96 protein-coding genes and 2 pseudogenes (2 of these 98 only partly in view) are annotated in these 115,343 nt (G+C 60.3%); 47 read left to right on the top strand and 51 right to left on the bottom strand.

From position 1 onward, the window contains the following. From AB4N84_RS07375 to cbiE, 15 genes and pseudogenes are all read right to left on the bottom strand, one after another. On the bottom strand, positions 1 to 764 hold the 5' portion of the coding sequence (locus AB4N84_RS07375) for an urease accessory protein UreD (protein WP_074751933.1). The gene continues 82 nt to the left of window position 1, outside the view; the window shows 764 of its 846 coding nt (coding positions 1–764); it begins with the start codon at positions 762 to 764; its stop codon lies beyond the left edge, outside the window. 49 nt (positions 765 to 813) lie between these two features. Further along, a complete protein-coding gene (gene urtE / locus AB4N84_RS07370; protein ID WP_074751935.1) occupies positions 814 to 1,512 on the bottom strand; it encodes an urea ABC transporter ATP-binding subunit UrtE in 699 nt (232 codons plus the stop codon). A gap of 133 nt (positions 1,513 to 1,645) precedes the next feature. Continuing rightward, a complete protein-coding gene (gene urtD / locus AB4N84_RS07365) occupies positions 1,646 to 2,500 on the bottom strand; it encodes an urea ABC transporter ATP-binding protein UrtD (protein ID WP_074751937.1) in 855 nt (284 codons plus the stop codon). Then, entirely contained in the window at positions 2,497 to 3,576 is a 1,080-nt protein-coding gene (urtC, locus tag AB4N84_RS07360) for an urea ABC transporter permease subunit UrtC (RefSeq protein ID WP_074751939.1), read from the bottom strand. Before urtC ends, urtD begins: the two co-directional genes overlap by 4 nt. Further along, positions 3,576 to 5,164 (bottom strand): annotated as a pseudogene (gene urtB / locus AB4N84_RS07355) (urea ABC transporter permease subunit UrtB). The gene urtC and the pseudogene urtB overlap by 1 nt, the downstream one beginning before the upstream one ends. A 186-nt stretch (positions 5,165 to 5,350) precedes the next feature. Continuing rightward, positions 5,351 to 6,616, bottom strand: a complete 1,266-nt coding sequence (gene urtA, locus AB4N84_RS07350) for an urea ABC transporter substrate-binding protein (protein ID WP_460045801.1) — start codon at positions 6,614 to 6,616, stop codon at positions 5,351 to 5,353. 356 nt (positions 6,617 to 6,972) lie between these two features. Next, the gene (locus AB4N84_RS07345) at positions 6,973 to 8,346 is read right to left on the bottom strand and encodes a PepSY-associated TM helix domain-containing protein (RefSeq protein WP_460045800.1); all 1,374 of its coding nucleotides are present in this window, start codon (positions 8,344 to 8,346) and stop codon (positions 6,973 to 6,975) included. An 86-nt stretch (positions 8,347 to 8,432) separates the two neighbouring features. After that, a complete protein-coding gene (locus AB4N84_RS07340; protein WP_460046956.1) occupies positions 8,433 to 8,879 on the bottom strand; it encodes a DUF2946 domain-containing protein in 447 nt (148 codons plus the stop codon). 37 nt (positions 8,880 to 8,916) lie between these two features. Continuing rightward, complete coding sequence (locus tag AB4N84_RS07335; RefSeq protein WP_074751946.1) at positions 8,917 to 9,408, bottom strand: copper chaperone PCu(A)C; 492 nt, start codon at positions 9,406 to 9,408, stop codon at positions 8,917 to 8,919. 52 nt (positions 9,409 to 9,460) lie between these two features. Next, positions 9,461 to 9,886: a DUF2946 domain-containing protein gene (locus tag AB4N84_RS07330; RefSeq protein WP_460045798.1), complete on the bottom strand. Its 426-nt coding sequence runs from the start codon at positions 9,884 to 9,886 to the stop codon at positions 9,461 to 9,463. A gap of 67 nt (positions 9,887 to 9,953) precedes the next feature. Beyond that, positions 9,954 to 10,277, bottom strand: a complete 324-nt coding sequence (locus AB4N84_RS07325; RefSeq protein WP_460045796.1) for a helix-turn-helix domain-containing transcriptional regulator — start codon at positions 10,275 to 10,277, stop codon at positions 9,954 to 9,956. Further along, positions 10,277 to 10,615: a type II toxin-antitoxin system RelE/ParE family toxin gene (locus AB4N84_RS07320; protein WP_460045795.1), complete on the bottom strand. Its 339-nt coding sequence runs from the start codon at positions 10,613 to 10,615 to the stop codon at positions 10,277 to 10,279. The genes AB4N84_RS07325 and AB4N84_RS07320 overlap by 1 nt, the downstream gene beginning before the upstream one ends. A 101-nt stretch (positions 10,616 to 10,716) precedes the next feature. Next, positions 10,717 to 11,454, bottom strand: coding sequence for a cobalt-precorrin-6A reductase (locus tag AB4N84_RS07315; RefSeq protein ID WP_460045793.1), 738 nt, complete (start codon positions 11,452 to 11,454; stop codon positions 10,717 to 10,719). Beyond that, positions 11,451 to 12,548, bottom strand: a complete 1,098-nt coding sequence (locus AB4N84_RS07310) for a cobalt-precorrin-5B (C(1))-methyltransferase (RefSeq protein WP_460045792.1) — start codon at positions 12,546 to 12,548, stop codon at positions 11,451 to 11,453. The genes AB4N84_RS07315 and AB4N84_RS07310 overlap by 4 nt, the downstream gene beginning before the upstream one ends. Further along, complete coding sequence (gene cbiE, locus AB4N84_RS07305; RefSeq protein ID WP_074751955.1) at positions 12,548 to 13,750, bottom strand: precorrin-6y C5,15-methyltransferase (decarboxylating) subunit CbiE; 1,203 nt, start codon at positions 13,748 to 13,750, stop codon at positions 12,548 to 12,550. The genes AB4N84_RS07310 and cbiE overlap by 1 nt, the downstream gene beginning before the upstream one ends. A 257-nt stretch (positions 13,751 to 14,007) precedes the next feature. On the opposite strand from cbiE, the gene AB4N84_RS07300 reads away from it, so the two are divergent. The 9 genes from AB4N84_RS07300 to AB4N84_RS07260 all read left to right on the top strand — a co-directional run bounded on the left by AB4N84_RS07300 (position 14,008) and on the right by AB4N84_RS07260 (position 22,446). Continuing rightward, positions 14,008 to 14,979 (top strand): hypothetical protein, encoded by a 972-nt coding sequence (locus tag AB4N84_RS07300; protein ID WP_460045791.1) that lies wholly within the window; start codon positions 14,008 to 14,010, stop codon positions 14,977 to 14,979. Continuing rightward, the gene (locus tag AB4N84_RS07295; RefSeq protein ID WP_460045790.1) at positions 14,972 to 15,346 is read left to right on the top strand and encodes a hypothetical protein; all 375 of its coding nucleotides are present in this window, start codon (positions 14,972 to 14,974) and stop codon (positions 15,344 to 15,346) included. Before AB4N84_RS07300 ends, AB4N84_RS07295 begins: the two co-directional genes overlap by 8 nt. A gap of 152 nt (positions 15,347 to 15,498) precedes the next feature. Further along, positions 15,499 to 16,851: a precorrin-3B synthase gene (cobG, locus tag AB4N84_RS07290; RefSeq protein WP_460045789.1), complete on the top strand. Its 1,353-nt coding sequence runs from the start codon at positions 15,499 to 15,501 to the stop codon at positions 16,849 to 16,851. Continuing rightward, a complete protein-coding gene (locus AB4N84_RS07285; RefSeq protein WP_074751961.1) occupies positions 16,844 to 17,470 on the top strand; it encodes a precorrin-8X methylmutase in 627 nt (208 codons plus the stop codon). The genes cobG and AB4N84_RS07285 overlap by 8 nt, the downstream gene beginning before the upstream one ends. Beyond that, positions 17,470 to 18,201, top strand: coding sequence for a precorrin-2 C(20)-methyltransferase (locus AB4N84_RS07280; protein ID WP_074751963.1), 732 nt, complete (start codon positions 17,470 to 17,472; stop codon positions 18,199 to 18,201). The genes AB4N84_RS07285 and AB4N84_RS07280 overlap by 1 nt, the downstream gene beginning before the upstream one ends. After that, a complete protein-coding gene (gene cobJ, locus AB4N84_RS07275) occupies positions 18,201 to 19,913 on the top strand; it encodes a precorrin-3B C(17)-methyltransferase (RefSeq protein WP_460045787.1) in 1,713 nt (570 codons plus the stop codon). The genes AB4N84_RS07280 and cobJ overlap by 1 nt, the downstream gene beginning before the upstream one ends. A gap of 342 nt (positions 19,914 to 20,255) precedes the next feature. Then, on the top strand, positions 20,256 to 21,056 hold the full coding sequence (locus tag AB4N84_RS07270; protein WP_460045786.1) for a hypothetical protein: 801 nt from the start codon (positions 20,256 to 20,258) through the stop codon (positions 21,054 to 21,056). Positions 21,057 to 21,107: 51 nt separating this feature from the next. Next, positions 21,108 to 21,824 carry a hypothetical protein gene (locus tag AB4N84_RS07265; protein ID WP_460045784.1) on the top strand — a complete coding sequence of 239 codons (717 nt, stop codon included), beginning with the start codon at positions 21,108 to 21,110 and terminating at the stop codon, positions 21,822 to 21,824. Then, positions 21,808 to 22,446 (top strand): hypothetical protein, encoded by a 639-nt coding sequence (locus AB4N84_RS07260; RefSeq protein WP_460045783.1) that lies wholly within the window; start codon positions 21,808 to 21,810, stop codon positions 22,444 to 22,446. The genes AB4N84_RS07265 and AB4N84_RS07260 overlap by 17 nt, the downstream gene beginning before the upstream one ends. A 20-nt stretch (positions 22,447 to 22,466) precedes the next feature. On the opposite strand, the gene AB4N84_RS07255 is transcribed toward AB4N84_RS07260, so the two are convergent. From AB4N84_RS07255 to AB4N84_RS07195, 13 genes are all read right to left on the bottom strand, one after another. Further along, positions 22,467 to 23,063, bottom strand: coding sequence for a MarC family protein (locus AB4N84_RS07255; protein ID WP_074751970.1), 597 nt, complete (start codon positions 23,061 to 23,063; stop codon positions 22,467 to 22,469). Positions 23,064 to 23,128: 65 nt separating this feature from the next. Then, positions 23,129 to 25,924 (bottom strand): hybrid sensor histidine kinase/response regulator, encoded by a 2,796-nt coding sequence (locus AB4N84_RS07250; protein WP_460045782.1) that lies wholly within the window; start codon positions 25,922 to 25,924, stop codon positions 23,129 to 23,131. A 93-nt stretch (positions 25,925 to 26,017) separates the two neighbouring features. Then, entirely contained in the window at positions 26,018 to 27,313 is a 1,296-nt protein-coding gene (purD, locus tag AB4N84_RS07245) for a phosphoribosylamine--glycine ligase (protein ID WP_460045781.1), read from the bottom strand. A 174-nt stretch (positions 27,314 to 27,487) separates the two neighbouring features. Continuing rightward, positions 27,488 to 29,095: a bifunctional phosphoribosylaminoimidazolecarboxamide formyltransferase/IMP cyclohydrolase gene (gene purH, locus AB4N84_RS07240; protein ID WP_460045779.1), complete on the bottom strand. Its 1,608-nt coding sequence runs from the start codon at positions 29,093 to 29,095 to the stop codon at positions 27,488 to 27,490. 81 nt (positions 29,096 to 29,176) lie between these two features. After that, positions 29,177 to 29,497 (bottom strand): DNA-binding transcriptional regulator Fis, encoded by a 321-nt coding sequence (gene fis, locus AB4N84_RS07235; protein ID WP_007907419.1) that lies wholly within the window; start codon positions 29,495 to 29,497, stop codon positions 29,177 to 29,179. Continuing rightward, on the bottom strand, positions 29,494 to 30,507 hold the full coding sequence (dusB, locus tag AB4N84_RS07230; RefSeq protein ID WP_460045777.1) for a tRNA dihydrouridine synthase DusB: 1,014 nt from the start codon (positions 30,505 to 30,507) through the stop codon (positions 29,494 to 29,496). The genes fis and dusB overlap by 4 nt, the downstream gene beginning before the upstream one ends. Before the next feature lie 294 nt (positions 30,508 to 30,801). Continuing rightward, positions 30,802 to 32,184, bottom strand: coding sequence for a DUF3426 domain-containing protein (locus AB4N84_RS07225; RefSeq protein ID WP_460045776.1), 1,383 nt, complete (start codon positions 32,182 to 32,184; stop codon positions 30,802 to 30,804). A gap of 48 nt (positions 32,185 to 32,232) precedes the next feature. After that, complete coding sequence (prmA, locus tag AB4N84_RS07220; RefSeq protein WP_074751982.1) at positions 32,233 to 33,111, bottom strand: 50S ribosomal protein L11 methyltransferase; 879 nt, start codon at positions 33,109 to 33,111, stop codon at positions 32,233 to 32,235. A gap of 136 nt (positions 33,112 to 33,247) precedes the next feature. Next, entirely contained in the window at positions 33,248 to 34,612 is a 1,365-nt protein-coding gene (accC, locus tag AB4N84_RS07215) for an acetyl-CoA carboxylase biotin carboxylase subunit (protein ID WP_074751984.1), read from the bottom strand. Positions 34,613 to 34,629: 17 nt separating this feature from the next. Continuing rightward, on the bottom strand, positions 34,630 to 35,088 hold the full coding sequence (gene accB / locus AB4N84_RS07210; RefSeq protein WP_074751986.1) for an acetyl-CoA carboxylase biotin carboxyl carrier protein: 459 nt from the start codon (positions 35,086 to 35,088) through the stop codon (positions 34,630 to 34,632). Between the two features lie 80 nt (positions 35,089 to 35,168). Next, entirely contained in the window at positions 35,169 to 35,621 is a 453-nt protein-coding gene (gene aroQ, locus AB4N84_RS07205) for a type II 3-dehydroquinate dehydratase (RefSeq protein ID WP_074751988.1), read from the bottom strand. 170 nt (positions 35,622 to 35,791) lie between these two features. After that, positions 35,792 to 37,582 carry a protein-disulfide reductase DsbD gene (locus AB4N84_RS07200; protein WP_460045775.1) on the bottom strand — a complete coding sequence of 597 codons (1,791 nt, stop codon included), beginning with the start codon at positions 37,580 to 37,582 and terminating at the stop codon, positions 35,792 to 35,794. Positions 37,583 to 37,830: 248 nt separating this feature from the next. Further along, a complete protein-coding gene (locus AB4N84_RS07195) occupies positions 37,831 to 39,489 on the bottom strand; it encodes a response regulator (RefSeq protein WP_074751992.1) in 1,659 nt (552 codons plus the stop codon). Positions 39,490 to 39,873: 384 nt separating this feature from the next. Between AB4N84_RS07195 and AB4N84_RS07190 the strand changes: the two genes are divergently transcribed. The 6 genes from AB4N84_RS07190 (at position 39,874) to AB4N84_RS07165 (ending at position 46,500) form a co-directional block, all read left to right on the top strand. After that, complete coding sequence (locus AB4N84_RS07190; protein ID WP_074751994.1) at positions 39,874 to 40,968, top strand: DUF2333 family protein; 1,095 nt, start codon at positions 39,874 to 39,876, stop codon at positions 40,966 to 40,968. Between the two features lie 3 nt (positions 40,969 to 40,971). Next, complete coding sequence (locus AB4N84_RS07185; protein ID WP_460045774.1) at positions 40,972 to 41,517, top strand: NUDIX hydrolase; 546 nt, start codon at positions 40,972 to 40,974, stop codon at positions 41,515 to 41,517. Between the two features lie 164 nt (positions 41,518 to 41,681). After that, a complete protein-coding gene (locus tag AB4N84_RS07180) occupies positions 41,682 to 42,053 on the top strand; it encodes a translation initiation factor Sui1 (protein WP_460045773.1) in 372 nt (123 codons plus the stop codon). 185 nt (positions 42,054 to 42,238) lie between these two features. After that, complete coding sequence (speA, locus tag AB4N84_RS07175) at positions 42,239 to 44,152, top strand: arginine decarboxylase (protein WP_074751998.1); 1,914 nt, start codon at positions 42,239 to 42,241, stop codon at positions 44,150 to 44,152. A 186-nt stretch (positions 44,153 to 44,338) separates the two neighbouring features. Further along, the gene (locus AB4N84_RS07170; protein WP_460045771.1) at positions 44,339 to 45,529 is read left to right on the top strand and encodes a contractile injection system protein, VgrG/Pvc8 family; all 1,191 of its coding nucleotides are present in this window, start codon (positions 44,339 to 44,341) and stop codon (positions 45,527 to 45,529) included. A gap of 83 nt (positions 45,530 to 45,612) precedes the next feature. Then, entirely contained in the window at positions 45,613 to 46,500 is an 888-nt protein-coding gene (locus AB4N84_RS07165; protein ID WP_460045770.1) for an alpha/beta hydrolase, read from the top strand. 820 nt (positions 46,501 to 47,320) lie between these two features. On the opposite strand, the gene AB4N84_RS07160 is transcribed toward AB4N84_RS07165, so the two are convergent. Continuing rightward, positions 47,321 to 48,661 (bottom strand): MATE family efflux transporter, encoded by a 1,341-nt coding sequence (locus tag AB4N84_RS07160; RefSeq protein ID WP_460045768.1) that lies wholly within the window; start codon positions 48,659 to 48,661, stop codon positions 47,321 to 47,323. 311 nt (positions 48,662 to 48,972) lie between these two features. Here AB4N84_RS07160 and AB4N84_RS07155 point away from each other — a divergent pair, with 311 nt between their 5' ends. Next, positions 48,973 to 53,901, top strand: a complete 4,929-nt coding sequence (locus AB4N84_RS07155; RefSeq protein ID WP_460045767.1) for an alpha-2-macroglobulin family protein — start codon at positions 48,973 to 48,975, stop codon at positions 53,899 to 53,901. Between the two features lie 148 nt (positions 53,902 to 54,049). Here AB4N84_RS07155 and AB4N84_RS07150 read toward each other — a convergent pair whose 3' ends face one another. Beyond that, positions 54,050 to 54,343, bottom strand: a complete 294-nt coding sequence (locus AB4N84_RS07150; RefSeq protein WP_074752012.1) for a hypothetical protein — start codon at positions 54,341 to 54,343, stop codon at positions 54,050 to 54,052. Between the two features lie 278 nt (positions 54,344 to 54,621). On the opposite strand from AB4N84_RS07150, the gene pbpC reads away from it, so the two are divergent. The 3 genes from pbpC to AB4N84_RS07135 all read left to right on the top strand — a co-directional run bounded on the left by pbpC (position 54,622) and on the right by AB4N84_RS07135 (position 60,847). Then, complete coding sequence (pbpC, locus tag AB4N84_RS07145; RefSeq protein ID WP_460045766.1) at positions 54,622 to 56,925, top strand: peptidoglycan glycosyltransferase PbpC; 2,304 nt, start codon at positions 54,622 to 54,624, stop codon at positions 56,923 to 56,925. Positions 56,926 to 57,373: 448 nt separating this feature from the next. After that, positions 57,374 to 58,984: a collagen-like triple helix repeat-containing protein gene (locus AB4N84_RS07140; RefSeq protein WP_460045764.1), complete on the top strand. Its 1,611-nt coding sequence runs from the start codon at positions 57,374 to 57,376 to the stop codon at positions 58,982 to 58,984. A gap of 186 nt (positions 58,985 to 59,170) precedes the next feature. After that, positions 59,171 to 60,847: a ShlB/FhaC/HecB family hemolysin secretion/activation protein gene (locus AB4N84_RS07135; protein WP_460045763.1), complete on the top strand. Its 1,677-nt coding sequence runs from the start codon at positions 59,171 to 59,173 to the stop codon at positions 60,845 to 60,847. Between the two features lie 364 nt (positions 60,848 to 61,211). On the opposite strand, the gene AB4N84_RS07130 is transcribed toward AB4N84_RS07135, so the two are convergent. Both AB4N84_RS07130 and AB4N84_RS07125 read right to left on the bottom strand, forming a co-directional pair. Further along, positions 61,212 to 61,622 carry a response regulator gene (locus AB4N84_RS07130; protein WP_460045762.1) on the bottom strand — a complete coding sequence of 137 codons (411 nt, stop codon included), beginning with the start codon at positions 61,620 to 61,622 and terminating at the stop codon, positions 61,212 to 61,214. A 52-nt stretch (positions 61,623 to 61,674) separates the two neighbouring features. After that, complete coding sequence (locus AB4N84_RS07125; RefSeq protein ID WP_460045760.1) at positions 61,675 to 61,905, bottom strand: Flp family type IVb pilin; 231 nt, start codon at positions 61,903 to 61,905, stop codon at positions 61,675 to 61,677. Between the two features lie 312 nt (positions 61,906 to 62,217). Between AB4N84_RS07125 and cpaB the strand changes: the two genes are divergently transcribed. From cpaB to AB4N84_RS07085, 8 genes are read left to right on the top strand one after another with little or no spacing between them, the layout of a single operon-like run. Then, positions 62,218 to 63,165 (top strand): Flp pilus assembly protein CpaB, encoded by a 948-nt coding sequence (gene cpaB / locus AB4N84_RS07120; protein WP_460045759.1) that lies wholly within the window; start codon positions 62,218 to 62,220, stop codon positions 63,163 to 63,165. A gap of 42 nt (positions 63,166 to 63,207) precedes the next feature. After that, a complete protein-coding gene (locus tag AB4N84_RS07115) occupies positions 63,208 to 64,443 on the top strand; it encodes a type II and III secretion system protein family protein (protein ID WP_460046955.1) in 1,236 nt (411 codons plus the stop codon). Beyond that, on the top strand, positions 64,440 to 65,639 hold the full coding sequence (locus tag AB4N84_RS07110) for an AAA family ATPase (RefSeq protein ID WP_460045757.1): 1,200 nt from the start codon (positions 64,440 to 64,442) through the stop codon (positions 65,637 to 65,639). The genes AB4N84_RS07115 and AB4N84_RS07110 overlap by 4 nt, the downstream gene beginning before the upstream one ends. Further along, complete coding sequence (locus tag AB4N84_RS07105; protein ID WP_074752029.1) at positions 65,636 to 66,898, top strand: CpaF family protein; 1,263 nt, start codon at positions 65,636 to 65,638, stop codon at positions 66,896 to 66,898. Before AB4N84_RS07110 ends, AB4N84_RS07105 begins: the two co-directional genes overlap by 4 nt. 40 nt (positions 66,899 to 66,938) lie before the next feature. Further along, the gene (locus AB4N84_RS07100; protein WP_460045756.1) at positions 66,939 to 67,823 is read left to right on the top strand and encodes a type II secretion system F family protein; all 885 of its coding nucleotides are present in this window, start codon (positions 66,939 to 66,941) and stop codon (positions 67,821 to 67,823) included. After that, complete coding sequence (locus AB4N84_RS07095; RefSeq protein WP_460045755.1) at positions 67,823 to 68,710, top strand: type II secretion system F family protein; 888 nt, start codon at positions 67,823 to 67,825, stop codon at positions 68,708 to 68,710. The genes AB4N84_RS07100 and AB4N84_RS07095 overlap by 1 nt, the downstream gene beginning before the upstream one ends. Before the next feature lie 9 nt (positions 68,711 to 68,719). Continuing rightward, positions 68,720 to 69,448 carry a hypothetical protein gene (locus AB4N84_RS07090; RefSeq protein ID WP_460045754.1) on the top strand — a complete coding sequence of 243 codons (729 nt, stop codon included), beginning with the start codon at positions 68,720 to 68,722 and terminating at the stop codon, positions 69,446 to 69,448. Next, positions 69,445 to 69,726, top strand: coding sequence for a DUF3613 domain-containing protein (locus AB4N84_RS07085; RefSeq protein ID WP_074752035.1), 282 nt, complete (start codon positions 69,445 to 69,447; stop codon positions 69,724 to 69,726). Before AB4N84_RS07090 ends, AB4N84_RS07085 begins: the two co-directional genes overlap by 4 nt. Before the next feature lie 517 nt (positions 69,727 to 70,243). Here the strand turns inward: AB4N84_RS07085 and AB4N84_RS07080 are convergent. Continuing rightward, entirely contained in the window at positions 70,244 to 71,011 is a 768-nt protein-coding gene (locus tag AB4N84_RS07080) for a response regulator transcription factor (protein WP_460045753.1), read from the bottom strand. Between the two features lie 147 nt (positions 71,012 to 71,158). After that, complete coding sequence (locus AB4N84_RS07075; protein WP_074752037.1) at positions 71,159 to 71,629, bottom strand: prepilin peptidase; 471 nt, start codon at positions 71,627 to 71,629, stop codon at positions 71,159 to 71,161. A gap of 75 nt (positions 71,630 to 71,704) precedes the next feature. On the opposite strand from AB4N84_RS07075, the pseudogene AB4N84_RS07070 reads away from it, so the two are divergent. Both AB4N84_RS07070 and AB4N84_RS07065 read left to right on the top strand, forming a co-directional pair. Then, positions 71,705 to 72,151: pseudogene (locus tag AB4N84_RS07070) on the top strand (TadE/TadG family type IV pilus assembly protein); the annotation flags it as partial. 11 nt (positions 72,152 to 72,162) lie between these two features. Then, positions 72,163 to 74,904, top strand: a complete 2,742-nt coding sequence (locus AB4N84_RS07065) for a PAS domain-containing sensor histidine kinase (protein ID WP_460046953.1) — start codon at positions 72,163 to 72,165, stop codon at positions 74,902 to 74,904. Between the two features lie 234 nt (positions 74,905 to 75,138). Here the strand turns inward: AB4N84_RS07065 and AB4N84_RS07060 are convergent, their stop codons facing one another. From AB4N84_RS07060 to AB4N84_RS07030, 7 genes are all read right to left on the bottom strand, one after another. Further along, positions 75,139 to 77,001, bottom strand: coding sequence for a pilus assembly protein TadG-related protein (locus tag AB4N84_RS07060; RefSeq protein WP_460045751.1), 1,863 nt, complete (start codon positions 76,999 to 77,001; stop codon positions 75,139 to 75,141). Between the two features lie 270 nt (positions 77,002 to 77,271). Then, entirely contained in the window at positions 77,272 to 77,838 is a 567-nt protein-coding gene (locus tag AB4N84_RS07055) for a DUF4136 domain-containing protein (protein ID WP_460045750.1), read from the bottom strand. A gap of 68 nt (positions 77,839 to 77,906) precedes the next feature. After that, positions 77,907 to 78,530 carry a DUF4136 domain-containing protein gene (locus AB4N84_RS07050; RefSeq protein WP_460045748.1) on the bottom strand — a complete coding sequence of 208 codons (624 nt, stop codon included), beginning with the start codon at positions 78,528 to 78,530 and terminating at the stop codon, positions 77,907 to 77,909. 20 nt (positions 78,531 to 78,550) lie between these two features. Continuing rightward, the gene (locus AB4N84_RS07045; RefSeq protein ID WP_460045747.1) at positions 78,551 to 79,300 is read right to left on the bottom strand and encodes a methyltransferase domain-containing protein; all 750 of its coding nucleotides are present in this window, start codon (positions 79,298 to 79,300) and stop codon (positions 78,551 to 78,553) included. Next, on the bottom strand, positions 79,297 to 79,602 hold the full coding sequence (locus AB4N84_RS07040) for a nucleotide pyrophosphohydrolase (RefSeq protein WP_460045745.1): 306 nt from the start codon (positions 79,600 to 79,602) through the stop codon (positions 79,297 to 79,299). The genes AB4N84_RS07045 and AB4N84_RS07040 overlap by 4 nt, the downstream gene beginning before the upstream one ends. Before the next feature lie 190 nt (positions 79,603 to 79,792). Further along, positions 79,793 to 80,650: a MaoC family dehydratase gene (locus tag AB4N84_RS07035; protein WP_460045743.1), complete on the bottom strand. Its 858-nt coding sequence runs from the start codon at positions 80,648 to 80,650 to the stop codon at positions 79,793 to 79,795. 49 nt (positions 80,651 to 80,699) lie between these two features. Further along, a complete protein-coding gene (locus AB4N84_RS07030; RefSeq protein ID WP_460045742.1) occupies positions 80,700 to 82,055 on the bottom strand; it encodes a 3-oxoacyl-ACP reductase in 1,356 nt (451 codons plus the stop codon). A 104-nt stretch (positions 82,056 to 82,159) separates the two neighbouring features. On the opposite strand from AB4N84_RS07030, the gene AB4N84_RS07025 reads away from it, so the two are divergent. Both AB4N84_RS07025 and AB4N84_RS07020 read left to right on the top strand, forming a co-directional pair. After that, a complete protein-coding gene (locus tag AB4N84_RS07025) occupies positions 82,160 to 83,437 on the top strand; it encodes an acetyl-CoA C-acetyltransferase (RefSeq protein WP_460045740.1) in 1,278 nt (425 codons plus the stop codon). 189 nt (positions 83,438 to 83,626) lie between these two features. Beyond that, positions 83,627 to 84,439, top strand: a complete 813-nt coding sequence (locus tag AB4N84_RS07020) for an AraC family transcriptional regulator (protein WP_460045739.1) — start codon at positions 83,627 to 83,629, stop codon at positions 84,437 to 84,439. Between the two features lie 61 nt (positions 84,440 to 84,500). Here AB4N84_RS07020 and AB4N84_RS07015 read toward each other — a convergent pair whose 3' ends face one another. Together AB4N84_RS07015 and AB4N84_RS07010 are read right to left on the bottom strand one after the other, a co-directional pair. Further along, the gene (locus tag AB4N84_RS07015; protein WP_460045738.1) at positions 84,501 to 86,531 is read right to left on the bottom strand and encodes a hypothetical protein; all 2,031 of its coding nucleotides are present in this window, start codon (positions 86,529 to 86,531) and stop codon (positions 84,501 to 84,503) included. A 121-nt stretch (positions 86,532 to 86,652) separates the two neighbouring features. Further along, a complete protein-coding gene (locus tag AB4N84_RS07010; RefSeq protein ID WP_460045737.1) occupies positions 86,653 to 88,560 on the bottom strand; it encodes a hypothetical protein in 1,908 nt (635 codons plus the stop codon). A gap of 535 nt (positions 88,561 to 89,095) precedes the next feature. Between AB4N84_RS07010 and AB4N84_RS07005 the strand changes: the two genes are divergently transcribed. Both AB4N84_RS07005 and AB4N84_RS07000 read left to right on the top strand, forming a co-directional pair. Then, positions 89,096 to 91,441, top strand: coding sequence for an autotransporter outer membrane beta-barrel domain-containing protein (locus AB4N84_RS07005; RefSeq protein ID WP_460045736.1), 2,346 nt, complete (start codon positions 89,096 to 89,098; stop codon positions 91,439 to 91,441). Between the two features lie 310 nt (positions 91,442 to 91,751). After that, positions 91,752 to 92,645 (top strand): PA4780 family RIO1-like protein kinase, encoded by an 894-nt coding sequence (locus AB4N84_RS07000; protein WP_074752057.1) that lies wholly within the window; start codon positions 91,752 to 91,754, stop codon positions 92,643 to 92,645. A 53-nt stretch (positions 92,646 to 92,698) separates the two neighbouring features. Here AB4N84_RS07000 and cueR read toward each other — a convergent pair whose 3' ends face one another. The 3 genes from cueR to AB4N84_RS06985 form a co-directional block, all read right to left on the bottom strand. Then, positions 92,699 to 93,100 (bottom strand): Cu(I)-responsive transcriptional regulator, encoded by a 402-nt coding sequence (gene cueR / locus AB4N84_RS06995; RefSeq protein ID WP_074752059.1) that lies wholly within the window; start codon positions 93,098 to 93,100, stop codon positions 92,699 to 92,701. Further along, the gene (locus AB4N84_RS06990; protein ID WP_460045734.1) at positions 93,097 to 95,307 is read right to left on the bottom strand and encodes a heavy metal translocating P-type ATPase; all 2,211 of its coding nucleotides are present in this window, start codon (positions 95,305 to 95,307) and stop codon (positions 93,097 to 93,099) included. Before AB4N84_RS06990 ends, cueR begins: the two co-directional genes overlap by 4 nt. A 76-nt stretch (positions 95,308 to 95,383) precedes the next feature. After that, positions 95,384 to 95,764, bottom strand: a complete 381-nt coding sequence (locus tag AB4N84_RS06985) for a hypothetical protein (RefSeq protein WP_460045733.1) — start codon at positions 95,762 to 95,764, stop codon at positions 95,384 to 95,386. A gap of 168 nt (positions 95,765 to 95,932) precedes the next feature. Here AB4N84_RS06985 and AB4N84_RS06980 point away from each other — a divergent pair, with 168 nt between their 5' ends. Further along, the gene (locus tag AB4N84_RS06980) at positions 95,933 to 96,130 is read left to right on the top strand and encodes a heavy-metal-associated domain-containing protein (protein WP_074752065.1); all 198 of its coding nucleotides are present in this window, start codon (positions 95,933 to 95,935) and stop codon (positions 96,128 to 96,130) included. 143 nt (positions 96,131 to 96,273) lie between these two features. Here AB4N84_RS06980 and AB4N84_RS06975 read toward each other — a convergent pair whose 3' ends face one another. Beyond that, positions 96,274 to 98,133 (bottom strand): Lnb N-terminal periplasmic domain-containing protein, encoded by a 1,860-nt coding sequence (locus tag AB4N84_RS06975; protein WP_460045732.1) that lies wholly within the window; start codon positions 98,131 to 98,133, stop codon positions 96,274 to 96,276. Positions 98,134 to 98,214: 81 nt separating this feature from the next. Further along, positions 98,215 to 98,703 carry a DUF3015 domain-containing protein gene (locus AB4N84_RS06970; protein WP_074752069.1) on the bottom strand — a complete coding sequence of 163 codons (489 nt, stop codon included), beginning with the start codon at positions 98,701 to 98,703 and terminating at the stop codon, positions 98,215 to 98,217. A 281-nt stretch (positions 98,704 to 98,984) separates the two neighbouring features. Here AB4N84_RS06970 and AB4N84_RS06965 point away from each other — a divergent pair, with 281 nt between their 5' ends. From AB4N84_RS06965 to AB4N84_RS06945, 5 genes are all read left to right on the top strand, one after another. Then, positions 98,985 to 101,417 (top strand): Lon protease family protein, encoded by a 2,433-nt coding sequence (locus AB4N84_RS06965; RefSeq protein ID WP_460045730.1) that lies wholly within the window; start codon positions 98,985 to 98,987, stop codon positions 101,415 to 101,417. Positions 101,418 to 101,601: 184 nt separating this feature from the next. After that, a complete protein-coding gene (locus tag AB4N84_RS06960) occupies positions 101,602 to 101,934 on the top strand; it encodes a PA4575 family protein (protein WP_074752073.1) in 333 nt (110 codons plus the stop codon). 174 nt (positions 101,935 to 102,108) lie between these two features. Then, positions 102,109 to 102,597: a TIGR00645 family protein gene (locus tag AB4N84_RS06955; RefSeq protein ID WP_037015447.1), complete on the top strand. Its 489-nt coding sequence runs from the start codon at positions 102,109 to 102,111 to the stop codon at positions 102,595 to 102,597. A 219-nt stretch (positions 102,598 to 102,816) separates the two neighbouring features. Next, on the top strand, positions 102,817 to 103,122 hold the full coding sequence (locus tag AB4N84_RS06950) for a DUF6482 family protein (protein WP_074752075.1): 306 nt from the start codon (positions 102,817 to 102,819) through the stop codon (positions 103,120 to 103,122). An 86-nt stretch (positions 103,123 to 103,208) separates the two neighbouring features. Beyond that, complete coding sequence (locus AB4N84_RS06945; RefSeq protein ID WP_074752077.1) at positions 103,209 to 103,826, top strand: FKBP-type peptidyl-prolyl cis-trans isomerase; 618 nt, start codon at positions 103,209 to 103,211, stop codon at positions 103,824 to 103,826. A gap of 88 nt (positions 103,827 to 103,914) precedes the next feature. Here AB4N84_RS06945 and AB4N84_RS06940 read toward each other — a convergent pair whose 3' ends face one another. Continuing rightward, on the bottom strand, positions 103,915 to 104,157 hold the full coding sequence (locus tag AB4N84_RS06940; RefSeq protein ID WP_074752079.1) for a PA4570 family protein: 243 nt from the start codon (positions 104,155 to 104,157) through the stop codon (positions 103,915 to 103,917). Between the two features lie 170 nt (positions 104,158 to 104,327). Then, positions 104,328 to 105,296 (bottom strand): polyprenyl synthetase family protein, encoded by a 969-nt coding sequence (locus AB4N84_RS06935; RefSeq protein ID WP_460045729.1) that lies wholly within the window; start codon positions 105,294 to 105,296, stop codon positions 104,328 to 104,330. Between the two features lie 241 nt (positions 105,297 to 105,537). On the opposite strand from AB4N84_RS06935, the gene rplU reads away from it, so the two are divergent. From rplU to AB4N84_RS06910, 5 genes are all read left to right on the top strand, one after another. Beyond that, entirely contained in the window at positions 105,538 to 105,852 is a 315-nt protein-coding gene (gene rplU, locus AB4N84_RS06930; RefSeq protein WP_007950961.1) for a 50S ribosomal protein L21, read from the top strand. A 35-nt stretch (positions 105,853 to 105,887) separates the two neighbouring features. Next, a complete protein-coding gene (rpmA, locus tag AB4N84_RS06925; protein WP_062378791.1) occupies positions 105,888 to 106,160 on the top strand; it encodes a 50S ribosomal protein L27 in 273 nt (90 codons plus the stop codon). Positions 106,161 to 106,412: 252 nt separating this feature from the next. Then, complete coding sequence (cgtA, locus tag AB4N84_RS06920; protein WP_460045728.1) at positions 106,413 to 107,639, top strand: Obg family GTPase CgtA; 1,227 nt, start codon at positions 106,413 to 106,415, stop codon at positions 107,637 to 107,639. 84 nt (positions 107,640 to 107,723) lie between these two features. Further along, entirely contained in the window at positions 107,724 to 108,842 is a 1,119-nt protein-coding gene (gene proB, locus AB4N84_RS06915) for a glutamate 5-kinase (protein ID WP_074752084.1), read from the top strand. A 37-nt stretch (positions 108,843 to 108,879) separates the two neighbouring features. Beyond that, the gene (locus AB4N84_RS06910) at positions 108,880 to 109,356 is read left to right on the top strand and encodes a CreA family protein (protein ID WP_074752085.1); all 477 of its coding nucleotides are present in this window, start codon (positions 108,880 to 108,882) and stop codon (positions 109,354 to 109,356) included. Positions 109,357 to 109,537: 181 nt separating this feature from the next. Here AB4N84_RS06910 and rpsT read toward each other — a convergent pair whose 3' ends face one another. Further along, entirely contained in the window at positions 109,538 to 109,816 is a 279-nt protein-coding gene (gene rpsT, locus AB4N84_RS06905) for a 30S ribosomal protein S20 (protein ID WP_007924739.1), read from the bottom strand. A 250-nt stretch (positions 109,817 to 110,066) separates the two neighbouring features. Between rpsT and murJ the strand changes: the two genes are divergently transcribed. The 3 genes from murJ to ileS all read left to right on the top strand — a co-directional run. After that, positions 110,067 to 111,611: a murein biosynthesis integral membrane protein MurJ gene (murJ, locus tag AB4N84_RS06900; RefSeq protein ID WP_074752086.1), complete on the top strand. Its 1,545-nt coding sequence runs from the start codon at positions 110,067 to 110,069 to the stop codon at positions 111,609 to 111,611. Positions 111,612 to 111,729: 118 nt separating this feature from the next. Then, positions 111,730 to 112,665 (top strand): bifunctional riboflavin kinase/FAD synthetase, encoded by a 936-nt coding sequence (ribF, locus tag AB4N84_RS06895; protein WP_460045727.1) that lies wholly within the window; start codon positions 111,730 to 111,732, stop codon positions 112,663 to 112,665. A 13-nt stretch (positions 112,666 to 112,678) separates the two neighbouring features. Next, positions 112,679 to 115,343 carry the 5' portion of an isoleucine--tRNA ligase gene (gene ileS / locus AB4N84_RS06890; RefSeq protein WP_460045726.1) on the top strand. Its footprint extends 167 nt past the window's final position, so 2,665 of the gene's 2,832 nt are visible here — the first part of the coding sequence; the start codon lies at positions 112,679 to 112,681; its stop codon lies beyond the right edge, outside the window.

Here is a 115,343-nt window from a genome sequence, read left to right as displayed (position 1 = left end):
GCCCGCGCGTGCAGGGCTTCATCGGCCAGGCAGCGGGCGATGATCAGCCCCGGCACCTGGCTCAGGTCGCCTCGTACCGGCGAGTGTTCAGCCAGTGCGCGACAACGCTCCATTAATGCTGCGTCGATTTCCCCGGTCACGATCAGCGTCGCGAACACCGGTTTACCGCCCAGCCCGACGGGAGAGTCCAGCAGACCGTCGTTGCCCCTGATGCGCTGACGTTCGTGCCACAGCAGCTTGCCGTCACGCCGAATATCCAGATGCGCCTGGAAGTGGCCTTCATCGAAGCGCTCGCCGCTGGCCGGGCGACCTAGCGCCACCACATCCCAGTAGAACAGACGTGCATCGCCTTCAAGCGCGATACGGGTCGTGAGTTCGGCCTTGGCCTGACTGAAAACAATCGTTTCCTGTGGCAACCATTCCAGCGTGCCGCCCGCAGCAATCTTCAACTCAAGCTGCTGATACGCAGGGCCTGCCGCGCGATACCACTTGGCGGCGCCGGGGCTGGTCAGTTGCGCCCAGGCATCGGGGCCGACGCTGGCATGGATGTCCAGACGATCACCTCCGGCGATGCCGCCCGGCGGGTGAACGATGATGTGCTGGCAGACTTCGGGGCCTTCGGCGTACAGGTGTTTCTGCACCCGCAGCGGGCCTTTGTGGCGACGCTGAACAGGGCGAGTGCTGTCGCCGAAACGCCCATAGCCCAGCTCCAGCTCGGCATGCCAGCTGGGCGTGAACAGGGCGGTGTGGGCAGGAAGATTCATAGGGCTCGTTATCGTGTTTCGAAGGCGTCTACCTTAGCCGATCGGCGCGTCAAATGGTGACCAGACCACGCACGCCTTCGGCTTCCATATGCTCACCGCGACCTTGCTGAATGATCTCGCCACGGGACATGACGATGTACTGATCCGCCAGCTCGGCGGCGAAGTCGTAGAACTGCTCCACCAACAGAATCGCCATGTCGCCACGGGCGGCAAGTTTCTTGATCACCGCACCGATTTCCTTGATCACCGATGGCTGGATGCCTTCGGTCGGTTCATCAAGGATCAACAGCCGTGGCCGGCTCGCCAGTGCGCGACCAATCGCCAGCTGTTGCTGCTGACCACCGGACAGGTCGCCGCCACGGCGTTGTTTCATCTGCAACAGCACCGGGAACAGCTCGTAAATGAATGCGGGGACTTCCCTGGCTTCGGAACCGGGGAAACGGGACAGGCCCATCAGCAGGTTTTCTTCTACCGTCAGGCGCCCGAATATCTCGCGGCCCTGCGGTACGTAGGCAATGCCGGCGTGCACGCGTTGATGGGGCTTGAAGCCGGTGATCGGCTTGCCCTCCCACTGCACGACGCCTTCTTTGGCGGGCAGCAGGCCCATCAATACCTTGAGCAACGTGGTCTTGCCCACGCCGTTACGGCCCAGCAGACAGGTGACTTCGCCGATCTTCACGTCGAAGGACAGGCCGCGCAGAATGTGGCTGCCGCCGTAGTATTGGTGAAGCTTTTCTATTTGAAGCATGTTCGAACTCTCCCGGTGATCGTTCCCACGCTCCGCGTGGGAATGCCGCGATGGACGCTCTGCGTCCGCTATGTGACGCAGAGCGTCACGGGATGCATTCCCACGCAGCGCGTGGGAACGATCAAAGTCTGCATCACCGCCCTAGGTACACCTCGATTACCCGCTCATCCGCCTGCACTTGCTCAAGCGATCCCTCGGCCAGCACGCTGCCCTGGTGAAGCACGGTGACGTGGTCGGCGATGGTGCCGACGAAGCCCATGTCGTGCTCGACCACCATCAGCGAGTGCTTGCCCGCGAGGCTCTTGAAGAGCTCGGCGGTGAATTCGGTTTCGGCGTCGGTCATCCCCGCCACAGGCTCATCGAGCAGCAGCAGTTGCGGGTCTTGAACCAGCAACATGCCGATCTCCAGAAACTGCTTCTGGCCGTGGGACAGCAAACCGGCCGGGCGAGACATCGAGGATGTCAGGCGGATGGTTTCCAGCACCTCGTCGATACGATCACGCTGCTCGCCGTTGAGCTTCGCCCGCAGGCTGGCCCACACCGACTTGTCGGTCTTCTGCGCCAGTTCCAGGTTCTCGAACACGCTCAAGGCTTCGAACACCGTGGGCTTCTGAAACTTGCGGCCAATGCCGGCCTGAGCGATCTGCACTTCACTCATTTTGGTCAGGTCCAGCGTCTCACCGAACCAGGCTTTGCCGTGGCTGGGGCGGGTCTTGCCGGTGATCACGTCCATCAGCGTGGTTTTGCCCGCGCCGTTAGGGCCGATGATGCAGCGCAGTTCGCCGACGCCGATGTACAAGTTCAGATCGTTGAGCGCCTTGAAGCCATCGAAGCTGACGCTGATGTCTTCCAGGGTCAGGATGGTGCCGTGCAGGGTGTTCAGGCCTTCGCCAGCGACCTGGCCCAGGCCGATCGCGTCACGGCTGGTGCCGGCGTCGCTGTTAGGGTCCAGTACCGGGTCGAAGGCGGGAGTCGGCGTGCTTTTCATTGTTCGCCCCTTTTCTTGATCAGGCCAATCACGCCCTTGGGCAGGTACAGCGTCACCACAATGAACAGCGCGCCGAGGAAGAACAGCCAGTATTCAGGGAAGGCTACGGTGAACCAGCTCTTCATGCCGTTGACCAGACCGGCACCGAGCAGCGGGCCGATCAATGTCCCGCGACCGCCCAGAGCGACCCAGACAGCGGCTTCGATGGAGTTGGTCGGCGACATTTCGCTTGGGTTGATGATCCCGACCTGTGGCACGTACAACGCGCCTGCCAGACCGCACAACACAGCGCTCAACACCCAGACGAACAGCTTGAAGCCACGAGGATCGTAGCCGCAGAACATCAGGCGGTTTTCCGCATCCCGCACGGCGGTCAGCACGCGACCGAATTTGCTGCGCGCCAGTTTCCAGCCCACATACAGGCTGCCCACCAGCAACAGCACGGTGAGCAAAAACAGCACGGCGCGAGTGCCTTGCGAGGTGATGCTGAAGCCCAGGATGCTGCGGAAGTTGGTGAAGCCGTTGTTGCCGCCAAAACCGGTTTCGTTGCGGAAGAACAGCAGCATCCCGGCGAACGTCAGCGCTTGGGTCATGATCGAGAAATACACGCCTTTGATTCGCGAGCGGAAGGCGAAGAAGCCGAACACCAGCGCGAGCAAGCCCGGCGCCAGAACCACCAGGCACATGGCCCAGAGGAAATGCTCGGTGCCGACCCAGTACCACGGCAGCTCGGTCCACGACAGGAATGTCATGAAGGCGGGCAGGCTGTCCCCCGACGCCTCACGCATCAGGTACATGCCCATGGCATAACCCCCCAGCGCGAAAAACAGGCCGTGGCCCAGCGACAACAGGCCTGCGTATCCCCAGACCAGATCCAGCGCCAGTGCGACGATGGCGTAACAGAGAATCTTGCCGACCAGCGTCAGGGTGTAGGCCGAGACTTGCAGGCTGTTGCTCTCGGGCAACAACGACATGATCGGCAGGGCGATCAACACGGCGAGGATGACCACGCCCACGCAGATCGTGACTTTGGTGCCAGCGCGTTGCGCGGCGGTAACCATCAGTGGCTGGTTCATCAGTCGATCACCCGTCCTTTGAGCGCGAACAGACCTTGCGGACGTTTCTGGATAAACAGAATGATCAGCGCCAGGATCAGAATCTTGCCCAGCACTGCGCCGATTTGCGGTTCGAGAATCTTGTTGGCGATGCCCAGGCCGAAAGCGGCCATCACGCTGCCTGCCAACTGGCCGACGCCGCCGAGCACCACCACCAGGAATGAGTCGATGATATAGCTCTGGCCCAGGTCCGGTCCGACGTTACCGATCTGACTCAACGCCACACCGCCGAGCCCGGCGATGCCCGAACCCAGTCCGAAGGCCATCATGTCGATACGACCGGTCGGCACGCCGCAGCACGCCGCCATGTTGCGGTTCTGGGTCACGGCCCGCACGTTGAGGCCCAGGCGGGTCTTGTTCAGCAACAACCAGGTCAGCACCACGACGAACAGCGCGAAGCCAATGATGATGATCCGGTTGTACGGCAGCACCAGATTGGGCAGCACTTGAATGCCGCCGGACAGCCATTGCGGGTTGGCGACTTCGACGTTCTGCGCACCGAACACCACGCGAATCAATTGGATCAGCATCAGGCTGATGCCCCAGGTCGCCAGCAGGGTTTCCAGAGGACGGCCGTAGAGGTGACGAATCACCGAGCGTTCCAGCGCCATGCCGATACAGGCCGTGACGAAAAACGCGACCGGCAAGGCCACCAGCGGATAAAGCTCGATCGCACCCGGCGCGTACCGCTGGAACATGATCTGCACGACGTAGGTCGCGTAGGCGCCGAGCATCAGCATTTCGCCGTGGGCCATGTTGATCACGCCCAGCAACCCGAAGGTGATGGCCAGGCCGAGTGCTGCGAGTAGAAGGATCGAACCCAACGAGATGCCGCTGAACACTTGACCGATCACTTCACCGATCATCAGCTTGCGTTTGACCTGAGCCAGGCTGGTTTCGGCGGCCAGGCGCACGCTCGGGTCGGTTTCCACGTTAGGTTCGAGCAGGTTTTCCAGGCGGGTACGCGCCAGCGGATCGCCGGTTTCACCCAGCAGGCGGACGGCGGCCAGACGCACCGTCGGGCTGGTGTCGACCAGTTGCAGATTGGCCAGCGCCAGGCTCAAGGCCGAGTGCACGGCATCGTCTTTTTCGCTGGCGACCTGCTGCATCAGCAATTGCAATTGCGCAGGACGCGCGCTTTTTGCAGGGTCAGTGCCGCAGCCAGGCGTAGCTTGGGGTCGGCGGCGAGCAATTGATGGCTCGCCAGCGCAGTTTCCACCAGACCGCGCAGGCGGTTGTTCAGACTGATCGCTTGAGGCTCGTCTGGGTTGGGTGCGTCGGCCAGCGCCGGAGCACTCGGGTCGACGGCCGTGAAGGCGTCGCCAGTCTGGATGAAGGCGCGGTTGCTGCTGTCAGCGGCCACGCGGCCGTCCTGCAGGGCAATCAGCAAATCAACGCGCGCCGGATCGGGCTTGGCGGCCCAGGTTTCCAGCAGTTCAGCGCGTTCGGAAGATTCGGCCGCGACAAAGTCGCCGGCATCGCTGGCATGCGCTGCGAAGGGCAGCAACAGGCTCAGGGCGAGAATGAGGCGGTAGAAAGATCTGGGCATATCGGTGTCCTGAGAGCACCCGCATGACGTAGCGTCGTGCGAGGAACCTGTAGGAGCGCGCTTGCCCGCGATATCGGTGTGTCAGCCAGCATCTACGCCCCAGACAAACCGCAATCGCGGGCAAGCGCGCTCCTACAAGGGAATTGTGTCGGGCCGAAGATCAGTGCCGGCCCGACAACGCGTCGCTTAGTTACTCTTCACCGCATAGTCAGGCTTCTTGTCGTTGCCTGGGATGAACGGGCTCCAAGGTTGGGCGCGGATCGGCTCCTTGGTTTTCCACACGACGTTGAACTGACCGTCTGCCTTGATCTCGCCGATCATGACCGGCTTGTGCAGGTGATGGTTGGTCTTGTCCATTTCCAGGGTGAAGCCCGACGGCGCGGCGAAGGTCTGGCCGGCCATGGCTTCACGCACTTTATCCACATCGGTCGACTTGGCTTTTTCGGCCGCTTGAGCCCACATGTGGATACCGACGTAGGTGGCTTCCATTGGGTCGTTGGTCACGGCTTTGTCCGCGTTCGGCAGGTTGTGCGCCTTGGCGTAGGCTTTCCAGTCAGCGACGAACTTGGTGTTGACCGGGTTCTTCACCGACTCGAAGTAGTTCCAGGCGGCCAGGTTGCCCACCAGCGGCTTGGTGTCGACGCCGCGCAATTCTTCTTCGCCAACCGAGAACGCCACGACGGGAACGTCGGTGGCTTTCAGGCCCTGGTTACCCAGTTCCTTATAGAACGGCACGTTGGAGTCGCCGTTGACGGTGGAGATCACAGCGGTCTTGCCGCCTGCCGAGAACTTTTTGATGTTGGCCACGATGGTTTGGTAATCGCTATGGCCGAACGGGGTGTAGACCTCTTCGATGTCGCTGTCCTTCACGCCTTTGGAGTGCAGGAACGAACGCAGAATCTTGTTGGTGGTGCGTGGGTAGACGTAGTCGGTGCCCAGCAGGAAGAAGCGCTTGGCGCCGCCGCCGTCTTCGCTCATCAGGTACTCAACCGCAGGAATGGCCTGCTGGTTCGGTGCTGCGCCGGTGTAGAACACGTTCGGCGACATTTCTTCACCTTCGTACTGCACCGGGTAGAACAGCAGGCCGTTCAGTTCTTCGAACACCGGCAGTACCGACTTGCGCGACACCGAGGTCCAGCAACCGAAGACCACCGCCACTTTGTCCTGAGTGATCAGCTGACGGGCTTTTTCCGCGAACAGCGGCCAGTTGGACGCCGGGTCAACCACCACGGCCTCCAGCTTCTTGCCGTTGACGCCGCCTTTGGCGTTGATTTCATCAATGGTCATCAGCGCCATGTCTTTGAGCGAAGTCTCGGAGATGGCCATGGTGCCAGACAACGAATGCAGAATGCCGACCTTGATGGTCTCAGCGGCCTGGACGGTCCAGGTCATACCCATAGCGGCGATCGATGCGGACAAGGTGAACGCTTTAAGCAAACTACGACGCTTCATTGGCTAGCTCCATTCTTCGATTTTTTTAGTAATGACTGCTGTTGGCGGTGCAGAGGTTGAGTCTGCTTAGGCTTTAGCAAAGGCTGGGCCAAGGCGGGAAACGTCGCAAAATGGAATGAAAACGTCGCGAAGTCAGGTGAAGGTGCGCCAATGTGGGGCTGGGTCGGCGGGATGGTGCGCGGGGTGCGCTGATGTGGTGCGGGGAAGTTGTCGGGTTCGACAGGTTTTTACAGTGATCTTTAGAAGACGCGCCTGTCGATCATCAGGTGAAAACGAAGGGCGGGGCCTGAAACCGTAAATGAGGAGGAATTCATCACTAAACCACCCAAGGAGTTCCAGGCCCCGCAGGACGCAATCTAAGCTGTTGCTGCGGATTTGGCAAAGCGCGAACGTGCTATCCGATCGAGCATCCATACGGCCAGCATCGAAATCCCGACGAGCGGGAAGGCAACGCCGAGCGCGATCATCACCCCTGTTGCGATTTTCCAGCGCGGCAGATCATGGCGCAGGGGCGGAACACCGAAGCCGTTTTGCGGGCGGCGCTTCCACCAGATGACGATTCCGCTGACCGAACTGAGCAAGACCATGAGGCAGACGAACAGGATCAGCAGCTGGTTGACCCAGCCAAACATCTTGCCTTCATGCAGCATCACGCCCAGCTCCGTGGCTTTGGACACCGCGCTGTAATCGGTGTATCTCACGTCCGCCAGCACCTTGCCGTTGTACTGGTCGACATGCAGGGTCGCGTCGTTGCGCGGGTCGTCCGCAAACACGGAAACCGTGAACACGCCATCGGCGGTTTTCGGTGGCGTGATGCTGTAGCCGGGTTCGATCTTGCGCTCGCTGGCAATGTCGACGACCCGCTGCAGGGTAATCGTCGGGGAGGCCGGTGCGCTGGACATGCCGCCATGCTTCATGTGCTCGGCATGGTCGCCGCCGGAAACAGGCATCGGCGTGTTTTCCATCGCCCAGGGCACGGTCTGCACACTGGCACTGTTCAGGTCGCCGGCTTGCTTTTCAGACTTCGGTACATCGTTCCACATCGCGGCCGGGAAGGTGTTCCAGACATCGGCGTACACCTTGCCCCACATGCCGGTCCAGGTCATGCCGCTCAGCAGCATGAACAACAGCGCCACCGAACCCCAGAATCCGGTCACGGCGTGCAAATCGCGCCACAGCACCCGACCGCGCGCGGTGATGCGCGGCCAGAGTACGCCCGCTGGCGAACGACCCCGAGGCCACCACAGGTACACGCCGGACACAACGAGGACAATGCCCCAGCCTGCGGCCATTTCCACCAGCCGATCACCGACGGTGCCAATCAGCAGCTCGCCGTGTATCGCACGGGCCATCGCCTGCAAGTTGTTTTTGGCGTCTTGCGTACCGAGCACCTTGCCGCTGTATGGATCAATAAACAGGTTCACCTCCCGGCCTTCCTGCTTGATGACGAACTGCGCGCTGCTTTCGGCGTTGGCGGGTGGCAGGTATTTGCTGATCAGCACCTGAGGATAGGCCTCGAGCACGCGCTGTTGCTGCTCGTCGGCGGAAAGCATGTGATGCGCAGGTTTGGCCGTCAGCAGGTCGTGATACATCAGCGAGTCGAGCTGCGGTTTGAACAGGTAAACCATGCCGGTGAGTGACAGCATGATCATGAATGGCGCAACGAACAGGCCGGCATAGAAATGCCAGCGCCACGCCAGGTTATAGAACGACACGTTTGGTTTGGACATGGTGCAACGCTCCCGTCAGGGATGAACACGGCGCAGCTCGCGGGCGGCTTGAAGGCGGCCCACGGGTACGAAATCTTTTTTGGGGATCAGGCGACTGACGAGAGCGGCGGAGCGCGACTGCGGGCGTTGGGGAACACACTGCGATGAGCATGTCCTTGTTGCGGGGCTGCGTTGTAGAAGTCGGCGGGTTTCGGCGGAACAGGCGCGACAACAGCGAGGGTCTGGGTCAACGCCGGGCAGCTGAACAGCAGCGTGCAATAACCGCACTTGGCCCAGATCACATGATCGACGCCCGCCGCGTCACCGGTGTTTGCCTGATGCCCGCTGTGATCGTCCGCTGCCATGTTCATCGGCGCGGACATGTCCATGTCGGCCGACATCGACGCGGACATCGGCATGCCCGCGTGATGCTCCATCGGCATCGACTGCGAGATCAGCGGGCCGATGAAAATCATGAGCATGGCGAACAGGCTCAGCCATGCACCCGATGTCTTACGGGGTGCAGGCATGGAGCGGGCGCGTATCGCGGACAGGCGGCTCAATGGGATTCAGCTTCGACGGTCAGGAGTGTCAGTGGGCGTGAGCCGGAGGCGCGTCATCGGGTGCCTGTTTCTGCACCTTGACGTCAACCGTCACGTCGCCGGTTTTCTCGAAATGAAGGGTCAGCGGGAAGGCCTGGCCGTCTGTCAGCTTCGAGCGGTCTTTGAGATCCAGCAGCATGACGTGGTAAGCCATGGGCGCGAATTTCACCTCGCCACCGGCCGGAATGTCCACCGTCTGCACCTGCTGCATCTTCATCAGACCGTCTTTGTTCACATGCTCGTGCAACTGAGCGGCGCCTGCGACGGGGCTGTCGACGCCGGTCAGACGATCGGCGTCGGGGCCCGCATTGCTGATCACGAAATACGCCGCAACGGTGGGCGCATTCGGCGGCAGCTCCATCGACCACGGGTGGGCGATTGCTAGATGGCCTTTTGCATACTCATGAGCTTCAACATAGCAGGCAGGCAACAGCAGCGCTGCCAATAACAGGACTTTTTTCAGGGTGACGGTTTTCAACATGGCAACGAGCCTCCAATCATTCAGATACGCGACGTGGTGCGTGAACGAACGATCAGACGCGTGGGGAGGCGCGGGGATTGAGGCTGGGCCAGTGCAGGCGCGGTGGTGCATGGAATACCAGAATCGCCGAAGGGAAACGAACCGGCTCGAAGATCATGAACATCCCGAACGTCTGACCGCTCGGAAGGGCAACCAGCGACAAGGATCCGGAGCAGCACGGGCAATGCTGCATCGAGGAATGTTCGCCGCCGTCAGGTGCGCGCTGGTTGACTTTGCCGACCAGGCCCAAGGGAGTCGCAACCCGTTGCGTGCCATTGCCGGTGCAGAAACTGCCCCACACCACTTGCTCGCCTTGCGTGCGCGGCATGGTCGGTGTCATTGGCATGGCCAGCATGCCGAACAGCAGCGCAAAACACGCTACCCACGCAAAGGCCCGGCGCCGTTTGAGGCTGAGAAGTCGATCTTGTTGTTCTTTCATGTCGGCCATTTAGCCTGAATGGCCGTGAGATGTAAAAGCACAGCCGCGACGTTATGTCGCGGGTGGGTCACTGAGCGGGGATTGCCTGCACCTGAATGTCGACTTTCAGCCAGGAGCGCATGGCCGCGAAGATGGCCGCCAGATTGTCCATGCTCGGATTGCCATGGGCGGAGAGCATGCGGTGAAGGCTTTTGCTTGGCTTGTCAGTCTCCTTTGCCAGCGCTTCAAACCCAAGCGTCGCGTTCACCAGATCACGAAGGATGATCCGGGCGACCTCGGGCTCGCCGTTTAGAAAAAGGGTTGCGGCCTCATCCAGCAGGCCCTGCGCAAACGCGGGATCTTGCTGGACCCGCTCGTTGATCGTGAGTTTGTAGCTGCGGGTCAGAGCCATCAGGCGCCTCGTTTATTTGTTTGTTTTTTTGCAGCTTTGTAATCGGCTATCAATGTTCTGGCGCGCTTGATGTCTGCGGTTTGCCCCGACTTCGTCCCTCCACCAAACAGGATGATCAGCCGCGGACCTTCCTGGAGCAGGTAGATCCGGTAACCGGGGCCCCAGTTGATTCGATACTCGCCCAAACCATCGAACCACTTGATATTGGACGTGTTACCCGACTCCAGCCTGGCCAGCGCGGTATGCACTTTCACCGCTGCCGACGAAGGCAATCTGCTGAACCAGTCGTGAAAGGGGCTTTTCTGATCGTTGGATATATATTCTTGAACAATGATCATTGGAATTATAGTAACGCTTACGTTACTGGTTTGGCCATCAGCTTGTTGGGCCGCCTATTTTCTCGCTGATCAGATTGCTCAGTGCACTACATACATATACTTCACTGAAAATGATCCAAAGCTGCGCAAAGCTCCCCAACCCGCCAGAACTCCCTGTCCACCGCCGCCAACACCGGCCGCTTCAACACCAGCACCGGTAACCCTCGCTCCCTGGCGACCTCAAGCTTGGGCTCGGTTGCGCTGCTGCCGCTGTTTTTGCTGATCAACACGTCGATCTGGCGGCGCTCGAACAGCTCGCGCTCATCCTCAAGATGAAACGGCCCGCGTGCGCCGATCACTTGGCAGCGTTCGTTGCCGGGATACACGTCCAGCGCGCGGAGCGTCCAGAACTGGTGTTCGGGGATTTCATGGAGGTGCTGCAAGGGCTCGCGGCCGAGGGTGAACAGTGGGCGTTTGAACGGGGCGAGGGCGGTGATCAGGTCTGCCCAGTCGTCGACTTCGCGCCAGTCATCGCCCTGACCGGGCTGCCATGACGGACGACGCAGCGCCCAGCATGGAACATGGGCGAGTTGTGCAGCGACGGCAGCGTTGTGGCTGATCTGCGCGGCATAAGGGTGGGTCGCGTCGAGGATCAGGGAGATGCCTTCTTCACGCACGAACTGCGCAAGGCCCTCAGCGCCACCGTAACCGCCAACGCGCACCTGGCATTGCAGGTCGTTGGGTACGCGGCCGACGCCAGCGAGGCTGTAGACATGCTGCGGCCCCAGGGTTCGGGCAATCGCCAGCGCCTCGGTCACGCCCCCCAGCAGCAGGACGCGTTTCCCTGCGTGCGTCGTCAACGCAAAGCCCCTGCATGGCCGACGATCCCGCCTTGACGGTCAATCGCGAACACTTCCACTTGGATCTGCGCGGGCACCACGCTTCGAGCGAAATCCAGGGCGTGCTGACAGACCGCGTCACCCAGCGCAACGCCAACAGCCGACGCCATGGCCAGCGCTTGCTGACTGGTGTTGGCCGCTCGAATGTTCTGCTGCAGCTCGGCATCGGCGCCGATCGCCGCTGCCCAGAGCGCCAGTTGCTCCAGGTTGATACTGGAGTGGCGGCTGTGCAGGTCCATATGACCGGCGGCCAGTTTGCTGATCTTGCCGAAACCGCCACACAGGCTGAGTTTATCCACAGGCACTTTGCGCAGGTGTTTGAGCACGGCCCCCACAAAGTCGCCCATTTCGATCAGCGCGATGTCGGGCAGTTCGTAGACGCGGCGCATGGTGTCTTCACTGGCGTTGCCGGTGCAGGCGGCGATGTGCTGATAGCCGTTGGTCCTGGCGACGTCGATGCCTTGATGAATCGACGCAATGTACGCCGCGCAGGAAAATGGCCGGACGATGCCGCTGGTGCCGAGGATCGATAGCCCGCCCAGGATACCCAGTCGCGGGTTCATGGTTTTGAGCGCCAGTTCCCCGCCGTTTTCCACGCAGACTGTTACTTCGAAGCCACCGGTATAGCCAAACTCATCGGCCAGGCTGGTCAAGTGTTCGGTCATCATCCTGCGCGGAACCGGGTTGATGGCAGGCTCGCCGACGGCGAGGACCAGGCCCGGTCGGGTCACCGTGCCGACGCCGGGCCCTGCAACAAAACGTATGCCGGGTTCAGCGATCAGACGCACCTGCGAATACAACAGCGCGCCATGGGTTACGTCCGGATCGTCACCGGCATCCTTGATCGTGCCAGCTTCCGCGCCGGTGTCCGTCGCGCGACAGAACTCCAGGCGCATTTGCACCTGCTTGCCTTTGGGCAGCGTGATGTCGATTGCATCGTTGACCTCGCCCGCCAGCAGCAAACGCGCCGCAGCCAGTGACGTTGCCGTGGCGCAGCTGCCGGTCGTCAGGCCGCTGCGAAGGGGCGCAGGTTGTTCGGCGGTTTCGTCGCGCATCAGGGCTTGATCGCTTCAAGCAACGTGATGGGCAACGCCTGACGCCAGGTGTCGAATTCGCCGAGTGGCTTGGCGTGCGCCAGGTGAATACGGGTCAGGTCCCCGCCATGTTGCTCGCGCCAGTTCACCAGCATCGCCTCGCTTTGCAGGGTGACCGCATTGGCCACGAGCCGGCCTCCCGAGCGCAACTGTTGCCAGCAACTGTCCAGCACGCCGGCGCGCGTGACGCCGCCACCAATGAAGATCGCGTCAGGCGGCTCCAGTCCTTCGAGCGCGTCCGGCGCCCGGCCGCGCACCAATTGCAGACCCGGCACGCCCAGCGCGTCGCGGTTGAATTCTATCAATTGCTGGCGATCTTCGTTGGACTCGATCGCCACGGCCCGGCAGGTCGGGTGCGCGCGCATCCATTCGATGCTGATCGAGCCACAGCCCGCACCGACGTCCCACAGCAACTCGCCGGGAACCGGGGCAAGTCGCGCCAGCGTGATCGCACGCACATCGCGTTTGGTCAGTTGGCCGTCATGGCGAAACGCATCGTCCGGCAAGCCGCCCAACGGCGACAGGCGTAGCGTGTTCGGCTCCGCGCGACAATCGATGGCGACCAGATTCAAGGCGGCGATCTCGGGGTTCGACCATTCGCTGGCCACACCGTCGATACGCCGCTCTGAGGCGCCGCCCAGGTGCTCAAGGACCGTCATGCGGCTAGGGCCGAATCCGCGTTCTCGCAACAACGCTGCGATGGCGGCGGGGCTACTGCCGTCGTTGCTCAACACCAACAGCCGCAGCCCGTTGTGCAGTTGTGCGTTCAGCGCGGCCAGCGGACGGGCCACCACCGACAAGGTCACCACGTCCTGCAGTGCCCAGCCCAGACGCGCGGCGGCCAGTGAATAGGAGGAGGGCGCGGGAATCACGCGCATCTGTTCGATGGGCACATGACGCGACAGGCTGACGCCAACCCCAAACAGCATCGGGTCGCCACTGGCGATCACGCAGACCGCCTCGCCGTGCTGTTCCAGCACCGGTTGCAGCGAGAACGGACTCGGCCACTGACGCCGCTCGGCCTGAATGCAGGGCGGCAGCAGGTCGAGCTGACGCGAGCTGCCAAACACCTGGCGTGCGCCCAGCAGCGCGTGCCGGGCATTCTTGCCCAGCCCTTTGTAGCCGTCTTCACCGATTCCCACGACTGTCAGCCACGGTGACATGTATTGCCCTCAAACCTGATGCCTGCGACAGGCTAACTGGATCGGCCTGTGGATAAGGTCGGCATGATACAGCGCCCATGACCCGGCGTCGTGCGCAGGGCGCTCAACGCAGGGTTTCGTAAGGAATGATGAGCGCCGCTGTGGGGCTTTTCTGAAAATGCCGTAATCACGGTGTTTTCCACGCTTTGTCTAATGACAGACGTTGGACTGCCTACCTATCGTCCGGGCTTTATTCAGGTGGTCAGGACGATTCATCCATGTCGGCGCCTTACGCGTTCATCAATGCTGGAAAGCAGAGCCTCTCTTGGTATCGCGACAGCTTGGTCGGTGCAAATACCCGCGCCAAGTTCGACAGGGTGAATGCACATCTGGGCTTGGGGCTGTCCGTGATGCCGGGAGAGTTGATCCTCGTGGGCGACGACTCCACCGCGATGTGCACGATGGAGGAGCAAATGCTGATGGCCTACGCTCGGGATATCAGCCAGACAATGTTCGCCAGCAACGAAGCCAGCGCTCATCTGCAAACCGAGAACTACGACCTTTTGCAGGACGTCATGACGTACGGCTCCATCGGTGTTGGCAGCGCGACGTCGGCCTGGAGTACGCATTTGAACGGTGTGCAGGACACGTTGAGTGGCGTTAATGCGACCTATCAGCAGTGGCGCAGCGGGACGTTCACCAAGGATCAGTTCGTCGCTCAGCGGAAGATGCTGTTCCGCACCCTGGATGGCCAGCTTCGGGGTATTGGCAGATGGGGAACGGGACTCAAGAACAACTCCTCGATCAAGAAAATGCTGGGCATTTCCAGCAAGCGCTTTATGCGCACGGGTGAAATTCCCGACTACGTGAAGAACGTAAAGCGCATTAGCAACGTTGCGCGCCACCTGAGCGCGGGAACGATGGTGGGCGTTGCGCTGGATGTCGGCGCGGGCGCGTTCGAAATCCGGGAGGCCTGCTCGACAGGGCGCGAGCAGGCGTGTACGAGGGCCAAGTTCGTTGAGGCGGGGAAGATGATGGTGGGGATACCAGCGGCGATTGCTGGTGGGGAGCTTAGTGCGAGAGCTGCAACATCCCTTTGCCTACGAATGGCGGGACCAACGCGAGGGGCAAGTATTCTTGCGTGTGGAATTGCTGCCGGGGCGGCTGGAGCTTGGGCCGGCGGTCAGGGCGGGTCCTCTTTAGGGGATGCTATGGGTACCATGATTTTCGAGATCACCGGCCATGAATGAACGCACGCTGGAGTGGGTTGTTTTTGGGGCTGGAGTTTTAGTGGTCTTGAGCTTTTGGATCAACGTCTACGTGAAGTACTACATTCTTCCCGAAGTAGAAAAGCGACTTCAGAACTGCGCAATCGTGGTCGACTCAAAAGCCCGATGGGGTAACTCCGGATTCTTGGGAAGAAGTCACAGGCTTGTCATGGTCAATCTCGCGCTCACCTCTACCTCGCTGCTGCACAGGAGGGGGATGGTAAATATTGATGAGGTAAGCCGTATTTCCAAAACTCACCGGCGCTGGATATGCATTCCCATGAATTTGGCTTTGGTTGGCTTCATTGGAGGGTTTGGAGGATTGGCCCTCCTGGGCAAACTCTGGTAACCCACTCGCCCAGACGCAAAAGGCTTCTGTAGCCATCCGGTTTACCACATCCGACAGACCGTCTTTTCATGCCAGCACCCAAAGCAGGCATAATACGCGGCCTGCAGACACCCATCTCTGCTCCTTCCAGCCCGATCACGTCAGGTGAACCTTTGACCGAGCCGCTGTCCGCTCGCCCGCCCGCTGCGCCTTTGCGCCCCTCGGCCTGTCCGGGGTTGTTGCGCATCGTCCCGGCGCTGGACGGCGGAATCTGCCGGATCAAGCTGCCCGGTGGTCTGATCTCGGCGCCGCAAGCGCTGGCCGTGGCCGATGCGGCAGAGCGTTTTGCGAGCGGTGTGATCGAGGCGACCAACCGAGGCAACCTTCAGATTCGCGGGATTGGAGCAGACCACGACGGGCTGATCGCCACGCTGCTGAACGCTGGATTGGGGCCGAAGAATCCCGCGAGCGATGACGTCCGTAACCTGATGCTCAGCCCGGCGGCGGGTGTCGATCCGCAGCAGTTGTTCGACGCGCAACCGTTGGCCGAGCAGATTCTGCTCTCGCTGGAAAACCATCCGCGCTTTCACGAGCTTTCGCCCAAATTTGCGATATCGCTGGACGCCGGTGAAGGGCTGGCCATGCTCGAGCACCCCCATGACTTGTGGCTGTCGGCGTTGCCCGTGGGCGGTGAAACCCTGCTCGGGTTCGGTTTGGCGGGGTGTCCGGCGAATGATTCTCCCGTGGCCGCCGTGCCATTGGGGGCGGGGCTTGAGCTTGTGGTCGCGGTGCTTGAACTGTTCCTGGAATGCGCTCGCTCCGAGCAGACCCGCATGCGTCATCTGCTTGAAGGCCTGCCGGTGTCCGGTTTTCTGGGGCAGCTGTCTGAGCGTTTGACGGCGCCGTTAAGGACCGATCAAGCCATCACTTCCTGGCGACGAGCCCCGGCTCAGGTGAATGCCCATATCGGTCGCTATCCACAGAAGCAACCCGGTCTGATGTGTGTGGGCGGCGTCGTGCCTTTGGGGCGTCTGACGCCGTCCATGTTGCGCGCGGCGGCGACCTTGGCCGTCGAACTCGGTGACGCAACGCTGACCATGACCCCATGGCAGGGCCTGATGCTGCGCAATGTCCGCGATGATCAGGCTGTGCTTGCCCTCGACGGATTACGCGCGGCCGGTGTGCTGTGCGAGGCCGACAAGGCGCTGTCGCAAATGATTGCGTGCACCGGCGCTGCCGCCTGCGGCAAGGGGCTGGCCGACACCAAAGCAGATGCACTGCTGCTGGCTGAGCACCTGCAAGAACAGGGCGTCAGTCCGGGCGTTCATTTGTCGGGTTGCAACCGATCCTGCGCAGCCGCCCATGCCGCGCCGATCACCTTGCTGGCGGTTTCCGCCGGCCATTACGACGTATATTTTCGTCACGCAGATCAGCCGGGTTTCGGCCAGTTGCGTGGGCGTGACCTCACTATTGAAGCAGTCGGTGCGTTGTTGACCGCCGACTCACGGAGCCACACCGATGATTGATTACATCCGCGACGGCCAGGAGATTTACCGCAACTCCTTCGCGATCATTCGCGCCGAGGCCAACCTCGACAAGATCCCGGCCGACCTGGAAAAGCTGGCAGTGCGTGTGATTCACGCCTGCGGCATGGTCGACGCGGTCGACGGGCTGCGGTTCTCCCCGGGTGCCGGTACAGCGGGACGTCAGGCGCTGGCCGCTGGCGCGCCGATCCTGTGCGACGCCCACATGGTGGCCGAAGGCGTGACCCGTGCGCGTTTGCCGGCGAATAATCAGGTGATCTGCACGCTCAAACGGGACGGTGTTCCAGAGCTTGCCCGCGAGCTGGGTAATACACGGTCCGCCGCCGCGCTTGAACTGTGGCGCCCGCACCTCGAAGGCGCCGTGGTCGTGATCGGCAACGCGCCGACCGCGCTGTTCTACCTGCTGGAAATGATCGACGCCGGGGCGCCGAAACCGGCGCTGATACTCGGCTTTCCCGTGGGCTTCGTCGGCGCCGCCGAATCCAAGGACATGCTCGCTGCCGACAGCCGTGGCGTGCCTTACGTGATCATGCAGGGACGTCGCGGTGGCAGCGCCATGGCGGCGGCGGCGGTCAACGCGCTCGCCACGGAGATCGAATAATGCAGGCTCGCGGTCGTTTGATTGGCCTGGGTGTCGGCCCGGGCGATCCTGAACTCATCACCGTCAAGGCGCTTCGCCTGCTGCGCGAGTCACCGGTGGTGGCGTACTTCGTGGCCAAGGGCAAGAAAGGCAACGCATTCGGCATCATCGAAGCGCACTTGCAAGCCGCTCAAACGCTGATGCCGCTGGTGTACCCGGTGACGACCGAAGCCTTGCCTGCGCCGATGTCTTACGAGCAAATCATCAGCGACTTCTACGACACCGCCAGCCTCGACGTCGCCGCGCATCTGGACGCAGGCCGCGACGTGGCCGTGATCTGTGAAGGCGACCCGTTCTTTTACGGCTCCTACATGTACCTGCACGATCGCCTCGCCGAACGCTACGAGGCCGAAGTCGTGCCGGGGGTCTGCTCCATGCTCGGAGGCGCTTCGGTGTTGGGCGCGCCGCTGGTGTACCGCAATCAGAGTCTGTCGGTGTTGTCCGGCGTGCTCTCGGCCGACGAGCTCAAGCGCAAGCTGGTCGATGCCGATGCGGCGGTCATCATGAAGCTGGGGCGTAATTTGCCGAAAGTACGTCAAGTGCTGATCGACACGGGGCTCGCCGAGCGTGCGCTCTATGTCGAGCGCGCGACCATGAGTAACCAGAAAATCGTGCCACTGGCCGAGGTCGATCCGATGTCGTCGCCCTACTTCTCGCTGATCATTGTTCCGGGTGAAAGGTGGCAAGGCTGATGGGCGCGTCCAACAACAAGACGCCTGCCATCGTCATTCTGGGCAAAGGTGCCCTGACCACGGCACGGCGCATCCAGCAGCTGTATCCCGACGCCCTCGTTCACGGCCTGGCTGAGCGTGTGGAGGGTGCTGACCGCACGTATTCCGAGTTCGGCGCGACCCTGCGCCAGCTGTATCTGCAGGACACGCCGATCATCGCGCTGTGCGCGGCAGGTATCGTGATTCGGACACTGGCGCCGCTGTTGCTCGAGAAAGGCGCCGAGCCGCCTGTGCTGGCGGTCGCCGAGGATGGCAGTGCGGTGGTGCCGCTGCTGGGCGGACTGGGTGGCGTCAATGTCATGGCCCGGGAGATTGCTGCGGGCTTGAACACGGCAGCGGCGATCACCACCAGCGGCGAACTGCGCTTCGGCACGTGCCTGCTCAACCCTCCGTCCGGTTATGCATTGGGCGATCTGGAGCTGGGCAAGCGTTTCGTTTCCGATCTGTTGTCAGGCGAAAGCGTGCGCATTGAAGGCGCCGCGCCGTGGCTGGCTCAGGCGCAACTGCCGGAAGATGATCACGCGCAACTGGCGATTCATGTCGGGTACGCCGAGCGCGAGCCGTGCGCCAACGAGTTGTTGATCTACCCGCGCAATGTGTTGGTGGCGATCGAGGCCACGGTCCCTGATCCCGCCGAAGCGGTGCGCGGCGCATTGCACGAGTCGCGCATTGCCGTGCAGGCGCTCGCCTGCCTGCTGGCCAGCGAAACCGATATGGCAGACCCTGCGTTGCACGCGGCTGCCGATAGGTTGGGCGTGCCATTGCGCTTCACGGCGCAGGCATCGGCAACTGACATGGCGCGACAGGCACTGCCGCAATTGCTGCCACCGCTCAGCCCGGTGCACGGCATCGCTATCGCCGTGGCGACAGAACCCCTGGACATCGAACGCATCGGTCGCGGCCGCGGACGACTGGCGGTGATCGGGCTTGGGCCTGGCGCTGCCGAGTTCATGATTCCGGCCGTGAAAGCTGAACTCGCCCGCGCCAACGACGTGTTGGGTTACGAGACTTACGTGCGCATGGCAGGTCCGTTCCGGGCCGATCAGGTCCTGCATTGCACGGACAACCGTGAAGAAATGCAGCGCGCGCGTCACGCGTTTGAACTGGCCGCGCAAGGGCGTTCGGTGGTGGTGGTGTCCTCCGGGGACCCAGGTGTGTTCGCCATGGCATCCGCGGTGCTGGAGGCGCTGCATGAATCCGACGATGCGCAGTGGCACGCCGTTGACCTGGAAATCCTGCCCGGCGTTTCGGCCTCGCTGGCGACAGCGGCCCAGGCGGGCGCGCCGCTGGGGCACGACTTCTGCGTCATGTCCCTGTCCGACAACCTCAAGCCTTGGGACATCATCGAAAAGCGGCTGGACCTGGCGTGCCAGGCCGATCTGGCGCTGGCGTTCTACAACCCGATTTCGCGATCCCGTCCCTGGCAACTGGGGCGTGCACTGGAGATCGTGCGTTTGCATCGCGGGCCTGAGACACCGGTCACGCTGGGCCGCGACATCGGCCGTCCGGGCCAAACCCTGCGCGTGATCACCCTGGGCGAACTGACGCCGGAGCAGGTCGACATGCGCACGATGGTGCTAGTCGGTTCGTCGACGACCTGTGTGTTTCCACGTGCCAATGGCGATCAGTGGGTGTACACGCCGAGGTGGTACGGCGAGAAACCGGTCAAGTGATCTGACTGACTTTTCCCAACGAAGCGTGGGATGGATCTGGACGTCGGAGAGGTAATGTCCGCGCGTTCCTGATGAATCTCGCTCTCTCGCTCGCTGAAACAGAATCAACCGAGCGACGCCCTGCGTCGCTTGCTTCCCACGGCGCTCATCAATCGCTAGCAAACCCTTTACCCATGGCGTGGTGATGCCGTTGGCGCAGATGCCTTGCTCAATCCACCTTGTAGGATCTGCCTTTCTCACCGCCCGACTTCCTGTCCCGGGTCGCCTGTTTTCAATTGGCAAAAGTTGATTAATCTCGGTCGTGTCCAGTGAAGGACATGACTTATTTAAGGGATTAAAAAGATGAGCTTTGAAACAGGTATGAACAGCGACAACACGCGGGCTTTTATCGCCAACAGTGATATGGCTGACGGTGCGCTGTCGCTGATGGATCATATTGCGGCATTGAACCAACCCATGGCACTGAGTAATGCCGAGTCGGCTGAGGGCGCCGTGGTAGGCAGTAACTTGCTTGCCTTTGCCGAAGGGGTGTCGCGGCAGAACAAAGAAGACGTCATGGACTCGTTCCTGTTCGCGACACTGGTGGCCAACAGGGCGGCCAATCCAGAAGACAACAGTGCAGCGTGGTACGCCAAATTCAACGAAGTCCTCTCGGCCATAGGCTGGTTCTCGAATAGCTGGAGTTTTGCGCGCTACCGCTCGACCCACCAGCGTTTCAGCATGGATCAGGCGGCGATTGAGATTTTGGGCTCTGCTATTGCCGCGGCGACGCTGCCGGGCCCTGCGTCGGCTGCGATGTTGAAGGTTGCGGGGGATGCGGTGAAAGCGCTCAAAGCGCAGGAAAAACCGCTACGCCTTTTTGAGCGCCAGACCAAGTTCCACAACGGTGCAAGCTTCCGCATCGGTGCATGCGCCGAGTCGGCAGACGGCACGGTCAATCTGGCGATGGGGGCGGTCAACTTCCTCACCTCGTCCAACGTCACCGACGTATTGTTCTGGGAGTGGAACAGCACCCAGGTCCGGACCTTCCGTGGTGAAAACACGCTGGTCCTGAATACTCGGATGTATGCGCAGAATCGACTGCTCATCCAACAAAAGCTGGGTAATAACGCCAAGTCGGCGATTGAAGAGTTCGATATCTAGGAATAACGAAGGGGCGCCAGTCGCCCCTTTTTTTCATGCAGGGAGGTTCTCGTGAATCAAGGAACGATTGAAGGGCACATCAATGCTGGCTGTGTTGTGTTCATGTCTGCGGCCTGCAGCGAGCAGCAAAAAAAAGACGTGATGGACTGCACGCTCTACACGCAACTGGCCGCGTCCAAACGGCACTCGCGTTTTGATGCCGCAGTGGATTGGCGGCATACCTGGCTGGCCGCGTTGAACAGGTTTGGCTGGGCAGTAAGAAGTCATGACAGTCGCAGCTTGCCGGCTGCTGAAACTGGACAGGGCACCGTGTGGGACTGGCTCGAAAAACAGCTGCCCTCCTTTATGCCCAACGCACTTTTTTCGGAAGGTGCTGCATTTGCCAGGCGCGCGGCAGAGGCGCTTCCCGATCAGCCTGCTTTAGCGATGCTGAACCGCCAGGCCATGGAAATAGCTTCATCTGAAGACCCGGTGTCCGGCGTGTCTGAACGAAAAATAGCCTTGCAGATCGCAGTGTGTGGGCCGACGACCGGACTTGGCCTCGTGGTGCTCTCGTTCACAACGCGTCAGCCCCCGAATGGGGAGCTTCTGGCTGAGGTGTTCGACCCTAAGGAGGTGTCAGGCAATATCGAGATGGCGTTTTACTCCGCGCACTTGATGGAAATCGTCTACGCGCAGTTCAGGGAAAAGATAACGCAGGCGCTCGACGACCGTCGCGCGGATGGGGTGTGTGCCCTTCAGGAGGCCCGCGATGTCCAGCCGCAGTGACACCTTGTTGATGGGAAATAATCTGCTCTCGTTTGAGGCATCCATCCCCGGTAGCGTCCGTGACGACATTCTTGACTGCCTGTTGTACGCCGAGCAGTCGGCGGACAAGAAGCATGATCGCAGCGTCCAGTGGAAGCTGTGGATCGAGCAGTTCCAACGGGTGATTTATCAGAAAGGCGGTCGGTTGACCGGGTCGATCAATCCTGATCAGGTGGTCATCGAGCATATCCGGGAGCTGCGGTATGTCCCGTACATGATTGCAGGGAGCGCCACTTCCCGTGAGTTACAGGCCGTGCTTGAACGTTCTATCAGCACGCTGCTGGACAGCAGCCATGCGAAGACCTTCTTCAATTCGTGGTTTTCGTCCGGTCGCTCCGAGAGTTTCCAGGTCATCCCCTGCGTGGTCGGCCAAGGCGGCGTTAACATTCTGGTGTGCGGTCTGCAGATGACCACGCGGGCTTTCAAGCCCGGACGTGTCCCTTGGGAAGTGGTGGGCGGTGACCTGACCATTCGTTCCAACGGAGGCTCATTCTTGCTCACCGAAGACAGCTACCAACCCTACAGGGAGGGCATCAAGGCATATCTGAACCGGCGGGCCCGCCAGGCGATTCTTGAGCTCTAACCGCTTTTCGTTGAAGGGATTCAAGGCACCAGATAACCCTTGATGCCGGTGAAGATGATCTGCGCGGCCAGTGCACAGACAAACAATCCCATGAGGCGGCTGACGATTTGCAGGCCCTGATCGCCCAACACGCGTTCGATGCTGTTGGACAGGTAAAGCACCACGCCTACGGTGAAACTCGCCAGCGCAATGCTAACGATGGCGGTCAGCTTGTCGTCCCAATGGGGCTGGCTGACGCCCATCACCAGCAAGGCGCCGATGGTGCCGGGGCCGACGGTGATCGGGATGGTCAGTGGAACGATGGTGACGTCTTGCTGCACGTTGTCGGTCTGAACGCCGGATTTACCCTGCGCCATGCCCAGCGCGGAGATGAACAGCACGCTTCCGGCGCCAATTCGAAAGGCGTCGGCAGTGATGCCGAAGACACTGAAAATCACGCGCCCGAACAGGTACAGCAACACGCTCGACACCAGTGTCGCAAACGCAACTTTCCACGCCAGGTAACGGCGCTCTTTGCGCGAGTAGCCTCGGCTCAGGCTGATAAAGCAGGACAAGACGAAGAACGGGCTATAGAGCACCAGCATCTTCAGGTAAACGCTGAACAACACATGCAGCATGGTTTGAGCTCGTGGCGGCAGATTTGGACGGGGCAAGTCTATCAGGCGCCGCGCAAGCCGGAGGTTCAGTTTTGCTGATAGCGTTCCGGGTCGCCCGCGTCTATGTCTACCTGCTTGCGCGCCCGTTGCTCGACCCAGTACTCCACCAGCTCTCGCAGTTGAGACAGCTCCACGGGTTTGGACATATGCCCGTCCATGCCTGACTGGCGGGCGCGGTCCTTGTGTTCGGCCAGAATGTGGGCGGTCAGCGCGACCACGGGGGTGCGGGTGCGTTGATTACCCACCTCCCAGGCGCGCAATTGCTGGGTCGCCGAGAAACCGTCGAGAATCGGCATTTCACAATCCATCAGCACCAGGTCGTAGCGCTGGGCTTTCATCGCCCTCAGCGCTTCTTCGCCATTGCTGGCGGTGTCGGGCTGAAGATTGAGTTTGCCCAGCATGCCGCGAATCACCTTGGTAGAGATGCTGTTGTCTTCTGCAACGAGTATGCGGAAGTCGGTGGGCACGTCGACCTCGAGGTTGACGACAGGCGAGGGTGGAAACGGTGCCTGGCCTTTATTGCGCTGATTGAGTTCGTCGGCCAGCGTGGTTTTCAGGGTGTAACCGGCCACAGGTTTGGCAAGAATGCGTTTGACCCCGGCATTGCGTGCGATGACCTTGCTCGGCGCATTGCTGATGCCGGTGAGCATGATCAGCAGAATGTCGTGGTTGAGGCTTGGGTCTTCCTTGATCTTGGCGGCCAGCTGCATGCCGGTCATGCCGGGCATGTTCTGGTCGAGCAACACGATGTCGAAGTAATCGCGCAGGTGCGCTTTGGTGCGCAGCAGGGCCAGGGCTTCTTTGCCTGACGGCACTGCGCTGACGTTCAAACCCCAGGCGCTGCATTGCTGGACAAGCACCTTGCGGCACGTGTCGTTGTCGTCCACCACGAGCACGCGCGCGCCTTTGAGCGGGCTGTCGAGGTCGGCAGGGGGTTGTTCCAGTCGCTCAGCGTCCAGCGGCAGGCTCAGCCACAAGGTGCTGCCCTGATTGCTGCCACTCTGAATACCGAATTCGCCGTTCATCAACAGGATCAGCTGGCGTGCAATCACCAGCCCCAAGTGGCCGCCGACCTTGCTCGCCGCCAGGAAGTTCTTGCTGTGCAGTTCAGCATGCAGCAAGGCATCACGCTCTTTGGGCGTGAGTGGAGTACCGCTGTCCTGAACGGCGATGCGCAAACGTGGTTTTCCTCCGCGGGAATCGAGGGCGACCACCAGCAAGATCTCGCCCTCGTCGGTCTTTTTTAATGCGTTTTCCAGCAGGCTGAGCAGTGTCTGTCGCAGGCGGGTCGGGTCGCCACTGATCACCCGCGGGACCTGCGGCTGAATGAAACTGATCAGCTCGACGCTCTGCTGTTCGGCCTTCGCGCGGAAAATGCTGAGGCAATCTTCGATCATGGCGTTGAGGTCGAACTGCACGTCATCCAGTTCGATCTGCCCGGACTCGAGCTTGGTGATGTCGAGGATTTCGTTGATCAACGTCAGCAGCTCATTGCCAGCGCTGTGAATCGTCTGCACGTAGTCGCGTTGTTTGACCGACAACGGTGTGCCCAGCAATAACTCGGTCATGCCGAGCACGCCGTTCATGGGTGTACGGATCTCGTGGCTGATTTTCGCCAGGAATTCAGCTTTGGCGTTGATCTCGGCAGTGCTCGCCGCGAGCTCCCGACTGATGCTGAAGTTGTCTTCGGTGATGCTGCGATGGCGCTCGCTCAGCGCGATGCTCATCAGCAGACCACACAGGCAGAACATGCCCATTACCGCGATGATCAGGGTCTGCGCAGCGATGGTCGTCAGCCAGAGCATGGCCGGCAGGATCACCAGATTGCCCAGGTTGAACACAATCATCGCGATGACGAACGGACGTGCGGGCGCATAGCCTTTTTGCAGGTGATAGATCGACACCAGCGTGATCGTGAGCGTGGTGAGGGCCACCAGCAGGAAGGTCAGAAGATTCAGCGGCAGCGTGTCGACGAACAACACCAGCAAACCGCCGAAGCCGACGACCAACAACACGCTCATCAGCAATCGGTTCAACGCTTCAACGCCGCGCTGGACGAAGAAACAATAGGCGTACATCAGGCCCGTGGCGGCCGCGAGCAGGAGGGCAAGGTGAGCGCTGGGGGTCTGTGCCAGATGCCAGTGCGGCAACCAGGGTGCCTGCAGGTTGAGCAGCAACAGGGCGCTCAGGCCCAGAAAACCTTCGCAGGCTGCGAGCCACAAACTGCTGACCGAGCGCGATTGGGCGAAGCGTGTGATGTTCTGCACGATCAACATGATCAGCGAGCCGAAGAACAGCCCGAGTAACAGCGGCCGGCGTTCGTCAGCAGCGCTTGCCACCGCAGCTTCCAGCGAAATGTTGGGCCGTAGTTCCTGTTCGGACTTCAGACGCAGGTAGAGGTCCAGCGGCTTGTCGCTCTGTGGAACCGGCAACAGAAAGTCGATGGAGGGTAACGGTTGAGCGGAACGTGGGACTTTGTTGCCGGAGCGTGAGTGATCGATCAGGGTATCGCCGTCGAGCACATACATGTCAACGGTGGCCAGATCCGGGGCGAAGATACGCACCAGTTGTTCGTGGTCGGTGGGTGGCAGGAGGTAGTGCAGCCACAGCGCCGAGTCACGGCGGGTGGCGCGAACCTGGTCAAGTTCGACCGGGCTGAACTGGGAGTCGTAATGCGCAGAGCGGATGTCGCTGAGTTGCAGGTTGGCCTGATCGTCGACAAGGGTCGACCATCCTGCGCTGACCTCGGCGGATGCCGTTGGGACACAGAGCAGGGTCATCATGGCGATGATCAAACAAGTGGCAATCCTGAGCCAGCGCACGGCGAAATCCCTTCGTGAATGAAGCCAGTTGACTCTGGGGCGGCACTGGATCATCAGCCGGTTCTCCCAAAGGAGAACCGGCTGGCGCCAGACTTACTCCAGATGTTCGCCGCGTTCCCGGGCAATGGCGCGATAGCCAATGTCCTTGCGGTAAAAACAGCCTTTCCAGTCAATCTTTGCAGCCAGTTCGTACGCCTGCTTCTGGGCCTCGCCTACGCTGTCACCCAGCGCGGTCGCGCACAGAACGCGGCCACCGGACGTCACCACTTGGCCGTCACTGAGCGCCGTACCGGCGTGGAACACCTTGCCCGGCAATGCGGCAGCGGCATCCAGGCCGTTGATCGCGTCGCCTTTGGCGTAATCGGCAGGATAACCGCCTGCCGCCAACACGATGCCCAGGCTCGGACGTGGGTCCCATTGAGCCTCGACTTTATCCAGAGCTTGCGCCAATGCAGCCTCGACCAGCAAGACCAGACTCGATTGCAGACGCAGCATGACCGGCTGGGTTTCCGGATCGCCGAAGCGGCAGTTGAACTCGATGACCTTCGGGTTTCCGGCCTTGTCGATCATGAGACCAGCATAGAGGAAGCCGGTGTAAACGTTACCTTCGTCTGCCATGCCTCTGACAGTCGGCCAGATCACCTGATCCATCACGCGCTGGTGAACCTCGGCGGTGACCACCGGAGCAGGCGAGTAGGCGCCCATGCCGCCGGTGTTCGGACCGCTGTCGCCATCGCCCACGCGCTTGTGGTCCTGGCTGGTGGCCATTGGCAGCACGTTCTTGCCGTCGACCATGACGATAAAGCTGGCTTCTTCGCCGTCTAGGAACTCTTCGATGACGACGCGCGAACCCGCGTCGCCGAAGGTGTTGCCTGCGAGCATGTCGCGCACGGCTTCTTCGGCTTCTTCCAGGGTCATGGCGACGATGACGCCTTTACCGGCTGCCAGTCCATCGGCCTTGATCACGATCGGTGCGCCTTTTTCGCGCAGGTAAGCCAGCGCAGGTTCGATCTCGGTGAAGTTCTGGTAATCGGCGGTCGGGATCTTGTGACGCGCCAGGAAGTCCTTGGTGAAGGCTTTCGAACCTTCCAGCTGTGCAGCGCCCTTGGTCGGACCGAAGCAGTCCAGACCACGGGAGCGGAACAGATCGACCACGCCGGCGACCAGCGGAACTTCCGGGCCGACGATGGTGAGCGAAACGTTCTTCTCGGCAAAGTCAGCCAGTTGCTCAAGCGCCAGGACGTCGATGGCGACGTTCTCGCATTTGGCTTCGATGGCCGTACCCGCGTTGCCCGGCGCAACGAAAACCTTCTGGACGCGCGGATCCTGCGCAACCTTCCAGGCCAGAGCGTGTTCACGGCCACCGCTGCCGATGATGAGTACGTTCATGTTTTCAAACCTCGATGACGCTAATTCTGTGTGGGGCATACGCCGAGTTGTCGACGCAATGCCTGTCCATGTAGGAGCGCGCTTGCCCGCGATTCAGTCACCGCGGTGTTTCAATTGCACCGCGTCGTGGCCATCGCGGGCAAGCGCGCTCCTACAAGGTCTGTGTCGAATCTATCAGTGACGGAAATGGCGCATGCCCGTGAAGACCATGGCGATACCGGCTTCGTCGGCCGCTGCAATCACTTCGTTGTCGCGCATCGAGCCGCCTGGCTGGATCACTGCCGTGATACCCACCTTGGCGGCGTTGTCGATGCCGTCACGGAACGGGAAGAACGCGTCCGACGCCATGACCGCGCCCTGCACCTGCAGGCCTGCATGCTCGGCCTTGATGGCCGCGATGCGTGCGGAGTTCACGCGGCTCATCTGACCGGCGCCGACACCGATGGTCTGACGGTTCTTGGCGTAGACGATGGCGTTGGACTTAACGTATTTGGCGACTTTCCAGGCGAAGATCAGGTCATGGATTTCCTGCTCGCTCGGCGCGCGTTTGGTCACGACTTTCAGGTCGTCGGCGGTGATCATGCCGATGTCACGGCTCTGCACCAGCAGGCCGCCATTGACGCGCTTGTAATCCCATGCCGCTGCACGATCAGTCGCCCACTGGCCGCTGGTCAGCAAGCGAACGTTGGCTTTGCTGGCGACGATGGCCTGGGCTTCGGCGCTGACGCTTGGCGCAATGATCACTTCGACGAACTGGCGCTCGACGATGGCCTTGGCGGTCTCGGCGTCCAGTTCACGGTTGAAGGCAATGATGCCGCCGAAGGCCGACTCGCTGTCGGTGGCATAGGCCAGCTCGTACGCCTGACGAATGCCGCCTTCGGCATCCGGGCTGACCGCTACGCCGCACGGGTTGGCGTGCTTGACGATGACGCAGGCCGGTTTGACGAAGCTCTTCACGCATTCCAGTGCAGCGTCGGTGTCCGCGACGTTGTTGTAGGAAAGTTCTTTGCCCTGCAATTGGGTTGCGGTGGCGATGCCGACTTCGGCGGGTTTGGCTTCAACATAGAACGCCGCGCTCTGGTGCGGGTTCTCGCCGTAGCGCATTTCCTGAGCCTTGATGAACTGGGTGTTGAAGGTGCGCGGGAATTCGCTGCGGCCTTCGGTCGACAGAGTTTCGGCGCTCTGGTCGACGCTGCCCAGGTAGTTGGCGATCATGCCGTCGTAGGCGGCCGTGTGTTCAAACGCCTTGAGCATCAGGTCGAAACGCTGCGCGTAGGTCAGACCACCCGCCTTGAGGCTTTCCAGCACTTGGCTGTAGTCGCTCGCGTTGACCACGATAGCGACGTCTTTATGGTTTTTTGCGGCCGAACGGACCATGGTCGGGCCGCCGATGTCGATGTTTTCGATGGCGGTCGGCAGGTCGCAGCCCGGCTTGGAAACCGTGGCTTCGAACGGATAAAGATTCACCGCTACCAGGTCGATCGGCTTGATGCCGTGCTCGGCCATGATGGCATCGTCGGTACCACGACGGCCCAGGATGCCACCGTGGATTTTCGGGTGAAGGGTCTTGACGCGACCGTCCATCATTTCTGCAAAGCCGGTGTAATCCGCGACTTCTACCGCTGCGACGCCGTTGTCCTTGAGCAGCTTGAAGGTGCCGCCCGTGGAGAGGATCTCGACGCCCAGGGCTTCGAGTTCACGGGCGAATTCAAGGATCCCGGTCTTGTCGGAAACGCTGATCAAGGCGCGGCGGATCGGCAGGCGGGTAGTCTGGTCGGTCATCTCAACTTCCATCAAAAGCAAATGAGTTCTACAAAAAAAGCGACCGCATTGAAGTGAGGTCGCTTTTTGTGTTTTGGATGCTTACAGCAGGTCGTACTGCTTGAGTTTCTTGCGCAAGGTGCCACGGTTCAGACCGAGCAGCTCGGACGCCTTCGTCTGGTTGCCCTTGACGTAATTCATCACGCACTCGAGCAACGGCGCCTCGACTTCCGAGAGCACCAGATTGTAGACATCAGTGACGGCAGCACCCTCAAGGTGAGCGAAATAATTGTGCAGCGCCTTTTCGACGCTTCCACGAAGGGTTTGACCCTCTTCGCTTGGCGTATTGAGGTGCTGTTTCAAATTGACGTTGTCGCTCACGGGTGTTGTTCCACTCACTAAAGTCTCTGTCATCATCGTCATGCGGCCACCTCTTGTTCGTTCCCTGCTTCCGGGCTTTTATAGCGTTCGGCAAAGAATTCCCGAACGTTGGCGCACTGTGCTTCCGTATCTTCCAAACGATTGAAATGGGCGCGAAACTCCCTGGCGCCCGGCAAGGTTGCGAGATACCAGCCGACGTGTTTACGAGCGATCCGCACGCCCATAACGTCGCCATAGAACGTGTGAAGCGCGGCCAGATGCTCTAGCAGAATGCGTTCCACTTCACCCAACGCCAGCGCAGGGAGTTTTTCCCCGGTGCGCAGGTAGTGTTCTATCTCGCGAAAAATCCATGGGCGCCCTTGGGCGGCCCGGCCAATCAACAGTCCATCGGCACCGGTCGCGTGCAAGACGTGCCGGGCTTTTTCCGGTGAATCGATGTCGCCGTTGGCGAACACCGGAATCGACACCGCCTGCTTTATTGCAGCGATGGTGTCGTACTCGGCTTCACCGGTGTAGAGATCCGCGCGGGTTCGACCATGTACCGCCAAAGCCTGGATCCCGGCTTGTTCGGCAATTCTGGCGACCGTCAGACCATTTTTGTTCGCCCGGTCCCAGCCGGTGCGAATCTTCAGGGTGACCGGGACGTCGACTGCCGCGACCACCGCGTGCAGGATATCGGTCACCAGCTGTTCATCTTTCAACAGTGCGGAACCAGCAGCCTTGTTGCAGACCTTCTTTGCCGGGCAGCCCATGTTGATATCGATGATCTGTGCGCCAAGTTCGACGTTGGCGCGTGCTGCATCCGCAAGCATCTGCGGATCTCCACCGGCGATCTGTACCGAACGGGGTTCGGGATCACCTTCGTGGATCATGCGTAACCGCGATTTGCGGCTGTTCCACAGGCTCATGTCACTGGTGACCATTTCCGACACCACCAGGCCGGCGCCGAGTTGGCGACAAAGCTGCCGGAAGGGCTGGTCGGTGACGCCCGCCATGGGGGCGAGAATCAAGCCGTTTTGCAATGTGTATGGGCCGATGCGTACCGCCGACATAGGGTGACCTGTTGTGGGGCCGAATCACGAGGTCTGGTCCGAAAAGTGCCACCAATCCAAGTTGGCGCGACGGTTCAGACAGGACCCAGAGTATGAAAAAGGGTGGGCATGATACCCGCTCTCGATGACTGGATAAAGGCTGAATTGGATAAAATCTGAACAGTTGCTTTCTTATCGCGAACGGTTAGGTTCGAGATCGCGCTGTCATAAAACTGTCGTCGGTTTTTCAGCTCCGCTTCGCCGCATTCCAGTGCGGTCCCTGGCGCTCGCCATCCGTCGCGCCCGTCTCGGAGTTTACTCCGGCGAGCGAAAACTCAAACTGTAATTCACGGCCTTCGGGCCGGGGTCGAGAATGTCCAGCGCAATGTGGATAGGCGTCTGGGGCGGCATTTCGTCCTTGCCAGCCAGCTCGCCGCTCAAATATTCGCCGGGCTTGAACCGACGACTGGCAATCAACTGACCACTGGTATCGGCGAAGCGCAACTCCAGCAGCGGGAACGGTTGAGAAAACGAGGCACGGTTATAGATGATGGCATCGACCACCAGCGCGCCCTGAAACTCGGGATGACTGCGGACCACCAGGTTGCTGCTTTTGAGTAACTTGATGTCGACCTTGGACGGCACCTTGCAGCCGACCTGTGGGCAGAGCTCCTGGAACCAGGGACGGTATTGATCCTGACGGGCCAGCTCGTCGAAGTGATACCAGATGTACTGCCCCGCCAGTGCACTCAGCGCAATCAACGCCAGCAGCAGCCAGAGCACGCGGCGGCCCCAGCGCGGCTTGGGCTTTTGCCAGGCCAGTTGCAGCGGGTCGTCCGTCAGGTCCAGCAACGCCCTGTCGCGCAGGGCCGGTTCGCTGCGCTCGCGTTTGCCGTGGGCGTGCGGGCGCTCGTCCTCATCGTCGTCTTGCAGAGCGTGAGCGAGATCGCGGTCGTCATCGTCGTCCAGCGCTGAAAAGCGTTCGGAGGCGCGCGTCTCGTCGGTGTCGGCATCGGCATGGCGCCGATGAACCGGTGGCGGTTCATCGTCGATGTCGTCGGTGTTCAGTGACAGCGAGGGTTCGGTGCGGTGGTCGTCGTCCCGATCCCTTTCCTCGCCAACATGCGGTTCGTCGAGCCCGTCGTGGTCGTCGCGTTCAACAATCACCTCGGCGCGCAATTCCGGCAGGTGGTCGACGTCCTCGTGGCTCAGCCCCTCGTCCCACTGTTCGGTGCTGACGTCGGGATCGTCGCGACGGGCGCTGAAAGACTCGACTTCGTCGTGGTCTCGGGCCTGGCTGGCGCGTCCGAAGGACTCGGGCAGCTGAATCTCGCGCTGTTCAAGGCGGGCGAGCTCCACGTCGAGGTCGTCCAGGTCCAGGCTGTCCATGTCGACGTTACGGGTTTCCCGCTTGACTGGCAGCGGGGCTGGCTCCGCGACCGTTACCGATTGGCTCGCGAGGACGGCAGGTGTTTCCACCGGTCCAGACGCCGGGATCGGCGCGGTTTCGGCGGGCGCAGGCGGTTGCGCGCTGGTTTTCGCGGCCCCGATCCGTTGCTCCAACAGTTGTTTCGCGGCGTTGAACACTTGCAGGCAAGAGCCGCAACGCACCATGCCTCGGGCGACGCTCAACTGGGCGTGGCTGACGCGGAAACTGGTCTGGCAGTGCGGGCACTGGGTGACGAAACTGTCGGTCATGCGGGTATCCGGGGGTTAGCGAGCGCCTGAAGGTGTGTGGTCAGTGGATCAGCGACGACGACCGGTAATCCGCACCCAACCGTCACGGTTGGCGATCGGGTCCAGGTCGAATGTGTCGGCGTAGGCAGCGGCGACTTCATCGCCTTGTTCGGCAAGAATGCCGGACAGTGCAAGGCGCCCACCGGGTTTGACCAGGCTGGCCAGCTGTGGTGCCAGAGAAACCAGAGGCCCTGCGAGAATATTAGCCACCAATACGTCGGCCGGCTCTTTGGGCAGGTCTTCGGGCAGATAGAGCGGGAATTTTTCGGCCGGTACGTGGTTACGCCCCGCATTGTCGCGAGAGGCTTCCAGCGCCTGAACGTCGATATCGGTGCCGACTGCGTGTTTTGCGCCCAGCAGCAGGGCAGCAATGGCAAGGATGCCCGAGCCGCAGCCAAAGTCGAGGACGTTGCAGTCGCTCAAGTCCTGACCGTCCAGCCATTCCAGGCACAGGGCGGTGGTCGGATGAGTGCCGGTGCCGAAGGCCAGGCCTGGATCGAGCAGCAGGTTGACTGCATCCGGTTGCGGAGCTGCGTGCCAGCTTGGCACGATCCACAGACGCTGGCCGAAACGCATGGGCTGGAAGTTGTCCATCCAGCTGCGTTCCCAGTCCTGGTCTTCGATCACTTCGTGCATATGCTCCGGCAGGTCGGTGCCGGTCAGCAGTTTGAGGTGTGCGAGCACCAGGTCGGCGTCGGTGTCGGCCTCGAACAGGGCCAGCAGGTGAGTGTGCGACCACAGCGGCGTGGTGTTGAGTTCAGGTTCGAAGATCGGCTGGTCTTCAGCGTCCATGAATGTCACGGACACGGCGCCGACTTCAAGAAGCGCGTCTTCGTAGGTTTCGGCTTGTTCTGGGCTGATGGCGAGACGGACTTGCAGCCAAGGCATGGCGGATTACCTTCGAATTGAAAAAAGGGACAGGCGGCGTAATGCCACGAAAGACCCGCAAGTTTACGGGGTTCGGGGAGAAACAACAAAGCCGCTCGAAAGCGGCTTTGTTGGTCTGTAGCACTCTATGGGCGGATCAGTGTTTCTCACCGGCCAGTTTGTGTTCCAGGTAGTGAATGTTGACGCCGCCTTTGCAGAAGCCTTCATCGCGGGTCAGATCACGATGCAGCGGGATGTTGGTCTTGATCCCGTCAACCACGATTTCGTCCAGGGCATTGCGCATGCGAGCCATGGCTTCATCGCGGTCCTTGCCCCAGGTGATCAGCTTGCCGATCAGCGAGTCGTAGTTCGGTGGAACCGCATAACCGCTGTACAGGTGCGAATCGACGCGAACGCCGTTGCCGCCTGGTGCGTGGAAATGCTTGACCGTGCCCGGGCTCGGCATGAAGGTTTTCGGGTCTTCGGCGTTGATCCGGCACTCAAGGGCGTGACCGTGGATCTTCACGTCGTCCTGGGTGTACGACAACACATTGCCAGCGGCGATGCTCAGCATCTCCTTGACGATGTCGATGCCGGTGACCATTTCCGAAACCGGGTGCTCAACCTGAACGCGGGTGTTCATTTCGATGAAATAGAACGCGCCGTTTTCGTACAGGAATTCGAACGTACCGGCACCGCGGTAACCGATGTCGATGCAGGCCTTGACGCAACGAGCCAGCACTTCTGCGCGGGCTTTTTCGTCGATACCCGGTGCCGGCGCTTCTTCAAGCACCTTCTGGTGGCGGCGTTGCAGCGAGCAGTCACGGTCGCCCAAGTGGATAGCGTGACCCTGGCCGTCGGACAGTACCTGTACTTCCACGTGACGTGGGTTGGTCAGGAACTTCTCCAGATAGACCATCGGGTTGCCGAAGGCTGCGCCGGCTTCGCTGCGGGTCAGTTTGGCCGAGGAGATCAGATCCTCTTCCTTGTGAACCACGCGCATGCCACGACCACCACCGCCGCCAGCGGCTTTGATGATCACCGGGTAACCGACCTGGCGGCCAATACGCAGCGCTTCTTCTTCGTCTTCCGGCAGCGGGCCGTCGGAGCCTGGAACCGTCGGAACGTTCGCCTTGATCATGGCGTCCTTGGCCGACACCTTGTCGCCCATCAGGCGAATGGTGTCAGCTTTCGGGCCGATAAAAGCAAAACCGGACTTTTCGACCTGCTCGGCGAAATCGGCGTTTTCCGCCAAAAAGCCGTAGCCAGGGTGGATCGCCGTGGCGCCGGTGACTTCGGCCGCCGCGATGATCGCCGGGATGTGCAGGTAGGACTGAGCAGCCGATGCCGGACCGATGCAGACGGATTCGTCGGCCAGACCCAGGTGCATCAGGTCCTTGTCAGCCTTGGAGTAAACGGCGACGGTCTTGATGCCCAGCTCTTTGCAGGCACGCAGGATCCGCAGGGCAATTTCACCGCGGTTGGCGATCAGAACTTTTTCCAACTTCGCAGGTTTCAACATCGTTGGCTCTCCGCGGTTCAAACGATGGTGAACAGCGGCTGGTCATACTCAACCGGCTGGCCGTCTTCGACGAGGATGGACTCGATCACGCCGCTGGTTTCGGCTTCGATGTGGTTCATCATTTTCATCGCTTCGACGATGCAGAGGGTGTCGCCTTTCTTCACGGTCTGGCCGACTTCAGCGAAGGCTGGCGAGGTAGGCGAAGCTTTGCGGTAGAAGGTGCCGACCATTGGCGAACGGGCAACGGTGCCGTTCAGTTTTGCGGCGGCTGGCGCTTCGGCAACAGCAGCGACGGGCGCGGCGGCTGGAGCAGGTGCTGCAGGCGCGGCAACCGGAGCCGGCGCGTAGTACTGCTGTGCTGGAGTCTTGCTGTGACGGCTGATTCGTACGGACTCTTCGCCTTCACGGATTTCCAATTCGTCGATGCCAGACTCTTCCAGCAGTTCGATCAGTTTCTTGACTTTACGGATATCCATTAATCATCAACTCCCAAGGGACGGTCAGGGGTATTCGGTAGCCGGTTCAGGCTGTGTGGCTCAGTGCGAAACTGCGCCGCTCACGCCTTCGAACGGGTGGCCAGTTGTTCCAGGGCAGCCTCCAGGGCCAGTCGGTAACCGCTGGCGCCAAGGCCGCAGATCACGCCTACAGCAACATCTGAAAAGTAGGAGTGATGGCGGAAAGGTTCGCGCTTGTGCACGTTCGAGAGGTGCACTTCGATGAATGGGATGCTCACTCCCAGCAATGCGTCACGTATTGCGACACTTGTGTGAGTAAAAGCAGCCGGATTGATCAGGATGAAGTCCACGCCTTCATCGCGCGCAGCGTGAATGCGATCAATCAATTCGTACTCGGCGTTGCTTTGCAGGTACATCAGATGGTGGCCGGCTTCGCGCGCACGCTTTTCCAGGTCCTGGTTGATATCGGCCAACGTGATCGAGCCATAGATCCCCGGTTCGCGGGTGCCCAGCAGGTTCAGGTTAGGTCCGTGAAGAACCAGAAAAGTCGCCATCGTGTGTTCCTTGTTGTATGCGTTGTCGACGCTCGCCGCGAGTGCGAGGCAGATTGCAGGTGCAAACCGTTGAAGCGCAGCGACTATGCCGGAAACCGCAATGGACTGTCCAGTTACCGACAGTACTCAGCACGATGTCCGATGTTCGCGCAAAGTTTGTGACTCAGAGACTAAATTTGGTCATTTGCTCTAGAAAGCCGCTCTGAGAAGCCTTCAACGTCGATTTCGCCGACGACACGCGCATTTGTCAGCTCGTTCCCGTCTTTTCCGAAAAACAGTAAAGCCGGCGGACCAAACAATTTGTAACGATCCAGCAATGCACGCTGCTCGGGGCTGCTGTCGGTCATGTCGAAGCGAATCAAACGAAACCCCTTGAGCTGGCTGACAATTTTCGGATTGGGCAGTACTTCATGCTCGATGACCTTGCAACTGATGCACCAGTCCGCATACCAGTCGACCAGCACCGGTTTTTCGGCGCTTTTCGATTCCGCGAGGATGCGGTTCAACTCGTTCACCTGTGTCACGGTCTGCCATTCATCTCCCGTTCTCGCCGCGCTTTCACCGGCGATCTGCGCGACCTGTGCGCGGCCCAGCGGTCGTAACGGGTCCGTCTGTCCGCTCAGCGCGCCGTACCAGCAGGAGAGAGCGTAGACCAAGAGAAACAAGCCGAGCAGTTGGGCAAGGCGACCGCGGGTGGTCTTCTCGGTAAATTCCAGTGCGCCGAGAAACACCGCGACGCCGGCCCACAGCAGGCCGATCAGCACTAGCGTGGCCTGGCCCGGAATGACGCGGCTGAGCAATCCGATTGCCAGCGCCAGCAGCAAGACACCGATGGCGTTCTTGACCGTCACCAGCCAAGGGCCGCTTTTCGGCAGCCACGCGGCACCGCCAGTGGCCACGACGACCAGCGGCGCGCCCATGCCCAGACCCAGGGCAAACAATTTCAGGGCGCCCCCCAGTGCATCGCCGCTGGCGCTGATATAAAGCAGCGCGCCGGCCAGGGGCGCGGAAACGCAAGGCGAAACCAGCAGGCTTGAAACCACGCCCAGCACAGCGGCACCCCACAACGAGCCGCCTTGGGTATTGCCCGCGATGCGGTCGAGCCGGTCGTTGAGTGCACAGGGCAGACGCAGCTCGAAGGCGCCGAACATGGCGATGGCGAACACCACGAAGAACAGTGAAAACGGAACCAGCACCCAGGCCGATTGAAGGCGCGCCTGCAAATTGAGGCTGGCGCCGAACAGGCCCATCAGCGCACCGAGCATCGCGAAACAGATCGCCATCGGCAGCACATACGCCAGCGACAGAGAGAAGCCGCGCAACCCGCCAATCTGACCTCGCAGCACCACGCCGGAAAGGATCGGCAGCATGGGCAGCACGCAAGGTGTGAAGGTCAGTCCGACGCCTGCGAGGAAGAACAGCGCCAATTGTTTCCAGCTGAACGGTGTTTTGTTTTGGCCTGTCGTGAGGGGCGCATCTGCCTTCGAAGGCGCGGCACCGCCGATGCTCAATCGCTCGGTTTCAGGCGGATAGCACAGGCCTTTGTCCGCGCAGCCCTGATAGGTCACCACCAGCGTGAAGGGACGGGTGTCGCCGGCTTTGCGGGGAAGGCTGACATCCAGAATGCCGTGATAGACCTCCACGTCGCCGAAGTACTCGTCGTGCTTCTTTTCGCCATCGGGCAGTTGCGCTGCGCCCAGGCCGATATCGGCAGGCTCGGTCCGAAACTGGAAGCGATGGCGGTACAGGTAATAGCCTTCGGTGGCGACGAACTGCAATTTGATCGACTCGGGCGAGGTGTCGATCAGGTTCAGTTGAAAGGCCTGACGAACCGGCAGGAAATCCTTGCTGTTGTCGATGGCTGCACCGCCCAGTGTGGAAGCGGGCCGGCTGTCCAGCAGGCTCGCGCTGAAGGCGGGCAGGGCGAAGGTCAGCAGTAACAGACAAAGCAGGCGGCGCATGGCGGTCTCGCATCACAAAGGTCCGCGCATGATAGCGGAGTGTTTGCGCAGGTGCAGGGTGGCGGGGAGAAGGAAGCGTGTCAGTACGGTCTGGGCGTTGGGTCGCACGCATCGCGGGCAAGCGCGCTCCTACAGGGACGGGTAGTGATTCTGGTCAGCAGCACACGCAGTCCACTGTAGGAGCGCGCTTGCCCGCGAAAACGATCGATCAGTCACCGTCGCAGTGTCAGGTCGAGCGCAGGCCTGGACTAGCTGATGTCCATGGTCGGGTGCTTCTTCGCCTGCATCATCTCGTCTCGCAACGTATGCACCTGATTACGCCCGGCCTTCTTCGCACGGTACAGCGCATCGTCTGCCTGTGATGCCATCATGAGCGCATCGTCGTGTTCGCCCAGCTCGACCACACCGGCGCTGAACGTGCAGAACAGATCGGTCGGTTGTGCCGGGTAATGTATCTCGGCGAAGCGCCGACGGATTTCGTCGAGCACCCCGTAGGCCGATTTCAGGTCGGTGTCGGGCATGACCACCGCAAACTCTTCACCGCCGTAACGCCCGATGTAGTCGGTCTTGCGCAGGCGCTGTTTCAGAAACAACGCCAGGCTCTTGATCACCCGGTCGCCCATGGGGTGACCGTGGCCGTCGTTGACCTTCTTGAAGTGGTCGATGTCCAGCATCGCAAAGCTCAGCGGCTTGTTCTCGCGACGTGCGCGGAAACTGCAATCTTCGAGCAATTGCAGAATGTGCGTGTGGTTATAAAGCCCGGTGAGGCTGTCGCGGACCATGCGCGCCTTGAGGTTGCGCGCTCGTGCGGCACGGTTGCGCACGGTGGTGATCAGGTGCCGTGGCTTGATCGGCTTGGTGAGGAAGTCGTCGCCGCCTTCGCTCATCGCGTCCAGCTGTTTATCCAGGTCGTCTTCGGCCGAGAGGTAGATGATCGGCACGCTGACGTAACGGTCGTTGTGGCGAATCACCTTCGCCAGCTCGGTGCCGGTGCAGCCTGGCATGTACATGTCGAGAATGATCAGGTCCGGCTGAAAGTCCGCCAGCTCGGCCATGGTCTTGATCGGATCGAACAGTGTTCGCGTGACGATGCCTGCGCTGTTGAGCAAACGCTCGGTGTGCGTGGCCTGCGCGCGCGAGTCGTCGATGATCAGCACTTTATACGGTTCGTATTGTGCGACCCGCGTGAGAATCTCGATCTTCTCCAGCAGGCTGGAGGCCTCCAGCGTGCCGGTCAGGAACTCTTCGCCGCCAGCGCGCACGGCGGCCAGCCGCGTGGGCGTGTCCGTTTCCTGATGACTGAAGAACAGCAGCGGCAGCTTCTGCTCCAGGCCTTCCTGCATCTTGGCCGCCAGTTTCAGCCCCTCGCCGACGCCGCCAAAATCCACGTCCATCACTACCGCAGCCGGCAACCGCTCGGCCAGCGTCGCGTGAAACGCCTGAATGCTGTCGAGCGACTGCGCACTCAATCCGAAGAATTCCAGTTGCTTGGCCAATCGCTCCCCACGCTCATGATCCTGAAGCATCACGTAGATGGGTTTGCGCAGCGGCGGCAGTGCGGTGTGTTCCAGCCGATCGCCATGGCGCAAGCCGGTGCGCGACAGGCGCTGCATCAGGCGGTTGAGATCAGTGATCAACGCGCTGCTCAAGCGACCCCGGTTGGCTTCCACTTCCTGCAGGGACTGACTGATGCCGCGCGCCAGTTGGGCATGCTCGGCCTGTTCGAAGCGCTCGGCGAAACGCAGCAACCGCTGATTGGCCTCACTGAGTTCCTCCATATCGGCAACCGACCATTCGCTCTGCTGCAGGCGCTGCCATACCTCCAGTATCTGACGTGCCTGGTGAATGACGCGCTGAGCGAAATGGTGCTTGAGGCGGTCGCGGCTCGGATCTTCTGCTTCGGTCATGTCCTGACTACTTATAGGGGAAACCCTGATACAAATGCTGGCGCTATGCTAGCACTAGTTTCAGGAGACGAGTGCACCGCAAGTCATTTTGTTGTCATTTTTTCTGGGTTTTAGGCGTCAAATTTCCATCTTTTCAACACGATAGGTCGCATTGCTCGACAGAAATTTGATCAGGGGTTGGGTGACTGCCCAGTCAGGTAATGCCTGATGCGATGCCCTCCGTTTGGGCACGTTGCGCGGGGGCGTCTGCGCACCCCGTTGCTCCATGACGCCCACAGGCCTGTCGATTACGCAAATGGACCTTCCCCCGCGTTCCTGCCAAACGCACCTTGCTGTAAGGTTGCGGTCCTAAGCACTGAATTCCGCGATTGAAAGGACAAGGCCATGCTGGATTGGAAGAAGCGCTCGGGCACTGCGGGCGGGGGTGAGCGTGTTGATGAGAAGCCGGTAGGCAAGGCGCCTCGGGGTTATTGGGGCGGTCTGTTCTTCAGCCGCGCCGTGGGGGCCGTGGTCGGCATCTATCTGGTCGTCACCGTGGTGCTGGGCATCTGGTGGAGCAGCGAGCCTGCTCTGTTTCCTGTTCAGCAACAGGCTCAGGCCGCCGCCGAGCGTGAAGGCAAGCCGATGGTGATCGGCTACACCACCGTCGAGACGCTCAAGACCGTCGCATCGACCCTGCTCGACAAGCCGGGCGGCTACATTTCCAACGATCGTTTCCCGCCGGGTCTCTGGCTCGATAACACGCCAAGCTGGGAATACGGCGTGCTGGTCCAGGTCCGTGATTTGAGCCGCGCGCTGCGCAAAGACTTCGCCCGTTCGCAATCGCAATCGGCCGAAGATGGCGATCTGGCGCGCGCCGAGCCGTTGTTCAACTTCGACAACAAGAGCTGGATTCTGCCTTCGAGCGAGTCCCAATACCGTGATGGTATCGCCGCGCTGAGCCGTTATCAGGCGCGCTTGTCCGATCCGAATCAGAAAGGCGCCTTGTTCTACACCCGCGCCGACAACCTGAACAACTGGCTGGGCGATGTCGGCACCCGTCTGGGTTCGCTGTCTCAGCGTCTGTCTGCCAGCGTGGGTCGCGTCAAGCTCAACAGCACGCTGAAAACCGAGGCGCAGTCCACGGTGACCGTGAAGCCGGGCGAAGTGCCGCAGGTTGACGAAGAAATCGTCGAAACCCCATGGATGCAGATCGATAACGTCTTCTATGAGGCGCGTGGTCAGGCGTGGGCGCTGTCGCATTTGCTGCGTGCCATTGAGGTCGACTTCGCTGATGTGTTGGCGAAAAAGAACGCCACCGTCAGCGTGCGTCAGATCATTCGTGAGCTGGAGGCGTCGCAGGAACCTATGTGGAGCCCGGTGATTCTCAACGGCAGCCCGTTCGGTGTGTTCGCCAACCACTCACTGGTCATGGCCAACTACCTGTCGCGCGCCAACGCTGCGGTCATCGACTTGCGCCAGCTGTTGTCCCAGGGTTGATCGATGTCCGTCTCTGAGAAAGAAGTCGCGCACCGCGCGGCTTCCGATGCCGAACTCATTGCCTGGGTCGATCGTCAGGATCAGCTGCTGGGCTCCTTGCCTCGCGCCGAATTGCGCGAGCGCGGGCTGATCGGCCGTGGCACGTACATCCTTTTGTTCAATTCGGCGGGCGAGTTGTGCGTGCACCGGCGCACGCTCAGCAAGGCGATCTATCCCGGTTACTGGGACGTCGCCGCGGGCGGCATGGTCCAGGCCGATGAGAGTTATGTCGAATCGGCCGCTCGGGAACTGGAAGAGGAACTCGGCGTTACCGGTGTCGAGTTGACTGCCCACGAGCAGTTCTTTTTCGATCAGCCTGACAACCGATTGTGGTGCGCGGTGTTTTCCGCGGTCTGGGACGGACCGTTGAAACTTCAGCCTGAAGAGGTGATTGAAGCGCGCTTCATAGCGGTCGGTCAGGTGCTGCGCGAAACCGCCGAAAAGCCTTATTGCCCGGACTCTCTGGCCGCGTTGAAGCGCTATTTGGGCAACGTCGCAAATGTCCCGTAAATTGGCGCATATTTGCACTTAGCATCTACGCTTTTTGCCGTTACACTGCGCGACCTTTTTCACGCTGGACGGCCTTGCCGTTCAGTAGCGCTGCCCCTGCCTGAGTGGGGCTTCGCGGTCGGTGTTCGCCGACCAGACTTTGGTCCTCAAGAAGAGGATTGCCGGTGGCCAAAAAAGCCGCATCCTTCGCCGCCCTCGGTGGCCTGGTATTTTCAACCGACGCTGGACGGCACTGTCCCGAATGCCGTCAGCCCGTCGATGCCTGTATCTGCAAGAAATCCGTTATCCCCGAAGGTGATGGCATTGCCCGTGTTCGCCGCGAAAGCAAAGGTCGCGGCGGCAAGACGGTGACGACCGTTACCGGCGTACCGCTGGCCGAAGATGCACTCAAGGAACTGGCGACTACGCTCAAACGTCGTTGCGGAACCGGTGGTGCACTCAAGGACGGCGTGATCGAGATTCAAGGCGATCATGTCGAGACGCTGCTCGCGGAACTGGTCAAACAGGGCTTCAAGGCGAAAAAGTCGGGCGGTTGAATCGTCCTGTTCAACCCGCCTTGGGTTTCGTTGTCGGTCTGGCACTGGTCTGTAAAAGCAAACTCTGCTGTGCGTTGCGGGTCTACTGCCCCACAGCGAGCTGGCGCCAAACCGTCATTTCCACTCTATACACTGCGCCCAGCCGGTCAGGCCGGGGCTTTATGACTTCTATATAGGGGACTTCGATGTCCGTACGACGCACACGCAAAGACGATGGCAGCCAATGGACCGTGGCAGACAGCCGCAGTGTCTATGGGATTCGTCATTGGGGGGCGGGTTATTTTGCAATCAACGAAGCCGGCCGCGTTGAAGTTCGTCCCAACGGTCCGGGCAGCTCGCCCATCGACCTTTACGAGCAGGTAGACGAGCTGCGCAAGAGCGGTTTGTCCTTGCCACTGCTGGTGCGCTTCCCTGACATCCTGCAAGACCGCGTGCGTCAGTTGACCGGTGCGTTCGACGAAAATATCGAGCGCCTGGAGTACCAGAGCAAATACACCGCGCTGTACCCGATCAAGGTCAACCAGCAAGAAGCGGTGGTGGAAAACATCATTGCCACGCAGGACGTTTCCATTGGGCTGGAAGCCGGTTCCAAGCCTGAGCTGATGGCCGTGCTGGCCTTGGCGCCCAAGGGCGGCACCATCGTCTGCAACGGCTACAAGGACCGCGAGTTCATCCGTCTGGCGCTGATGGGCCAGAAGCTGGGCCACAACGTCTTTATCGTCATCGAGAAAGAATCCGAAGTCGAACTGGTGATCGAAGAGGCCGCTGAGCTCAAGGTCGCGCCGCAAGTGGGTTTGCGCGTGCGTCTGTCGTCGCTGGCGTCGAGCAAGTGGGCTGACACCGGTGGCGAAAAATCCAAATTCGGTCTGTCCGCCGCGCAGCTGTTGTCGGTGGTCGAGCGTTTCACCAACGCGGGCCTGGATCAGGGCATCCGTCTGCTGCACTTCCACATGGGCTCGCAGATCGCAAACCTGGCGGACTACCAGCACGGTTTCAAGGAAGCGATTCGTTACTACGGCGAGTTGCGCAATCTGGGCTTGCCGGTCGATCACATCGACGTCGGTGGTGGCCTGGGTGTCGACTACGACGGTACTCACTCGCGCAACGCCAGCTCCATCAACTACGACATGGACGACTACGCCGGTGTTGTGGTCGGCATGCTCAAGGAGTTCTGTGATGCGCAGGGTCTGCCGCATCCGCACATCTTCTCCGAAAGCGGCCGTTCGCTGACGGCGCATCACGCGATGCTGGTGATCCAGGTCACCGACGTCGAGCGTCACAACGATGAAGTGCCGGAGATCACCGACAAGGAAAACCTGCCGGAAACCCTGCAGTGGCTGATCGATCTGCTGGGGCCGACCGACATCGAGATGGTCACCGAAACCTACTGGCGTGCCACGCACTACATGAGTGACATCGCCTCGCAGTACTCCGATGGCAAGATCACGCTGGCGCAGAAAGCCTTGGGTGAGCAGTGCTATTTCGCGGTCTGCCGTCGCCTGCACAACTCGCTGAAGGCGCGTCAGCGCTCGCACCGTCAGGTGCTGGACGAGCTCAACGACAAGCTGGCCGACAAGTACATCTGCAACTTCTCGGTGTTCCAGAGCCTGCCAGACACCTGGGCGATCGATCAGGTGCTGCCGATCATTCCGTTGCACCGTCTGGATGAGGAGCCGCTGCGTCGTGCCGTGCTGCAAGACCTGACCTGCGACTCCGACGGCAAGATCAACCAGTACGTCGACGAGCAGAGCATCGAAACCAGCCTGCCGGTCCACGCCCTGAACGAAGGCGAAGACTATCTGCTGGGCGTCTTCCTGGTCGGCGCGTATCAGGAAATCCTCGGCGACATGCACAACCTGTTCGGTGACACCGATTCGGTGAACATCTACCAGAATGCCGATGGCAGCGCCTATTCGGCCGGTATCGAGACACACGACACCATCGAAGACATGCTGCGTTACGTGCACTTGTCGCCGGAAGAACTCATGACCCACTACCGGGACAAGGTTGCCAGCGCCAAGATCAGTCCGCGTGAGCGTACTCAGTACCTGGACGCTCTGCGCCTGGGGCTGACGCGGTCTTCCTACCTGTCGTCCTGATCACTGCCGACGCGTAAAGAACGGGCCCCGGACGGGCCCGTTTTTTATTTCTCCTACAGATTGTCCGTGGCCTGCTGTCCGCTTGTGTAGGTCATTTCCTGTTCTGCATTTACCCCCTCTACTTGACGCGCCTTCTCCTCCAGAATCGCCGCCCCGTCTGAATCTTCTGTCGAGGTCGTCCGCCCCATGCACCCGTTCGTCAATGCCCCCCATCTGCTTCTGGAGCTCAATCGTCCCAAGCGGATGCTTGATGTACTGACCTGCAAGGGGGGCGAAACCTATAACCGGCCGTACAGCTTCCAGCTGGAGGTTGTCGTCCCTCTCGGTGCCACGCTGGATGCCCATGAGTTGTTGTTCAGTCCGGCTTTTCTGCACCTGAAAAATGCCCCGTCGGGGATTCATGGGCATATTCAGAGCATCGTGCGCAGTACGACGGAGTTTGTCTTCGGCGACTTGTCGCGGGTGCGGCCCAGGCATTACCTGATCACCCTGGGCCCACGTTTGGGGCTCATGGCGTATCGGCATAACCGACGCATCTTTCAGGACATGACTGCCCAGCAGATCATCACGCAAGTGTTGAGCGAGCACGGCATCGATGACACCGCTTACCTGTGGCAGCGCAAACAACCGTGTCAGGTTCGCGATTATTGTGCTCAGTACAGCGAGAGCGATCTGCAGCTGGTGCAACGGTTGTGCGACGAGGAAAACGTGCACTATCACTTCGAGCACACACGCAATCGGCATGTGGTGGTGTTTACCGACACGCCTGACATCGCCGCCGTCTCGCTGCCCCCGGCAGACGCGGTGGCAGACGACAGTCAGGGTGAGCAGGCACGAACGATGCCTCCGCGTTCGAGCGTGCAGCGGGCGTGTGTCGTCGGCAGGCTGTTCGAGCCGGTCATGCTCGATGCGAGGGAGCGACTCAAGGTCCGCTTTGAATGGGGTAATCAAGGCGACGGTGCACGCTTCAACGAATGCTGGATTCCCGTGGATCCGGCCCTTCGGAGCATCGATGATCCATGGTGGGGCGGGATGGAAGTCATGGTGAGTTTTCGTGACGACAACCCGGATGATCCGTTTGTCACTCACAGGCTATGGGACCCCGACATCAATCCTCTCGTGCAGGGAGCGCCCGCCAGCGCGCCTCCTGGAGGAATCACGGCACGCGTCGACCGGTGTGCGTTTCTGGGCGACTCACAGCAGTTCTCGATTGATGATGAGTTGACCGTGCAGCTGGCCGAGAACAACGAAGTGCAGTTCCAGGTGGGTTCGAGCCAGCTCACCCTCGATGCCGACACCCTGACGCTGACGGGCTCAAGGGTTGTGTTGTCCTCCGCCGCTGATGCGGAAGGTGAGGGAGCAGGAAAGGGGGCTTGAACGCGCATTCAACTATTCTGCTGGCGGGGAGTCGTATCGCTAAGCGGCCATGACTGTCCTGACCGTGGCCAAGAGGACGCGCGATGATCAGAGCAGCACTGAAATGGGTTTTTGTCGGTGGTCTGCTGGGCCTGTTGGTGGGGTGTTCGCCGTTGAAGGTGCTCAATGCCTTAACGCCGGGGAGCACCTTCAGCAGGGTGGCAGACATCAGCTACGGCAGCGATCCGCGTAACAAGCTGGACGTTTACACCCCGACCCACGCGGCAGACGATGCGCCGGTGGTGGTGTTCTTCTACGGCGGCAGCTGGAACAGCGGGTCGCGCAGCGACTACCGTTTCGTCGGCGAAGCGCTGGCGTCCCGTGGGATCGTTGCGGTGCTGGCCGATTACCGGCTTTATCCGCAGGTGCATTACCAAGGGTTTTTGGAGGACAGTGCGCGAGCGGTGGGTTGGACCCGTGAACACATAGGCCAGTATGGCGGCGATGCATCGCGGCTTTACGTGATGGGGCACAGCGCGGGCGGGTACAACGCCGCGATGCTGGCGCTCGATCCCAAGTGGCTGGCCAGTGTCGGCATGAAACCCTCGATGCTGCGTGGCTGGATCGGCCTTGCCGGCCCGTATGACTTTCTGCCCATCGAAAACCCGGACGTGAAGCCGGTGTTCTTCTTTCCGAACTCACCGCCTGATTCACAACCGATCAACCACGTCAGTGCCGCCTCGCCACCCGCGCTGTTGATCGCGGCCACGGACGACACCCTGGTCAACCCGCAACGCAACACAGGTGGCATGGCCCGACGGTTACGTGAAAAAGGCGTGTCGGTGCGTGAACTGTATTTTTCGAAACCCGGTCACGCGACGCTGGTGGCCTCGCTGTCCCGGCCAATGCGCAGCCTGGCACCGGTGCTGGATGAAGTGGTGAGCTTCATTCATGCGCAGGATCAGGCGCGGGTGGCAGCACATGACTTGTAGCGTCGGTACCAAAATGTTCCCGTGCTACGAAAACTTGAAACTGGCTTGGACACAGATTGGAGGGATGACCTCAAGCTTGTCAGCGACGCTGTCTCTGTAGGAGACGTCCGAGGTTACGAGGGCAGCGAATGCGGTGTGTCATTCAGTCTCGATATTACTGACCCGCTGAATTCATCCGAACGCGGCGCGCAGCAAGCTCGCTTGTACGGTGTGCATTTCCTCTATTTGGGGTTTGGTTTGTCCTAACGGCCAAACTGTTCCGCCTTCGGCGGGTTACTTGAAAAGACCCCAAGTAACCAAGGGTCTGCTCCTGGTTGGGCTCCTCCTTCGTCGGAGTTCCTTCTCTCCGGCGACGCTCCGTGGGCCCGCGCTGAACGGACATCCATGTCCTGGCAGCGCTCTCGCGGCATCCATGCCGCTCGGCCCACTCCACGCCGCCTGCGTTCAGCCTGCACCCAAGTCGCGTTTTGTGGTGTCTGGGCTGCTGCGGTATGAAGATCAAAAGCCAGAGCGTGCTTTGCGCTTGTCGGCTCACTAAATTCTCACTGGCCAAACATCAAACTGGTGGGAGTTAGCTTGCTGACGAATGCGGTGGGTCATTCACCCTTGATGAAACTGGCTCACTCCCATCACCAGCAAGCTGATGGTTCCCACGCTCCGCGTGGTAACCCATTCAATGACGCTCTGCGTCATCCGGGATGTGGCGCAGCCTGTCAGGCTTTGCGACCCTCAATAAACGGACAACCATAGAATCTCCCGTGGCCTCCGGCCAGAGGCAGGCCAATGCACGTTGTCACCTAATGTGGAAATGGCCGGATTGCTACTGGCTGAACCACCCACCCGTGCGATTCAACCGTCGGGCGAGGTGCCCCAGCGTTACGGCACGCAGCGCCATGAACAAGAGGAAAACCACCCAAAGCCCATGGTTGCCGAAACTGCTGGCCAGCCATGCGAAGGGTGCCGTGAGCAGGGCGGTGATCACCATGGCATTGCGCATTTCGCGGGCTCGGGTGGCGCCGATGAACAGGCCGTCGAGCAGGTAACTCCATACCGCGACCAGCGGCAGCACCGCCAGATACGGCAGATAGACAAACGCGATGTCGCGGACCGGCTGAATGTTGGTCTGCATCTCGACAAACAGATGCCCTGCGAACAGGAACAGCACGGCAAACGCCACGCTGCAGATCAATGACCAGCCACCGGCCACATTAAGCGAGCGACGCAAGGCATCGCGATCGCGTGCGCCGATCGCATGGCCACACAGCGCTTCCACGGCATGAGCTAGCCCATCGAGCGCGTTGGCCGTAAGCAACAGGCCGTTCAGCAGCAACGCGTTGGCCGCCACGGTGGCATCGCCCAGTCGCGCGCCTTGCACAGTGATCAGGAAGAACACCGATTGCAGCACCAGGCTACGTATGAAGATGTCGCGATTGACGGCCAGCAAGGGGCGCCAGCTCTGCCAGCGTTTGAGCAGTCCCACCGCCAGGTGTCCCGGATAATCGCGCAGCCCTTTGTGGGTCAGTGCCAGCCCCAGCAGAGCACCGATCCATTCGGCCAGGACAGAAGCCCGCGCACTGCCGACGACGCCCCATTCCAAACCGATCACGAACCACAGATTCAGCGCAATGTTCACCAGGTTGGTGGTCAGCAGAATGGCCAGCGGTGCGCGCGCGTTTTGCAGCCCCAGGAACCAGCCGACCAGCGCATAGCTGGCCAACGCCGCCGGAAGACCGAACAGCCGCGTGTGGAAAAAGTCGCGGGTGAGGTCGTTGAGGTCGGGCGAAGGTTGCATCATTTGCAGCGCCAGGTGCTGGAACGGCAGGCCGATCAACCCCAGCAGCACGGCGAAACCCATGGCCAGCAACAATCCCTGCAACAGCACCTGACGCAACGCCGCGCCGTCGTTGCGTCCTGCCGCCTGAGCGGCAAACCCCGTGGTACCCATGCGCAGAAAGCTCATGGCCCATGCCAGAAAGCTGTACAGCGTGCCGCCCACTGCGACCGCGCCCAACTGATGAGCGTGAGGGAGGTGACCGATGACTGTGCTGTCCACCAGGGAAACCAGCGGCACGGAAATGTTCGACAGAATCATCGGCGCCGCCAGCGCCCACACCTGTCGATGGGTGACGCGCTGACGCCAGTCAGTGAGGAAATTAGACATGAACACTCTGGGGAATGGAGGGCATGGGAAGGGCGGCATTGTAGCGGGATACCGGCTTCAGCGCAGGTCGACTGTAGGCGCCGCCTTGCTGGCGAATCCGGCAGATCAGTGACGAAACTATCGGCTGACAAACCGCGTTCGCCAGCAAGCCGGCGCCTGCCGATTCGGGTATGTCGGGGTGATTGATCGGGCCGGCTGACCTTGCGAACAAACGCACAAACCCACGGTCTATTCCCGCGCCGCGCGCCATGATCGGGATTGCGGTGCTATAACTGCTGCTCCTCATCACAACTGCCGCCAATGAGTGCCTCATGCTTAACAAAGGATTGTTCCTGGCCTGCGCGCTGGTACTGCTCAGTGCCTGCGATTCCTCCACGTCCGATAAACCTGCGCCTGCCCCGGCAACCCCGACGGCGCCCGCGACGCAGCCCGCTGCAGCAGAGGCTGCCAAGCCCAAGCCTGCTGTCGACATTCCTGCGCTGAGCAAACGCTACGCCGGACGTGAGCTGACGGTGGTCGACGTCTCGGAAATCCAGCTCGACGGCGCGAGCACGCTGTCGCTGAGTTTTTCCGTGCCGCTGAGCCCGGATCAGAAGTTCGCTGAAAAGGTGCATCTGGTCGACAGCAAGGACGGCAAGGTCGACGGTGCCTGGGAGCTTTCGGACAACCTGATGGAGCTGCGTCTTCGCCATCTGGAGCCCAAGCGCAAACTGGTCCTGACGATTGACCCTGGCTTGGCGGCCGTGAACAACAACACCCTGGCGGCTGAGTATTCCGCTCGCCTGGAAACTTCCGATCTGCAAGCGACAGTCGGCTTCGCCAGTCGCGGCAGTCTGTTGCCGACTCGCCTGGCCGAAGGCCTGCCGGTCATTGCGTTGAACGTCGACAAGGTCGATGTCGAATTTTTCCGCATCAAGCCCGATTCGCTGCCCGCATTCCTCAGTTCGTGGGAAGGCGCGTCCAGCCTGCAGAGTTACGAGTCCAAGGAACTGCTGCCCATGGCCGATCTGGTCTATGGCGGCCGTTTCGACCTGAACCCTGCGCGCAACACGCGTGAAACCGTGCTGCTGCCGATTGCCGGGCTCAAGCAACTGCAACAACCGGGCGTTTACCTGGCCGTGATGCGCGCTTCCGGCACCTACAACTACTCGCAGCCGGCCACGCTGTTCACCCTCAGTGACATCGGGCTGTCCGCGCACCGTTACAGCAACCGGTTGGACGTGTTCACCCAGGCGCTGGAAGGCGGCAAAGCGCTGAACGGCGTGGACCTGGAGCTGTATGACGACAAGGGCCGAGTGATCGGCCAAGGCAAGACCGACAATGCCGGCCACGCCGAACTGCCCTTGCCCGCGAAGGCAGAGGTGCTGCTCGCCCATCAGGGCGAACAGACCAGCCTGCTTCGCCTGAACAGCGCGGCGCTGGACCTGGCCGAGTTCGACATCACCGGCCCTCAAGCGCACCCGTTGCAGTTCTTTATTTTTGGCCCGCGCGATCTGTACCGCCCGGGTGAAACGGTGTTGCTCAACGGCTTGTTGCGCGACAACGATGGCAAGCGTGTGAAACCTCAGCCGATCACCGTGGAAGTGCGCCGACCGGATGAGCAAGTCAGTCGCAAATTCGTGTGGGACGCAGACGCAACGGGCCTGTACCAATATCAGCTGCAATTGTCGGAGGAGGCGCCGACAGGACGTTGGCAACTGGTGTTCGACCTCGGCGACGGCAAGCCGCAGTTGTACGAGTTTCAGGTCGAGGATTTCCTTCCTGAGCGCATGGCCCTCGAACTCAAAGGCAGTGACACACCGCTGGCACCCGACGCGCCGTTCGATATCTCCATCAATGGCCGTTATCTCTATGGCGCCCCGGCGTCGGGCAATCGCCTGACCGGGCAAGTGTATGTGAGGCCGTTGCGAGAAGCCGTTCCCGCGTTGCCGGGTTATCAGTTCGGCTCGGTGACCGAGGAAGACCTCAAGCAGGATCTGGAAGTCGAAGACAGCACGCTCGACGCCAACGGCGAGCTGGACCTGAGCATCGACAGTCAATGGGCCAAGGCGCGCTCGCCCCTGGAGCTGGTGTTGCAGGCCAGCTTGCAGGAATCCGGCGGTCGGCCCATCACGCGTCGTCTGACCCAGCCTGTCTGGCCCGCCGACGCGCTGCCAGGTTTGCGCGGTTTGTTCGACGGCGAGGCCACCGATGGCGACGGCCCGGTTGAATTCGAAGTGCTGAAGGCGGACGCCGAAGGCCACAAACTGGCGGCCGACAACCTTAAAGTGCGCCTGATCCGCGAGCGTCGTGACTACTACTGGAACTACTCCGACAGCGATGGCTGGAGTTATCACTACAACGAGAAATTCCTCAACCTGTCCGAAGAAACGGTCAGCGTGAAAAAGGACGCCACGGCGAAGATCAGCTTCCCGGTCGAGTGGGGCCCGTATCGCGTCGAGGTCGAAGACCCGGCCACCGGGCTGATCAGCAGCGTGCGTTTCTGGGCCGGTTATCGCTGGCAGGACAATGCCGAAGGCGGCGCGGTGCGGCCGGATCAGGTCAAGCTGGCGCTGGACAAACCCGCCTACGCCGATGGCGAGACGGCCAAAGTCACAGTGACGCCACCGAGCGCCGGCAAAGGCTATCTGTTGGTCGAGTCGAGCGACGGTCCACTGTGGTGGCAGGAGATCGACGTTCCTGCCGAAGGCAAAACCTTTGATATCCCGATGGACAAGACATGGGCGCGCCACGATTTGTACGTCAGTGCGCTGGTGATCCGTCCTGGCGAGCGCAAGGCCAACGTCACGCCTAAGCGCGCGGTTGGCGTGCTGCACTTGCCGCTGGATCGCTCGCAACGCAAGTTGGCGTTGACCGTGACGGCGCCGGAAAAGATGCGGCCCAAGCAACCGCTTACGCTCAAGGTCAACGCGAAGAACGCCGACGGGTCAATTCCCAAGGACGTTCACGTGCTGGTCGCGGCGGTCGATGTCGGCATTCTCAACATCACCGAGTACGCCACGCCTGATCCTTTCGCCAGCCTGTTCGGGCGCAAGGAGTATGGCGCTGACCAGCTCGATATTTATGGGCAGTTGATCGAGGCCGGTCGCAACCGCCTTGCCAGTCTGGCGTTCGGTGGTGATGCCGCGCTGGCCAAGGGCGGTAAACGGCCTGAAACCAGCGTCACCATCGTTGCCCTGCAGAGTGCTCCGGTGACCTTGAACGAGCAGGGCGATGCCGAAGTCAGCGTCGATATTTCTGATTTCAACGGTGAGCTGCGCATCATGGCCCAGGCCTGGACCGACGAGCGTTACGGCATGGCCGAAGCGAAAACCGTCGTCGCCGCGCCGTTGATTGCCGAGTTGTCGGCACCGCGCTTCCTGGCCGGGGGCGATCAGACCAACGTCGCGCTGGACCTCTCGAACCTGTCAGGCAAGGCGCAGAAACTCAACGTGCAGGTCACGGCCGAAGGGCAGTTGAGCCTGGCCGAAGGCGACGCAAGCAAATCCGTGAGCCTTACCCAGGGTCAGCGCACGACCTTGCAGATTCCGGTGAAAGCGCAGAGCGGATTTGGCCAGGGCGTGATCAAGGTCACGGTCAATGGCCTGGACCTGCCGGGCGAGAACCTGCCCGCCTTCAGTCGTGAATGGACGATCGGCGTGCGCCCGGCCTACCCGGCGATGTTGCGGCAATACCGCGCCGTGCTGAAGGATCAGGCGTGGCGTCTGCCGGAGGGCGCGCTGGACGCGTTCGAGCCGGCAGGGCGCGAAGCATTGCTGTCGGTGTCGAGCCGTCCGCCGCTGAACCTTGGCGAGCAGATTCGCGCGCTGAAGGCTTACCCCTACGGCTGCCTCGAGCAAACCACCAGCGGCCTGTACCCGTCGCTGTATGCCGATGCTGCAACCCTCAAGCGTCTGGGCCTGGAAGGCGAACCAGACGCGGTGCGCAAACGCAAGATCGAGCTGGGCATCGAACGTTTGATTGGAATGCAGCGCTACAACGGCAGTTTCGGCCTGTGGGGCGCCGACGGTGACGAGGAGTACTGGCTGACGGCGTACGTCACCGACTTCCTGCTGCGCGCGCGTGATCAGGGCTATGCCGTGCCACCGGATGCGCTGAAAAAAGCCAACGAGCGTCTGCTGCGTTACCTGCAGGAGCGCAACCAGATCGAGGTCAACTACAGCGAGAACGCCGACCACACGCGCTTTGCCGTCCAGGCGTACGCAGGGCTTGTGTTGTCGCGCAGCCAGCAAGCGCCGTTGGGTGCGTTGCGCAGCCTGTTCGACCGTCGCACGGACGCCCGCTCCGGATTGCCGTTGGTGCAGCTGTCCATCGCGCTGGAAAAAATGGGCGACAAACCTCGCGCCGATCAGGCCTTGATGGCCGGGCTGGCGGCGGGTCGCAAGGCCAACGACTGGCTCGCGGATTACGGCAGCCCATTGCGCGATCAGGCGTTGATTCTGTCGCTGCTGGAAGAAAACAAACTGGCGACGGACAAGGTCGAGGAGCGCTTGTTTGCGCTGTCCGATCAGGTCGCCGCCAGCCGTTATCTGTCGACGCAGGAACGTAACTCACTGTTCCTGGCGGGGCGTGATCTGCTCGGCAAGCCGGAAGCCAAATGGGCGGCGACCCTGAACAGCGGCAGCAACAACCGTGAACTGAGCAACGACCAGCCGGGCGTGAAGCTGGACAGCTCAGTGTTGGCGTCGCCGCTGACGGTGCAGAACACCGGAGGCGAGACGCTCTATCAACAGATGACGATCTCCGGGTACCCGTCGCAACCGCCTGCGGCCGGTGGCGAGAACCTGGCCATTCGTCGTGAGTACCTCGGAATGGATGGCGAGGCGTTGAACCTCAACGCTCTGAAAAGCGGCGACCTGGTGCTGGTGCATCTGGAGGTCAAAGCCAAGGAGCGGGTGCCGGATGCGCTGGTGGTGGACTTGCTGCCCGCCGGCCTTGAGATCGAAAACCAGAACCTGGCGCAAAGTGCGGCAAGCCTGGAAGACGCCAGCGAGTCAGTGAAGCAGTGGCGCGAGTCGATGGAGAACGCCGGGGTGAAACACCAGGAGTTCCGTGGCGACCGCTATGTCGCGGCCATGGATCTTCAGGGTTTCAACACCGTGCACCTGCTGTACCTCGCCCGCGCCGTGACACCGGGCACCTACCGTGTGCCGCCGCCGCAAGTGGAGTCGATGTACCGGCCGAACTGGCAGGCACTGGGCGAAGCGCCTGCGCAGTTGGTGGTGAAAGGGAAGAAGTGAAGCAGGGGGCGCGTTTCCCTGTCGGAACGCGTTCACTGACTGTAGGAGCGCGCTTGCCCGCGATTGCGGTACGTCAGCTGACATCTACGTCACAGACAACCCGAATTCGCGGGCAAGCGCGCTCCTACAGGATCGGTGTTTCGTGTACTTAATGAATAATCCAGCTCAACAACCACAACCCCAGAAACAGCCAGATGATCCCCATGATGATCGAGGCGCGCATGAAGGCGCGGATGGCCGAGTACAGCAGCATCAGGCCGATGATCAGGGCGATGATGCTGATCAGCGAGGTGTCCATGCCCAGCGTGCGTGACAAGCCGTCGACGAAATTGCCACCGGCATGAGTGAACATGTTGAATAACCAGCTTAACCCGTCGACCACGAAGCGAATCACGGCCCCGATTACCTGGCCAAGCCATTCGAAAACGCTTTCTACCTGCATGTCTGCTTCCTGATGAAAGGGATGGAACACAATAAAGACTGTTCGCTTGGGCTGTCGATGGGCGGGGCGAGTTCCCTGAAGCATAAAGGCTGTTTGGCATGACGGGCAGATTTCTTGTGAGCGTCTGCAGATCCCTGTGGGAGCGAGCTCGCTCGCGAATGGGTCTATCAGTCTCCCTTGAGCCAGCCGACACAACGGCTTCGCGAGCAAGCTCGCTCCCACAGGGCCCCGGCAAGACGCCGGGTCTTTGGCAAAAAACAGGTCGTGCGCTGCGGTGGATGGGGGCAGCGCTGCTGCTGGTGTGCCTGCTGCTCTGGCTTGCCGACCGGATCTGGCCGTTGCCGCTGCCCAAGGACGATCTGGCGCGGGTGGTGCTCGCTGAAGACGGCACGCCGCTGTGGCGTTTCGCCGATGCCAACGGCGTGTGGCGCTATCCGGTGACGGTCGATCAGGTGTCGCCGTATTACCTTCAAGCGCTGCTCACCTACGAAGACCGCTGGTTTTATCAGCACCCTGGCGTGAACCCGATGGCGCTGGTCAGAGCGACCTGGCAGAACCTCAGTGGCGGCCACGTGGTGTCAGGCGGCAGCACGTTGTCGATGCAGGTCGCGCGCCTGCTCGATCCCCACCCGCGCACCTTGCCAGGCAAGCTTCGCCAGTTGTGGCGCACGGCGCAGCTCGAATGGCATTTGTCCAAGCAGGACATCCTCGGCCTGTACCTTAATCGCGCGCCGTTCGGGGGCACCTTGCAAGGCGTCGCGGCCGCCAGCTGGGCGTACCTCGGCAAATCGCCGCAGCAACTGACACGCGCCGACGCGGCGCTGCTCGCCGTCCTGCCGCAGGCGCCCAGTCGCTTGCGCCCGGATCGCCACCCTCAGCGCGCCCAGGCCGCGCGCGACAAAGTGCTGAGGCGTCTGGCCGAGTTCGGCGTGTGGCCGCAACAATCCGTCGACGAAGCGCTGGAAGAACCGCTGTTGCTTGCGCCGCGACAGGAACCGAGTCTCGCACCGCTGCTCGCCCGACGACTCAATCGCCCGAACAGCCCGCCCTTGATCCGCACGACACTGGATGCGGGATTGCAGCGTCGTCTCGAAGACCTGCTGCTGGGTTGGCGTGCGCGGCTCCCGGAACGCACCTCGGCAGCCATTCTGGTGGTGGAAGCCGAGAACATGGCCGTGCGCGCTTATGTGGGCTCGGTGGACATCGGCGATGCCAGGCGCTTCGGTCATGTGGACATGGTCAGCGCGCTTCGATCACCGGGCTCGACGCTCAAACCGTTCCTGTACGGCAAGGCGATGGATGCCGGACTGATTCATTCCGAGTCGCTGTTGCAGGACGTGCCGCGACGTTACGGCGATTACCGGCCGGGTAACTTCTCGTCCGGTTTCAACGGCGCGGTGGCAGCCAGTTCTGCCCTCTCGATGTCGCTCAATCTGCCTGCCGTGCAACTGCTTGAAGCCTACGGCCCCAAACGTTTTGCGGCCGAGTTGCGCAACGGCGGCGTGCCGCTGACCCTGCCGCCGCTCGCCGAACCGAACCTGGCGTTGATTCTCGGCGGCGCGGGCAGCCGGCTGGAGGATCTAGTGGGCGGCTACAGTGCGTTCGCGCGGGGCGGGCGCAGCGCCGACATTCGCTTGCAACCGGACGACCGTCTGCGTGACCGGCCAATGATGTCGCCGGGGGCCGCGTGGATTATCCGGCGTATTCTCAGCGGTCAGTCACGGCCCGATCTCGACCCCCATGCCGAGCTGGTGCAGCGTCCGCAACTGGCTTGGAAAACCGGCACCAGTTATGGCTTTCGCGATGCCTGGTCAATCGGGGTCGGCCCCAGGTTTCTGATCGGTGTGTGGATCGGTCGGCCAGACGGCACACCGGTGCCCGGGCAATTCGGGCTGGCGTCGGCGGCCCCACTGATGCTGCAGGTTCACGATGTGCTGGTGAACCGCGACGCGCAGCGCAACATCGTGCCGCCGGTATTACCGGTCCCGCTCAACGTTGGCGTGGCTGCCATCTGTTGGCCGTTGGGGCAACCGATGAGCAAGAGCGATCCCAACTGTCGACGTCAGCGCTTTGCCTGGACGCTGGACGGCACCACGCCGCCAACCCTGCAGGCTACGGATCAACCGCTGGGCCTGGGACTGCTGGAGAAAATCTGGGTCAACGACAAGGGGTTGCGTGTCGGTGCGAGTTGTCCACAGGCACAGGCTCGGGACATTGCGCTGTGGCCCGCGCCGCTGGAGCCCTGGCTGGCGAAAAGCGAACGCCGGGAGGCACGCTTGCCGGCGGTCGATCCGGCCTGTCCGCCCGAAGCGCTTGGCCTGGCGGCGCCGCTGACGATTGTGGGGGTTCGCGAGGGCGATCAACTGCGTTTGCCGGCAGGGAGTCAGCTATTGCTGCGTCTCAACCTGTCGGCGCTGGGAGGCAGTGGTCGACGGTGGTGGTTCATCGACGGAGCGCCGGTGGGCGACACCGCGAATCAGGACAGCTACAACCACACCTTCACCCGGCTGGGTCGCTATCAACTGAGCGTACTGGACGAAAGCGGCCAGACCGCGCGGGTGGAGTTCAGTGTGGTGGACTGACGTCGGTTCGCCGTGACTTCAGCGCTGAGCCCTGAACGCCGATTCCCGAATACTCGACGTCGGGAAACCGAACACTGTGGGAGCGAATTCATTCGCGAATCGATATTCCTGACGACCTCTGTTCCTCGGTGTGCTCCGACAGGCGCGCTGAGCTTCGGCGCACCTCGGCACCGAGTGCGGTTTTTTTAGTCATCACACCTAGTCAATTAGGACTAATGACTTTGGTCTGCAGACCCGACTCGCGCTGTCTTTCTCTAATTTAATTCATTGATATCTATCATGATTTATTGGAAGAGACCGCGTAGTGCCGGCGTGTATATAAGTTGTTAATACCAAGTTGTGAATTGCTCGAATCCTTCCCAACGCTTGATATGACGCCAAGGACAAGCGCTTTTCGGCCCATGCCGTAAAGCCAATAAAACAATCGCGTTTTGGAAGGATTCTCCCCATGAAAACCCAAATGTTTTTCGCGACATCCGCATTGGCACTTGTTTTGGCAGTCAGCCTGGGCGGTTGCAGCAGTGGCGGTGGTGGTTCGAAAAGTCATGTCGATGGTTCGTCATCAGCGGGTACATCGGGAGGCTCCGCCAGTGACGGAAGTACCGATGGCAGCGGCACGGGAGGCGGGACAGGCGGCGTTGCCGATGGCGGCACGGGTGGAACTGGAGGCACGGGCGGTGGCACGGGCGGTGGCACCGGTGGTGGTACAGGCGGCGGTGGAACGGGTGGCGGCGGGGTGACCACCCCAGTGGTGCGCTCGACCACCGCGCAGACCAGCATCAATCTAGGGAATGTGCTCGGCCAGGTGGGCGATGCGGTGGTCGGCGTCGGTGATGCCGTGTCTTCGGTCCCAGTGGCGGGCAGTACGGATCTGACATCTGGCGCGGGTGGTTTGGTGTCCTCGGCTGGCACGGCAGTCAACAGCGTGGGTGACGGTCTGGTGAAAGGGCTGGGCACATTGGGCACCGACAGCAACTCCCTGGGCATGACGCTCGCCAGCGTCGGCACCGCGACAGGTGACCTGGGCGGCGGTGTTTCATCCCTCGGAACCGGCGTGACGAAATTTGCCAGATCCTCAGCGATTGAACAGGTGCCGCTGGTGGGTACGGTGGTCGCAGGGGCTGGTGGCCTGGTCGATGGCGTCGGGCAAAAAGTCACCATGTTGGGCGACACCCTGAGCGCCGCGACCACCAGCGGTCCACTCGGATCGGCGACGAAGGCGATTGGCGACAAACTGGTGCCGGTGGTCGCAATGCTGGAGTCCACGACGACCAAAGTGGGCGATGCCACCGGGCTGGGCAACCCGGTCAATGGCTTGCTGCAAAACGCCAAAGGTACGCTCAACAATCTCGGCAGCACGCTGCAAAGCGGCGCTGCGAACAATCCGGTCACGGCCGGTCTTGGCGGATCCCTGGGCGGGTTGGGTGATGTGGCGGGCACGGCCGCGGGTTATCTGCAGGCGGGTGCCGGAACGGGTGGTGGCGTCGGGTTGCCAGGGTTGCCGGGTGTGCCGGGGCTCGGCGGCGGACTGCTGGAAAATGTCGGTGGGGTCGTGGTCGCGGCCGGCACAGGTTTGACCGCAGGCGCGGGCGGCAACCTGGCCGGTTCACTGGGCCTGAATGCCAGTAATGGCGGCGCGACAATTGCGTCGCTTGGCCCGATCCTCGGCGGCAATGGCGTCGCTAACACCGCAATAGGCGCACCGGTCGGCGCGCTGACCGCCAACGTTTCGGCTGCCGTCGCTCCAGCGATCAACAACGTCACCAGCGTGACCCAGAACATCGGTGCATCGACGGGGCTCGGTGGGCCTGTCAGCGGTCTGCTCGGGCAGGTCGGTGGTGCGGTCAGCGGCTTGGGTAACCAGATCGCAGCCACCGGCGCCAATCCGGTCGCGGCGGCAGCGGGTGCTACGGTTTCAAGTGTGGGCAATACGGTGGTGCACACCGGTGGTGCGGTCAATGGCGGCGGCGCATCCGCCGGTGGTATCGGCGGGCTGCTCAACGGGGTAACAGGCGCTTTAGGCGGTGGTTTGGGTGGGGCGTTGGCTAACCGTAAGTAAGCAGTTCTGGGCAGTGTGAGAACGATCGCGAGTCAGTTGTCCGTGATGCAGTGTTCTTTCTCCAGCGTGCTGCGGTAGCGACTTTCCATACAACGCCTACGCTTGTTTCAGACAGGGGAGTCGGATGATCCCCTGTCTTTTTTATACCTGTGCAACGCCGCTGCCGTTGGCCAATGGAGTGTCCTTATGCGTGCTTGTGTCCCTGTCCTGGTGCTGGGTGTTTCTGTCTCTCCTTTTTTCGCAAACGCTGAACCGCTTCCCAGTTTTTTGAACAGTAATGACCGTGAACGCACCCTGCCGGTGCCCAACCTTCCCGCCGACGCCTATCGTCCCTCCACGCCTGCGTTGCAGGTGCCTGCGCCTCCCGCCGATGCCACGCCGTTGATGATGAGCACCAAGGTCGGCGTGCGCAAAATCCGCATCGAGGGCGGTACGGTTTACCCGCTTGAAGAGCTTGGCGCGATCTACGAGCCGCTGATCGGGCGTGATGCCACGCTGGCCGATTTGATCGAGGCCACCCGCCGCGTGACCAAGCGCTATCAGGATGACGGCTACTTGTCGTCCTACGCTTTTTTGCCGCCGCAAAGTTTCGATCAGGGTTTGGTGCGAGTGGTGCTCGTCGAAGGCTACGTGCGCGATTACCGGTTGGAGGGCGACATCGGCAATGTGTCGGCTTATCTGGAAAAACTCGTGGACAAGATCAAGCAAGAGCGCCCGCTGACCCGCAAGACGTTCGAGCGCTACACCTCATTGATGAGCCGTGTGCCCGGCGTGACCTTGCAGGCACAGGTGCCGCCGCCAGGCACTACCGATGGTGCGACGACGCTCATTGCCCAAGCGTCGCGCAAACCGTTCACCAGCACCTTGAGCACCACTGAAGACAACCGCGACGGCCTGCAGGCGCTGCTCGGCCTGAACAGCAATGCGCAGACCTCCATGGCCGAGCAACTGACCTTCAGCGGGCTATTCCCGCCGGGTGACGACAAGGAGCACTACTACCGGCTCGATTACAGTCAGTACCTCAATACCGAAGGCACGCAACTGAGCCTGTCGGCCTCGCATTATCGCAGTGAGCCCGGCACCAACGTCGCGCTGGATAACGGCTTGGAGCTCAAGCAACGACGCGACAATGACCGTTTTTCCATCGGCTTCACCCATCCGTTGATCGCGGCGCAAAGTGAGTGGCTCAGTGTAGGTTCGCGCCTGTACGCCGTGAACGACAAGACCCGCTACGACGTGATTGGCTTTCCGCTGAGTGTGGAGAGCAAAACCGACATTCGGGCGCTGGCGATTGAAGGGGACTGGCGCAAGTCCACGGATCGTCAGTTGCGCATCCTCAGTGCCGGTGTGTATCGGGGGATCGATGGCATGGGGGCCAAAACGGACGACAACACCTATGACCTAGACTTCTTTCGCGCGCGGTTGTCCGGCGTGCAGAGCGACACGTTTTTCGAGCACTGGCAGGGCGTGTTGTCGGCGGCGCTCTACTGGAGTGACGACACCTTGCCGGACAGCGAACGGGCACAGTTCGGCGGCCAGAATTTCGGTCGTGGTTACCCGACCGACCAGGCGTCGGGGGACAAGGGATGGGGTGTGGCGTACGAGGTCAACTACAGCTTCAAGCGCGACGGCAACTGGGTCAAAGTGCTGCAGCCGTACGTGGTGTTCGACGCCGCGAGGACCTGGTTCAACGAGTTGCCGATTAAAACGTCGAGGTTGTCTTCGGCGGCGACAGGTTTGCGCTTCGGTGATGGGCGTTATTACAACATCGCGCTGGAGGCCGCCAAGCCCCTGTCCGATATCGGCCTGGACAGCTTTAACCGCAACCCGAGATTCACCTTGAGTTTCAGTTATCAGCTTTGAAAGGGGCGCATTCGTCCGAACACGGCCCGCACCACGCCTGCTCCTGCCCTTTCAATGCCCGGCGCAAATCGTCAGGCTAACGCAATACTCTGTAGGAGACGTCGGAGGTTACGACGGCAGCGAACGCGGTGGATCATTCAACATTGATGTTGCTGATCCAGCGCATTCGCCCCAACACGGCCCGCACCACGCCTGCTCCTGCTCTTTCAATGCCCGGCGCAGATCGTCAGACCGACGAAATACTCTGTAGGAGACGTCGGAGGTTACGACGGCAGCGAACGCGGTGGATCATTCAACATTGATGTCGCTGATCCAGCGCGCTGGCCAGCAAGCCGGCTCACACAGGGAATTGAGTGCTTCGGAGTCAGTTTCCGACCTGATACACCTTGGGCTCTGGAAACAGGTTGTTGAGGGTTTCCAGCAGGCGGACGTGATAGATGGGTTTGCGGAAAAGGTCCAGCACCTGGAGGCGTAGCAAATCGCTGACATCCTCCATGTCGGCGTGGCCCGAGGTGACGATCACCGGCAGGTGCTGGCGTGACGTGTGCTCGCGAAGGCGCTTGATCAGCGAGATGCCGCTTTCTTCGGGCATGCGCAGATCAGTGATCACCAACGCGATGTCAGGGTGCTCGGTCAGCAGCTTCAAGGCGACCTTCACTGAAGGTGCGGTAAAGCAGCAGAAACCCTCGCCTTCGAGCAGTTCGGCGAGCTCTTCGTTGGCGTCCTCTTCGTCGTCAACGAGTAGTAATTGTTGGCGTGGGGGCGAAGCGGCCATAGATACCTTCCCTGATTATGCTCATGTTGTTCCCGGCCTATTCGCTGCCGACTCAAGCACCACCGCTAGTACCACCACCAGTCCCACCAGATGTTGTTGTGGAAGGCGTCAAGGCCGTCGTAATTTTACCGAAGGCATTAGTAACCGCAGTCCCAACACCAGGCGAAAGCCCCACGACGACTAGCGCGACCATCGCAACAATTATTACGTATTCAATTGCCGATGCACCGTCTTCCTGTTTAAGAAACTTCTTTATGCACCTACCGATTTTCACCAGGAACATCTGACTTCTCCTCAGCGCTTCGCGGCGCTACTGCACGCATACAGCGTTATCAATCCTTCGTGAACACAGCATTGACCCCAATTCCCGACTCCACAATCACAAGAAAGCATTAGTCAGAAAGTATTAGCTTCCCGCTGCTGGGTGGCCTTAGCCCCTCGAACGGATGCCGTGATGTGAAATTTCCCGCAAGTGATGGCGTTTTGGATGACCTCGACTACCTTCAAATGGCGAAGGGATAAATGTTCACAGCCAACTGAATCAGAGGTTGTCTCGTAACGTTTCGAAGGTGTAATCGGGCAAGGGAGGGCCGTCATGAGCAGTCGCGTCACAATGGGGCTCGCTGTGTTGTTTTTGCTGGGAGCGCTGTTTGCCGGGTACTGGGGATTGGTGCTGAGTCGCCAGCCTGCGCCGGTTGCTCAAGCACCCGTTGTGCAAACCGACACCGTCGCAGCACCGCCTCCCGTCGTTGAAAAACCGGTGGAAGATCCAACCCGTCAGCCGGTGCTGGTGCTCGCCAAAGACATTCCCGCCTATGAACCCATCAAGGCTGACGACCTGATCGTCGAGCGTTTGAAAGTCGCGCCTGCCGGAAGCTTCAGCAAGCCTGAAGACGCCATCGGCCGGATGTCCTGGCGTCCATTGGCGGCCGGCACCTGGCTGACAGACAGCAGCTTCGAAGCCGGCGGCAGCCTGGCGCGGATGATTCGCCCTGGCGAGCGGGCACTGGCCTTGTCCATCGACGAGATCATCGGCGCAGGCGGGCAGTTGAGCCCCGGTGACTACGTCGATGTGCTCCTTTATTTGCCGTCTGATCAAACCAATCCCGATCGCAGTGCGCAGACCGTGGTCCCGGCTTTGCGGGTGCTCAGTGTCGGGGCGCTCATGGGGCCGGTCAATCAGGGGCAGCAAGAGCAGGGCATCAGCCGCGACGAGCGAGCCCAACAACAGAAACTCAAGGCAAACGCGCGCAGCGTGGTCGTGGCGGTTCCGGAAAAACTGCTCAGCCGCTTGATGCTGGCCTCTCAGGCCGGACCGCTCAGGCTCGCCGTGCGCAGTGCCGAAGAAAAGAACCTGGAACGTTACTGGGCCGGCGACAGCGACATCGCCCTTGAGCAGGACACGGTAAGTCGCAATGTCACCCACTTCAATCAACTGAGCATGGGCGCTGCACGCAGCGTCCAGGTTGGCAGCGGAGAGCCTCGCAAGCCGCGGTCAATCGAGGTTATCCGTGGCAATCAGACGGCGCAGCAAACCCCCTGATCGAGCAAGGACAGCACATTCATGAGCAAGTGTTTTAGGCCGATGTTGAACCGTGTCGTATTGGCTTTTTCAGCAGGGTGTCTGTATCAGGGAGCTGTGGTCGCAGCACCGGCAGGTTGTGCCGGGTTATCCGCCATGCCGGCGGCGATGGAGATCGGCCAAGGCGTGCAGCAGGACATTCGCTCGCCGGTCGCGATCACGCGGCTTGCCGTTGGAGACCCGAAGATCGCTGACGTGCATGTCAATGACGGTGACAGCAGCGGGTATCTGTTGACCGGCGTCGGGCCTGGCACCACCAGCCTGATGGTCTGGACCGCATGCTCTTCCTCGCCTCGGCAAAGCATGGTGTTTGTGCGGGGCACGGCAAAGACAGCGATGACCGACACGCTGATTCCACCCTCTGAAGACCCGCTGTTGCCGAGTCAGGTGCAGACCGACATTCGTTTCGTCGAGGTCAGCCGCACCAAGCTGAAAGAGGCCAGCACGTCGATCTTCGGCAAAGGCTCCAACAATTTCCTGTTTGGCTCTCCCGGCACGGTCCCGGGTGTCACGGTCACGCCGGGCACGGTAGGGGGCACGCGGCCGGCGATTCCGCTGAACAACAACAATTTCAACATCGTCTGGGGCGGCGGCAGCAGCAAAGTGCTGGGCATGCTCAACGCCATGGAAAGCAGTGGCTTCGCCTACACCTTGGCGCGACCAAGCCTGGTGGCGCTGAGCGGGCAGAGTGCGAGCTTTCTGGCCGGTGGCGAATTTCCGGTGCCCGTGCCCAACGGTGAAGGCAACGGCATTTCCATCGAGTACAAGGAATACGGCGTGCGCCTGACCCTGACGCCGACGGTGGTGGGGCGCAACCGTATCGCTTTGAAGGTCGCGCCGGAGGTCAGTGAACTGGACTTCACGGCCGGCGTGACCATCGCCGGTACCACCGTGCCCGCGCTGAACGTGCGCCGCACAGACACCAGCGTCTCGCTCGCCGATGGTGAGAGCTTCGTGATCAGCGGCCTGATCAACACCAGCAACATTGCCTCGGTGGACAAGTTTCCCGGCCTGGGCGACATCCCGATTCTCGGCGCGCTGTTTCGCAGTTCACAGATCAATCGCGACGAGCGTGAGCTGTTGATGATCGTCACCCCGCACCTGGTCCAGCCGCTGGCCGCCAATGCGCCCTTGCCGGCGCTGCCGGGTGAAGGGCTGCGTAATTACGATCCGAACTTCCTGAAAATGTACTTCCTCGAGAACGGCAGTTTTGACCGCCGTAGCGGGTTATCGCAATGAGCCAGGGACCCAGCCTGAGCCAGACCTTTCTGGCCATCACCCGAAACACCACCGACCTCGAATGGCTGCAGGGCGCGCTGGCGCCGCTAGGCCAAGTGGTGAGCGCAGGAACCGGCAGCCTCGACGAACTGCTCGCTTTGGTAGACGTGACCTTCGCCAGCGTGGTGTTCGTGGGGCTTGATCGCGAGCACTTGATGAACCAGAGCGCGTTGATCGAAGGTGCGCTGGAGGCCAAACCGATGCTGGCCATCGTTGCCTTGGGCGACGGCATGGACAACCAGTTGGTGCTCAACGCGATGCGGGCCGGTGCGCGGGATTTCGTCGCCTATGGCTCACGCTCCAGTGAAGTGGCCGGGCTGGTGCGGCGCCTCAGTAAACGCCTGCCAGCCGTAGCGCCGAACCCTAATATGGGCGGCCTGACCGTGATTTACGGCGCCCAGTGCGATGGTGACGGCGCCCTGGTGTCGGCGCACCTGGCGCTCGTCGCGCAGCAGAAAGGGCAGCGCACCTTGCTGCTGGACCTCGGCATGCCGCGCGGCGACAGCCTGGCGATGCTGAGCCTTGAATCGTCGTTCAATTTCGGTGATGCCCTGCGGCACTTGCGCAGGCTCGATTCGACGCTGATCGACAGCGCGTTCACCGTTCACGCCAGTCAATTGCGCATCCTGGCTTACGCCGACGACGATATGTCGCTCGAGCACACCAGCGCAGCCGAGTTGTACATGTTGCTCAGCGCCCTGCGTCAGCATTTTCAGCACGTGGTGGTGAACCTGGTGGGGCAACCGGACAGTGAATCGCTGCGTACCTTTGTGGCGCATTGTGATCAGTTGCTCTGGTACGTCGACCAGAACGTCATCGAGTGCCGGCGCAACCTGGCGATCCTCAACCTATGGCGCGATAAGGGCCTGAAGCTCCAGCAAGCCGGCTTATTGGTGGACAAATACCTGCGACAGGTCACCCCCAATGCCGAGACGCTGGAAAAGACCTTTGGCCTGCCCGCGCTGGGCGTGCTGCCACTGAGTCCGGAGTTACGGCTGAACGCCAAAAATCAAGGCCTGTCGTTGTTCGAACTGTCGCCGCGGGAATCCCTGACCAGTGGTTTACGCGGTTTGGGAGAACGCCTGGCGAGTCAATCCGACGCACCGGGAAAGTCCCGCGACGGTTGGCTCGGCCGGCTGTTGAGGACGAATAAATGAAAGGCGAAAAGCTCTTTGGCGTTTCAGCCCGTCCTGCGGAAAGCGGCGGGGACGGGCAAGGCCTGAAACTGGTCTTGCACCGCTACATCATCGACGCCATCGAGGAGAGTGGACGCAACCTGCTGGAAGGCACACGCCCCGCGCTGGCGCAGTTCGTGACCGACAAGGTCGCCGAGTATGTGGCTCGGTTGCGTCTGGCGATTTCCCGGTACGAGATGGAGCGTCTGGCCGAAGAACTGGTCGACGAACTGACCGGGTTCGGGCCCCTTGAAGTGCTGCTGCGCGACAACTCGGTCACGGAAATCCTGGTAAACGGCCCGAACAAAGTGTTCATCGAGCGCGAAGGCGTGTTGCATCACTCGGACCTGCGCTTCATCGACGCCCATCATGTGGAGCGAGTGATTCAGCGGATCCTTGCGCCACTGGGGCGGCGTCTGGACGAGTCTTCGCCAATGGTGGATGCGCGGCTGCCCGATGGCAGCCGGGTCAACGCGATCATCCCGCCGATTGCCCTGGACGGCCCTTGCCTGTCGATCCGGAAGTTTCGCAAGGACATGCTCAAAAGTTCGGACCTGGTGGCGATGCAGACCATCGATCAGTCGATTTATGACTTCCTGGAAAACGCGGTAAGCAAACGCTGCAACATCCTGATCAGCGGCGGCACCGGCACCGGCAAGACCACCATGCTCAACGTTCTGAGCCAGATGATTCATACCCAACAGCGGTTGGTCACCATCGAAGACGTCGCTGAACTGCAACTCGGGCACCCGCACGTGGTGCGGCTGGAAACCCGACCGCCCAATGCCGAAGGCCACGGCGAAGTCCGTGCCAGCGACCTGATTCGCAACGCCCTGCGGATGCGGCCCGATCGCATCATTCTGGGTGAGATTCGGGGTGTTGAAGTGCTCGATGTCATGACCGCTATGAACACGGGCCACGACGGCTCGATGAGCACTGTCCACGCCAACAACGCGCAAGACGCGTTACTGCGCCTGGAAACGCTGGTGGGCCTGACCGGTCGGCAAATTGCCGAGAAAACGCTGCGGCAAATGATCTGCGCCGCGCTGGACGTGATCATCCAGCTGACGCGCATGCCTGACGGTCGGCGTTGTGTCAGCGAGGTGGTGGAAGTGGTAGGCACGCGCGATGACGTGTACGTCACCAACACGCTGTTCCGTCTGGATCGTCGCACCGGTTTCGGCTTTTTGCGCGAGGCGATCAATCCGGCCGGCGACAAGCTGCGCCAGCTCGATTACTAGGCCGCGGAGCGGGTCAACCCATGAAACAGGGAGATTCAAGGTGAAGGGAGCCATCGTCCTCGGACTGATTTTCATGCTGTTGATGGCGGCTTCGCTGTACCTGTTCTATCGCGGGCTGAACAAGGGTGCCAATGAACGCATCATGGCGCGGCTTGAGGTTGGGCAGCCTGATCCTGTGGCCGCCAGGCCCGGCATGGCGCGGCTTGAGCGAGCATTTCTGCGGGCGGGGCTTGGGCGTCCCACCGACCGTTTGCCGCTGGCCATGTCGATCTGGTTGATGTCGGTACTGATCGGCTACCTCGCCCACGGTTGGTTCGGGTTCGCATTGGGCGTATTGCTTCCGGTCATCTTTTTGCGCTTTTACGTGAGTTTTCGTTACCAGCGCCGCGTGCGGCGCATGATCGAACAACTGCCACAGCTGCTCGATCACACGGTGCGCAGTCTGAAGTCCGGGCGCACCTTGGGAGACGCGGTGTTGCACAGCATTGATTCGGCGGGCTCACCACTGAAAGAGGCAATGGCCCGGATAACCCGTAACGTGCACTTGGGCGTCACGCTGCCTGATGCCGTAAAAGACTTTGCCGATCTGTATGAGCGTGACGAGTTTCAGCTGTTTGCGTTGGGGCTGCGCGTCAACCATCGCTATGGCGGCAACGCCAGCGAGTTGCTGGACAACCTGATCCGGCTGATTCGCGAGCGGGAACAGGGGGCTCGGCAATTGAAAGCGATGACGGGCGAAACACGAATGACGGCAGTCGTGCTCGCACTGCTTCCCGTGAGCATGGTGGCGTACTTTTTGGCCGTGAACCCCGGCTATCTGCTGCACATGTGGAACGACGGCTCAGGTCAAAAAATGCTGATGTTTGCATTCGCCATGCAGACTCTGGGCTGTCTGGCGCTGTGGCGTATGTTGAGGAGTATCTGATGGCATTGATGCTCAGCGCGGTCTTTTTTGCAGTGGCCGGATTCTACCTGCTGCTGACGGTTGCCCGCCAACGTCGCAATGAGCGGCAAATCCTGTCGCGCCTGCAAGGCGAGATTGCCCGGGACAGTCGGGTCAGCAGCATGCTGCGTTTGCTGGGCGACAGTCGCTTCGGCCAACGCTCGGTCAGCCTGGACAGCGAGACGCAGATCCTGCTCAACCGGGTCGGTTGGCGTCGTGCAAGCCAGCGATCCTTATTCGCTGCGTTTCAGATCAGCGTTCCGGTGGTAGCGGTTTGCGTAGTGGTGGCGATCCAGTCGCTCTTTTTCAACGATGCTACTTACCCGCTGTTGCCGCCGATGTTCGCGCTGGGGCTCGGTTATCTGGCGCCCAAGCGCGTATTGGCAATGGTCGCGGCGCATCGGCAAAAACAGGTGGTGGCCGAAATTGCCACGCTCATTCCATTGCTGCGAATCCTGTTCGAGTCCGGCATGGCCGTGGAGCAGGCATTGCGCGTGCTGAGTTCCGAGGGCAGCAAACTCTTGCCGGTTCTCTCTTCGGAGCTGCGCGTGATGCTGGTGCGGATCGATTCGGGGCTTGAACTGGGTGACGAACTGACCAAGGTCGCGTCGGTGCTGGCGGTCGATGAGTTCAGTGACACCTGCGTCATTCTCAATCAATTGATTCATCAGGGCGGCGGGGCGATGAAGTCGCTGCTCGCGCTCAAGCAACTGATCGATGACCGTCGCCTGACACGCCTGCAGGAATACATCTCCAAGCTGTCGGCAAAAATGTCGGTCGTGATGATGGTGTTTTTGTTTCCGGCATTACTGATCGTGTTGGCCGGGCCGGGTTTTATCGCCATTGGCAAGGCATTGGGTTCGCATTAGGGAGATCGCATGAAAGCAGTTATTGCCGTATTGGGACTGGTCCTGCTCAGCGGGTGCGCCACGGATGGCAGCGCGCCCTGGCTGGCTCAGGCCACGAGCAGCCGTTGCGCCAAGCCAACCTCGGATCAGGAGCTGGCGTTGAACATGGCCCAGGACATGGCCGACGAAGGCCGCCTGCACGCCAGCCTGGCGAACCTGGAAAGCCTGCCGCCGACGCTGCCCGAAGTTCGGCTGCGCAAGGCGCGGGTGTTGCGCCTGCTGGGCAGCAACCAGGCGGAGCCGCTGTACAAGAGTTTGCTCGGCACCTGTCGGGCAGCCGAAGGCGAGCATGGGCTGGGTCAGTTGTCGGCGGCGCGCGGGGATAACGGCCAAGCGTTGATGCACTTGCAGGCCGCCGTGAAGCTGTCGCCCACCGACGAGAAAATCCGCAATGACCTCGGCGTGGTGTACCTCAATCAGCTGAAGCTCGACCAGGCTCGGTTCCAGTTTCTGACCGCGATCGAACTCAAGCAGTCCGACACGCTGGCCGCGCTGAACATGGTGACGTTGTTGATCTATCAGGATGACTGGACCCAGGCAGCGGAGCTGGTGTCGCGGACCGGGCTTACCCCGGATCAGGTCAACGATGCGCAAGCCCGCGCCGAAAAACTCAAGAACGCGTCGGGCGGTTCGCCGCTCAAGACCGACAAAGTCGCCGCCGTCGGTGATCCGGCCGTCATTGCAGGGAGACAACCATGACCATCCGTTTTTTGATTGGGTTCTGTGTGGTGTTCGTCACGGGGAGCGCGGCGGCCATCGAACCGGGGCCTTCCTCACCAAGCCAGAAGCAGACCGAAGCCTGGTTGCAACTGCAAGCCAGCGGCAAGGCAGCGTCGCCCGTACCGCAACCCTCAAGCCCCATCGAGCGCGACCTGAGCATGCAGCGCTGGCTCAACAGCTATCAGCACCCCATCCCGGACTTTTACGAGCAGAAGATGGGCGGCAGTGTGTCGGGGGGCGGTTCGGGGAGTAATTGAAGCGCACGCCGCACGGCTGGGTGCTCGTGGTCAGCCGCGGATATCCGAGACGATGAGATCTCTGTAGGAGCAATCGGAGGTTACGACGGTATGGGCCGCAATTCGGACGAACGCAGTGTGTCATTCACCATTGCTGCTGCTGACCCACCGCTTTCGCCAGCAAGCCGGCTCCTACAGTATTCGCGTCAGGCTCAAGCCTTTGGAACGCCGCGAACCCTGTAGGAGACGTCCGAGGTTACGAGGGTATGGGCCGCAATTCGGACGAACGCGGTGTGTCATTCACCCTTGATGCTGCTGACCCACCGTATTCGCCAGCAAGCCGGCTCATACAGTATCGGCGTCATGCTCAAGTCTTTGGAGCGCCGCGAACCCTGTAGGAGACGTCCGAGGTTACGAGGGCAGCGAATGCGGTGTGTCATTCAGCATCAATGCGGCTGACCCACCGCGTTCGCCAGCAAACTGAACCCACCCCCTTCGGCCAAAATCTGAAGCCGATGAGGCGATGGGCATCACGGCCTCAATGCGCCGTCACACGCCCCCGTGCCGCAGCATTGTTCGGTGAAAGGGCCAGCGCCAGTTGGGTGCGATTGTGCATATGGGTCAGGCGCAGGACCTGAGACACATACAGCTTCACGGTGTTTTCCGTGATGCCCAGTTCGCAGGCGATCTGATAGTTGGTCTGGCCTTTGCTCACCAGCTTGGCAACCTCCAGCTGGCGCGGGGACAGTTGTTCGAAGATGGCGGGCATCTCGAAGTCGACGTCACTGTCGCCCATGCCTGGCTGAGAGAGTTGCCGTGACTTGTCCAGGTCTTGGCAGAGGTCGTCGATGGACGCCGCCAGAAACTGCAGTTTGTCGTTGAGATGGCCCAGGTGCTGAACGTTTTTAACCCGTTCCTCGAGTGCCGCTTCCTGGCGTTGCACGCCTTCGAGCATCTCGTTGAGGTCCACGGGTTTCTGATAGTAATCGGCAATTCCGGCACGCAATGCCTTGATCACGTCCTGTTTCTCGGCGCGACCGGTGAGCATGATGGATTCGAAGATGCGCTTCTTCCCGGCCACCACCCTCATGGCTTCGACCAGTTCGATGCCGTTCATACCGGGCATGTCCAGATCACAGAGCACGATGGCGATGGCGCTGTCATCGCGGAATCTTTCCAGTGCCTCACGGCTCGAATAACAGGGCACGCAGCGGTAGCCGCTGCCTTCCAGAAATTCAGTGATCTCATCGACGATAAGGGGCTGATCGTCGACCACCAACACCTTTACGGCTGAATACTTGTTCACTCGCGACTCCCTGCGACTGCTTTTGAACGGGCCCGGCGCCATAGAGGTCCCTCACGGCATGCCACTGTAGGACGATCACTGTCCGGACGTAGGACTAAACCTAGTCGCACTTTCTGACTATGTACATAGAGTGAGATGGCAATTCGACTAGCGGATCAGGAGCGCCGTCGCCACGAAACCGATGAGCAGAAACGGCACGAAAGGCTGTTTGTTTGACGCTTGCGGTGCGAGGTGAAGGTAGCGGTTTCTAACCCGTTGACTCACATGGCGCCAGCATTTTTGACGCAGCATCAGCCACGCTGCGGCGGCCACTCCGGCCCCGATGAACGTCCCCAGCAGGTAGACGTAATCGCTGCCCAGCGCCAATGCAACCAGAAGTTTCACATCACCCGCGCCGAGCCTGTTCAAGGCATAACCCGGCAGCGTCATGACCAGGGTCAGCAGTAACGCCCACCACGCATCCGGTGCCGGGGCGCCGAGCCAACTGTTGCCGTTAATCAGCAGATACGTCAGGAAAAACAGCGTGCCGCCGAACGTCAATGCGTTGGAAACCTTTCTGCCTCGGGCGTCCTGATCGGCACAGACGGCAAACCACAGCAGCAGGAAAAGTAAATTCATGGGCTAAAAAACGTCCTGTTTTTTGGAAAGAATCTATGCTCCATGCAAGGTAGCACTGTCAGGGCAGACGTCGGCATGCGAAGGATTCCCCGCAATTTTTCCCCCCATAAACAAAAAGGCGCCGCGGCCATCGAGTTTGCCTTGGTGTTCGTCGTTTTTTTCGCCGTTTTCTATGGTCTGGTGACCTACAGCCTGCCGCTGTTGATGATGCAATCCTTCAACAATGCGGCCGCCGAAGCGGTTCGCCAGAGCGTAGCCATCAGCCCGAGCGCCGCCAACTACCAGACGCAGGTGCTCAATCAGGCCAAAGCCGCGCTGGCCACTCAACTGAGCTGGATACCGTCGTTCAACGTTGCCTCGGACACCACGGTGTCCTTCGACGGCAAGTTGCTGCAGGTGCTCATTAACTACCCGAAAACCAAGCTGACCCAAATCTTGCCGGTCCTGACGCTGCCCGGGATTGGCGACGTGCCGAATCTGCCGACCTACCTTTCTGCTGAAGCGAGCCTGCAACTTGCCCCTTTAAAAACGAAATCCTCAATCGCTGGCTCGGTCGCGCCGATGCGACTCCGGAGCGTGAAACCGTTGTGATCGAGCCCACCCAGGCCAGTGCCGACTGGCACATGCAGCTGGACGAAGAGGGTCGCGTCACGAGCATCAGCAAGTCGTTGCGCGGGGCGTTGGGGCTGTCGTCGGCGACGGCGCCGGCACAACGGTTACTCGCTTACCTGATGCCCAGCAGCGCACTGGTGGTGGAAGGTGTGCCCCGAGAGTGGCTGGGGCATATGCTTGATCTTGATTTCAAACGGCCCAACGGCAACGTGCTGCACACCCGTGGATGGGTACAGGCACAGGGCAGCAGCTGGTTGTTGCAGTTGCTTGACATCGGCGACCTCATGGAAGAGGCCAACGTCGCACAGAGCCGTCAACAGTGCCTGCGGCTTGCCGGGCATATGGCGGAGAAGGTTCGGGGTTGCCATGTTGAGCGCTTGCAATCGGTGACGGCGGATCAACTTGAAGAGCTCGCCCAGAGTTATCGGGTACCTTGCCTGGCCTTGGTGCTTCCCGAGCCTGGCGGTGTGGGATGGCGCGTTTATGCGCATTACAACGCGCACACGGCGCCGCAGCTGTGGCAGGACAGCCAGCGACTGGGCACTGACCTGGATTCGCTGAGCGGCACGGTCACCCATCAGATCGACTTTGGCGTGCCTACCCCTCTGGTTCACCTGCAAAGCGCGTTTGGCAACGCCCAAGGGTTTCTGTTGCCGCATCACAAGGAAGGCTCGGTCAAGGCATGGCTGTTGTTCGGGTTCTATGACGCGGCGCAGCAGGTGCCTGATCTGGGTGAGCGCGAGTGGATGAACCTGTGTTCTGCGCTCGCGGGGCCGATCCTGTATCGGCACGCCGATCAGGCCCATCGGCATCAACTGGAGCGGCTGGCTGTGCTGCAGGACCTGCTGGGCACCGGTTGGTGGGAATTGCTGCCCGACAGCGAAGAGGTGCAGTTGGCGCCGCAACTGGCGCGGACCCTCGGCTTGCCGGAGACGAGCGATGTATTACCGCTCGAAGAGTGGCTGCAACTGATTCACCCCGCCGACCGCCACGAGCTGGAGAGCCGGCTGAGCCTGTTGCGCGACCAGGGCGCACCGATGTTGTCGTGCGTCAGGCTGCGGCAGGACGACCCCGGCGAGGCGTCTGTCTGGTTGCGTATTCAAGGGCAAGTGCTGGTCAGCGGGCAGGCACGGCGGGTGCTGGGTTTCATGCTCGACGTGAGCGATATCAAGAATCAGGAAACACAGGCAGCCGCGGCGCATGCCCGGCTCGATAACCTGATCGCCAGTTCGCCGGCCGTGATCTACGTGCTGGAGTACGACCGAGGCGCCCTGGAGCCAACGTTCTTCAGCGCCAGCCTCGCGCCACTTCTGGGCTGGACCCTGGCCGAGTGCAGCGACGGCCAGCTCACTCAGTACATTCATCCCGAGGACCGCGATATCTGGTTTCAGCGCACCCGTCAGTTGCTGCGCGAAGGCGTGGTCAGTTGCCGTTACCGATTGCGGGACAAGAAAGGCGAATACCACTGGCTGCTGGACGAAGCCCGGCTTCTGCGCGACGACCTCGGGATGCCGGTGGAAGCGGTCGGGCTCTGGCTGGATGTCACCGAGGCGACCCAAGCCACCGAACGCGTGCGCGAAAGCGAAGAGCGTTACCGGATTCTGGTCGAAGACTCACCCGCGATGATTTGCCGTTACACACCGGATCTGAGGCTGAATTTTGGCAACCGGCCCTTGGCGGATTATCTGGAGTGCACGCCTGCCGAACTGCCCGGCATCGATCTGGGCGAATGGTTCTCGGCGGAACAGAAAGAGGCGTTCTTACGGCGCATCGATGAACTGACCCCAGAGTCGCCTACGACCACCGCGGAGATTTGCCTGGAGCTGCCGGGGCGTGAACATGCCTGGTGGATCTGGGCGGATCGCGGGGTGTTCGATGACGCCGGCAAATTGATCGAGATTCAGGCCGTCGGGCGTGACAATACGGAAATTCGTCGTACGCGAATGCAGCTCAACCAGAGCGCGAAAATGGCGACCCTTGGTGAGATGGCGACGGGGCTGGCGCATGAGATCAACCAGCCCCTCAACGTCATGCGCATGGCGGTGGTGAACGTGCTCAAGCGCCTGAGCAACGGTGATGTGGAAGTCGACTACCTGACTGACAAGCTCAACCGCATCGATACCCAGGTGCAGCGCGCCGCGAGGGTGGTCAACCACATGCGCGTGTTCGGCAGGCGTTCGGAAATCGAGCAGCAACTGTTCGACCCGATCGACGCCGTGGACGGCACCCTCAACATGCTGAGCGAAGGCATGAAGGGCAAGGGCGTGGAGCTGAAAATTGACGAGCCTGGGGCGCGCGTTCAGGTGCGCGGTCATGTGGATCAGCTTGAGCAGGTGCTAATCAATCTGATGGTCAACGCGCGCGATGCGTTGCTCTCCAAGCGTGAAAAGAATCACGATTTCGAACCCTGGATCGCCCTGCATGTGGAGCAGGATGAGCAGACGATCTGGCTCGTTGTCGAGGACAACGGCGGCGGTATTGATCCGCGTTTGCTGGAGCGTATCTTCGAACCGTTCTTCACCACCAAACCGGTGGGGGTCGGCACAGGGCTCGGTTTGTCGGTGAGCTACGGCATCGTCGAGCAGATGGGCGGGCGCTTGAGTGTCAGCAACTCAAGCGAAGGCGCGTGCTTCCGGATTGCATTGCCGATTGTGCGGGAATAGGGCTCAACACTCGCTTTTGATTCTCGCCGGAGCCCGCAGGAGCGCGCTTGCCCGCGATGGCTTCGGATCAGCCTTGTGCTTGCTGACGCTCTGCGGCGTGTACGGCATTGGCGGCCTGACGCAGACTGTGTAGGAGCAGTCGGAGGTTACGACGGCCGCGAATGCGCAGTGTCATTCACCGCTGATGTCGCTGCCCCACTGTCATCGTGAACAATCGGGCTTACCGATTCGATCTCAGATCACCAACACCGCCTGAGCAGGATGGCAGCTCAGGTTGGCGCCGACGTTGACGTTGGCGATGTTCACACCGAGATTTTTGAGTACTAGATTCAGCAGCGGATCCAGCAGCGGTCCGAGCAATGTACCGAGGAGCCCGGTAATCGTGCTCACCAAACCATTGACTATCCCCGTCACTGTGTTGAGGACCAAGCCCAGCAGGCCACCATTGCTCGCCGTATGCAAAACGACCGGATTGCTCAAGCTGTTTCCCAGTTGCGTCACAATATTGGGAGGGCCATTTAGCGGCAGCACCGGCGACGGCGTGGCATTGATTTCCGCAGGTTTGGCAAAATTCAGCGTGGCGCGATTGGCAGCAATTGAAAGGTTCACCATCAAACCCACACCGCCGCCGCCGAAGTTTACTTTCGGTGTACCGGTTCGCACGTCCAGCAGCACCAGTTCTTGAGGCGCCGGCAAATCAGTGGCCGAGGAATTCCAGGCGCTGCCATCGATCTTGCCGACTTTCAATTTCACCAAGGCTGTCTTGGTGTCTGCAGCCAAGCTCTTCGTGTCATCGGACGCGCAGGTAAAACCGGTGACGTGACTGTCCGCGCTTGCGGCTTCCAGGCTGATATCCAGTCTCAAAGGTGCGGGCGCTACCTGAACATCAGCATTGAATAGGCTCATGGCAAGGCTAATGGTACCGCTCGCCAGGTCAAGGACGGAGCTTAGAGAGCTCAGATCAACGGTCGTCAAGGTGCGTACCTGCGCCGTCCGGACATAAATCTGGTTGGGGTCGTTGCTGTTTGCAGTCGCGAGGCGCGGGTCCCCGGCGGCAGAGAGTTGCGACGGCTCGACGATTTTCACCTTGGTACTCAGTCCAACCAATCCCAAGACGTTCGCAGGGACCGTGGCGTAGACGGCGCTGTTGCTGTTGGCGACCTGTACAAACCCTTGCACCAAGCCGAACACATTGAGGTTTGTATTGAGCCCGGCCGAGGGAAGCCCGGTCTGCACGCTCAAGAGATCCTGAAGCTTGATGGTGGTACCGCTGGCGATGGTGCTCACACTGAGCAAACCACTGATGGCAGCCTGAACGGCCGAATTGTTCTGAGGCAACACAGTGGCGGCGGTCGTGAGCAGCTGTTTGATTGAAACGTTGGTCGCAAGCAACGCGGTGTAGTCGCCTGCCTTCGCGTTTATGTCGATGGCCAGCTGGTTCAGATAGCTCAGCAGATTGATGTTGGTGTTCGCCAAACCGTTATAACCGACCGCAGAGAGATTCAACGTTCCGCCCAGCAATCCACCCCACAGCGTATTCAGCAACCCGGCCTGAGTGCTGTCGACCGTGGCCAGCGTGCTGTTGATCGTCAACTGCGCCAACGGCGGCAACGGTGGCGTCGCCACGGCCACGGCGGTCAGTTGAATATCCGGCGGCGTCGGGTTGGTATCGAACATGGCCCCAATGCCCGCCGCGATGCTGCGCGCGACGGTGTGGCTGACGATGACCTGGATGGCGTCGGCTTTCGTGGCGTCCACTACAAAGCTGCGGCGGCTGTCGGCTCCGGTGGAGAGGACGCCGCAGCGTGTGGTCAGGGTGCGGGTGTCGTCCGTGACGGTGAAGCCGTTGCGCGTGGCGCTTTGGGTCGCGTAGCTGTTCGCCGTGCTGGCGCCCGCACAGTTGCCGTTGAGGCTCGCCGCTTCCAGCGCTGCCATGTCGGCGATGCGCTGCAGGGAACGTTTTTCCATGTAGAGCCGACCGCTGTCGACCACCACCAGGGTGCAAAGCAAGGCCAGGGCCATCGTCAGGGCTGCCAACAATCCTATGGCACCTCGCTGCCGATCCCGGCGGGCGCAGGGGGACATCAGGGGAGACATCAGCACTCCTTCGGCAACGCCGTCGCTACTCACCCGAGATGCAGGGGAGTGTAGTTGGCGCTTCGCGAATGTGCTGAGTGAATGATGGCGTTTGGGCAGCGATGACGGCGCAAAGGCTGAATCGCGTGCGGGCTCCCGTGGGAGCGAATTCATTCGCGAGACGTCGGTACATTCGACACCTCTGTATCGCCTGGAAGATCGTTCGCGAATAAATTCGCTCCCACAGGGGACAGGGTGGACCAGCACGCCAAGGTGGCGGTCACCCATCGATCAATGAGGCGGATACTGCTGCAGAATCTTTTGCACGGTCTGACGCAGCGCCAGCTCGCGCGCTGCCGGGTTGGCGTTGTTATCGCTCACGACCTGCTCGGTGCTGCCCCGCCACACCAGCTTGCCGTCCTTACCGTCGAGCATGTCGATCTGCAGGGTTGAGACTTTGTAATCCACATTGCGCGTCTCGGTGCCGATCGGGCCGCCCCAGTAACCGCCCCATGGGTTGCCCCAATAGCCGCCACCGCCATAGTGGGTGGTGACCATCTGTTGGCGGTTTTCAACGATCAGCCAGGCTTGCACCTGCAGGTCAGCTTTGGCGCCCGGGGCGGCCATGCGCAGACCCCGTTGATCGAGTTGCTCGCTCACCGACTGGCGAATGCGTTGTTCGGTCAAGTCACTCTTGATGCGTGGGTCGTTCGGTTGATATTGCAGGCCGGGTTCTTTCCAGGCCCAGGTTCGATACCCGCCGAAGTCGCGCTGTGCGTCGAAGTCACGACTGACCCGATCGGTCTGACAGGCGGCGAGCAACAGGGCAACACACACGACAGCGATACAGCGAAACATGTTGGTTCTCCAGCGCATGCACTTAACGTTTGCGTAGCGGGTTACGAATAGCGGGCTACGAATCAGGATCAGGAAGGTGGATAGGCGGTCAATGCGTGCTGCACGGCCTGGCGCAACGCCTTGGCGCGATCCGACTGATCGCCCCCACTGCCGGTTTCCGCACTGGCGCTCCACACCGGCTGGCCGCTGCGAGCATCGAACATGCTGATCCGCACCACCACCACTTGCTCTTGATAGGTCCGGACAATCGGCACGCTGGCGTAACCGCCGTAACCATTGCGATAGCCGTTGTAATACCCCACACCGGCGCCGCCGTAATACGGGTCGTAATAGTCGTCCCGGACTTGCCGAATACGGGTTTCCGTCCGGGTGTCGGCGGTGACGCGCAAATCGGCGGCCTGCGGGTTCTGCGAAGGGCGAAGACCGCGCTGATCCAGTCCGTTGCTCACAGCTTCCGCCACTTGTGCGGAGTCAGCCCATTGAGTGCCAGGCGGCAACTGGCCGTTGAGCCAGGTCCAGTTGCGGTAGCGACCGAAGTCACGCGGCGCGGCAGGATAGGCACTCATGTCGATCGCATTGGCCGCCTGTGGCGGCGCAGGCGGTATCGCGGCGGACACGGCGTTGTAGGGGTTGGGGCTCTGACACGCGGCGAGTCCCAGGCAGAGTGAAAGCAAAGCAAGGCGGCGTTTCATGATGGTCTCCGCAGATAGCCTCAAACAGGTCGGCACATCCAGTGCAGATAACGTCCCAGTCCGGCAAAACTTGGGTGACGTCGATGCGCGAGCTCCATTTCCAGTAAATCTGCGAGTTCGGCTTTCGCCTGAAACTCCACCGGCATGTAATCGTGGAAAACACGAACGCCACTCTGGGTTTCGACCCGCCACTGACCTTCAAGTTGCGCCGCTAATTCGCGGGGATCAAGAGGTTGTTGCGGGGTCAGGCTCTGTTTTTCACCGGCCAGGGTATTTCGGCGCATTTTCTTGAAATGGCCTTTGAGCAGATTGCGGTAGATGAGTGCGTCGCGGTTGTAAAACGCCAGCGACAACCAGCCATCGGCTTGGGTCAGTTGATGCAGCGCAGGCAGGATCGTGTGCGGCTCGGCCAGCCACTCCAGCACGGCATGGCAGAGCACCAGATCGTAGGGCTCGGTCAGCTGGCCGGGCAGGTCCTGCCACGGCGCCTGAATGAACGTGCCTGACTGGCCCGCTTCGGCGAAGCGCTGGCGAGCGCCCTCAAGCATCGGCTCGGCGGGTTCAGCCAGCGTGACGTCATGGCCACGCTCGGCCAGCCACAACGCCATGTGACCCAGGCCCGCGCCGATGTCCAGCACGCGCAAGGGGCGATCCGGCAGGCTTTCTTTCAGGTCCGCCTGCAACACCGCCAGACGAATCGCACCTTTTGCGCCGCCGTAAATCTTCTCTGCGAAGCGCGTCGCTAGCTGGTCGAAGTGCCGGTCGCTCATTTGCTGAACCGCCGTTCGCTGTCCGCCAGCTTGGCGCGCACCACTTCGTTCAAGTCCAGGCCCAGTTCGCTGCACATCAGCAGCAAGTACAGCACGATATCGCCCACTTCCTGGCCCGCATGCGCCAGCTCGTCAGCCGGCAACTGACGCGACTGGTCTTCGGTTTTCCATTGGAAGATTTCCACCAGCTCGGCCATCTCCACGCTGGCTGCCATCGCCAGGTTCTTGGGGCTGTGAAATTGACGCCAGTCGTTGGTGTCGCGGATGCGATGCAGGCGTTGGGTGAGTTCGTCGAGGTTCATGTGCGGGTCTCCTGAAGGTGCGTAGCTTCAGGGGGATGGGCGATTGAAGCAAGTGCTCGTGATGTCGACGGCAGACGCACTGTAGGCGCGCGCTTGCCCGCGATTGCGATGCATCTGCGACAGAGATGTCGACTGACCAAATGCATCGCGGGCAAGCGCGCTCCTACAGTTGCCCATGAAACCGGGACGTTTACTCCGACGCGGGCTGCCAGCTCCCCACCATGTGCACGATCCCTTCCTTGCCCTCGACCTTCAACTGCCCGTGCGAGCCTGCCGCGCTGGCGGATAACGTCAATTCGCTCGGTAAGCGCACCGGCTTTTGAAACTCCACGCGAATGTCCACGTTCGACGCGGGCAGGTGGTCTTCCAGTGCAGCCAGCGTTCGGCTTTTTATCCACAGGCCGTGGGCGATAGCCGTGGGGAAACCAAACAGTTTGGCGCTGGCATCGCTCAAGTGAATGGGGTTGTAATCGCCGCTGACCTTGGCGTACTGCCGACCGATGTCGGACGGCGCGTACCAGGTCGCCAGTTCGGTCATCGGCAACGGCGCCGGCTCATAGGCGCCTTCCACTTCGCCTTCAATCTGCACACCGCGACAGAGCATGGTGCTGTGCTCTTCCCACAGCAGCCCCAAGGCGTCCTCGATCTGGGTAATCAGGCTGAACGTCGCACCTTTGGCGTGAGGCTTCAGGTCGGCGACGCGCACGCTCACCTGGGCCTTGATCACGCTGCCCAGCGGGCGACGAATGCTGATGCGGTTTTGCAGGTGCACCAGTCCCAACAACGGGAAGGGGAAATCCTTGTCCGTCAGCAACTTCATTTGCAGCGGAAACGCGAGCACATGGGGATAAGTCGGCGGTAACAGGCTGCTGGGGACAAAACCGCAGACTTTGGCGAACGCATTGACCTTCTCGGGATCGACCGACACCCAGCAGCGCAAGCCCTGATCGGGCAGTTGCGTACCACTGACCTTGCGCCGCAGAGCGGCCTGCATGAACAAACCGGGCAGCGCGGGTGGAGCATCCAGATAACGCCAATGTGCACTCATTGAAATTCTCCCGTGTTCATTCTCTTGAGCCCCGCCCAATAAACCGGGCTCAGGCACCCATGACGCTTTGTCCACAGACCCGCAGCACCTGGCCGCTGACCGAGCCTGTGCCCGGCTGGCTCAGCCATGCCACCGCCTCGGCGACATCCTGAGGCAGGCCGCCCTGGCCCAGCGAGCTCATGCGACGGCCCGCTTCACGCAGGGCAAACGGCATATGCGCGGTCATGCTCGTTTCGATGAACCCCGGCGCGACGGCGTTAATGCTGATGCCACGTTCTTTCAGCGACGGCGCCAATGCGCGTGCCAGCCCGATCAGGCCCGCTTTGCTGGTGGTGTAGTTGGTTTGCCCGCGATTGCCTGCCAGGCCGCTGATCGATGCCATCAGGATCACGCTGCCGTTGTCGTGCAGCGCACCCGCCTCGATCAACGCCTGAGTCAGGACTTGCGGGGCATCGAGGTTGACGTTCAGCACCGAGTCCCAAAAATCCGCCGTCATGTTGGCCAGGGTTTTATCCCGCGTGATGCCCGCGTTTTGGACCACGATGTCGAGCCCGCCCGGAATACGTTCGATCAACTGTGTCGCGGCATCGGGTGCGCAGATATCCAGCACCACAGCCTGACCACCCAGCCGTGCGGCCAGTGCCTCGAGGTCGGCCTTGGCCTGTGGCACATCCAGCAACACAATATTGGCGCCGTCCCGTGCAAGGGTTTCGGCGATGGCGGCGCCGATCCCTCGGGCGGCACCGGTCACCAGCGCCTTGCGTCCGGCCAGCGGACGACTCCAGTCCTGCACCTGGGCTTCGCACGCGCTCAGACGAATCACTTGCCCGGAAATGAACGCACTTTTCGGCGAAAGGAAGAATCGCAGCGCGCCTTCCAGTTGCTCCTCGGCACCTTCCTCGACCTGCAACAGCTGAACCGTGCCGCCGTTGCGCATTTCCTTGGCCAGCGAGCGGCTGAAGCCCTCGATGGCTTGCTGCGTGCTGGCGGCCAGCGGATCGCTCAGTGAATCCGGGACGCGCCCCAGTATGACGACGTGCGCGCTAGGGGCCAGATGGCGCAGCACGGGCTGAAAGAACTCACGCAGTTGACCCAGTTGGTCGGCCTGCAACAGCGGACTGGCATCGAACACCACGGCCTTGATCTTCGAGCCTTGTTCGCTTGTCCAGGGGTGGGCGCCACTGACATCGCTGCCGAAACTGAACAACAAATCCGTCATGCGCGGAGCAAACCCGCTGACGCGCTCGGCAAGGGGGCCGCTACTCAACAACAGCGCGCCTTCAACCGGGCGCAGACGACCCGCTTGCCAGCGCTCCAGACGAGCGGGCGCAGGCAGCCCTACCGCTCCGACCAGTCGGCGGCCGATGTCCGAGTTGGCGAAGTCAATGTAGCGATCAGATGCCATGGAACACTCTCCTTGAGTCGGGGTTCAAAGCAGTGGACCACACTCGCCTGCAGAAAGTCCTACGCTCTTCAGTTGAGCAACCCACACGAGAAAGGGAGATTTCAATGAGTCAGACACGCCGCGTGGCCATCATCGGAGGGAATCGGATCCCGTTTGCCCGCTCCAACGGGTCGTACGCCACCGCCAGCAATCAGGACATGCTGACCGCAGCGCTCGAGGGCCTGATCGAGCGCTTCAACTTGCATGGCCTGCGCATGGGCGAAGTCGCGGCCGGCGCGGTACTCAAGCACTCCCGGGACTTCAACCTGACCCGCGAATGCGTGCTGGGCTCGCGGTTGTCCCCTCAAACGCCCGCGTATGACATCCAGCAAGCCTGCGGCACCGGACTTGAAGCGGCCTTGCTGGTCGCCAACAAAATTGCGCTGGGGCAAATCGAATGCGGCATCGCCGGAGGCGTGGATACCACCTCTGATGCGCCAATCGGGGTCAACGAAGACCTGCGGCAGATCCTGCTGCAGGTCAATCGCAGCAAAACCACAGCCGACAAGCTCAAGGCGCTGACACAGTTGCGCCCGCATAACCTCAAGCCGGAATTGCCGCGCAATGGCGAGCCGCGCACGGGGTTGTCGATGGGGCAGCATTGCGAGCTGATGGCGCAGACCTGGCAGATTCCCCGTGAGACGCAGGATCAACTGGCGCTGGAGAGTCATCAGAAGATGGCCGCCGCGTATGCCGAAGGCTGGCAGAGCGATCTGATCACCCCGTTTCTGGGACTGACCCGCGACAACAACCTGCGGGTCGACGCGAGCCTGGAAAAGCTCGCATCGCTCAAGCCTGCGTACGAGCGCAGCGCCAAGGGCACGTTGACGGCTGGCAACTCCACGCCGCTGACCGATGGCGCCTCACTGGTCCTGTTGGCGAGTGAAGACTGGGCGCGCGAGCGTGGCCTGCCGGTCCTGGCCTACTGGCGCGACGGCGAGGCAGCGGCAGTGGACTTCGTGCGCGGTGAAGAAGGTTTGCTGATGGCGCCGGTGTATGCGGTGCCGAGGCTTCTGGCTCGTAATGGGCTGACCTTGCAGGACTTCGATTATTACGAAATCCATGAAGCGTTCGCGGCACAAGTGCTGTGCACCTTGAAGGCGTGGGAGGATGCGGATTACTGCAAGACCCGGCTGGGACTCGACACGCCACTGGGTTCGATCGATCGCAGCAAACTCAACGTCAAAGGCAGTTCGCTTGCGGCAGGGCATCCATTTGCAGCCACCGGCGGACGCATCGTCGCCAACCTCGCGAAACTGCTGAGTGTCGCCGGGCAGGGACGAGGGCTCATCTCGATTTGCGCCGCAGGTGGGCAGGGCGTCACGGCCATCATCGAGCGGTGATGGTGTCAGGTGGTGCAGGCGATTCTGTGGGAGCGAATTCATTCGCGAGACGCCGGACAGTCAATGGATATACAGCGTCTGAAACATCCCTGTCGCCCATGAAGTGCTCCCAGGGGATTGAAGCAGCCTCGACTGGCAGGGCGTGCGCGCTGCACCGTAAACTGCCGCTTCACGACACAAGGCCTGCTCATGCCGACCAACGGACACCGCCCCGCACGCAACGCAGACACCCAGCGTCTCATCCCGGCGCTGGCGGATCTGCCCAGGCCGCTCTATGCCCGCGCCGAAAGCCTGAGTGCCGGATCCTGGACCCCGACCCATCGTCATGACTGGGTGCAGTTCTCCTACGCGATCAGCGGCGTGCTGGGCGTACATACCGAGCAAGGCAGCTTCTTCGCACCGCCGCAGTGGGGCGTGTGGATTCCGGCCGGGCTGGATCATGAGGTGGTCACCTCGACGCGCGCGGAAATGCGCAGCTTGTACGTGCGTGCGCAAGATTCCCAGTGGGCGCCGAATCGATGCCGGGTGCTGGAGGTCACGCCGCTTGCCCGTGAGCTGATCAAGACGTTCTGCCTGCTTCCTGCCGATTACCCCGAGCACGACAGCCACCAATCACGCCTCGTTCAGGTGTTGCTCGATCAGTTGGCGAGTTTGCCGGAGGTGGGCTTCTCCCTTCCGTTGCCCCGTCATGCCCGTTTGCTGACGCTGTGTAATGAACTGGTGGACGACCCGGGTCAGGCCATCACGCTGACCGAGTGGGCGTCGCGCCTGAACATGTCGGAAAAAACCTTGATGCGGCTGTTTCAGCGCGAGACCGGTTTGAGTTTCAGGGGCTGGCGACAACGAGCGAGGCTGCTGGCTTCGCTCAATGCGCTGGAGGAGGGCGATAGCGTGACAAGCACGGCGTTGAATTGCGGTTATGACTCGACGTCGGCCTTCATTGCTGCATTCAAGGGACTGTTCGGGTTCACGCCCGGCGAGCTGTTCCGGGGAGGACGCTGACAGGATGGCCGATCGCCGAGGTGGACTGCGGGCTCACCTTGGCGACGGTTGAGCGCAGATGCTAGGCGACCGTTCCGTACACCGTGACGCTGGTATCGGTCGTCGTCCCGCCATTGCTGATGTCCACGCCCTTGGAATCAGTGACACGTGTGATGGAGACCGCAGTCGCTCCAGTTTTGACCGTCAATGTTCGGATCGGGAACTGTTGCAGGGTTGCACCAGCGTCAAACGATACCTCCAACAGCAGATTCAACGACGATCCGTTGGCCAAAGACTTCAGATAGGCCAGAGGCACTTTTGCGCTTTGGGCGCCCGTTTGGATGATCGGAAATCTGTTCCAGGCGGGTAAAATCAAGTCGGCGGTGCCGTCCAGGGTCAGCGTCATTTGTTGACCCACTGCGATGAACGGCCAAGGCGCGACCTGCACATCAGCGTCGGCACTCAGCGCTGTCACGTCCAGATCGTTCCCTGCTGCCTGGACGATTTGAGGGGCGGGTAAGACTGTGGAGGAGAGTTCTTCCACCCTAAGGTTCAGGATTGCGGACTCAGCGGGATCGGTAGCGGCGTTGGTAACGGTGTAGTTGACCTGAACAGTTTTGCCAATGGTGGGGGCAATCATCGTCATTGGAACGGTGAAAGTCACCGTCTTGGTGTCGCTGCCTTCGATCACCAATGTTCGATCGTTGTTAAAGCGCAACCGAACGAAATCCGAGCCGGTCATCGAAGGGTAAGTCACCACGACAGTGATCCCACCGGGATTCGCGTCAGAAGGGTCGAGAACGCCGCCCGGTGCTTGTGTCACCGTAGGGGCTGGAAAGCCGGATTGTTGCGGTGTACCGGTGCGTGGTTGGGTGTTTGTCGGCATGGTCGTCTTCCTTGCGCTGTCATTCATTGAGTCAGGTGACCGAGTCGGTGAGGGCGTCATCACGAAGTTGTCCCACAGCGTCCAGTCTTCGTTTCGATTGGTAATTGTCATGTAGCGGATGGGTGCACCGGCGCTTGTGTATTGCGCTTGCTGGTTAAGTTGTTCGGGAAGGACTTTTGTCGACAGGACAGCCTTGTTGGCGTCCAGCCAACTGACGGTTGCGCTATTGGCTTGAACGCCGTACACGTCGCAGACGACCGCCTTGTAGTTCTGGCGTAGATCCAATTCCAGTTGCTGGTTTCCATAGCCTGTGTAAGCAACATTCAACACCGGATTTGCCACGTTCACGGAGTCGCCGGGGAGCGGGTGGTCCGGGGCAAACCCGGCCTCACCGTCTCCGGCGACGAATCTGATGGTCATGTGTTGCGTGGTGATTGAACCACCTGCTGATATTAGGTTCCTGGGTTGGGACCCGAAATCTTCTACGACGTCCGGCAAGCTGCCGTCATCACCGACGAAGGTTGTCTTCTCGCGGGACCACAGTGACCAATTGTTGACCACATCCCAGATCCCATAGTGCACAACGACGGATCCAGGGCTCGCGGCGAGCATGGCTGCCGTCACTGCGAACGTCACAGGCTTTCCGACCTCTGACGGTGACAGAGGAGGATGCTCCAGCTGTTGGTTTCCCCAAGCCAACGTCACTTCGTCACCTTGGCTCATGTTGACGTAGGCGGGCACGGTGATCGTCAAACCGGGGGTGTTATCGGGGATGTTGTCCGGGATGCCTTGCGGAGCAACCAGATTTTCATTGATGTAAGGTGTCCCGGCCTCCGGATCACGCCCACCCGGCACATTCGTTTTCACCCGCACCGTATGGACCGGAGAATCTGCGACTTGACCGCCAATCGCAGCGGTAACCCGGTAGTAAACCTCATGGTTGCCATCCTGAAATGGAATGATAGCCGTGGAGTCAACATTGAAGTTGATGACTCTGGTCGCCAGAATGGTGCCGTCGACATTCACGTTGGCCACTAAACGTTGTTGCCAATAGAGGTCGACGGTGTCGTTTAATAGGAAATCGTTGCCCAGAGGTAGAATAATTTGTACCTGCACGGTTGCTCGAGGGTTCTCATAAAGATCCGACCAGCCTAATCCACCGTTGGCATCCGCCTTAGGAACAAAGGGCGCGACCAGTGCCCGTAACAATGAAGAGTAAGGTTGCATGATTAAATCCTTTTGCTTATTCAGAAGACACTTTCTGCCTTGATAGTGCGGTCATGCATGTTGAAACTGCAGCGTTCATATTGCTCATCCTGACCGCTGCACGCTCCGCCACTGCCCTCTTTCAGGGGAGGTTGGCGCTGCAATCGCCATCGCCAACGTTCTTGACGTCTACCAGTACTCCTTTTATTGGGGAAACTGTAAACCCTTGGCTGTTAGTTATTTTCACGAATGCTTCACATCGGCCTATGCAAATGCTGAAGTGGTGTACAGCCGGCACCTTGAACTCATGAGTGCCCTTAGCGATATCCGTTGCACTGAGGAGTACGGTTTCCGAGTACTCGGAGCCGGGGGCGATGTTGCCGCCAGCGAACTCGTCATAACCGGTAAAGAAGAGTTCAAGCTTATCGCCCGTGTCGACTTTGTCATAATTGACTTTTGTAGTGATCGGGTTGTGTCGGTCATTTCCCGAACCCACGATCTGAGCAAGCCCGATATTTCCTCGGGCATTCAACACGGTAAACGTGACCGGCAGAAGGGTGCCTCCGCCCGGAAGTTCAGTTGGGTTAATGACCTGCACCTTGGTTGGAAACGCCAAGGAGACATTGTCACCGGTGCCTCCACTTATTGTGCGCGTAATGGTATAGCCGACGGGAATATCAGCGCTGGCATTTTCATCCTTGATGGTTTTGTTGGGGATGGTGATAGGCGGTATGGTCTCGTTTGTAATATCTAACGCCACTACGGTGTACGTCTCAGTCGACCCGGTTTGAGAGCCCCATGTAACGGTGATCACGTCGTTTGCCTGGTAGATGGTTTTTCCGTTCTTGTCTAGCCAGGGAATTGTAACGGTGGCGTCTGCGTCCGCGTCTTCCGCAGGGATAACGTTGTCTGTAGAACTGTTGGGGCTTCTAACCACTAATGGTGCAAGCGAATCAAGTTCGGGCGTTTCCGGGTCTGGATCCGGTCCGCCGGGTAACGTCAGATCAACCGTAACGGAATTGACGGGAGAGGTGGCTTCAGACACGTTCTCACGGAATATCTCAAACGTAACGTCCACGTTCCCTTTAACGGTTTCACCCTGAACCAGTGCATAGGGGAGGTCAATGGTGACGAACGGGTCATTCTGTAAATCAGCTGAAGTCAACTTCACATTGTTCAATGGCGTGCTGTTACCCCAGTGAACCAGAATCTCATCGCCTGGCAGCGCGTTATCGTATTTAGGAATCTCTACTTTTGTGAAGGGGCGTGCTTCGGCATCGAGCAGCACGTTGCCATCGGCAGCCGGTACATTCGGTTTGCGAAGGTTGATAGGCGCGGTGCCAAGTTTAATCCTCAGCGCTTGGACAAAACTTTCCGCAGCATTTCCAGCTTTATCGGTGACTTGGTACTGAAAGAAACGGTCGCCATTTCCTACTGATTCCAAGGCAGCTTTTGGATAGTAGACTTGGAGCCATCCGAGCGGATTTTCAATGATTTCATTCTCTAGATAAAGCTCGTACACAGGGTCATTGCCGGCGCCCACGTACAGTCTGATGGTGTCGCCCCGGGCAATGCCTTCATAATGTGGAAGCCGAACCAACAGTTTATCGTCTTTGAGGTCGTCGTCTACGATGACTCCCTGGGTAATTAGGTCAAAGATCAACGGAGGAAATCCACCACCTCCAGGGGCAGTGGTATCGATCCTGATTTTAGCGCTTGGAGACCAGTCGCTGTTGGAGCCGACTGGAGATTCAACGTAACATCTCGCCAGATAGTCGCCATGTGTTAATAAAATTTGAGGAATCAAGAATTCAAATATAGTATCGGGATTTTCTGCTTCTTGTTGGGTGATGGTATGCTTGACCCCAACAAAATCTTCTTCGTCCGGTTCGTTCGGATCCTCCAGGCTGATCACTTTGAACGCAAGTTGCAAAGTATAATCCTTCACCGAACCACTCCAGTTAACCATATGCAGAACCAGGTCATCTCCCAGAGCATCGATCGGAACAAGGCCATCGAAATCGTCAATGGCAGCGTCAACGGTTGGCAACGGAAGGGCTTTAATCGTCCCCCCTTTTTTCAGTGGTTTTTTTTACTCCACATATTCTGTACCGCGCTCTGTTTGCCACGTAACTGTTCATCTAAATCTCCCTGAGAAAAAGTGCCATTGCACATCGTGCGCAATGTGCCCGATTGACTGCTATTGCTACGGTTTGAATGGTTAAGTCGAAGGGTCGCTACCCTGGCGGTCTAGTCCCATTCTTCTCGATATTCTGTACTTCGTTTTTTAGGCTAGCAGTCTCAGGTGGGTGCAGTCGTATACGCCAATATGATATTTCGAAATCACGAGTGGAGCGTTTATTTCGTTGTGAGTAACAGCGTTATTCCTGATCGAAATAAAGAGTTTGGTATCTATCGCGAATGAATTCTGCAAAGTTGGAATTTTCCTACGTTTCATAAGGAGTGTTCCTACGCGATCTACTAATATTTTCTTGCATAATGGATTTCGTTAAATCTTCACGCAAAGGAATAGGCCGATTATGCCTTCAATATTTTCCAGATCCACTTTGGCGTACTCTGTAGGCATGGCATTAGCTATCGGCCAACAATATGCCGTGGCGGCGCCGTTAAATGGAGCGTCCGCAACAGTCAACAACGGCGACCCGGTCGAAACCTGGCAGTTGAGTAACGGGGCAGTACTTAATGTCAATGATGCCAGCACGCTGGCGATAACCGCGGTGACGGGTTCCACAGTCATCTTAAACGCCAATGCCAGCGTACTGGCGACAGGAAGGGCGCTGTCGCTCAACCAGAGTGTGGCGAACATTGTTGGCACTCGAATCGAGAGCACCGGGACCTTTGGGATGGTGCTTGCGACCGACCTGGTCGGTACGCCTGGTACAGCTGCCAATGTTTCAGACAGTACCGTTACTGGCATCGCTCGCGGAATCAGCAGTGCATATTCGTCGCTCGTCCTCTCCAATACGCAAGTTCATGGCATCGACAATGGGGCGACCGGGCTTTTGAATGGTGGTCTGGGCCTGGTGATGGTTGCGGGGTCAGCGGATGTCACCAATGGCAGCCAGATCCTTGGAGACAAGACCGGTATTTTGGTCGTGACCGATCCTGGGAGCCCGAACCAAACGGCCTCACTGACGATAGATAATTCGGCTGTGGTCGGCACCGTCGGTAGCGCCATCGCGGTAGGATCGTTAGATAGCACGATTCCCGCCTCCGCCGACATCACTGTTCGCAATGGATCATCGCTGAGTGGCGGTGACGGCGTCATCCTCAGCGTCACCAATAACTCCACGGCCAGGTTGACCGTTGATAACAGTCGCTTGACGGGGGACGTATCGATCGAGAATGGTTCCAGCGGAACGTTGGCACTGCGCAACGGTGCCTCGCTCGCTGGCAACATCAGCAATGTATCCACTGTCGACGTCACGAACAATTCGTCGACAACGGGGAACATTAATCAGGCTCAGACCCTTACTGCCAGTAATAACGCCACCGTCAGCGGCAACGTCTCCAACGTGCAAGACCTCAACGTGTCTGCAAATTCTGAGTTGAATGCAAATCTGAGCGGCGTTACCCGGTTGAGCCTGGATAATTCGCGCTGGACTACCACCGACGGCCAGGGCGTCACGGATCTGGCCATGAACGCGGGCACAGTCAAGCTCGGCTCGGCCGGCGGCACCTTTGAAACCCTGAACGTCAGCACGCTGTCGGGCAGTGGCCGGTTCATCATGGACACTGACCTGGGCGCCCATCAGAGCGACTTGGTGAATGTCTCCGGCGTTGCGACCGGCACTTACGATCTGCAGATCACCAACACCGGCGTTGACCCGGTCAAGGGTGATCAGGACCAGCAGGTTGTGCACACCGGAACCGGCAGCACGGCAGGGTTCGCGGTCGTGGGCGGGCAAGTCGACCTGGGTACGTTCGCCTATGATCTTGAGCAGCGCGGCACGGATTGGTACCTGGTGCAGAAGCTCGATGACGACGGAGGTCCGATTACCACGCCGGGCACTCAATCGGTCATCGGTCTGTTCAGCGCAGCGCCAACAGTTTGGTATGGCGAGCTAAGCACGCTGCGCAGTCGCATGGGCGAGTTGCGCTATGGCAAGGCTGAGGGCGGCGCATGGACCCGTGCCTATGGCAACAAATTCAACATGTCGGCGGGGGGCGGCACCGCTTACCAACAAAACCAGCACGGCATTTCCTTTGGTGTCGACGCGCCTTTGCCGACCTCTGACGGACAGTGGTTGATCGGCGTGCTGGCTGGTTACAGCCGATCCGATCTGGATATCGCCGCCGGCACGACCGGACAAGTCGACAGTTACTACTTGGGTGCCTATACCACCTGGCTGTCTGACAGCGGGTATTACATCGACGCCGTGGTCAAGGCGAACCGGTTCAAGAACTCGTCCGATGTACGAATGAGCGACGGTGCGAAAACCAGCGGCGATTACAACACTTCGGGCATCGGTGCTTCTGTCGAGGCCGGCAAACACATCAAGCTGCAAGACAACTGGTTCGTGGAGCCCTTCGCTCAGATTTCCACCTTGTGGGTACAAGGCGAGGATTATTCGCTGGACAACGGCATGGAGGCCAGCAGCAACAAAGCGGACTCGTTGCTTGGCAAAGTAGGAACCACCGCAGGGCGTAACTTCCCGCTGGACAAAGGTGGATACGTTCAACCCTATGTCAAAGTCGCATTGGCCCATGAGTTCGCCAACAGCAACCGGGTCAAGGTCAATGACAACCGTTTCAGCAACGACCTGTCTGGCAGTCGCGCAGAGCTGGGCGCCGGTGTCGCCGCCCAATTGACCGAGGTGTTGCAACTGCATGCCGACGTGGATTACAGCAACGGCAAAAACATTGAGCAACCGTGGGGCCTGAACGTCGGCCTGCGCTACAACTGGTAACGACAACGCGATCATTTGCTGTAATGAAAGGGGTCTTTAATGGCCCCTTTTTTTGCGTCTGCGACCGGCGATTCATGACCAGATACTGGCCGTTCGTCGATATGTCCACACACAGCTCATGCACCCTGATCCAGAGCGGTTGATCTATCCTGCGGCCCGGCATGAAAGGTGCTTGCCGGAATTCAGGGAACGTATGGATCGCAATTGAATCCATGACTGCATCACACATGCCCCTACTCGCTGGCAGAGGATTGCCGTATAACGAGCAACAATCGCGTGTTTGGCAACGAAGGACCCACAATAAAAGCTGATGAAGACTCCAAAACGCATTGAACCCCTGATCGAAGACGGTCTGGTAGACGAGGTGCTGCGTCCGCTGATGAGCGGCAAAGAGGCAGCTGTTTATGTGGTGCGCTGTGGCAAAGAGCTACGGTGCGCGAAGGTTTACAAGGAGGCGAACAAACGCAGTTTCCGTCAGGCCGCGGAGTACCAGGAAGGCCGTAAGGTCCGTAACAGTCGCCAGGCCCGCGCCATGGCGAAAGGCTCGAAGTTCGGTCGCAAGGAAACCGAGGACGCTTGGCAGAACGCCGAAGTGGCAGCCTTGTTCCGGCTGGCCAATGCGGGTGTCAGAGTGCCCAAGCCGTACGACTTCCTTGAAGGCGTATTGTTGATGGAAATGGTCTCTGACGAATACGGCGATGCGGCGCCCCGTCTAAATGACGTCACGATGGAACCTGACCAGGCCCGCGAGTATCACGCGTTCCTGATTCAGCAAATCGTGCTGATGTTGTGTACCGGTCTGGTGCACGGTGACCTTTCCGAGTTCAACGTGCTGCTGTCGCCGGATGGCCCGGTCATTATCGATTTGCCTCAGGCGGTCGACGCAGCGGGCAACAACCACGCGTTCAGCATGCTGGAGCGCGACGTTAATAACATGGCGTCCTACTTCGGTCGTTTTGCACCGGAACTGAAGCAAACTCGCTTCGCCAGGGAGATGTGGTCGTATTACGAGGCTGGCACGCTTTCGCCTGCCACCGTGCTGACCGGCGTATTTGCCGATCCGGACGACATTGCCGACGTTGGCAGCGTGCTGCGCGAGATCGAAGCAGCGCGTCTGGACGAGGACCGCCGCCAGGCTGCTCGGGCAGCGGATGATGCGCCACCAAGCAAAGCTGAAGAACCGCCTCCGCCCTGGATGCAGTGATCGGTTGAACGAAAACCCGGCTCCGGCCGGGTTTTTTGTTGTCTGCGCAGGACTTAATGGCAACACCCCCCCGACTCCAGATTCTTCAAGATGGGGCAGTCCGGTCGATCGTTGCCCTGACAGTGCTCGACCAGATCCTGCAGCGTGTCCCTCAAGCCCGCGAGTTCTTCGATCTTCTGATTCAGCTCGACAATGTGTTTGTGAGCCAGCGCTTTTACATCGGCACTGGCTCGACCTCGGTCTTGCCACAAGGTCAGCAGTTTGCCGACTTCTTCCAGTGAAAAGCCCAGATCCCGCGAGCGCTTGATGAACGCCAGGGTGTGCAGGTCGTTAGTGCTGTAGACGCGGTAGCCGCTGTCAGTGCGGGTGGCTGCCTGCAGCAAGCCGATGGACTCGTAGTACCGAATCATCTTTGCGCTCAGACCACTGCTCTTCGCGGCTTGGCCGATATTCATGGCGCCTCTCCTTCGTCCGGCTGTTGATCAGCCATTTTCCAGGTTTTCAACAGCAGGGCGTTGCTGACGACGCTTACGCTGGACAGCGCCATAGCAGCGCCTGCCAGCACCGGGTTCAACAGGCCGAACGCGGCCAGCGGAATACCGATCAGGTTGTAGACGAAGGCCCAGAACAGGTTCTGACGAATCTTCGCGTAGGTCCTGCGGCTGATATCCAGTGCGGCGGGAATCAAGCGCGGGTCGCCGCGCATCAGCGTGATGCCCGAGGCGTGCATCGCCACATCGGTGCCGCCACCCATCGCGATGCCGATGTCCGCTGCCGCCAACGCAGGCGCGTCGTTGATGCCGTCGCCGACCATCGCCACCACGCCTGTTTTCTTCAGTTCCATCACCGTTGCGGCTTTGTCGGCGGGCAAGACTTCGGCGTGAACATCTGTGATGCCCAGCGCGTTGGCCACGGCTTTGGCGCTGCCCCAGTTGTCGCCGGTCAACAAATGGCTGCTGATGTTGCGTCGGGTGAGCTGTTCGATCGCTTGAGCGGCGCCAGGCTTGAGCGTGTCGCCGAACGCGAATAACCCGAGCACCTGCCGCTGCGGGCTCAGCTCGATCAACCACGACAAGGTGCGGCCTTCGGCCTCCCACGCCTTGGCGTTATCAGCAAGCGATCCCATGTTCAGGTCGCTTTCGTCCAGCAGGCGACGGTTGCCCAGCGCCAGATCGCGACCGTTCCAGGTGCCGGCGATCCCACGCCCGGCGAGCGACCGGCTATTGCTGACGTCAGCCGGTACCAGGCCGCGCTCGCTGCACACGTCCAGCACGGCTTTGGCCAGTGGGTGTTCGCTGCCACGCTGCAACGCGCCCGCCATCTCCAGCAAAGCGTCTTCGTCGCCGTTCAAGGTCGCCATGTGCGCTATGCGGGGTGCGCCGGAGGTCAAGGTGCCGGTCTTGTCGAACACCACGGCGGTGACTTCATGCGCGCGCTCAAGCGCCTCGACGTCCTTGATCAGGATGCCGTAGCGCGCCGCGACGCCGGTGCCGGCCATGATCGCGGTGGGCGTCGCCAGGCCCAGTGCGCAAGGGCACGCGATCACCAGCACCGCCACGGCATTGATCAAGGCGGCTTCCAGGGAGGCGCCTGCCAACAGCCAGCCGATCACCGTCGCGATCGCCAGGAGCAAGACAACCGGAACAAACACCTGGCTGACCTTATCCACTAGCTTCTGGATGGGCGCCTTGGCGGACTGTGCGTCCTCAACGAGGCGGATGATGCGCGCCAGCACGGTTTCCGCACCCAAGGCCTGAGTGCTGACCAACAAGCGGCCCTCGCCGTTGATCGCGCCGCCAGTGACCTTGTCACCCGGGTGCTTGGGGATCGGCAGGCTCTCGCCGCTGATCAGGGCTTCGTCGGCGTGGCTCTGGCCTTCGACGACTTCACCGTCGACCGGAAAGCGTTCGCCGGGTTTGACCAGCACGAGGTCGCCGACTTTCAGTGCGCTGATGGCGACGTCGTGTTCCTGCCCATCAATGACCTGAATCGCGCGTTCCGGGCGCAACGCCTCAAGTGCCCGGATGGCGCTGGCGGTCTGGCGTTTGGCACTGCTTTCCAGGTATTTGCCGAGCAATACGAGCGCAATGACCACGGCCGATGCTTCGAAATACAAATGCGGCATGCTGCCCGGCGCCGCCATCAGCCACTGATACACGCTCAGGCCATAGCCGGCGCTGGTGCCCAGGGCGACGAGCAGGTCCATGTTGCCCGCACCGGCCCGTACGGCTTTCCACGCGGCGACGTAGAAGCGCGCACCGATGATGAATTGAACGGGTGTCGCCAGAACAAACTGCGCCCAGGCGGGCAGCATCCAGTGGATACCCAACGGCTGCAGCAGCATGGGCAGCACCAGCGGCACGGCCAGGATGATCGCCAGCATCAAGTGCCAGCGTTCGCTGTCATGGCGTTTTTGCTGGTCGGCCTCCTGAACGGAAGGGTCTTGGTCCAGACTCGCGCCATAACCGGCTTTGTCGACAGCGGCGATCAGACTCGCAGGGTCGATCGGCTCGGCGACTTCCACGTGAGCGCGTTCATTGGCGAGGTTAACAGTGGCGCTGGTAACGCCGGGGACTTTACGCAAGGCGCGTTCGACGCGACCCACGCAACTGGCGCAGGTCATGCCGCTGATCGGCAGGTCGAACGCAGTGGGGCTGGACATGGTGGGGTACTCCTTGAAGGCGATTGCCAGCAAGGATCAACCTTGCCACGTTGGCAAGGTCAAGTCCTGAGTTGCATCAATAATTCAGGTTGGCTTTTTTGAGGTACATGCCGTTCGGGCCGGAGGCGATCCGGTATTTCAGGACATCGCCGGCATTGATGTGCAGGCGGGTATTGTTCTGAGCTTCGATGCCGGGCGAGCAACCAGGCGTCTGGCCGGGCAGGACCCGCAGGCGCACGGACAGATCACCGGCCGGCAGGTTGAAGGAGCGTGACTCTTCCTGAAACAGTCGACCGACCAGCTGATCCTGCATGTAGATACCGATTTCGCAGGACGTGGCCACTTCCAGCCGCTCGCGGGAAATGATGAGTACCCCGTAGTCCTGATCGGCCTGAGCCCAGGATGCGGAAGCCAACAGGCCGATAAAACCTGCGATGCGAAAGGCTGACCAGCGCATTGCCGATTCTCCTGATGTTCGTTGATGAAACACTTTGGCTCAGGAAATCGCGGAATACCAGCCCGGCAGATGCACGAGAAACTTGACCTTGCCACGGTGGGAAGGTCGAACATGGCGACATCCCGCTGTTTCACCCTGTGAGCAGCCACTCAACCGAGGAGTCATCACATGCAAGTATTCAACGTTCAAGGCATGACCTGCGGGCACTGCGTCCGCGCCGTTACCAACGCAATCAAGGGTGAAGACCCGGCTGCTGACGTGCAGATCGATCTGGCCAAAGGCGAGGTCAGGGTGCAAAGCGAGCTGGCGAGCGAGCAGGTGATCGGGCTGATCGAGGAGGAGGGGTATACCGCGAAGACAGTTTGAGTGCGGATCAACGGAAAACGCCGCGTTGCTGTAGGAGTGAGCTTGCTCGCGATTGCGATTTGCCTGGTACATCATCGTCGGCTGACGTACCGCATTCGTCGGAAGGCCGCCCAGACCAAGCGCGCTCCTACAGGTTTGCATTTCTAATAGTGATACCACTTCAACTCAAGCATCACTTCGTTCACCGGCGACGTCAGTTGGCTGAATTCCCGTTGTGCGCTGAGCCGCAGGCCCAGATTACGCGAGAGCTCCCACTGCTGATTCAAGCTGATGTTGCGGCGCACTTCGCCGTTGGTGAAGTAATCGCCTTTGGTTTCCAGGCTGAAATTGCCCAGCGGATTGCGCCACAGAACGCCAGTGTTGAAACCGGCGGCGGGTGAGACGAGCGCGTCGAAGTCATTGTTGTGCTCGATCCGGACCGTGCCCAGTGCAAAGCCCAGCACGTCCTCACCCAGCTTCCAGGTCCCGCCTGCGCCGCCGTTGACGTGGCTGACCAGATTCTCGTCGCCATGCTTGCCCAGCACACGCTCCAGCCCGCCTGCCACTTGCCACGACCATGGCTGCAACAGTTCGTTGCGAGGGGTCAGTGAGCGAATGGTCGCCAGGTCCAGTTGCTGAACCTGCCAGCGACTGTCTTCGTACTGACGCAGCTTGAGCTGAAGAATCTCGATCTGTGCGCCGAGCGGGAAGCCGTAGGCGTTGTCGTTGAGGTCGTGATACGCCATGCGCAAGCCATATTCGGCGAACGCCTTGTCATCGCGCGTGCCGGCGCCCAATTGCCAGGTGCGCGATTCATGACCGTCTTCCGGCAAGCCCGGACGCTCGATGTCCAGCTCGGGCGGCGGATTGGTGCTGATTGCACGTAGCAAGTCATAGCTGCGCTGTGAACGCACCGGGTCGCGCTCCAGACCGTTGGCGCGGTAGCGCTCCAGCCGATAAGCCGCGTCCTGAATCAACGCGCGCCGCTCTTTTGGCACGGCGAGGTATTCAGGGCTCTGCATCTGCTGCTGATCAGCGCTGACTTTCAGTACCCATTGTTTTTCATCATGGTTCAGCGGCTCGGCGCGGCTGAGCAGTTCACGTTCCTTCGAAGGCCGATAATCGATCTTCTCCACCAGCCCGGCTTCCTTGACGGCGCGCACGGTGTCGGTGGGGATTGCGGTCAGGCGAAACTGCGGCGTCAGGTTCAGGCTGGGGCGCGCGACCTGTAACAGTTCGAGCAGGCGATAGGAGCAGTTTTCGTCGAAGAAGAAATAACCGAAGCGGATCTGTTTGAGTTCCCACACGTGCTCGACCATGCGCCGGGTCTCTTCCGGCGTCAGGTTCAACCGGTATTCCCACAGATCACGATTTTCCAGGCTGCGGTACTCAGAGAGTTTTTCCTGATACGGCACCAGCGCGAACAGCCCCGGATAGCCACCCATCAGGCCTTTCCAGGCGTACAGGATGCTGTTGTCGGAGCCTTCGATGTAGGCGCCGAAGTTGATCGCGTAGCTGAGCAGCGCGGTCTTGTTCGCTTCCACGCCGGCCTGATCGATACGCAGCAAGGTGTGGCCGAACATCGACGACGGGCTATTGAGGTACGCGGCCGGGAAGATCATCACTGTGCTGTCGGGCGCGACATCAGAGAACCACTTGTTGAATTCTTTGCAGTCGACGGCCGGCAGGTCAGTCAGCTTCAGCTCGTCACGCAAAAAACGGGTGCGCGAGGGGTATACGCACTGTGGATGCGCGTTTTCTTTGCCCTCAACGACGGGACGATAGATCGCCTCAAGCGTGGCAGCGAGCTCGGCTTTGGGGTCGTGGGCGCCGTTAACGGCAAGGAAAAATTTGGGGTCGTCGACATAGCTGCGCCATCCACCGAGCTTACCGGCTTCATAATGGCCTATAGCGACCCAGAATCTGGAATCGGCCAATTGCTGCAAACGATCATCTTTGACGTGTGGCGCGGCATACAGCGGGGCGCAGACACAGAGCGCCAGCCAGGCAAGGCGTTTGAGCATAGATTGGCAACTAATCAGGTAGACGGAAGCGAAACGAAAGCGGTGCAAGCCTGCCTCCCGAAGAAGGCAGGCAGATCGTATTTAAGCCTGAGTTGCGTATTTGGCCAACGTCGGATCGTTCTTCAGCACGTCGAGGGTGTTGGTGTGCACGTCTTCAGCGGTGGCGTCTGCCTTGTTGAAGATCTGCTGGTAGTGGTTGTGGGTGACTGCGGCGAAATGCGCACGGTCTTCCGGTGCAACGCCCAGTACGACCGCATAGGTCGTCAGTGCCTCGCCCTGGCCCATCGCCATGTCTTTGGAAAGCTCGTCCATCATGCCGTTCATGGCAATCCAGGATTTACCGCCGTAGGTCAGGGCGCTGTTGGTAGAACAGCCGTTGGTGCCTGAGGTCATGCCGAACGTGGCGTTACCGGAGGTGCCGTTGGTGGTGGAAGCGAGGAAGTGGGCGGGGGTACCGCGTTGACCTTCGAACAGCATGTTGCCCCAGCCGCAGTCTGGGCCGCCAGGGGCTTGAGCCATGGCGTTGATGGACACAGCGGCGAAGAGAGTACCAAGAAGAATCCGTTTCATAGCTTTAGTCTCTGTTGTTTCAACCAAGGGTCGGGTCCTGGCCAGTACCGGCGCCAGGGAGGGTCGGTTATTTAATTTGTTACCGGCCGCTCCGCTTGGAGTTTAGGCACGATCTGAACGTTCCGTTGGTTATTACACTTTGTTGTATGCAGTTCGTGTCCTTAAAGCCTGTAGGAACGCTCCTCATCCATAAAAAACATTCCGATGGTTCTTGCCTTGCCAGTCGGGTGCGGCGAGCGCCAGAATGCCCCCATCTGCCCCGCCTGATGTAAGGATGTCCGATGCCCGATCCTGTTGCTGCCAGCTTGCGACTTGCGCCTGAAGCGCTGACCCGTCCCTTTTCCGCTGAACAGTTCAGCTTCACGACAACCAACGATCTGGAACCCTTTCGCGGCGTGCTCGGCCAGGAACGAGCGGTCGAGGCTCTACAGTTCGGGGTCGCCATGCCGCGCCCCGGTTACAACGTGTTCGTCATGGGAGAGCCCGGCACCGGTCGCTTCTCCTTCGTCAAGCGCTACCTCAAGGCTGAGGGCAAGCGCATGCAGACCCCCTCCGACTGGGTCTACGTCAATAACTTCGAAGAGTCGCGCGAGCCCCGTGCAGTGGAGCTGCCGCCGGGGAGTGCCAGCGCGTTCATCGCCGACATCAACGGACTGATCGACAACCTTCTGTCGACGTTTCCGGCCGTTTTCGAGCATCCGTCCTACCAGCAGAAGAAGAGCGCCATCGACCGCGCTTTCAACCAACGTTACGACCGGGCGCTGGACGTGATCGAACGCCTTGCCCTTGAAAAAGACATTGCGCTGTACCGCGACAGCAGCAACATCGCCTTCACCCCGATGCTGGACGGCAAGGCGCTGGACGAGGCGGAGTTCTCGCAGTTGCCTGAAGCCGATCGCGACCGTTTTCACGACGATATTTCGGCCCTGGAGGAGCGTCTTAACGAGGAACTCGCCAGCCTGCCGCAGTGGAAGCGCGAGTCCAACAACCAGATGCGTCAGCTGAATGAAGAGACCATCATTCTGGCCTTGCAGCCACTGCTGGCGCCGCTGTCCGAGCAGTACGCGGAAAACGCCGCGGTCTGCGCGTATTTGCAGGCGATGCAGGTCAATCTGCTGAAAACCGTGGTCGAGCAACTGGTCGATGACAGCAAGACCGATGCACAGGCGCGCAAGCTGCTGGAAGAACAATACTGCCCGAGCCTGGTGGTCGGTCACTCGGCCAGCGGCGGAGCGCCTGTGGTCTTCGAGCCCCACCCGACGTACGACAATCTGTTTGGCCGTATCGAATACAGCACCGATCAAGGCGCGCTGTACACCACCTATCGCCAGCTGCGCCCGGGTGCGTTCCACCGGGCCAACGGCGGCTTCCTGATTCTGGAAGCTGAAAAAATGCTCAGCGAGCCGTTCGTATGGGACGCGCTCAAGCGTTCCCTGCAATCGCGCAAGCTGAAGATGGAGTCCCCGCTGGGCGAGCTGGGCCGTATTGCCACGGTGACCCTGACGCCGCAGACCATCCCGCTGCAGGTCAAAGTCATCATCATCGGCGCCCGTTCGCTGTACTACACGCTGCAGGACCTCGATCCGGACTTCCAGGAGATGTTCCGGGTGCTGGTGGATTTCGATGAAGACATCCCGATGGTCGACGAAAGCCTGGAGCAGTTCGCCCAGTTGCTCAAAACCCGTACCTCGGAAGAAGGCATGGCGCCGCTGACCGCCGATGCGGTGGCGCGTCTGGCGACCTACAGTGCGCGTCTGGCCGAACACCAGGGGCGTCTGTCGGCCCGCATCGGTGATCTGTTCCAGCTGGTGAGTGAGGCGGACTTCATTCGCAGCCTGGCGAACGACGAGCGGACCGACGCCGGTCACATCGAGCGCGCGCTGAAAGCCAAGGCGACGCGCACCGGTCGCGTCTCGGCCCGCATTCTGGATGACATGCTCGCCGGGATCATTCTGATCGACACCGCGGGCGCAGCGGTCGGCAAGTGCAACGGCCTGACGGTGCTGGAAGTCGGCGACTCGGCGTTCGGTGTGCCTGCGCGGATTTCCGCCACGGTGTACCCGGGTGGCAGCGGCATCGTCGACATCGAGCGTGAGGTCAACCTCGGTCAGCCGATCCACTCCAAGGGCGTGATGATCCTCACCGGTTATCTGGGCAGTCGCTATGCGCAGGAATTCCCGCTGGCGATTTCCGCAAGCATCGCGCTGGAGCAGTCCTACGGATATGTGGATGGCGACAGTGCTTCGCTCGGTGAGGTCTGCACGTTGATTTCCGCATTGTCGAAGACACCGCTCAAGCAGTGCTTCGCGATCACGGGCTCGATCAACCAGTTCGGTGAAGTCCAGGCGGTCGGCGGGGTCAACGAGAAGATTGAAGGCTTCTTCCGACTCTGTGAGGCGCGAGGTCTGACGGGCGATCAGGGCGCGATCATCCCGCAAGCCAACGTCGCCACGCTGATGCTCGATGAAAAGGTCTTGCAGGCCGTGCGTGCCGGACAGTTCCATGTCTACGCCGTGCGTCAGGTCGACGAGGCGCTGAGCCTGTTGGTGGGCGAGCCAGTGGGTGAGGCTGACGAAGAGGGTCAATTCCCTGAAGACTCGGTCAACGGTCGAGTGGTGGATCGCCTTCGCGACATCGCCGAAATGCTCAGCGAAGAGGACCTCAAAGAACTCGAAAAAGAGGCGCCACAATTACAACCGGAACTGAAAAGTTGACAGTTTGACGTCAACTAAACGGGGCGTCTGATGGCCAAATGACCATTCGGCGCCCTTTTTGTTTTCGCTCTTTTCCTACAGGGTATTTGTTCGATATTGTCGCGTTGCAGCAGTTGTCAAATGGACTGACGCATTTCCGAAGCGGTTCCAGGGAATGAATACTGCACTCAATGAGGAGCTCGCCATGCCGCGCAGCCTCTGTCTTACTCGCCAATGTTTGGGTCTGGTGACCCGTATCGAATGTGTGATTCGCCCGCTGTCCGGCGATAACGGTATGTGGACCTTGCTGTTCGCTGCCGGGATGTCCGGGGAACAACCTTCTGCGCTCAAGGCTCAAGGGCCTTTTCATGGTCCGGTCGCCGCTGAGTCGGTGCTGGATGCGATTGCCGAGAGTCTGGCGCTGCATGGCTATCAGACCGCAGAAGAAATACCGATCTGGAGCCTTCATTTGCAAGGTGAGCTACGACGGATCAATGGCGATTCATCCCACAGCCAGCGCACTTCCCCTGTTAACTGACAGGCACTAACGTCTCGACGAAAGCCGCGTCTGTTTTTCCTGGCGTCCAGGGTCGTAGCGCGGGTTCGTCGAGGTTTTTCCCTCCGGGTTAATTGTTTCAAGTCTTGTCGTAAAGGGTTGTGCCAGAACGGCTTCGCCCTATACTCGCGAGCTTTCAATTATCTGTGAGCTTCAATGGAACGTTTTATCGAAAATGCCATGTACGCGTCGCGCTGGTTACTGGCGCCGATCTACTTTGGCTTGTCTCTGGGATTGCTGGCGCTGGCGCTCAAGTTTTTCCAGGAAATCTTCCACGTCATTCCCAACGTCTTTTCGCTGGCCGAGTCGGACCTGATTCTGGTCTTGCTGTCGCTGATCGACATGGCGCTGGTTGGCGGTCTGCTGGTGATGGTCATGATCTCCGGCTACGAAAACTTCGTCTCTCAACTGGACATCGACGAAGACAAGGAAAAGCTCAACTGGCTCGGCAAAATGGACTCCTCATCGTTGAAGATGAAAGTCGCCGCGTCCATTGTCGCGATTTCCTCGATTCACCTCCTGCGGGTGTTCATGGACGCCAAGAACATCGAACCGCAGTACCTGATGTGGTACGTGATCATCCACATGACCTTTGTCGTGTCGGCGTTTGCGATGGGCTACCTGGACAAGCTGACGAAGCATTAAGCAATACCCTGTGGGAGCGAATTCATTCGCGATGAGCGAGTACTGACGATAACGAGGTATCGGATGTAATGGCGTCTCGCGCATGAGTCCGCTCCCACACTGGTTTTTGTGGCATGAACAAAAAATGACCAGCGGCACGCCCTGCACCTTGTACTCCGGCCAGAGTGGGCGAGACTTGTGATTCGCTCACTGAAGTCCGAGATCAACGAGGGTCCTCTCATGAATCTGCAGGAACTGACTGCTCACGCCAGTGCTGGTCGCATTGACGAACTCAACCTCATCTCCATGGAAGGCGGCATCTACTTGCTGGAGGCGCGCATGCATGGCGCTGCTCATCCGTTGAACGATGCGCGGGGCAAGACCTTGCACCTGCGTTCGGTCGAGCACGCACGGGATGTGCTGCACGCGATAACGCCGATGCCGTTCAACCTGGTGCATGCGGTGGTTCACGATGAGATGTGCGGCCTGCATGACACAGAAGAGCAAACGGTGCGCGTACCGCTTTCTATCCGTTCGGCCTGGTAGTTTGTTACTGGATATATCCTGTTGTGCTAGGCTGCTCGGCCATTTAGATCAGGGCGCCCGCGGGCGCTCTTCAGCGGAGCAGCGTTATGTCCGAAGTCAATCTGTCCACCGACGAAACCCGCGTCAGCTACGGCATCGGCCGTCAGTTGGGTGACCAACTGCGTGACAACCCGCCGCCGGGCGTCAATCTGGACGCCATTCTGGCCGGTCTGACCGACGCTTTCGGTGGCCAGTCAAGCCGCGTCAGCCAGGAAGAAATGGCCGCGAGCTTCAAAGTCATTCGCGAAATCATGCAGGCTGAAGCCGCTGCCAAAGCAGAAGCCGCCGCTGGCGCTGGTAAGCATTACCTGGCCGAGAACGCCAAGCGCGAAGGCGTGACCACGCTGGACTCGGGTTTGCAGTTCGAAGTCATCACCGCCGGTGAAGGCGCTCAGCCTACCCGCGAAAGCAACGTGCGCACGCATTACCACGGCATGCTGATCGACGGCACCGTGTTCGACAGTTCCTACGATCGTGGTGAGCCTGCCGAGTTTCCGGTCGGTGGTGTGATTGCAGGCTGGACCGAAGCACTGCAACTGATGAAGGCCGGCAGCAAATGGCGTCTGCACGTTCCTAGCGAGCTGGCTTACGGCGCACAAGGCGTGGGCAGCATCCCGCCGCACAGCGTTCTGGTGTTCGACGTAGAACTGCTCGACGTTCTGTAAGGCTGTAGCAGCAGCGTAAAGCTGCAAGCAGATCGTGGCCGGGTGGACATACGTGTTCACCCGGCCACGTCGTATTCAGGCAGTGGCATCAGTGCAGTTCACAGGCCGGGCGCAAGGCTCGGGCGTAGCAGAACAGAAACAGGTTTCTCACCATCTCCTTTTGAACACCGGGTTCGCACGAGCTCAGGCTGTTGACGTCCAGATCTCCCTGATCCCGCAATTCGTCCAGAGCGTCTTCTTCCAGCACTGCACAGACCTGGCCTGTCTCGCGATGCAGGATACGAAGGTAAGGGTGGGGCCGATCCAGCCAGGCGTCGATCAGATAAGTCATGTTCATTCTCCTTGAAAGTTTCCAATGAGAATAATTCTTATCTGAGGAATAGCAAGGTTCTATTTGAGATTAATTCGCATTATGTACTGCCGGCGTAGGCTGCAGCTCTACGCCCGCAGGCAACAAAAAGCCCGTCATGTGGACGGGCTTTTGGTGTAGCGAGCGGCGGATCAGTGCGTGCGTGCGACCGCGAACTCGCTCAGCTCGATCAGGGCGTCGCGGTATTCGCTGGCGGGCAGGGCGTCCAGGCAGGCGATGGCGCGTGCCACGTAGTCGCGAGCCAGTTGGGCGGTGTAGTCCAGCGATCCCGACTTCTCGACCGCATCGCGGATGCTTGCCAAATCTTCCAGGCCGCCTTTCTGAATGGCCTGACGCACCAGCGCTGCTTGTTCCGGCGTGCCTTCGCGCATCGTGTAGATCAGCGGAAGGGTAGGTTTGCCTTCTGCAAGGTCGTCACCGATGTTCTTGCCCATGGTTTCTGCGTCGCCACGGTAATCGAGCAGATCGTCGACCAGCTGGAATGCGATGCCGAGGTGGTCGCCGAAGGTGCGCAGTGCTTCGCTCTGTTCCGGGCCCGCCTTGGCCAGGGCTGCGGCGCTGTGGGTCGAGGCTTCGAACAGCATGGCTGTCTTGCCGCGAATCACTTCCATGTAGGTTTCTTCGGTGGTGCTGGCGTCACGAATCTTCGACAACTGCAGGACTTCGCCTTCGGCGATGACGCGGGTGGCCTTGGACAGGATCTGCATGACCGGCATCGAACCGAGCTCGACCATCATTTCGAACGAGCGCGAATAAAGGAAGTCGCCGACCAGCACGCTCGGGGCGTTGCCCCACATGGCGTTCGCGGTCGAGCGGCCACGGCGCATGCCGGACATGTCGACCACGTCGTCGTGCAGCAGGGTGGCGGTGTGCAGGAATTCAATGGTGGCGGCCAGCAGACGCAGGTCATCACCGCCGCTGCCCAGTGCCTTGCCGCACAGGAGCACCAGCAATGGACGCAGGCGTTTGCCGCCGGCGGAGGTAATGTAGTCGCCGATTTTCGAGACCAGCGGCACGCGCGATGTCAGCTGCTTCTTGATAATGTGGTCGACGGCTGTAAAGTCGTCCGCCACAGCGCGGTAGAAGGCTTGGGGTTGCATCAGCGAGACGTGCTCCAGAAGGGTTGCGCGGCATGCTAGGTTGCAGGCCCCACCCTGTCAAGGCGTGACGCAAGGCCGCTTGCAAGGCGTTCGCGGCTTGCGTACAATCGCGCACCCTAACTTTCCTGGGCAGCACCTGCCTTACGCAATTGCACATGGGCCTTTCCAGCCCCGTGCAGCCATGCCAGCCAATACCTCTTCCTATAAAGAGCTGGGTGAGCAGGATTTTCGGAGAAATACCATGTCTTATGCAGTAATCGTTACTGGCGGCAAGCAATACAAAGTCGCCCCAGGTGAATACCTGAAGATCGAAAAGCTGGAAGTCGCTACTGGCGAATCCGTTACTTTTGATCGCGTTCTGTTGGTCGCCAATGGCGACGACGTGAACATCGGCGCTCCAGTTGTTGCCGGCGCTACCGTTGTGGCTGAAGTGATCTCCCAAGGTCGTCACGATAAAGTCCGCATCATCAAGTTCCGTCGCCGTAAGCACCACATGAAGCGTATGGGCCACCGCCAGTGGTACACCGAGATCAAAATCACCGGTATTCAGGCTTAATTTCAGCCTAATTCCTCACTAGGAGAATTGAACTCATGGCACACAAAAAAGCTGGTGGTAGTACTCGTAACGGTCGCGACTCAGAAGCCAAACGCCTTGGCGTGAAGATGTATGGCGGCCAAGTCATCGTTCCGGGCAACATCATCGTGCGTCAGCGCGGCACCCAATTCCACGCTGGCTACGGCGTTGGCATGGGCAAAGATCACACTCTGTTCGCTAAAGTCGAAGGCGTGATCAAGTTCCAGGTGAAAGGCGCCTTCGGTCGTCGTTATGTAAGCATCGTGCCGAAAGCAGAAGTCGCGGCGTGATCTTGCGTTCAGGCGGTGTGAGGGCGTAGCGAAAGCAACGGCCTGCACATTGCCTGAGCTGAAAAGCCCTGTCGTTGACAGGGCTTTTTCGTTTGTAAAAGGTCTGGTTTCGGTGAGTCTCTTGCAAAGCTGTTTGTGTGGGCCGTTGTGGTGTGTAGTCGCTGGTTTTTGATCGGTATCGCAACGCTCATCTTTGCAAGAGCCTTATGAATTTATGTTGTTTGCTCGTCTTTGTGACGGGAGGCGTGCGTTATGAAATTTGTTGATGAAGTATCCATTCGGGTGAAGGCCGGTGACGGCGGCAACGGTTGCATGAGCTTCCGTCGCGAAAAATTCATTGAAAACGGTGGTCCCAACGGGGGTGATGGTGGTGACGGCGGCTCGATCTTCATGGTCGCTGACGAGAACCTCAACACGCTCGTCGATTATCGCTATACCCGTCACTTCGACGCCGAGCGCGGTTCCAACGGTGGCAGCACCGATTGCACCGGTCGCAAGGGTGAAGAGCTGGTGTTGCGCGTGCCGGTCGGTACCACGGTGATCGACGCCAGCACTCAGGAAATTATCGGCGACCTGACCAAAGCGGGTCAGCGCCTGCTGGTGGCTCATGGCGGTTGGCACGGTCTGGGAAACACCCGTTTCAAATCCAGTACTAACCGCGCGCCGCGCCAAACCACGCCGGGCAAGCCGGGTGAGCAGCGTGATTTGAAGCTGGAGCTGAAAGTGCTGGCTGACGTCGGTCTGCTGGGTTTGCCAAATGCTGGCAAGAGCACCTTCATTCGTTCGGTTTCCGCCGCCAAGCCGAAAGTTGCCGATTACCCGTTCACCACGCTGGTACCAAACCTGGGTGTGGTCAGTGTTGATCGCTGGAAAAGCTTCGTCATCGCCGACATTCCGGGCTTGATCGAAGGTGCGTCGGACGGTGCAGGTCTTGGTATCCGTTTCCTCAAGCACCTGGCGCGCACGCGTCTGTTGCTGCACCTCGTCGACATGGCGCCGCTGGATGAAAGCAGTGCGCCGGATGCGGCTGAAGTCATCGTCAATGAGCTGATGAAGTTCAGCCCGGCGCTGGCGGATCGTGATCGCTGGCTGGTGCTGAACAAGTGCGACCAGATCCTCGAAGAAGAGCATGAAGAGCGCAAGCAGGAGATCATTGATCGCCTGGGCTGGACCGGCCCTGTCTACGTGATCTCGGCCATTGCCAAAGAAGGCACTGAGCAGCTGAGCCGCGACATCATGCGCTATCTGGAAGACCGTGCCGATCGTCTGGCAAGTGACCCGGCGTACGCCGAAGAGCTGGCCGAACTGGATCAGCGCATCGAAGACGAAGCGCGTGCCCAGTTGCAGGCGCTGGACGATCAGCGTGCCCTGCGTCGCAGTGGTGTGAAGAGCGTGCATGACATCGGCGACGACGATGACTGGGATGAAGATGATGTGGACGATGAAGATGGTCCGGAAATCATTTACGTCCGTGAGTGATCGACTGAAGTAAACTACAACGCCGCTAAATTAGCGGCGTTTTAGTATCTTGAATGTGTACCTCTGGCTTAAGGTTGAAAGATCATGCGGAGCAAGGTGACAGGTGCCCAGCGTTGGGTTGTGAAGATCGGAAGTGCGCTGCTGACGGCGGATGGCAAGGGTCTTGATCGCAACGCAATGGGTGTTTGGGTCGAGCAGATGGTGGCGCTGCATGAGGCAGGCGTCGAACTGGTTCTGGTTTCGTCCGGCGCAGTGGCTGCCGGCATGAGTCGCCTGGGCTGGGCTGTACGACCGAGTGCCATGCATGAGCTTCAAGCGGCGGCGGCGATTGGCCAGATGGGGTTGGTGCAGGCCTGGGAATCCAGCTTTGCAGAGCATGATCGCCACACAGCGCAGATTCTGCTGACCCACGATGACCTGTCGGATCGCAAGCGCTACCTGAACGCTCGCAGTACGTTGCGTACCCTTGTTGACCTGGGTGTGGTGCCGGTCATCAACGAGAACGACACGGTCGTCACCGATGAAATCCGTTTCGGCGATAACGACACCTTGGCAGCGCTGGTCGCGAACCTCGTGGAGGCTGATCTGCTGGTCATCCTCACTGATCGCGACGGCATGTTCGACGCTGACCCGCGCAATAATCCGCAAGCCCAATTGATCTACGAAGCGCGTGCTGACGATCCGGCACTGGATGCTGTGGCGGGCGGCACCGGCGGCGCGTTGGGTCGTGGCGGCATGCAGACCAAGTTGCGTGCGGCACGCCTGGCAGCGCGCTCCGGCGCGCACACCGTCATTGTCGGTGGGCGGATCGAGCGTGTCCTGGCGCGTCTGAAAGCGGGCGAGCGGCTGGGGACGTTGCTGTCGCCTGAGCGCGGCATGCTGGCGGCTCGCAAGCAATGGCTGGCGGGGCATCTGCAGACGCGCGGCACACTCGTGCTGGATGATGGTGCAGTGAAGGCGCTGACCGAGAGCAACAAGAGCTTGTTGCCGGTGGGTGTGAAGCTGGTTCAGGGTAGCTTCCGTCGTGGTGAGATGGTGGTGTGTGTTGCTGCGAACGGTCGCGAAGTTGCCCGGGGCCTCAGTAACTACAGTGCACTTGAGGCGCAGAAGATCATTGGTCAGCCATCTGAAGCCATCGTGAAGGCGTTGGGTTACATGGCTGAGCCGGAATTGGTTCATCGTGACAACCTGATCCTGGTCTGATTTCAGGCGAGTCGGTTTTTTGATAAGGGAAGCACACATGCGCGTTCTGAAAGGCATTCTGGGTGCGGCGTTGATGCTGCCCCTGCTGGTTTCTGCTGAAGAGATTGGTCAGGTGTCGACGGTGTTCAAGTTCGTCGGCCCTAATGATCGGATTGTCGTCGAGGCGTTCGATGATCCTAAGGTTGATGGCGTTACCTGCTACCTGTCACGAGCCAAGACCGGTGGCGTGAAGGGTGGGTTGGGTCTGGCTGAGGATCGTGCCGAGGCGTCCATTGCGTGTCGTCAGGTGGGGCCAATCCGCTTCAAGGAGCAGCTCAAAGATGGTGATGAGGTCTTCAAGGAGCGAACCTCGCTGGTGTTCAAGACCATGCAGGTGGTTCGCTTCCTGGACAAGAAGCGCAACACGCTGGTGTATCTGGTCTACAGCGATCGCGTCATCGAGGGCAGCCCGCAGAACGCGGTAACGGCTATCCCGATTTTGCCGTGGGCGCCAGCACCTTCTCCTGGCCCTTGATGGGGTGTTCGCGTGGCGGGGTGTGACTGGGCGTTGTCACTCTGAAGTCCTTGAGGGCTTCTGTGTGAGGGTCGCACCGCTGCATTTGCTGCAACATGCCATGACCTGATGGATCGCAACAGCAAGAATCGCAGGCAATAAAAAACCGACCCTAGGGTCGGTTTTTTAACAAGCGGGTCGCTTAGGCTGCAGCAGCAAGGTTCAGAGCCTTGATGTGGCCATTCAGGCGGCCTTTATGGCGAGCAGCTTTGTTCTTGTGGATGATGCCTTTATCGGCCATACGGTCGATAACTGGCACAGCCAGAACATAAGCAGCTTGCGCTTTTTCAGCGTCTTTTGCGTCGATGGCTTTCACTACATTCTTGATGTAGGTACGAACCATGGAACGCAGGCTGGCGTTGTGGCTGCGACGCTTCTCAGCCTGTTTTGCACGTTTTTTGGCGGAAGGTGAGTTGGCCACCGTCGAGCTCCTCGAAAGACTTGGGAAATAGCTAACAAAATAGGCCGCGAATCATGCCGATGTGTTTGACGCTTGTCAAGGGCAGTTGATGCGTTCCGCTGAGTGGTCGCCGTGTGATGCCGTGGTTATTTCATTCCGGCGTGCGACCTGTAAACTCGCGGGTTTTGGCTCTGAGCTGTTTTGCGGCGCGGAGTATCGCATAAATGGATCGCGCTTTGGCGCTTCCTTTGGTCGGGCGCACAAACTTTAGATGAACCTACTCAAATCGCTTGCCGCCGTCAGCTCTATCACAATGCTTTCGCGGGTCCTGGGTTTTATCCGCGACACCATCATCGCCCGTGCATTCGGTGCCGGAATGGCAACAGACGCCTTCTTCATTGCATTCAAACTGCCCAACCTGTTGCGACGAATCTTCGCGGAAGGCGCGTTTTCTCAAGCGTTCGTGCCAATCCTTGCCGAGTATAAAAGCCAGCAAGGGGAGGAGGCGACCCGCACCTTTGTCGCTTATGTCACCGGTCTGCTGACCCTGGCATTGGCAGTGGTCACTGTCCTCGGCATCCTTTTCGCGCCATGGGTGATCTGGGCCACGGCCCCAGGCTTCGCCGATACGCCGGAAAAATTCCAGCTGACCTCTGACCTGCTGCGGGTGACCTTTCCTTATATATTGCTGATTTCGCTGTCCTCGCTGGCTGGCGCCATTCTCAATACCTGGAACCGTTTCTCTGTGCCGGCCTTCGTGCCGACGCTGCTCAACCTCGCGATGATCTTTTTCGCGCTGTTCCTCACGCCTTACTTCCATCCGCCGGTCATGGCGCTGGGCTGGGCCGTGCTGGCAGGCGGGCTGCTTCAATTGCTCTATCAGCTGCCGCATCTGAAGAAGATCGGCATGCTGGTGCTGCCTCGTCTGAATCTGCGGGACACCGGCGTCTGGCGTGTCATGAAGCAGATGCTCCCCGCCATGCTGGGTGTGTCGGTCAGCCAGATTTCCCTGATCATCAACACTATATTTGCTTCTTTTCTGGCGGCGGGCTCGGTGTCGTGGATGTACTACGCCGACCGTTTGATGGAGCTGCCTTCGGGTGTGCTCGGTGTCGCGCTGGGGACGATCCTGCTGCCGATCCTGTCGAAAACCTACGCGAGCAAGGATCGCCACGAGTATTCGCGCATTCTCGACTGGGGTCTGCGTCTCTGCTTTGTGCTGGTCCTGCCCTGCACATTGGCGCTCGGGCTTCTGGCGGAACCGCTGACGGTATCTCTGTTTCAGTACGGTAAATTTGATGCGACCGATGCCGCGAAGACACAAGGCGCTTTGGTCGGCTATGCGGTGGGTTTGTTGGGCATCATTGTCATCAAGGTGCTGGCGCCTGGCTTTTATGCGCAACAGAATATCCGCACCCCGGTGAAAATCGCCGTGTTCACGCTCGTTGTCACTCAGCTGTTCAACGTGCTGTTCGTTTACGTTGTGCACCTGGCGCATGTGGGCCTGGCGCTGGCGATCAGCATGGGCGCTTGTCTGAATGCACTGCTCCTGTTCTGGCAACTGCGCAAACAAGACCTTTATCAGCCGCAACCCGGCTGGCCGGTGTTTTTGATCAAGTTGCTGGTGTCTGTGGCGGTCATGTCGGGCGTGCTGCTGGGCTTGATGTACGTCATGCCCGCCTGGTCCGACGGGCAGATGCTCGAACGCTTCATCAGGCTTGGCGGTCTGGTAGCCGCCGGGGTCGTGGCGTATTTCGGCATGTTGCTGTTGCTGGGTTTCCGCCTGAAGGATTTCGCTCGCAAGGCGATCATGTAGGATCAGTCGTCGGTTTTTGCCGGTTAACGCCGATTGTTGCGCTTTGCCTCACTGTGTCGCCTGTCGTTGACGGCGGTGTGTGGTTATAATCGGCCACTTTATGAGCAAGAAGCGCGTTATGCAGCTGGTTCGAGGCCTTCAAAATCTGCGCCCCCAGCATCGGGGCTGCGTCGCCACCATTGGCAATTTCGACGGTGTTCACCGTGGTCACCAGGCTATCCTGGCGCGACTGCGTGAGCGCGCTGTCGAGCTGGGCCTGCCCAGTTGCGTGGTGATTTTCGAACCGCAACCGCGCGAGTTCTTTGCCCCGGAGACCGCACCGGCCCGGCTGGCACGTCTTCGCGACAAGCTTGATCTGCTGGCCGCCGAAGGGGTTGACCTGGTGCTCTGCCTGGCGTTTAACCAGCGTCTGAGCAAGTTGAGCGCCACCGAGTTCGTCGACACCGTATTGATCGACGGGCTGGGTGTTAAACACCTTGAGGTCGGTGACGACTTCCGATTCGGATGTGACCGGATTGGCGACTTCGACTTTCTTCAAAAGGTCGGTGCAGAAAAAGGGTTCTCGGTAGAAGCCGCACAGACCGTCGAAATCGACGGTGTACGCGTCAGCAGCACCAAAGTGCGCGATGCCTTGGCCAACGGTGACTTTGCGCTGGCCGAGCACTTGTTGGGACGGCCGTTCGCGATTTCCGGGCGTGTTCTGCATGGCCAGAAGCTGGCCCGTCAGCTGGGGACGCCCACCGCCAACGTTCAACTCAAACGTCGTCGCGTGCCGTTGACCGGTGTCTATCTGGTCAGTGCCGAAATCGATGGAAAGCTCTGGCCGGGCGTCGCCAACATTGGCGTACGACCGACCGTGGCGGGCGATGGGCGTCCGCACCTTGAAATTCATATCCTGGATTTTGCCGGCGATATCTATGGCCGGCGTTTGACGGTGGTATTCCACCAAAAGCTGCGTGATGAGCAGCGTTTCGCCTCTCTGGAGGCGCTTAAGACGGCGATCGATGCGGATGTCGCTGCCGCCCGTGCCCATTGGGGCATGGTCAACCGCTAACTTAGAGCCTGAAATGACCGACTACAAAGCCACGCTTAATCTTCCGGACACCGCCTTCCCGATGAAGGCCGGCCTGCCCCAGCGCGAGCCGCAAACTCTGCAGCGCTGGGACAGCATTGGCCTGTACCAGAAGCTGCGCGAAATTGGCAAGGATCGTCCAAAGTTCGTCCTGCACGACGGTCCTCCGTACGCCAACGGCAATATTCACATCGGTCATGCTGTCAACAAGATTCTCAAGGACATGATCGTCCGTTCGAAGACCCTGTCGGGCTTCGACGCACCTTATGTTCCGGGCTGGGACTGCCACGGTCTGCCGATCGAGCACAAGGTCGAGGTCACCCACGGCAAGAACCTGCCGGCGGACAAGACTCGCGAGCTGTGCCGTGCCTATGCGGCCGAGCAGATCGAAGGCCAGAAAGCCGAATTCATTCGTCTGGGCGTGCTGGGCGACTGGGCCAATCCTTACCGGACCATGGACTTCGCCAACGAAGCCGGGGAAATCCGTGCGCTGGCGGAAATGGTCAAGAACGGTTTCGTGTTCAAAGGCCTGAAGCCCGTCAACTGGTGTTTCGATTGCGGCTCTGCGCTGGCTGAAGCGGAAGTCGAGTACCAGGACAAGAAGTCGTCGACCATCGACGTCGCCTTCCCGGCTGCTGACACCGACAAACTGGCCGCAGCCTTTGGTCTGCCGAGCCTGAGCAAACCTGCCGCTGTCGTGATCTGGACCACCACCCCGTGGACCATCCCGGCGAACCAGGCCCTCAACGTTCACCCGGAATTCAACTACGCGCTGGTGGACACTGGCGACCGCTTGCTTGTTCTCGCAGAAGAGCTGGTGGAAGCCTGTCTCAAACGCTGGAACCTGGAAGGCTCGGTACTGGCCACTGCACCGGGTTCTGCGCTGGAACTGATCAACTTCCGCCATCCTTTCTATGATCGTCTGTCGCCGATTTATCTGGCTGACTACGTCGAGCTGGGCGCGGGCACCGGAGTTGTTCACTGCTCGCCAGCCTATGGCGTCGATGACTTCATGATCTTCAAGAGCTACGGCCTGACTAACGATGACATCATCAGTCCGGTACAGAGCAATGGCGTTTACTCGCCATCGCTCGAGTTCTTTGGTGGTCAGTTCATCTTCAAGGCCAACCAGAACATCATCGACAAGCTGACCGAAGTCGGCGCTTTGATGCACACCGAAACCATCACCCACAGTTACATGCACTGCTGGCGTCACAAGACGCCGCTGATCTACCGCGCCACGGCGCAGTGGTTCGTGGGCATGGACAAGCAGCCAACGGCTGGCGACACCCTGCGCAACCGCGCGGTCAAAGCCATCGAAGACACCAAATTCGTACCGACCTGGGGCCAGGCGCGTCTGCACTCGATGATTGCCAACCGTCCTGACTGGTGCATCTCTCGTCAGCGTAACTGGGGCGTGCCGATTCCGTTCTTCCTGAACAAGGAAAGCGGCGAGCTGCACCCACGCACCGTCGAGCTGATGGAAGAGGTTGCACTGCGCGTCGAGAAAGAAGGCATCGAAGCCTGGTTCAAGATGGACGCGGCCGAGCTGCTGGGCGACGAAGCGCCGCAGTACGACAAGATCTCCGACACACTGGACGTCTGGTTCGACTCGGGTACCACGCACTGGCACGTTTTGCGCGGCTCGCACCCTATGGGTCATGAAACCGGTCCGCGCGCCGACCTGTATCTGGAAGGCTCCGACCAGCACCGTGGCTGGTTCCACTCCTCGCTGCTCACTGGCTGCGCGATCGATAATCACGCGCCGTACCGCGAGCTGCTGACACACGGCTTCACCGTGGACGAGAACGGCCGCAAGATGTCCAAGTCGCTGGGCAACGTCATCGCGCCGCAAAAGGTCAACGACACGCTGGGCGCCGACATCATGCGTCTGTGGGTTTCGGCCACCGATTACTCGGGCGAAATGGCCGTTTCGGAAACCATCCTGCAGCGCAGCGCCGATGCGTACCGCCGTATCCGTAACACCGCGCGCTTCCTGCTTTCCAACCTGAGCGGCTTCAACCCGGCCACCGACATCCTGCCTGCAAATGAAATGCTGGCACTGGACCGTTGGGCCGTGGATCGCGCACTGCTGCTGCAGCGCGAGCTGGAAGAGCATTACGGCGAGTACCGCTTCTGGAACGTCTACTCCAAGGTGCATAACTTCTGCGTGCAGGAGCTGGGCGGCTTCTACCTGGACATCATCAAGGACCGTCAGTACACCACCGGCGCCAACAGCGAGGCCCGCCGTTCTTGCCAGACCGCGCTGTTCCACATCTCCGAAGCGCTGGTTCGCTGGATCGCGCCGATCCTGGCGTTCACCGCCGACGAGCTGTGGCAGTACATGCCGGGCGAGCGTAACGAGTCGGTCATGCTCAATACCTGGTACGAAGGGCTGAGCGAGTTGCCGGAAGGCTTCGAACTCGACCGTGCCTACTGGGATCGGATCATGGCGGTCAAGACGGCCGTCAACAAGGAACTGGAAAACCAGCGTGCGGCGAAAGCCATCGGTGGCAACCTGCAGGCCGAAGTGACGTTGTACGCCGAAGACGATCTGACCGGCGACCTGAACAAGCTCGGCGATGAGCTGCGTTTCGTGCTGATCACGTCCAAAGCAGGTCTGGCGCCGTTTGCCAGCGCACCTGCCGATGCCGTGGTCA

This window comes from Pseudomonas sp. S2_H01, from assembly GCF_054668305.1.
Note: the sequence above shows the minus strand (reverse complement) of the source record. Positions and strands in the feature narration are given on the sequence as shown.

Excerpts from the sequence above, each read along its gene's own strand:
- urtE (WP_074751935.1), bottom strand. The coding sequence starts at position 1,512 with ATGCTTCAAATAGAAAAGCTTCACCAATACTACGGCGGCAGCCACATT.
- urtD (WP_074751937.1), bottom strand. The coding sequence starts at position 2,500 with ATGAAAAGCACGCCGACTCCCGCCTTCGACCCGGTACTGGACCCTAAC.
- urtC (WP_074751939.1), bottom strand. The coding sequence starts at position 3,576 with ATGAACCAGCCACTGATGGTTACCGCCGCGCAACGCGCTGGCACCAAA.
- urtA (WP_460045801.1), bottom strand. The coding sequence starts at position 6,616 with ATGAAGCGTCGTAGTTTGCTTAAAGCGTTCACCTTGTCCGCATCGATC.
- AB4N84_RS07345 (WP_460045800.1), bottom strand. The coding sequence starts at position 8,346 with ATGTCCAAACCAAACGTGTCGTTCTATAACCTGGCGTGGCGCTGGCAT.
- AB4N84_RS07335 (WP_074751946.1), bottom strand. The coding sequence starts at position 9,408 with ATGTTGAAAACCGTCACCCTGAAAAAAGTCCTGTTATTGGCAGCGCTG.
- AB4N84_RS07330 (WP_460045798.1), bottom strand. The coding sequence starts at position 9,886 with ATGAAAGAACAACAAGATCGACTTCTCAGCCTCAAACGGCGCCGGGCC.
- AB4N84_RS07325 (WP_460045796.1), bottom strand. The coding sequence starts at position 10,277 with ATGGCTCTGACCCGCAGCTACAAACTCACGATCAACGAGCGGGTCCAG.
- AB4N84_RS07320 (WP_460045795.1), bottom strand. The coding sequence starts at position 10,615 with ATGATCATTGTTCAAGAATATATATCCAACGATCAGAAAAGCCCCTTT.
- AB4N84_RS07310 (WP_460045792.1), bottom strand. The coding sequence starts at position 12,548 with ATGCGCGACGAAACCGCCGAACAACCTGCGCCCCTTCGCAGCGGCCTG.
- cbiE (WP_074751955.1), bottom strand. The coding sequence starts at position 13,750 with ATGTCACCGTGGCTGACAGTCGTGGGAATCGGTGAAGACGGCTACAAA.
- AB4N84_RS07300 (WP_460045791.1), top strand. The coding sequence starts at position 14,008 with ATGTCGGCGCCTTACGCGTTCATCAATGCTGGAAAGCAGAGCCTCTCT.
- AB4N84_RS07295 (WP_460045790.1), top strand. The coding sequence starts at position 14,972 with ATGAATGAACGCACGCTGGAGTGGGTTGTTTTTGGGGCTGGAGTTTTA.
- AB4N84_RS07285 (WP_074751961.1), top strand. The coding sequence starts at position 16,844 with ATGATTGATTACATCCGCGACGGCCAGGAGATTTACCGCAACTCCTTC.
- AB4N84_RS07280 (WP_074751963.1), top strand. The coding sequence starts at position 17,470 with ATGCAGGCTCGCGGTCGTTTGATTGGCCTGGGTGTCGGCCCGGGCGAT.
- cobJ (WP_460045787.1), top strand. The coding sequence starts at position 18,201 with ATGGGCGCGTCCAACAACAAGACGCCTGCCATCGTCATTCTGGGCAAA.
- AB4N84_RS07270 (WP_460045786.1), top strand. The coding sequence starts at position 20,256 with ATGAGCTTTGAAACAGGTATGAACAGCGACAACACGCGGGCTTTTATC.
- AB4N84_RS07260 (WP_460045783.1), top strand. The coding sequence starts at position 21,808 with ATGTCCAGCCGCAGTGACACCTTGTTGATGGGAAATAATCTGCTCTCG.
- AB4N84_RS07255 (WP_074751970.1), bottom strand. The coding sequence starts at position 23,063 with ATGCTGCATGTGTTGTTCAGCGTTTACCTGAAGATGCTGGTGCTCTAT.
- purD (WP_460045781.1), bottom strand. The coding sequence starts at position 27,313 with ATGAACGTACTCATCATCGGCAGCGGTGGCCGTGAACACGCTCTGGCC.
- purH (WP_460045779.1), bottom strand. The coding sequence starts at position 29,095 with ATGACCGACCAGACTACCCGCCTGCCGATCCGCCGCGCCTTGATCAGC.
- fis (WP_007907419.1), bottom strand. The coding sequence starts at position 29,497 with ATGACGATGATGACAGAGACTTTAGTGAGTGGAACAACACCCGTGAGC.
- dusB (WP_460045777.1), bottom strand. The coding sequence starts at position 30,507 with ATGTCGGCGGTACGCATCGGCCCATACACATTGCAAAACGGCTTGATT.
- AB4N84_RS07225 (WP_460045776.1), bottom strand. The coding sequence starts at position 32,184 with ATGACCGACAGTTTCGTCACCCAGTGCCCGCACTGCCAGACCAGTTTC.
- prmA (WP_074751982.1), bottom strand. The coding sequence starts at position 33,111 with ATGCCTTGGCTGCAAGTCCGTCTCGCCATCAGCCCAGAACAAGCCGAA.
- accC (WP_074751984.1), bottom strand. The coding sequence starts at position 34,612 with ATGTTGAAACCTGCGAAGTTGGAAAAAGTTCTGATCGCCAACCGCGGT.
- accB (WP_074751986.1), bottom strand. The coding sequence starts at position 35,088 with ATGGATATCCGTAAAGTCAAGAAACTGATCGAACTGCTGGAAGAGTCT.
- aroQ (WP_074751988.1), bottom strand. The coding sequence starts at position 35,621 with ATGGCGACTTTTCTGGTTCTTCACGGACCTAACCTGAACCTGCTGGGC.
- AB4N84_RS07200 (WP_460045775.1), bottom strand. The coding sequence starts at position 37,582 with ATGCGCCGCCTGCTTTGTCTGTTACTGCTGACCTTCGCCCTGCCCGCC.
- AB4N84_RS07195 (WP_074751992.1), bottom strand. The coding sequence starts at position 39,489 with ATGACCGAAGCAGAAGATCCGAGCCGCGACCGCCTCAAGCACCATTTC.
- AB4N84_RS07190 (WP_074751994.1), top strand. The coding sequence starts at position 39,874 with ATGCTGGATTGGAAGAAGCGCTCGGGCACTGCGGGCGGGGGTGAGCGT.
- AB4N84_RS07185 (WP_460045774.1), top strand. The coding sequence starts at position 40,972 with ATGTCCGTCTCTGAGAAAGAAGTCGCGCACCGCGCGGCTTCCGATGCC.
- speA (WP_074751998.1), top strand. The coding sequence starts at position 42,239 with ATGTCCGTACGACGCACACGCAAAGACGATGGCAGCCAATGGACCGTG.
- AB4N84_RS07170 (WP_460045771.1), top strand. The coding sequence starts at position 44,339 with ATGCACCCGTTCGTCAATGCCCCCCATCTGCTTCTGGAGCTCAATCGT.
- AB4N84_RS07165 (WP_460045770.1), top strand. The coding sequence starts at position 45,613 with ATGATCAGAGCAGCACTGAAATGGGTTTTTGTCGGTGGTCTGCTGGGC.
- AB4N84_RS07160 (WP_460045768.1), bottom strand. The coding sequence starts at position 48,661 with ATGTCTAATTTCCTCACTGACTGGCGTCAGCGCGTCACCCATCGACAG.
- AB4N84_RS07155 (WP_460045767.1), top strand. The coding sequence starts at position 48,973 with ATGCTTAACAAAGGATTGTTCCTGGCCTGCGCGCTGGTACTGCTCAGT.
- AB4N84_RS07150 (WP_074752012.1), bottom strand. The coding sequence starts at position 54,343 with ATGCAGGTAGAAAGCGTTTTCGAATGGCTTGGCCAGGTAATCGGGGCC.
- pbpC (WP_460045766.1), top strand. The coding sequence starts at position 54,622 with ATGGGGGCAGCGCTGCTGCTGGTGTGCCTGCTGCTCTGGCTTGCCGAC.
- AB4N84_RS07140 (WP_460045764.1), top strand. The coding sequence starts at position 57,374 with ATGAAAACCCAAATGTTTTTCGCGACATCCGCATTGGCACTTGTTTTG.
- AB4N84_RS07135 (WP_460045763.1), top strand. The coding sequence starts at position 59,171 with ATGCGTGCTTGTGTCCCTGTCCTGGTGCTGGGTGTTTCTGTCTCTCCT.
- AB4N84_RS07130 (WP_460045762.1), bottom strand. The coding sequence starts at position 61,622 with ATGGCCGCTTCGCCCCCACGCCAACAATTACTACTCGTTGACGACGAA.
- AB4N84_RS07125 (WP_460045760.1), bottom strand. The coding sequence starts at position 61,905 with ATGTTCCTGGTGAAAATCGGTAGGTGCATAAAGAAGTTTCTTAAACAG.
- cpaB (WP_460045759.1), top strand. The coding sequence starts at position 62,218 with ATGAGCAGTCGCGTCACAATGGGGCTCGCTGTGTTGTTTTTGCTGGGA.
- AB4N84_RS07115 (WP_460046955.1), top strand. The coding sequence starts at position 63,208 with ATGTTGAACCGTGTCGTATTGGCTTTTTCAGCAGGGTGTCTGTATCAG.
- AB4N84_RS07110 (WP_460045757.1), top strand. The coding sequence starts at position 64,440 with ATGAGCCAGGGACCCAGCCTGAGCCAGACCTTTCTGGCCATCACCCGA.
- AB4N84_RS07105 (WP_074752029.1), top strand. The coding sequence starts at position 65,636 with ATGAAAGGCGAAAAGCTCTTTGGCGTTTCAGCCCGTCCTGCGGAAAGC.
- AB4N84_RS07095 (WP_460045755.1), top strand. The coding sequence starts at position 67,823 with ATGGCATTGATGCTCAGCGCGGTCTTTTTTGCAGTGGCCGGATTCTAC.
- AB4N84_RS07090 (WP_460045754.1), top strand. The coding sequence starts at position 68,720 with ATGAAAGCAGTTATTGCCGTATTGGGACTGGTCCTGCTCAGCGGGTGC.
- AB4N84_RS07085 (WP_074752035.1), top strand. The coding sequence starts at position 69,445 with ATGACCATCCGTTTTTTGATTGGGTTCTGTGTGGTGTTCGTCACGGGG.
- AB4N84_RS07075 (WP_074752037.1), bottom strand. The coding sequence starts at position 71,629 with ATGAATTTACTTTTCCTGCTGCTGTGGTTTGCCGTCTGTGCCGATCAG.
- AB4N84_RS07060 (WP_460045751.1), bottom strand. The coding sequence starts at position 77,001 with ATGTCTCCCCTGATGTCCCCCTGCGCCCGCCGGGATCGGCAGCGAGGT.
- AB4N84_RS07055 (WP_460045750.1), bottom strand. The coding sequence starts at position 77,838 with ATGTTTCGCTGTATCGCTGTCGTGTGTGTTGCCCTGTTGCTCGCCGCC.
- AB4N84_RS07050 (WP_460045748.1), bottom strand. The coding sequence starts at position 78,530 with ATGAAACGCCGCCTTGCTTTGCTTTCACTCTGCCTGGGACTCGCCGCG.
- AB4N84_RS07045 (WP_460045747.1), bottom strand. The coding sequence starts at position 79,300 with ATGAGCGACCGGCACTTCGACCAGCTAGCGACGCGCTTCGCAGAGAAG.
- AB4N84_RS07040 (WP_460045745.1), bottom strand. The coding sequence starts at position 79,602 with ATGAACCTCGACGAACTCACCCAACGCCTGCATCGCATCCGCGACACC.
- AB4N84_RS07035 (WP_460045743.1), bottom strand. The coding sequence starts at position 80,650 with ATGAGTGCACATTGGCGTTATCTGGATGCTCCACCCGCGCTGCCCGGT.
- AB4N84_RS07030 (WP_460045742.1), bottom strand. The coding sequence starts at position 82,055 with ATGGCATCTGATCGCTACATTGACTTCGCCAACTCGGACATCGGCCGC.
- AB4N84_RS07025 (WP_460045740.1), top strand. The coding sequence starts at position 82,160 with ATGAGTCAGACACGCCGCGTGGCCATCATCGGAGGGAATCGGATCCCG.
- AB4N84_RS07020 (WP_460045739.1), top strand. The coding sequence starts at position 83,627 with ATGCCGACCAACGGACACCGCCCCGCACGCAACGCAGACACCCAGCGT.
- AB4N84_RS07015 (WP_460045738.1), bottom strand. The coding sequence starts at position 86,531 with ATGCAACCTTACTCTTCATTGTTACGGGCACTGGTCGCGCCCTTTGTT.
- AB4N84_RS07005 (WP_460045736.1), top strand. The coding sequence starts at position 89,096 with ATGGCATTAGCTATCGGCCAACAATATGCCGTGGCGGCGCCGTTAAAT.
- AB4N84_RS07000 (WP_074752057.1), top strand. The coding sequence starts at position 91,752 with ATGAAGACTCCAAAACGCATTGAACCCCTGATCGAAGACGGTCTGGTA.
- cueR (WP_074752059.1), bottom strand. The coding sequence starts at position 93,100 with ATGAATATCGGCCAAGCCGCGAAGAGCAGTGGTCTGAGCGCAAAGATG.
- AB4N84_RS06990 (WP_460045734.1), bottom strand. The coding sequence starts at position 95,307 with ATGTCCAGCCCCACTGCGTTCGACCTGCCGATCAGCGGCATGACCTGC.
- AB4N84_RS06985 (WP_460045733.1), bottom strand. The coding sequence starts at position 95,764 with ATGCGCTGGTCAGCCTTTCGCATCGCAGGTTTTATCGGCCTGTTGGCT.
- AB4N84_RS06980 (WP_074752065.1), top strand. The coding sequence starts at position 95,933 with ATGCAAGTATTCAACGTTCAAGGCATGACCTGCGGGCACTGCGTCCGC.
- AB4N84_RS06975 (WP_460045732.1), bottom strand. The coding sequence starts at position 98,133 with ATGCTCAAACGCCTTGCCTGGCTGGCGCTCTGTGTCTGCGCCCCGCTG.
- AB4N84_RS06970 (WP_074752069.1), bottom strand. The coding sequence starts at position 98,703 with ATGAAACGGATTCTTCTTGGTACTCTCTTCGCCGCTGTGTCCATCAAC.
- AB4N84_RS06965 (WP_460045730.1), top strand. The coding sequence starts at position 98,985 with ATGCCCGATCCTGTTGCTGCCAGCTTGCGACTTGCGCCTGAAGCGCTG.
- AB4N84_RS06960 (WP_074752073.1), top strand. The coding sequence starts at position 101,602 with ATGCCGCGCAGCCTCTGTCTTACTCGCCAATGTTTGGGTCTGGTGACC.
- AB4N84_RS06955 (WP_037015447.1), top strand. The coding sequence starts at position 102,109 with ATGGAACGTTTTATCGAAAATGCCATGTACGCGTCGCGCTGGTTACTG.
- AB4N84_RS06950 (WP_074752075.1), top strand. The coding sequence starts at position 102,817 with ATGAATCTGCAGGAACTGACTGCTCACGCCAGTGCTGGTCGCATTGAC.
- AB4N84_RS06945 (WP_074752077.1), top strand. The coding sequence starts at position 103,209 with ATGTCCGAAGTCAATCTGTCCACCGACGAAACCCGCGTCAGCTACGGC.
- AB4N84_RS06940 (WP_074752079.1), bottom strand. The coding sequence starts at position 104,157 with ATGACTTATCTGATCGACGCCTGGCTGGATCGGCCCCACCCTTACCTT.
- AB4N84_RS06935 (WP_460045729.1), bottom strand. The coding sequence starts at position 105,296 with ATGCAACCCCAAGCCTTCTACCGCGCTGTGGCGGACGACTTTACAGCC.
- rplU (WP_007950961.1), top strand. The coding sequence starts at position 105,538 with ATGTCTTATGCAGTAATCGTTACTGGCGGCAAGCAATACAAAGTCGCC.
- rpmA (WP_062378791.1), top strand. The coding sequence starts at position 105,888 with ATGGCACACAAAAAAGCTGGTGGTAGTACTCGTAACGGTCGCGACTCA.
- cgtA (WP_460045728.1), top strand. The coding sequence starts at position 106,413 with ATGAAATTTGTTGATGAAGTATCCATTCGGGTGAAGGCCGGTGACGGC.
- proB (WP_074752084.1), top strand. The coding sequence starts at position 107,724 with ATGCGGAGCAAGGTGACAGGTGCCCAGCGTTGGGTTGTGAAGATCGGA.
- AB4N84_RS06910 (WP_074752085.1), top strand. The coding sequence starts at position 108,880 with ATGCGCGTTCTGAAAGGCATTCTGGGTGCGGCGTTGATGCTGCCCCTG.
- murJ (WP_074752086.1), top strand. The coding sequence starts at position 110,067 with ATGAACCTACTCAAATCGCTTGCCGCCGTCAGCTCTATCACAATGCTT.
- ribF (WP_460045727.1), top strand. The coding sequence starts at position 111,730 with ATGCAGCTGGTTCGAGGCCTTCAAAATCTGCGCCCCCAGCATCGGGGC.